Source organism: Spirochaeta isovalerica (assembly GCF_014207565.1).
In the GTDB taxonomy this organism is placed as follows: Bacteria; Spirochaetota; Spirochaetia; order DSM-2461; family DSM-2461; genus Spirochaeta_F; species Spirochaeta_F isovalerica.
The window spans coordinates 57,672-173,014 of the sequence record NZ_JACHGJ010000001.1; the positions used below are offsets into that span (position 1 = coordinate 57,672).

The window sequence follows — 115,343 nt, forward strand, 5'->3', positions numbered from 1 at the left end:
GCTGAACGATGTTGTAAAAACCATGAGGGAAATCATTGCAGATAATGACTTGTCCCGCCGTGTTCAGGTCGAGTTTAATGATGAGACCGGGGAACTGGCCCATACATTCAATATCATGTCTGAAGAGCTGGAGGGAGCCTATTCCAAGATAAAGGAATTCGCCATGGATGCTGTCATCGCCCGTAAGAAAGAGCGTAAAATCCGGAACATGTTTGAGAAATATGTTCCCCAGGATCTCATTGACAGCCTTTTCGCTAACCCCGAGTCGATGCTGGTCGGAAACAACAGATATCTTTCCATATTATTTTCCGATATCAGATCCTTTACGACTATCTCCGAAAGGCTCGCCCCCGATGATCTGGTTAATTCTCTCAACCGCTATTTCGATATTATGGTCGATATTATCATGGATAAGAACGGCATTGTCGATAAATACATCGGCGACGCCATCATGGCTTTTTTCGGAGCTCCTGTCGCCTATGAGAACGATACCGTCAATTCAGTCTATGCCGCGCTGGAAATGGTCGATGGAATAAAACGGTTTAACGATCAGCAGATCAAACTGGGTAAACCGGAATTTAAAACGGGAATAGGCGTCAATTACGGTGAAGTGACCGTGGGTAACATCGGTACGGAAAAGAAAATGGACTATACCGTTATCGGTGACGCCGTAAACCTGGCTTCCAGACTCGAAGGATTAACCAAGGAATACGGTCAGGATCTCATCATTTCGGAAGCTCTATACGGTGAGGTGGACGGGAAAATTCCCTGCCGATTTCTCGATACGGTAGCCGTAAAAGGAAAAACAAAAGGCGTTAAAATCTATTCAGCCAAAAGGGATCTTAACGATAAAGAAAAAAAAGCCTGGGACATCCACGCTACGGGTATGGATTTTTATCTCAACCGCAAATTCAAAGAAGGCATAGCCTGTTTCGATCGTGTTCAGGAAATCCTGCCGGGAGACAAAGTTTCTCTTATGATAGCTGAACGCTGTAATGAATATATCAAAACGCCGCCCCCGGAAAACTGGGACGGCGTTAAAGTGATGAAAACCAAGTGAGGTGGTATATTGTTTTCAGGAGCCAGCCTGTGAAAAGGACAGCAATTTTTCTCATTATGACTATGCTTGCCGTTTTTTCCATGCCTCTCTTCGCGGAGCAGGCCGCTTTGGTTCTCGAAAATATCAATATAAGCGATGAAGCCCTTCTTGAGAAAACCAGAGCTCAGGTTAAAGATAAGCTGACCGAAGAACTGGAACGGCAGAATCTTCTCTACTGGGATGAGTCATATGTCGCGTCGGCCATCTCTGCGGGAAACATCACTCCCGATCAGTATTCAAGTGGTGAAACAGTTTTGCAACTGGGCCAGAGAGCTGATGTACCGGTCGTTCTGATCGTTTCGATAAACGAAAAAGAATCTCTGCTTGAAATTGTTATAACAGCCTGGGATGTAGCCGGTAAAAAGACCATTGCTACAGAGAGAAGTGTCAGCAAATCGGAAGTCACCCAATACATCATGATTAACTCTTCCATCACCCGTATCGTGAGCAAATTGACCGGCGAATATGGAGTTGAGATTGTCCGGGAAGAACCGAAGGTCAGGAAGATAACCTTTCTTTCCAATCAGGAGGGTATGGAGATTTATCTGCCCGACGGCGAACTACTCGGCGAAATCGTTCACTCCGTATTAAATATTACAGATCGGGAATACGAGATCGGAACCAGGTTACTCGTAGTTAAAAAGCTAGACGGTTACAGAACGGGTGAACAGTATATATATCTGGACAAGGAGAAATCGGCGGTTCCTCTTGCCGATCTCATCAAGGCTCAGAATCTGGCGCTGGAATTCAACTGGACCTACACGCAATTGATGGGAGCCGGAACCGGGATCAGGTTTTATCCCATTCCCGACTGGATGTATGTCAGTTTTGACAGCTATTTCTATCTGCAGAAAGATTTTTCCAGCGACTCCGGACTGGAGATGACTCATAACGATATGAGGCTTCTGGCGGGAGTTTACCTGGGCTTCGGTCCCGATAGCATTTTCCGGGTCAGCGCTTCACTGGGCTTCGGTGTCATTATGTCCTATCCGCTAAACAGCAATGATTTTTATTTTGATACTTATATAAATGCGGCCAATATTGCTCTGGAATTGAATTTTGATGAATGGAGTTTTTATTTGAGGCCTGAGCTCAGGTTTTTCCTGGGAATCGGGGAGAGTTCGCTAAATGATGGCGGAATCGCTTTGTCGGAATGGAATGTTCCCCTGATAACGGTGGGGGTATTGAGAAAATGGTAAAGCGTCTGATTCTTGCGATAATTATCCCGGTCTTTTTCTCTTCCTGTGCTTTTTTCGGGTCTTCGGCATTTCCCGCGGCGACTTCGATGGATTTGGGATGGTTTAGAAGTTTTGATGATATAAACAGCTTTTATATTCTTGATAACGGAGTGGATGAACCTCTATTAGTCATTACAGGCAACAATCTTGATCCCAATGGAAACAGAAGAATCCTTATTTTCGATACGGCTTTGAATATAAGACAATATATCACTCCCTTTCAGGAAAATGATAACAACCCTATTTATCTTTCCGACGGGCTTGGATATGTCGATCATGACGGCAATTATGTCATCGGCAATATTGTACTCTCGAGTCAGGGGACTATTGATGAAACCACAACCTATAAATCCTATCCTTTCCCTTCCAGCGAAAGTTTTACCATTTTTCCCTATACGGATAGTTCTGATCAGAAGTTTTATATAAGAATTGAGTCTCTGAGCGGATTGGGATATACGGAAGTCTATGATGAAACATGGAACTGGGTCTCAACCAGTGCCAACGGCTTTGGAACAAATGAAGTCTTTGTCATTCCACAGTCAGATTTCAGCTCCGGTGATGTGAACATAGTCTTGAATTACAGTGATGTCTATTCATTTTCAATTAAGGAACTGTACGAAAACGGAATGAATAATCAGTCTCTAAATCTGACAACTCCCGTTTTTAATGCGACAAATCCCGAATACTCTCAATGGGCCACACGCTGTGACAGGGGAATTTTCCTTTCAGATACCGGATCAGGCGATATAGTTCTTCTGGACTCCTCCGGCGTGGAAATCGAAAGAAGCCATCCCAACCATAGTTACGGAAAAATTGTAACCATTGATTACGATAGCGACTATTATTACAAGATTGTCGAAGACGGCGATAGTTATATCATGAAGGAGAGAGTCCCTTTCTAGGGACTAAATGTTGTGAAGAGTTTGCTGCAGGCTGCCGAAAGCTACAGAGAAGAAAATCTGCCTTCTGTCCCCCTTAATGTTCCCATCGTTAAAGGTGACAATATAATCTCAGCGGAAGAACAGCAGGATATCATGCAGGAGATAGATCGCCTCTCCGGGCAGAGCCGTATCAATGTCACTCCGGACCTGTTCAAAATAACCGCTCTGAAAAACGGCGTTCTTTTTCCCCTTCTCGTAAATATCGTAGCAATTGCCATCCTGGGCGGCGGGATCTTCGCCACGAAGTTTTATTTCGAAAGACGGGACGAGCAGATGCTTCTGGCTACAGCGGAACAGCAATCTGCTGAAGGAAACTTAATCAAGGAAATCAAGAAAGAAACTGAACAGAGGTTAGCTGAGAAGGAAAGCGAAATTCAGAGCATTCAGGAGAATATGAAGCAGATTGAATCGGAACGCCTGACTCTCGAAGAAAATATGAACAGTAAAATCAGCGAGAGGGAAGCTCAGCTGCAGGCGGAAATGGAAGCCGTTCTGGCGGCCGAAAGGGAAAAACTCCAGTCCCAGGGCATGTCGGTCCAGCAGATAGATGAACAGATAGAACAACTTAAACTGGAACAGAACAGCATTTTCGATCAGGAACTTGCTAAATATAGAGAGGAAGCCCAGCTTGAAAAGGTCGAGCTGGAAGAGAGTCTTAATCAGCTGCAGAATGAGTATAACAGCAAACTTTCCACAATTAACGAAGAACGGGCGAGGATTGAAGCAGAAGCAAAGTCCAGGGAAGAAGAACTGACCGCCAGAATGGAAGCCAGAACAAGGCAGCTTGAAACAGAGATGACAGAAGCTCAACAGGAACTCCAGGCGCTGACAGAACAGAAAGAGCAGGAAACACTTGTCGAGAACCAGATAATCGGTTTCTACAAAAATATTGAAGATCTTATGAAGGTCGGCCAGATGGATCTGGCTTCGGTAGAACTGAAAAACCTTCAGAATTATCTATACGATGACTCTGTCATTGGACTCGACGGCATAACCAAAAGGCGGGAGATTGATATTTTTGTCATAGACTCTCTTTCCAAACTGATAGAGGCCACTAAAACCAATCCTCAGGAAGAGCTTGATACCATGTCGTTGATCGATGCGGCGGACAGGCTGAAGGAAATCAGACAGACCGTAGAAAACGCTGATCAGCAGATGGCTGTCGGGAACAGAGAAATGGCAGAGCTGATGTACCGCAATGCCCTTGAGAAGATTCCGGAAATCAATAGAAGCCATCGTTTCTTCGTTGATGCTATGGAAGCTGAACTGGAACAGGGGTACGAGCAGCTCAATGAAATCCAATCCCGCTTTGATAATCTTGTTGAAGAGAGAGATGCAAGAGAAAAAGAAGTCAATAACTTCATCGCACAAGCGGATAACAGATATAATGCGGGGAATTTCAATCAAGCCGTTCAATCGTATAAAGAAGCAATAAAAGCGACAGGTTTTAATAATATAGAAACTGCCGCGGACCGCATGATGGCATCGGGAAATAATGTGGCAACTGCCCCCTTCAAGGAAAAATTGGCCAATCTGACGTCACAGGTCGAAACTCTCAATGAGGAAAAATCCGACCTTGAAGGCAAGCTCGCGGGAAGCGATGAGAAGATCAGCCTTTTAACGTCCAGCCTGACTTCCAAAGAAGAGGAAATCACCGGTCTGAACGACCAGTTGAGTTCTGTTAAAACTGATCTCGAGTCAAGAGAGGCCCAACTATCTCAATTCAATCAACAGCTTGAGGGGCGTTCAGGAGATCTGGCCACTCTGAATGAGGAACTTGATTCTTCTATAACAGAGATATCAACATTGAATAATGAGCTTGAATCCAGTCAGTCGGAAATCACTTCGCTTAACGATAAACTTGCAGCCGAACAGAACCAGGTTGTGACACTCAAGGAAAAAATCACAACATACGAGGAGCGCATCGAAGAAATGCGACGCCAGCTTGAGGAAGAGAAATCCAGAGTAACGACCAGTCAGGAAGAGGGGAAACTCATAGATAAGGAAATGGCTGAATTGACGACGCTTAAGGCACAGCTGAACAGATTGAACAAAAGCTACACGGACTTTGAACTGATTGCCGACAATCTCCAGGACAATTTACAAGGTGATGCGGCAACAATTGAAGCGCTCTACGATTTCTTTGATGAAGATGCCGTCGAGGATGTTATGCCCGGTATCGGGGAATATTTGAGATCATTCAGTTCCGTATATATCAATGCCGGCCAGGAGATCGGGCTTTATGAAGCTGTTTCTCTGCTGTACGATCTGAATGGCATTAGCAGTACTCCCGCACGGGTCCGTTTCCTCAATGAGAAAAAGTCTGAATACAGCGGAAATGATGCCATGATAGAAATTATCACGCAGCTGCAGCAGTCTCTGGAGGGAAGCTGAGATATGAGAGAAAGCCTGAAGTCTGTACTATTATTTATCTTTTTTCTCTTTGTACTCAATTCTCTTATGGCTCAGGATGAAAATGCCCTGCCTGAGGAGGAAACCGCAGTTCCTGAAGTCGGCATTTCTATTGCCGACCCGGTAGAAGAAAAAGAATCCGGAAGCCTGTCCGTATTTCTGGATAAAAGACTGATTTTTGCTTTGTCTGCAACAGAAGGCGGATTCGGTTTCGGCGGAACCGCAAACGGCCAGTACATTTTCCCTTTTCATCTGGGAGTAGGGCTCGAAGCGGGGTATTACAGCTTCAGATCCGATATTGACCAGGATGGTGTGCGCGCTGTCGGAGGATTTTCTCTTATCCCCATTTATGCAACAGTCTCCTTCAACATTCCGATTCTGGAAAACTTTTACATAACGCCGATTTTAAAAGGCGGTGGCGCCTTTGCTCGAGCCCGGATCAATGGCTGGCTCGGCGGTAATTCATTTGCCCCCATGTTCGAAGGTGGTGTTCGGGTTAAAGCCTATATGAGAGGGGGACTTCTTATCCAGGGTGGAATCTTCTATACGGGCATGATAGAGGCATCGGGTTTATTCAGCATCCTCAGTATCGGTATGGGATTCGGTTTGTAGATGAGGTATAATATGAATATGAAGCGATTGATATATATAATTCTCCCCTTGCTTCTTGCTTCCTTAGTTTTGTCATCCTGTGAGGATATTTTTCACGATGCCAGCGATCTTCTCGCGGAAATACGCGATAATGCCAAGGGTTATCCCGAACCGAAGAGGATTTTTGTCGGAGGGGATTTCAGCATCATGTGGGATGGATATTCGAGAGATTCGTTTACAGTTTTGAACGGTCAGGGAAATCCTGACGGAGCTTTCCTTTCGGAAAATTTCGGCATCGAAATAGTCGGTTATACTGGTACCGGCAACAGCGGGGTTCAAGCTTTCTCGTTAGGTAAAGAATATGTATATGTCGCCGGTAATTATGGCGGCTATGACGAATCAAATACCGAAGTTGCCAATCCTGCGTACAAAAACCTCCATCGCTACTGGCTTGATGGTACAAAGGACGGCACAATGGATCTGTCCTATTCACCTTTCAGTGACGCTCTTTCGACATCTGAACTCTATGCCGTATCATCCTTAAGCGATAGCACTGCATTCGCGGGCGGTAACTTTGATCCTATGACGGTGCCGATGGACGGCTACTCGGAATTAATCGGAATTAACTCTTCGGGCACAGGGACCTTCACAATCCCCGCAATCCCCGATGGAAGTGTTGTTTATTCCGTCGAAACAGTTTTTGACGACACGCTGACAATTGTCTGCGGTACTTTTTCGACTTTAGGATCAGAAACCGGTTATAGCAACTTCGCGGCAATAGATAATACTACATTGACAGCTATTCCCTTCGGAGTTTTTCCTCCCAACAATCCGCCTTTGTCCTTTACACAGGCTCTTGATTCTGCCTGGTATGGCGATTCCCTTTATATCGTCGGTTATGAAACAGCTATGATGGAAGGCGGCGTGTTAAAATATAAAGCCACTGGAACCGGTTTTATAGAAGATACCAACTTTTATAGCAATTTCACCAGTAAAATTTCACCAACAATATTTGATCAGCCCTATACGATCGCAACAGACAGCAAAGGAAGAATCTATGTGGGAGGCAGTTTTTATGTCACTACAGAGAATGAACATCAGGGAATTATAAGATTGAATTCCGATGGAAATGTCGATGAATCTTTCAGAACAATGATTGCCGGGGCAGTTCGTTCTATTGAAGTTCAGAAAAATGGAAAAATCCTCATCGGCGGTTCATATACACAAATCAATGGAGAGTCAAACTATAACGGTCTGGCCAGAATCCTGGAAAATGGAAATATAGATTATGAATTCGATAATTCATTCCCCGGCGGAACAGTCTACGCCATCGCCATACAGGAAGAACCGCAAGATACCGAATAAACCGATTTCTCACTCCTTGAAAATCTTAACTTTCTCACTCCAGCTTTTCAGCTGCCGGCTGAACTCATCTTCCCGCTCAATCTGAAGATTGTGTCCGGCGCTGTTCAGAACCGAAAGTTCCGCATTGGGGTAGTCATTGAATATGGAATAAATATCCTCATATCCGACAACCGCATCCTGATGGCCGGCCAGGAATAACACAGGTCCCGGGAAATTCAGATTCAGGTTATCAACAGGCTTCTCGAAAGCATAAGCCTGGTGCTGCAGGTTTTTCATCATCCTCCGGTCCGCCAGCAGAAAGGGTTCGATAATCTCCTTTTTGAATCTTTTGTAAACTTCCTCCGTTTGAATCACACAGGATTCACAGAATACATCTCTGTCATCGAGAGATAGAGATTCAATAAAATCCATGTCTCTTTTCAGAATTCTGAAATCAGGCAGGATTCGGCTTTTTCTATCGGGAATAATCACAGGGCATAACAAAAACATTCCCCTGACCAGGTTTTTCCGTGCTTTAACTACTCCTCTCGCCAGATATCCACCGTAGGAGTAGCCTGCAATGGCGAATGGTTGACCTTCAGTCATGATATCGATAAATGCGAGCAGCAGGGAAAAGAGTTCCTCAGTAGAGTCAACAGGACTTTGCAGTTCTGTTAATCCCATTCCCGGAAGATCGGGATATATCCTTTTAAAACCCTCTATTCCGCCCATACGCTCTTCTATCGGGAAGGACAAACACTTGTGGTCGATGTGGTATCCATGAAGAAAAAGCAAAGGCATCCCTTCTCCATATGACTCATAATAAATTACGGCTCCATCAAGCTCCAGTTTCATAGTTCTGCAGGACCTCCTTCAGCCGGGACATTCCTTTATACTTATCATTATAGCTTTGTATTGCCATGAATGTGGATTTTCTGAACTTTATAGCCTCACTGCTTCCGGGATGAAGTATTCTGTGGTTGAGCCGATTGCGCAGTTTTTCCATGTCCGCAAGAAACTCCAAACAGTCCTCATCTGCAGCGGATTCGAAGAAACGGGACATTATATAATCGGTAGCAGTCTGGGAAGGATGAGTCATATCCGCTCCATACCAACGATAATCCCGCAACTGATCAAGCATGATTTCATAGGAGGGGAAGTACCAGAAGTCGAAATCCCGGCGCATTTCTTCTATAAGGCATCTTAAACGGGCTTTGCTCAAACTGTTTTCCTCAGGGCTGTCTCTTAAATGACGGACGGGACTGAGAGTCATGATAATCTTGAGATCGGGATTGGCCTTATGCAGTTGAGTTATAGCAGCAGATAAGGATTCTCTCATTTCTTCAATTGATGCACAGTCTCTGGAGAAATCACCAAATGGGAGTTGGTGGCAATTATTGACAATTTCACCGGTATCCTGCCTTCTGTAAACAAAAGCTGTGCCGAGAGTCAGATAGAGCCGGCTGGCATTACGTATAAGTTTCCTGCCATTTTCCAGAGAACGGTTTATCGCGGAGAGGTATTCATTCCGGTCGGGATGGCTCAAGGCTGTATCGAATGAAAAATGCCTCCATAATCCCCTGTTTTCAAATATCTCCTCATCTGAAATCTTTTTTTCGGAACTAAGCATCTCAAGCGAAGAGGCCAGGGATAAGGGATTATAGATATTGCCGAAAGGACTGAAGCTGCAATTGAAAAATCTCTCTTTCATATAGCTGTACAAATATTCAGAGAAACAGGAGCCCATAAAAAAATGGCGGTCTTTATATCCAATGGGATAAGGAGATTTTTCCGTTTTAACGTAGGTTACCGAGCGGGCGGTAAAGCTGTCCATGGTGTCAGCCGATGCCAAGAATCATCATGGCCACTTTAAAGTAAATGGTTAAACCGATAACATCGATCACTGTGGACATTAATGGTCCGGCGGCAACTGTGGGGTCAAAGCCCAGACGGTGGATCATCAAAGGGACCAGCGCCCCTAATACAGTCGCGAAAATGACTACGGCACTTAAGGAAATTCCCACGGTAATGGCCTGTATCAGCTCGATACCCGGAGGCAGGAACAGTCCTCTTAGAAATATGATTACGCCTGTAGATAATCCTATAATCAGTCCGACCATAATTTCCTTGCCTATAACTTTCCAGATGTCCCGGAAATGGAGTTCGTCTGTAGCCAGACCGCGGATCATAAGGGTCGATGACTGAGTCCCGCAGTTTCCCCCCGTCTGGGTAATGACGGGAATGAACAGAGTCAGAAAACTGGCGGCCAGAATAAGATCGTTGAATGACGACAGAACATTGGTCGTAATCGTCCCGGCCAGAAGGAGGATCACCAGCCAGGGGAGTCTTTTGAGAACCAGCTGAGGAACCGATGATTCGAGGTAGCTGTCGGTGTTTCCGCCCATGGCTCCCATTTTATAAATATCCTCGGTCTGTTCCTCCCGGATAACATCGATTACATCATCGAATGTAATGATACCGAGAAGACGGTTGAACTTGTCAACAACAGGCAGTGCCAGAAGGTCATGGTCTTCCAGAACTTTTGCGGTTTCCTCCTGGTCCGTATCGTCGCGGACATAGATGACATGTTCCTCCATAATGTCGTAGATCAGTGCTCTATCATCGGCCGCGAGGATTTGTTTGAGAGACACTACTCCCGTAAGCCGTTTCAGTTTATCAACAACGTATATGTAGTAAATGGTTTCAAGTTTATCCAGGGTCCTCCGGATGAATTTCAAGGCCTGGTCTACAGTTATATCGCCCTGAATCGCTGCGTAACGGGGAGTCATCAGCCCCGCGGCGTCATCTTCGTCGAAGCGGAGAAGAAACTCGGTTTCGCGACGGGACTCTTCGCTCATATTCTGCCAGAGCGACTCCCTGTTTTCAGGGCTTATCGCCTGAATCAGGTCGACGAGGTCGTCGGGTCTCATCTCTTCAAGCATGTTTTTCGTAGCCTGTTCCGAGAGCTCCACTATCAGAAATTCCTGGTCTGCAGTGGATAATTCCGTTATGAACTCACTTTTCACATCGTGGTCAAAAAGGAGAAAAAGCCTCAGCTTTTCCTTTTCATTGAGGAAATCCCACACTTCGATCAATTCGGCGACTGTCAGTTCGCTGACAGTTGTTCTCAGCTGAGTATCGTCCAGCATGTCCATATACTCTTTAATATTTTCCAGTAGGTGCTGCATGGGCTTTACCTCCAGTCCCCGACGGGAATGACTTCCGGTTCAAGATCGAATCCTGACGTTTCTTTCACTTTGACTTTAACCAGGTTGATCAGCTCCAGGATTTCCGAAGCTTTTGCCCCGCCTTCATTTATAATTATATTAGCATGAAAATCGGAAACAACGGCGGAACCGATGCGCAATCCCCTCAATCCGGCTTCGTCGATGATCTGGCCGGACGGCTTTCCGAAGGCTCTGTTATTTTTGAAAACTGAGCCGGCGCAGGGGGCTTTGAAATGGCCTTTGTCATTTCTGTCTTTATAATTTTTATCCATTTCTGAGCGGATTTCATCTCTGATTCCCCTTTTCAGTCTGAAGCAGGCCCGGAGAATGAGTAGTTTCCGGTTCTGAAAAGGAGAAATTTTATATCCCCAGTCCTCAGCGCGATACCTGATGCGCTCCAGCGTATTCTTTTCGTTCAGAACATCGGCCCATTGGAAAATATAAGAAACTTCACTACCGTAACAGCGGGCGTTCATCCATAAAGCGCCACCGGCCGTTCCGGGCATTCCATAAATGAATTCGAGGCCGGACAGATTAAAATCCAGGGCAGCTTCGGCCAGGGCATTTACCTCTATTCCCGATTCAAAAATAAGATCGGAACCATCTGCCGCCACCTTATTCAGGTCGCCTGTATACAGGGTTATGCCTCTTATCCCATAATCTGACACAAGGATATTGGCTCCTCCGCCGAGAATAAAAAGGGGAACGGCATTTTCAGCTGCGAATTGTTTTATTTTTATAACATCTTCGACACTGGACGCCCTGACGAAAACATCAGCGCGGCCTCCGGTTTTGAATGTTGTGAAATTTTTCATTTCTTCACTGAAAGTGATTGTTCCATCTATGTTGATTTTTTTAATTTTTTCACTTAACTTAATCACATGCCTATCATAAGCGATGTCTATGCAGGTAGTAAAGCAGAGCTTTTGAAACAATTCTGAAGGAGCGGATATGACTGTAAATCTGTACAATACCGACGGCCGCAAAATCGAGCCGTTCATCCCCATACGCGAAGGGAATGTCGGACTTTACTGCTGTGGTCCTACAGTCTACAATTACGCTCACATCGGCAATCTCAGAGCTTTCATGTTTGAGGACATCCTCAGACGGACCCTGGAATATGCCGGATATAAAGTAAAGCATATCATGAATATAACCGACGTCGGCCATCTTACCGATGATGGCGATGACGGCGAAGATAAAATGATTAAGGCGGCCCGGGAAAAAGGTATGTCCGTCTGGGATATCGCTGCTTTTTTCACCGATTCATTTTTCAGCGATGTGGAGAGGCTTAACATTCAAAAGCCGACACTCTACAGCAAAGCGACGGACCATATTGAAGATATGATCAATATGATCAGAACCCTTGAAGAAAAGGGTTTTACCTATCAGGCCGGAGGAAATGTTTATTTCGACTCATCCAGATTTCCCGAATATGGAAAGATGGCGCTTCTGGATAAACAGGATCTTCAGCACGGAGCCCGTGTCGTCGTGGATGAGAATAAAAGAAATCCCCAGGACTTTGTTCTGTGGTTTACCGAAAGCAAATTCGAGAAACAGGCTATGACCTGGGATTCTCCCTGGGGAGTCGGATATCCGGGCTGGCACATCGAATGTTCCGCCATGAGCTGCAAATACCTCGGAAATCATTTCGACATTCACTGCGGCGGTATTGACCACATTCCTGTACACCACACAAATGAAATTGCCCAATCTGAAGCGGCTAATGGAGAGAAATGGGTTAACTACTGGTGCCACAACGAGTTTCTACTCATGAAGTCGGGAAAGATGTCCAAAAGCAAGGGCGGATTTCTCACACTCCAGTCTCTTGTGGATAAAGGGTACGACCCCCTTGATTACCGCTATTTCCTTCTCGGCGGTCATTACAGATCCCAGCTCGTGTTTTCATGGGAATCCCTCGAAGCATCTGCCTCGGCCCGGAAAAATCTTATTCAGAAAATCGGTTCGCTCAGGAAGGATGCCGGACCGGTCAACCTGTCAGATCTGGGCGACGGGGCAAAAGAGAAGCTCAATGATTTCAGTGAGCACATAACTGCGGATCTCATGACACCCCGGTGTCTGGCAGATCTCTGGGGGCTTCTCAAAGATCCCGCCATCGCCGAGGGGGAAAAACTGGCAGCCGCCTATGAAATGGACCGTGTCCTCGGTTTGAAAATGGATACTTATGAAATAGCCGAGGAATCGGTTGAAATATCAGAAGAAGATAAAGCTCTTATCGGAGAGCGGGCTAAAGCCAAGAAAGAGAAAAACTTTTCCCGTGCCGATGAAATCCGCGATATCTTCAGTGATCGGGGGTATACTCTTGTGGATACCCCCGAAGGAACAATTCTTAAGAAAAAGTGAAAAAACTGTAACGCAGTCCGAAGGTAGTTGTTAATTATATGAGTAGCGATTTGGATACGGAGGAAGAATTCGATGATATCTATCATCAGTTCTTTCCCGTGTTGGTTAAAATAGTGTACAGAATCACCGGCAGTGTCTCCGTAAGCGAAGACCTCTGTCAGGAAGCCTTTATCCGCTATTATGAAAGACGGGACAAGCTTCCCGGAGGAGACCAGGCAAAATTCTGGCTTATCCGGGTTGTCAAAAACCTGGCATATAATCATGAGAAGCGCAAAGGGCGGGAGCGGGTAGCTTACGAGAAATTCTATCACGAACCCAAACGGGATTTAACCAATGAAGGCGAGAAAGCGGTTCTTGAAGATGAATCAAAAAAAGCTGTTCAGGAAGCGCTGATGAAGATACCATATAAATTGCGTATGGTTCTGATTCTAAAAGAGTATGGTGAAATGGACTATAAAGATATAGCGGCATCATTGAAGATTTCGGAGGGAAATGTCAAAGTGCGTGTTTTCCGAGCAAGAAAGCTCCTGAGTGAATATCTGGAAAAGGGGGATGTCTATGTGCCCTGATAAAAGTGTCTTATCTGCCTGGTTTGACGGTGAAGTCGATGGATTGTGGAACGATAAGATCACGGAACATCTGAAAGCCTGTCATAACTGCTCTTCATATATTAAGAAACTTGATGAACAGAAGGCTCTGCTGCATTCGCTGCCCGAACCGGATTTTACGGAATCTCTCGACCGGGTCAAACTGCTGATCCGCGAAAAGAAAACCGTATCGCAGACAACCCGGTTCTGGGAAAAGCGAATTCCCGTTCCCGTTGCTGCTGCTGCGGCAATCATCGCGGCAACTTTTTCACTGGGTATCAATATGCTGGCAGGAGACAGGAATGATGGTCTCAATCCCGGTTTAGCTTCTGCCGATACCAATTACTCTTCGGTAATAAATCTGCCCGGAGATAAAGTCAACGAGTTTTTCAAACTGATGGAAGCTTCCATGAGTGATGAATTTTCTTCCAACTCCATTATGGAACTGCCTTCAGATGTCAGTCTCACTTTTAATGGAGACTCACAGCTTGTCAGATCGGTCGGGTATAATGGGAGCGCTTCGCCCTGATGCGTAAAGTCATATTCATTTACTGCCTCATCCTATTGTCAGTCCCCTTTCTTTTTGCCGATGAGACAAAAGAAGAGACTTTGGCCAGAATATTAAAAGAGGCTGTATCCATTTCAGTCCATTCACAAATTGTTCTCCAGGGAAATGACAAGTACTGGGAATCTGACATAACAAAAGTAACGATTCCGGGCCGTGCTGTAACGCTCCTTTTTGAAACGGAATCAGAGAAGCTTTCCATTGAATTGACTCCCTTTAAATCGGAATCTGATGATGGCGTATCCTATACACTTACAGCTGTTAGCCAGTTCTGGCATGAAGATTCCGAAGGAGTCCAATTCAGAAGTTCCTTTAAGAGTATCAGTCTGCTCCCCGGAGAATTGATTCTCTTCTATCCTCTGGGGCTCAAAACCCAGGAAGTCCTTTCCGGAGGGAATCTGCATATGGAAATGGGAATCCGGATTGAACCTTACAGGACTGAAAAAGAAGAACAGACTGATTGATAATGAACAGAAAAGTAACACTGCTCGCAGCCGGAATACCGGCATTGATGTTTATCCTGTCGCTGATTGCTTTTGTTATTAATACAAGAATTGCCGAAGGAAAGCCACGTATAATTGAAATGACTCCTCATACTGTCTCCAGAGGCGAACAGCTGACGATCTCCGGAAGAAATTTCGGAGAGGCGAAAGATAGTTCCCGTATTTTTCTTTCCTCGCTGGATCTGCTGTCCCGGTATATCGATTCCTGGAATGACAGGGAAATCGTCATTACCATTCCCGAGAAAGCCAATTCCGGATTACTGACTATCCGGACGGACAGGGGGCTGAGTAAACCGGCTGTCATTGTCCTGGAGGAAAATATTCCCGCAATCGGCGCCGGTTCATATATTCCCGGTCACCCGTTCATTGAGTATATAGATTCCCCTTCCGGAGCTTCAGGAGATATCATATCCATAACAGGCGAACACTTCGGCGATAAGAAGAATAATAGCGAAATACTTTTTTCCTCACTTTTTTCTCATGAAGTGGATTCTCTCGATGGAGAGACGGAATACCGTGACTTCTTAAGCGTTGAAGATGTACAGATTCTCACCTGGGAAGATAAGCTTATCCGGTTTTATCTGCCGGATTTTGTTCAGACCGGCGATGTTTACGTCAGAACTGAACGGGGTTACAGTAACGCTGCCTATTTTGAGCAGAAGCTTGAGAATAGTTCTCTGATTCTCTCTGATAAAAAGACGTATATGATTCATCAGTCATTATCAATCAGCGCTGAGTTTCAGAATCGGGACAGCAAAATAAATTACTGGTTTATTTCCCCTGTAGAGACTTTGTTTCAGAGAAATGTCATTGATCTCCCTGATCGCTCTTTCAAAAGCCTTTACGAACATCCCGGACAGACGCTTTATTCGATAGAAGGCTATACCGGTCTTCATGACATCGTATTATCGCAGAATTCTATTGTAGAGGTGTATTCGAAGAACAGTGTTGTCGATCCGGCTGAAATCGGTAGAAACTACGATTCAACCTCGCCGCTGTTTTTAAAATATACCGGTTCTTCCCAATTCATTACAGCTTCTTCTCCCCGCGTCAGCACCGTAGCCAGGTCCGTTACAAGAGGAAAATCAACTGCATATGATAAATCCCGCGCAATTTACGAATATGTAATAGCCAGGCTGACTCCGGATCCCGACGCGGGAATATGGGATCCCGATACGGTGATCGATGAAATGAAGGGTGACAGCAGAGCCTATTCTCTGCTTTTTACATCGCTCTGCCGGAATTCCGGAATTCCCGCCAGGCCTGTTACGGGTCTTCTTGTTGATGATAGGGGAAATCCGATAAATCACTGGTGGGCTGAATTCTATCTCCAGGGATTCGGGTGGTTTCCTGTTGATCCGGCACTGGCGGACCGGAATTCCGAGCCGGATGAAGAAAAAATCCCGATTGAAAATTACTGGGGAAAGATCGATAATCAACATATAGTATTCAGTCGTGGTGAATTGATATTGCCCCGGTTATTTCCCGAAGGAAAAACAGGTGTCGATATCGATCATGCATTTGTATCTCACAACTATGAAGTCAGCAGCACAATTAACAATTTGCACTTGAACTGGTCTGATGTTAGAATTACGGCGATCTATTAATCTATTTATTAAAGGCAGGAGTGTTGTTTATGTCAATTTTGGAATCCAGGGATCGGGAACTCTTTGAAGCTGTTCAGAAGGAGCTCGGCCGCCAGAAAAGAAATCTTGAGTTAATCGCCTCTGAGAACATTGTGTCCCAGACTGTTCTGGAGGCTGTAGGGACTGTTCTCACCAATAAATATGCCGAAGGTTATTCCGGAAAGCGTTATTACGGTGGTTGCGAATATGTTGATATTGCTGAAGACCTGGCTATTGAGAGAGCGAAAAAACTATTCAATTGCGAGTATGCCAATGTTCAGCCTCACTCGGGCAGTCAGGCCAATATGGGTGTTTACTTTACGGTCTGTAATCCCGGCGATACGGTTCTCGGTATGAACCTGTCTCACGGCGGACACCTGACACACGGGTCTCCTGTAAACTTTTCCGGTAAATTGTATAATATCGTCAGCTACGGTGTTGATAAGGAAACGGAGCGAATCGATTACGATGAATTGATGAAGATAGCCAGGGAATGCAAACCGAAGATGATTGTCGCCGGTGCTTCCGCTTATCCCAGAATCCTCGATTTTGATAAATTCAGAGCCATTGCCGATGAGGTCGGGGCCTATCTGATGACAGATATGGCTCATATTGCCGGTCTTGTCGCTGCCGGTGTACATCCTTCTCCGCTGGAAGCCTCGGACTTTACGACTACGACAACACACAAAACTCTTCGGGGACCCAGAGGGGGAATGATCCTTATGGGTAAGGACCGCGAAAACGATATGGGAATAGTCGTTCCGAAAACGGGAAGGGTGAAAAAATTCTCCGAACTTGTCAACGGCTCAATTTTTCCCGGATCTCAGGGCGGTCCTCTCATGCATGTTATCGCCGGTAAAGCGGCAGCTTTTCTCGAAGCGCTTCAGCCGGAGTTCAAGGATTATCAGACTCAGGTTGTTAAGAACGCAGCCGTACTGGCTGAAACTCTTCATGAAGGCGGAGTTCGCATCGTCTCCGGCGGTACGGACAACCATCTGATGCTGGCGGATCTGACAGGTCTCGATGTTACAGGTAAGGATGCGGAGGCATGGCTCGATAAAGCGGGTATCACTGTGAACAAGAACGGAATCCCTTTTGATACAAAGAGCCCCTTCATTACTTCGGGAATCCGTATAGGAACTCCCGCTGTAACAACGAGAGGAATGAAGGAAGAGCAGATGAAAGAGATCGGTTCATTCCTTATCGATGTTCTCAAAAGCGGTGGTGATGAAGGAAAACTTAAAGCGATTGGTGAAAAAACATCCGCTTTATGTTCCCAATTTCCCATTTACGAGTATCTTTAATTGTAAAAAACGGGGCTGCTTTGTTTTTTTCAAAGCAGCCTCATCTTTTTTTTTGTAAAATTGACAAATTTTAATCGGGAAATCTATACTATATGTAGATGATTACTTGGGAGTGCAGATGGCTAATCCTCTTCAACTTGGACTCGTAAACTATACAAAAGGTGCCTTTATTACCGTTGAGGGTAAACCTGCCGATCGTTTTTTCATTATCCGAACCGGAAAAGTCATGCTCTCCAAAGAATTCGAAATAGAAGAAGAGGCCGGAGGTCTTACTTTAAATCCCGGTGATTTTTTCGGCGTTGTCTCTACAATGTCATCTCACAACCATATCGACAATGCCAGGGCTTTGACCGATGTAACTCTTATTTCCGTCAGGAAAGATCAATACAGTATGCTTATTGAGAGAAATACACCCGTAGCCATGAAGATTATTAATGTTTTCTCTACGAGAGTGCGGGCTCTCGATCAGGCGCTGACTCGATTGACTTTTAAAGCGGCTGCTGAAATAGAAGCTCCTCATCTTTTCAAAGTGGCTGAATATTACGCCAGGCAGAATCAGTTTAATCAGGCTTATTTCGCTTATTATAAATATGTGAAGCATTGTCCCACCGGAAAAAATGTCCCCGTCGCCACGGAACGGATGAATAAAATCAAACCCTACGCTACCGTAGCTCACCTCGATGTTGAAAATTCAACAGATTTCGTCCGGCAGTATCCCAAGGATACAATGATCTTCAGTGAAGGAGAATCGGGACCGGAGCTCTATATTATTCAGAAGGGAAGCGTAAGAATCACGAAGATAGTAGACGATGACGAAGTTATGCTCGCCATTCTAAAACCAGGAGATATATTCGGAGAAATGGCTCTGCTGGAAGATAAGCCGAGAAGCGCATCTGCCATTGCCCACGAAGATACGGTTCTGTTAGCGGTAAACCGCGGCAACTTCAAGGGAATGGTAGTCGATCAGCCCAAGATAATATCCCGCCTTACCGTTCTTCTTTCCGAACGGATCTGGTCTCTTTATAAACAGCTGGCCAATGCCATGCTGGGAGATCCTGTCGGCCGGTTATACGATGCTTTGAAAATCGAGCTTGAAAAAGAGAGAATCGATCTGAGTGAAAACATTTCCCATACATTCGATTTCGGTCCCAAGGAGCTGCTGACTATGGTCGGTTTGTCTTCCGATGATGGGAATCAGGCCATACAGGCTATTTTCTCAAATTCCAAGATAAAAATAGTAAATAACCGGATTCACGTAACGGATATCAGAGAACTGGAGAAACAGTCAGAATATTTCGTTAAGATGGCCAAATTGAAAAAATCCCGGGAAGCTGGCTCCATACGGCATCGATAGATTTTCCTACTGTAATTTGTGAATATAACTCGGACCGATGCTCTTTATGGAAAAACCATCATTATATTTTACTGCCGATACAAGAATCTGATTTCCTGTCTGCGATTCGAGCGGTGCTATGATTTTCCCATTAATTGATAGTTGATTGACAAGCGATCTTGGTATTTCATTCAAGGACCCGAATATAATAATTAAATTAAACGGGGAGTCTTCAATCCAGCCGAAGTAGCTTAGATTTTTCTTCCCCTGATAGTTAATTTCATTGGGATCCGCCGATAAGCCGGGATCGGAAACATAAAGAAAATTCGTCAATTTGGAAATGATCTCACTTATATAAGAGGTATTTCTTCCTATGAGAAAGACTCTTGTAGAGTCAGAGATTGATGCTTCTTTAAGTATCGACGCGATTAAAGACGGGGCCGGGTGAATCAGTCCCCCTCCGGCGGGGAGGGGGAGATCTCGGTAAGCCAGGTTTTTGTATGTCCCTTCGAGATAGTCAGCCCGGGGGACTGAGATGAAGGCCTTTCTCATAGCTGTCTCATTTTCATCTGATTCGGGAAATAGCTCATTCGCCAGCATATTCAGGGCCGATGTATTTGCATCATTTTGCGGATAAAGCGGGATGAGAAATATTGAGAGAAACAGAATGGATGCAAAAAACCTGTATTTCATTTTTATCTAATCTCTGGTCAGCGATCTGTATTTGATTCTGTGGGGTGTTTCCGCATCGATTCCCAGTCTCTGTTTCCGGTTTTCCTCATATTCCGAGTAGTTTCCTTCAAACCAGTAGGCCTGACTATCGCCCTCGAAAGCGAGAATGTGCGTGGCGATTCTGTCGAGAAACCATCGGTCATGGCTGATGACGACGACACAGCCGGCGAAATTGAGAATGGCATCTTCCAGCGCCCGGATCGTATTGACGTCCAGATCGTTTGTCGGCTCGTCCAGTAAGAGGACATTGGCTTCCTCTTTCAGCATCATGGCCAGGTTTATACGGTTTCTCTCTCCTCCTGATAGGACGCCTACCTTTTTCTGCTGGTCGCCGCCCTGGAAATTGAACCGGGCGCAGTAAGCCCGGGAATTGATCAGTTTTTTACCGAGCTGGATTTGCTCCTGTCCATCGGAAAGACTTTCCCAGACGCTTTTTTCCGGATCCAGTTTGTCCCGCATCTGATCGACATAGGAGAGGACGACGGTTTCACCTGTTTTAAAAGTTCCCTCATCGGGCTTGTCCTGTCCGGTAATCATTTTAAACAATGTCGTCTTTCCCGCACCGTTGGGGCCGATGATTCCTACAATTCCGCCTGGAGGCAGTTTAAAGCTGAGGTTTTCATAGAGAAGCTTATCATCAAATGCCTTTTTGATATTTTCCGCCTCCACGACAACATTTCCCAGTCTCGGTCCAGGTGGAATATAGATCTGAAGGTCATTCTGGCGTTCTTCTGAGTCCTGGCTGAGAAGAGATTCGTAGGAGTTTATACGGGCTTTTGATTTGGCATGACGCCCTTTAGGACTCATGTGAATCCATTCGAGTTCTCTTTTCAGAGTTTTCTGGCGGTCTGATTCCTGCTTTTCCTCCTGGGCCAGCCGTTTCTGCTTCTGCTCCAGCCAGGATGAGTAATTGCCTTTCCAGGGAATCCCTTCTCCCTTATCCAGCTCCAGTATCCATCCTGCCACATTGTCGAGGAAGTACCGGTCATGAGTTACGGCGATAATCGTTCCTTCATATTTCTGGAGATGGTGTTCCAGCCAGGCCACCGATTCGGCATCGAGATGGTTGGTAGGCTCATCGAGCAGGAGAATATCCGGTTTCTTCAGAAGAAGCCGGCAGAGAGCGACTCTTCTTTTTTCGCCCCCGGAGAGAACGTCGATTTTTGTATCGGCCGGGGGGCACCGAAGAGCATCCATCGCGAGGTCAAGGCGTGAATCGAGTTCCCAACCGTCGAGAGCTTCCAGACGGTCCTGTACTTTGCCCTGTTTATTCAGCAGGGCGTCCATCTCCTCATCAGTCATCTCTTCACCGAATCTGGCGTTGATTTCATCATATTCCTTAAGAAGGTCGACGACTTCCTGAGCGCCTTCCTCGACGATTTCCCGGACTGTTTTCTCCGGATCGAGTTTCGGTTCCTGTTCCAGATAGCCTATTGTATATCCATCGGAAAGCACTGTTTCCCCGATAATATCCTGATCTACCCCCGCCAAGATCTTCAGCAGGGTCGATTTTCCAGCCCCATTAAGACCGAGAACACCGATTTTCGCTCCATAGAAGTAGGATAGGTAAATATCTTTCAGAACGGTTTTCTGCCCGTGTTTTTTACTGACTCCCACCATGGAGTAGATAACTTTTTTATCATCAGCCATATTTGTTTCTGTCCTTAAAATAATTCTAATTAAAAATGACTCTGTTCGAGCCTCCGCTATGCAGTATATTATAATTCGGAAAGAATATGAACAGACAACTTGAACAAGCTATCGAAGAATGGCTCACAGAAAACATGGATCTCTCCTTTTCCCGCTCAGGCGGTCCCGGCGGACAGAATGTCAACAAAGTCAATACCAAGGTGACAGCCCGCGTCGATGTCAGGGCAATGGATTTTCTCGACGAAAGACAGGTCGTAATGATTCTCCTGAAACTGAACAACAGGATTAATGAGGAAGGAATTCTTCAAATTCAGGTTTCCGACACGAGAAGCCAGATTAAAAACCGCGAAATAGCCCTGGCCAGACTGACCGCTCTGATTGAAGGCTCTCTCCATGTGGCGAAGAAGCGGAGACAGACCCGGCCTTCCCGCGCTGCCCGTGAAAAAAGGCTCGATAACAAACGGAAAATCTCTGAAAAGAAAAGTATGCGCCGTAACGTCGATTATTAAGTCCCGGTCTTGTTGATAATCGGTCTCTTATCTGATAAAATCCACTTTCAGCAGGATCCTGTTCAGGGTATTCTCCTGCCATCAGCAGCCGCCTGAGGCTGATTGAATGTAATCGAAGGATAGATATATGAAAGCAGTTGAACTAGATAAAACCTACAATCCGAAAGATTTTGAGGACCGGTTATATAAATTCTGGGAAGATAAGGGATATTTCAAACCCGCAGGTGATAAGGACAAAGATCCTTTTACTATCGTCATTCCTCCTCCCAACGTCACCGGCGTTCTCCATATGGGACACGGATTGAACAACAGCCTTCAGGATATACTTATCCGTTACAACCGTATGCAGGGCCGTCCGACTCTGTGGGTTCCCGGTACGGATCACGCCGGTATCGCCACGCAGAATGTCGTTGAGAGAAAGCTTAAGGAAAAGGGATTGGGGCGCCACGATCTCGGACGCGATAAATTCATAGAAGAAACATGGAAGGTTAAAGATAACCATCATGCCATCATTACCGATCAGCTCAAGAAGATCGGCGCTTCCTGCGACTGGTCGCGCGAGCGTTTCACTCTCGACGATGGATTGTCTGATGCTGTAAAAAAAGTTTTCGTCGATCTTTATAAGAAAGATCTGATCTATAAGGGGGAGTACCTGGTCAACTGGTGTCCCTCCTGCGGAACCGCCCTGGCTGACGATGAGGTAGACCACGAAGAGAAGGCGGGAAAACTGTATCACTACAGATACCCTCTGTCAGACGGCAGCGGCGCCATTGAAATCGCCACGACAAGACCGGAAACTATGTTCGGAGATACAGCTGTTGCCGTGCATCCCGAAGACGATAGATATAAGCACCTGATCGGCAAAACCGTCGATCTGCCGCTGACCGGCCGTAAAATACCCATAATCGCCGACTCTTACTGTAAGATGGAATTCGGTACCGGTGCGGTAAAAATCACTCCGGCTCATGACCCCAACGACTGGGATATCGGTAACAGACACGATCTGGAGAGAATCAATATTCTCAATCCCGATGCCACGCTCAATGATAACGTCCCGGAACAGTTCCGCGGAATGGATGTCAAAACAGCCCGCAAAGCCACTATTGAAGCGTTGAAAGAAGCCGGTGTCTATAAAGATGATGAAGAGCAGCCTCACCAGGTTGGGCACTGCTACAGATGCAAAACTGTCGTCGAGCCCTATATGTCGGAGCAGTGGTTCGTCCGCATGGCTCCTCTCGCCGAAAAGGCGCTGAAAGCCTGGGAAGACGGCGAAATCAGATTCTATCCCCAGAAATGGGAGAACACATACAAGCACTGGCTGACGGGTATCCGCGACTGGTGTATTTCCAGACAGCTCTGGTGGGGTCACAGAATCCCCGTCTGGTACTGCGAAGACTGCGGTGAGATGATCGTCTCCGAAGATGATGTAACCAGCTGTACGAAATGTAAATCTGCCAATCTGAAGCAGGATAAGGATGTTCTCGATACGTGGTTCAGTTCCTGGCTCTGGCCTTTCTCCACTTTGGGATGGCCTGAAAAAACGCCTGATCTGGAGCAGTTCTATCCCACGACCTCTCTGGTTACAGCCTATGATATCATTTTCTTCTGGGTCGCCAGAATGATAATGGCCGGAATCGAGTTTACCGGACAGGTTCCCTTCCGGGATATTTACATTCATCAGCTGATCCGGGACAAGCAGGGACGGAAAATGTCAAAATCCCTGGGTAACGGCATCGACCCTCTCGATGTTGTCGATCAGTACGGATCCGATGCCATGAAATTCACACTGGCCTATCTCTCGGCTCAGGGACAGGATATCCTGATGGATATGGAGACGGTAAAAATCGGTTCCAAATTCTGCAACAAGGTCTGGAACGCTTCCCGTTATATCCTGATGAATCTCGAAGGGCGGACCATGCTCGATAAAACGGCTATCGAGAAAAAAGCCATCGATCAGTGGATTTACCATAAACTCAATGAAACGGTAAAAACCGTTGGCGCCGCCATGGAAGCTTACCGCTTCGATGATATGGGACACGCTGTGTATGAATACTTCTGGAATGATTTCTGCGACTGGTACGTTGAAGCGTCCAAGCTCTATCTCTACGACGATGATGATAGCGAAAAGGACAGAGCGGCAACCATGCTGATCGCCGTTCTCGAAGAGTCGCTCAAGCTTCTCCATCCCTTTATTCCCTTTGTGACCGAAGAGATTTATCAGAAACTCCCCGGAGCCGGAGAGGCTATCATTGTGGAGAGGTATCCCGAATACAGCGAAGAGAAAGCAAACGGTGAAGTTGAAGCGTCCTTCAGTATTCTGAAAGATATTGTTCAGGCGGTTAGAACGGTCCGTTCCGAATTCACGGTTCCTCCCGCAAAGAAAATCAGAGTCAAGGTTAAGGTCGACTCAGAGCAGAAAGCTTTTATGGAAAGCGAGAGCGATGTTATCGCCATGCTTGTCAAGTCGGATGATTTTGAAATTCTCGATAGTTCTGTTACACCCGATGGAGCTGTTGCTTCTGTTGGAAAGGGTTTTGAGGCATTTGTCTTTATCCGTGATGCAATCGATGTTGATAAGGAAATCGATAAACTGAAAAAGAATATTGAAAAAGCTGAGAAAAACAGGGCCGGTACGGAAAAGAAACTGTCTAATGAGAATTTCGTTTCCCGGGCGCCTGAGGATGTTATCGCCAAGGAAAAAGAGAAACTCGCTGAGTTTACCGATGCCATTACAAAGATGAAGAAGCATCTGGCTGATCTGGAAGGCTAAAGAAAGATAAACACTACGAACCGGCAATATTGACTGAATATTGCCGGTTTTTTTTATCTTTTATTGTGAAGCAAAATTCACCAATCAGTAAAAAAAAAGAACTGATACAGAGGATCCCTGTTCTTTATATATGATTTTTAGAAAAAGACTGTTGTTGCGGAGTCATCTTTTCATCGTTCGGTTCATTTTTACATAACAGTTTTTTTGACTATTGACAAATGGATTTCAGAGGCATATAAAAGAATATAAAGGAAAATAGGGGTTTTTAAAGTATGAAACTCAAAGACTGGATAAAAAAAGATCAGTGCATGGTACTTCAGAGCACGACCAAAACAGAAACAATTCTTGAAATGCTCGATGTTATAGCCACCACAGGTAAAATCGGGGATATGGAAAATCTGAAAAAAGAGATTTTTTACAGGGAACAGATTATGAGCACAGGAATCGGTCAGGGGCTGGCGGTTCCCCATGTTAGATTCGACGGGGCCAGGGAACCGATTGTTCTCATTGGAACGAAAGCGGAAGGGCTGTCCGATTATGAATCGCTCGATAATGCCCCTGTAAGAATTGTCGTTATGATTATCGTCGGTGCGGAACAGCATCGGGAATACTTGAGAATCCTCTCTCTCGTAGCCCATAAACTCAAAGACCATGCTTTTCAGGAAGAGCTTTTAAAAGCGGAAAACGGCGAAGATATGGCTTTGCTCATAGCCGGAGAATAAGATGGAAATAGATATACACTCAATTAATATGATACTCCTTCTCGGAGTCGTTCTTTTCGGCGGGACTTTAACCGGCAGACTTTTTCAGAAATGGAAAATTCCCCAAGTGGTCGGCTATATCGGACTGGGTCTGATTCTCGGCCAGACGGGGCTGAATATAATTAATGGCAAGATCATTACCAGCCTGCGCCCTTTCAGCACCTTCGCCCTGGGACTCATCGGTTTTATGATCGGTGGTGAATTAAAGATCCAGACCATTAAAAAATTCGGAAAACAGTTTGTCACCATACTCTTGCTGGAATCTCTCAGTGCTTTTGTCGTGGTGTTTATCTTCATCACATCCCTGTCTTTCTTCTTTTTTAAAGATATGCGCATCGCCCTATCGCTTGGATTGCTGATGGGTGCCATTTCGTCCGCCACGGCACCGGCTGCCACAACAGATGTTCTCTGGGAGAACAAGACGAGAGGCCCTCTGACCACTATTATACTGGGAATCGTGGCCATGGATGATGCTGTATCCCTTCTGCTTTTTGCAGTCGCTACCAGTGTCGCGGGTATACTGACTGGACAGGATGGCGGGAGCCTTCTCGCCAGTCTGGGAGGACTCGCCTGGGAAATCGGTATATCCGTCGCACTGGGTGCAGGGCTCGGATTTCTGCTGTATATCATTATCCGCGGATTCGTAGATGAAGATAAAATCCTGGCTTTTTCGATCGGGGCCATTCTGCTTTTGATAGGTTTGGCGCAGTCTCTTGCTGTCGATGTCATTCTCGCTACGATGGCCATGGGATTTTTCATTTCAAATTTTGCTCCCAGGAGAAGCAAGGAAACCTTTCACCTCGTTGAAAAATTCACTCCGCCTGTTTATGTTCTCTTTTTCGTAATGGTGGGCGCCACGCTCAATGTGAAAGGTTTAACTTTTGTCACGGTTTCTATGGCCCTGGTCTATCTGGTCGGGAGAATGGGAGGTAAAACAGCGGGAAGCATCATCGGCGCTCTGTTGTCGAAGGCTCCCGGTTCAGTCAGAAAATATCTGCCCTTATGTCTTTTCAGTCAGGCGGGTGTCGCAATCGGACTTTCCATTGTCGCCGGCCAGACATTTCCGGGCGTAATCGGCGATACCATTGTTCTGGTCGTTACGGCTACTACTTTCGTCGTTCAGATCATCGGTCCGGCCTCAGTAAAATACGCCGTTTCGAAAGCCGGAGAGGTGGGACTCAACATTTCCGAGCAGGATCTGATCCGGCAGAGCAGGGGGGCGGATCTGGCCGATGCGGATATACCTGTTATAGGGGAAGGCGAAAACCTCAGATCCATTCTCAATATTTTCGCTACGAGGGATAACCTTTATTACCCTGTATCGGATAAGGATAACAGGCTGATGGGAATTCTCTCAATCGAGAAACTCAAAGATACCTTTATCGCTTCTGATCTTTCCGATTATCTTCTGGCTCATGATATAATGGACAAAGTAAACTATACTGCGAGTATGGATACAGAAGCTGCGGAAATATACTCCATTTTCCAGAAAAGCCATGTGGCTTCCATCCCTGTTGTGGATAAGGATGGCAAAGTGGAGGGAATGATAGAATACAGAAGAATGCAGCAGCATCTTTCCAGGCGTCTTTCCGAATTAAAAGAAAAAGCCAGGAGGATGGAAGAGGAGTAACACTATGAAACTGGGATCATTCATCGATAAAAGAGCCATTCTGGCGGGAGATCACTTCGATCACTATTACGACGCCATAGACGCTCTGATTGATATTTTCGGCAAGCTGGATCTTCTTCCCGTCTCCACAGCCGAAGTCAAAGACAAGGTCCGGGAGCGGGAAGCCCAGGGGACAACGGTTCTTCCTACTGGCGTGGCCATTCCCCATGCGAGAATTGAAGGATTCCAGGACCTGCTGATCGGTGTCTGGATCCCGGAAGAGCCGCTTAAGACAGAACAGGGGGAAATAGGCATTCTCTTTTTCTTTCTCACTTCTCAGGTTGGTTCTCTCAATTATCTTCCCATCCTCTCTTCCATTGCCAGGAGCTGCAGCAAAGATAACTTCCCCTATAATCTCAAGGGAATGAATATACATCAGATTCAGGATTATTTTAACGGGATGGTGTTCCGCAAAGAGCTGACGGTCGAAGATATTATGACTCCGGATCCGGTAACCTGCAGCAAGGATACGACTCTCGAGGAACTGCTGGATCTTTTCTTTGAAAAAGGACTCAGTTATATTCCTGTTATCGATGAAAAAAACAGGCAGATCGGAGAAGTCACAATCAAGGATGTTCTCTCCGAAGGGGTTCCCGATTATATAAAACGGTTGGGAAATGTCCGTTTTCTCAAGACGCTGGAGCCTTTCGAGGCATTGCTGAGAAATGAGAAAACCATTCTTGTTAAAGATATCATGAGGCCATGCAACAGAGGGCTTCCCAAGGAAGCATCCATAATCGAAGCGGTTTCCAACATCAGTTCCAAAGGGTACAGGCATCTGCCTATTTTCGACGGCAAGGAGCTGATCGGGCTGGTAAGCGAAACCGACATTCTGCATAAGGTTTTAAGGGGTTAGTTTTCTATGTTTCATCTGGTCATAGGTGTCGTATTTTTTGTTCTCCTTTTTGTACTCATATCACTGGAGGTGGTAAATAAAACAATACTGGCTATACTCGGTGCAGTTTTGTTTATCGCAACGGGAATCATCAATGAACATGCCGCCTATGCTGAAATAGATTGGAATGTAATTTTCCTTCTAATCGGGATGATGGTAATCGTCGGTATTACCAAAGGATCGGGGCTTTTCCAGTACATCGCTATAAAATCTGCAAAAATCGTCAATGGCGATCCCGTTAAAATACTCATTCTGTTTTCCCTGATTACGGCGCTCTTATCCGCTTTGCTGGACAATGTCACGACAGTTCTCATATTAACTCCCGTCATTATTCTGATTTCCGTCGAGATGGGACTGAGTCCCGTTCCCTATATCATCAGTTCGACACTGGCTTCCAATATCGGCGGGATGGCAACTTTGATAGGGGATCCCCCCAATATCATGATCGGCAGCGCGGCGAGACTGGGATTTCACGACTTCCTGATCAATCTGGGGCCTCTTGTTCTTATCTTGCTTGTCGTTCACAGTCTGACCATCTACCTCCTGTTCAGTAATAAACTCAATGTCAGCATGGAAAGGCGGGCCAGAATCATGGAGTTCGATGAAAATGCATCGATCAGTGACAAAGCTCTTCTTATCAAAAGTCTGGCTGTCATGGCCCTGGTGCTCATTATGTTTCTTCTCCATGGCGTAACGGGACTCGAGCCTTCCACAATCGCCCTGGGAGGAGCGGCGCTCCTGATGCTCCTGGTCGGAGGCGAAGAGGTCGAGGAGTTTTTTCATGAGGTGGAATGGTCTACCATTTTCTTCTTTATCGGTCTCTTTATCATGGTTGGCGGCCTGGTCGAACTGGGAGTTATTAATTATCTCGCTGTGAAATACCTTCAGCTGACAAAAGGAAATGTCCTGCTGACCGCCGAATCCATTATCTGGGTCAGTGGGTTCCTCTCGGCATTTCTCGATAATATTCCCTATGTGGCAACCATGATTCCCCTGGTTGAAAACCTGGGTGAACATATCGGTCAGATCGCTGTTCAGCCTGTCTGGTGGTCACTCGCTATCGGTGCCTGTCTCGGCGGGAACGGCACGCTGATCGGAGCGTCGGCCAATGTCGTCAGCGCGGGGATTTCCAGCCGGAGCGGATACAAAATCAGCTTTATGGATTTTACCAGGTACGGAATGATTTCCATGATCAGCACGCTCCTTGTTTCATCTTTCTATGTATATTTGCGATACCTGATCTGATATTCGCACTTTGAAATAACCTTATTTCTTTATTTTCCTGTTGCTCCGCCCAGTCAGTTTCTGAATCGTCCGGTAGTGAGCGTCCTCCGATGTTCCCCAGGGTTTGTCGAAATTCTGGGAATCGAATTTCTGAGTGAACCAGAGAATCTCTTTCTCAAGCCGCAGGTTGTTTTCCTCTATGAGATTGACTACCTCTTCAGTAAATTCAGCCAGTTTACCGGGAGACAGGATTTCTTCCGCCATTTTCAGCAGATCCGGAAGGTGATGGAAGCAGAAGCCTCTTGATCTTCCAAAGACATCCCGGAATTCCTCATCAGTCTTCCACAAATGGACAATGGTAAATGTGTAGCGTTTGAGAGTGTAATCAATTCTATCGCAGATCATACAGGACTCTTCATGACCTGATAGGTGCTTTTCAAGGTCCGATATTGAGGACATAAGCTTTCTGGGTTTCAGAGGACCCAATTTCCCTGAAGCTTTAGCCGCTTCCGACTTAAGCGATTTTAAATAGGGGCGGAGAAGTTCCATTCTCTTTTCCAGATGGGTATGAGTCATCAGTCCCAGCCCATGGTTGCTTCTCTCGGCAAGGAGTCCGGTAAAATGGTCCGGACAAAAACCGGTTTTATTGACTTCGACTCTCGTTTCCGGATTCATAACCGAGCTGCCCAGGTAAAATTTGAGATATCGTTCTTCCGCCTTTTCGGCCAGATCGCAGATGGGGCATTCCGTATCTTCTTTGAAAGCATCCCAGACAGGTATTGTTTCGAGCTTGTATTTCATCAGTTCAGTATATTCTTTTTACCTGATGAAAAAAAGTGAAAAAAATTGAGATTTTTTAGCAGAATGATCATTCTTTATACTATAGTTAATGTAGTGGGAGGTGAATGTTTGATGCCAGCAACTATGGAAATACGCTCTCTCCTGATTAAAAACTTTATTTAGATAATTATTGGGTTTTATAATGAGAGAGTGTTTATATATTGGGGTTCCGTTTCTCCGCGGAACCCCTTTTTTTTGTATAAAATTTCTATGAGAACTTGTTTTCACAGGTTTTGATGAGCCTGAAAATCTCTTCAATGTTTTTTTCCACAAAAAATCTGGCTTTTTCCGGCTCCATGGCTTCATCCAGAGTAATAGGGTGATTCATTATTGAAAATAGAGCATTGATACCGTGTTCATGTACAATGCCCGCATTATCAGCTACAGCGCCCGCGATAGCAATTACGGGAATCTTCTTCTCCGCCGCCAATCGGGAAACACCAGTCGGCGTTTTCCCCATAACTGACTGAAAGTCTATTCTCCCTTCTCCGGTGATAACAAAATCAGCCCCATCCATTTTCGAGGACAGATCTGTCATTGTCAGAATGATATCGATTCCAGGCTTCAGTCTCCCTCCCAGAAATGCGGCGAAGCCGCCTCCGAGTCCTCCTGCAGCGCCGGCTCCTGAGAGCTCATTCATAGGGAAACCGTATTTTTCTTTAACGACCTCATTGAAATGAACCAGTCCTTTATCCAGTTCCAGTACCATCTGCTCATCGGCCCCTTTCTGCCTGCTGTATACATGAGCCGCTCCATTTTGTCCGAAAAGGGGATTGTCGACATCGCAGGCTATAAGAAAGTCTGCCTCTTTCAAACCGGGAATGAGACCGCTGTCATCTATGGACTCTGTGCGAATAAGGTTCTCTCCGCAACCGGACAGCTCTTTGCCCGAAGAGTCGAGAAACTTCATGCCCAGAGCTTCCATCATTCCCATGCCACAATCATTGGTCGCGCTGCCTCCGATACCTATGAGAAATTCGCGGCATCCTTTTTCCAGAGCATCCTTAATCAGTTCTCCCGTGCCGTATGTACTCGTTTTCATGGGGTTCCGCTCATCGGCGGTAAGAAGAGGAAGCCCTGATGCGGAAGCCATTTCTAAAACCGCGGTTTTTCCGTCTCCTGTTATGCCGTATAAAGCCGTAATGGTTTTTCCGAGGGGATCTCTGACATTTACTGTCCTGTACAAACCGCCGGTGCCGTCAACAAGGGCCTGTACGGTTCCTTCTCCTCCATCCGCTACGGGGACTTTAATGACTTCACTCTGCGGATAAACAGCGCGGACTCCCGTTTCAACTGCATCAGCCAGCTCCGCTGATGTAAGGCTGCCTTTAAAGGAATCTGCCGCTACTACAATTTTCATGAATGCTCCTCATCGTCTTAATTTCACAATAATCCTTGACACAACTTCTGCTGCAATTATTATACAAAACTATGAGTATGAAAAAAATAGTCCTCTTCCTGTTATTGTTTGTTTTTACCTCTTTTTTGTATACAAAATCTGTGAAAGTCGCTGCTGTGCAACTCCGGATAAGTGAAAAAACGTATGTTTCTCATGATGTCTTTATCGAAGAAATGGAAAAGAGAATTGTTCAGGCAGTCAATACCTTCCATCCTGATCTTATAGTTTTTCCCGAATATACATCTGTATTTCCGGCCGTTACACCTTATCTTTCCTATGCCGGTGGGCGAACTTCTGTTGAAGAGATTTTCACAGCAATAGGAGAAGACTATAGTGACATAGATACAATCAGGGATCTCTTTGTTCGCGAATCGCAGAGAATGGAGACCCTTATGGACCGATGGGGGACTCTGGCCGATAAGTACGATGTAACAATTGTGGGCGGAAGCTATTTTGCATATGATGGGGAAAAACTGACCAACCGGCTTGTGGTATTCGGTCCCGATGGGAACAGAATCTACAGTCAGGATAAATTTTTTCTCACAGATTTCGAAACTGATATTCTCGGACTTTCTTCCGGTTCGCCTGAAAAGCCCGAAGGATTGATATTGGAAGATAGAAAAATCGTTTTTACAATCTGTCGCGACACCTTTCTCGATCGATGGGAAACATTATACAACGGGGCGGATTTATGGATAGATATCAAGGCCAACGGAGAAACTTATGGAGAGGAACAGGTCGCGCTCTTCTCCCGGGCTCTACCGGCCAGGCTTTCGGATACAGAAGTCCCGTACGGAGCTACGGTCTGCCTGACCGGAAGCTTTCTTGAACTGTTCTGGGAAGGTGTATCATCATTTATCGGAAAAACGGAAGAAGGAGTGCATACTTTTATGACAACCGGGAGTCCGGGAGAAGAGGAAATTCTCTATTTCGTTCTCGATTAAGAAGAATTAATTGCTGTTTTCTTCTTTCTTCAGTATTTTCTAAATGTTTGATAATCGTCAAAATATGCATATACACGTAGATATAGGTTATTAATTTTAGGAGATATATATGGCAACAAAAGAAGATGTGCTGAAAGCCCTGAGTCAGATAGAAGACCCGGACCTTCATAAAGATATAGTCAGCCTCGGATTTATTAAAGAGCTCGTTATTGATGGCGGGAAGGTCAGTTTTTCCATTGAACTGACGACTCCCGGCTGCCCGCTTAAAAATATGTTCAAAACAGAAGCGGAAAGACTGGTCGGAGAACTGAATGACGTGGAAAAAGTTCATGTCGTCATGACGGCGAGACAGAACCGCAATGCCAACGACAGCGATAGTCTTAAACAGGTGAAACATGTCATCGCCGTCGCTTCAGCAAAAGGGGGAGTCGGCAAATCGACTGTAGCGGCGACTCTGGCCAGCGAGTTCGCCTCCAGGGGATTCAAAGTCGGTCTGCTGGATACTGACCTTTTCGGACCTTCTCTTCCTACGCTTTTTAACATTCACGAATCGCAGATTATGCAGAGAAACAACATGCTCATCCCTATGGATTACAAAGGCATGAAATTCATGTCCTTCGGTTTCCTGCTGGGCGACTCTCCCGCCATAATGAGAGGCCCTATGGTTTCCGGTTACATTCAGCAGCTTCTGACAACCGTCGAATGGGGAGAGCTTGACTATCTTTTCATCGATATGCCTCCGGGAACCGGTGATATCCAGCTGACAATCTCCCAGACGATCAAACTCGACGGAGCGGTTATGGTTACCACCCGTTCTTCTCTCTCTCTGGTCGATGTGGCCCGGGGTATCCTCATGTTCGAAAAGGTTCAGATACCCATACTGGGAGTCGTGGAAAACATGGCTTATTTCGTCTGTGACAACTGCGATAAAGAACATTATATATTCGGGGAGAAGAGAAGCGATCTGTCGGAACGTTTCGGTGTTGAAACCATAGCCCATATACCCATTGATTCCGGGCGGGCCAAACCTTTTGACAACTATGAAACAAACGATATCAACAAAGGTCTCGGTGATTCTCTTATCCGCCAGGTCGGAAAAATGTCATCTTCTGTAGAGAAAGCTCCGGAAGTTAAGCTCTTTCCCGACAGAGTATCAATTACCTGGGAAGGAGAAGCCCCCATTGAAATCGGCAATCACCTCTTAAGAGACAGTTGCCAGTGTGCCCTCTGCGTGGATGAATATTCCGGAGAGAAGACTCTTAAGACAGAAGATATTCCGGAGGATATTCACGCTCTCGAATCCGTTCCTCTGGGTAATTATGCCGTTTCCATTCAGTGGAGCGATGGCCATACATCCAGCATTTATCCTTATAAAGTACTGAAATCCCTTAAAAGACTGAACGCCTGACGTTTTTTTGATCGTTTCCCTCTGGTGGAAATCCCTTTGAGCGCTCCTTCGGGAGCGTTTTTTTTATATAGGTGGGAAACGAGTGCAAACAGGAAGAAATATTAAAGCTTTATGCAAAAAACATTATTACTACGATAGTCGTGAAAAAATAACACAAATCAAAAAACAGCGGTTAAAATGGAAAAAAGCAAAAAATGGAGCTGTTAAATGATTATTAAAAAACTTATTGAAGAACTGATCGAAACCCATCCCAAAGTTCAGAACAACATGTCCAGAGAGCTTCTTATTCATAACGCTGTGGAATACGGCAAAGCGCTTGTGACCAGTTGCGGTGCATTGGCCACCTGGACTCCGGCCCGTTCGACCGGGAGAAGTCCCAAAGATACGCTGATTGTAAAAAGGCCTGAAACGAGAGATTCCATTGACTGGACTTCTGATTACAATAATTCCGTTGAACCGGAAACCTTTGATATGATCATTGAAGATGCAGTTGCCATTTTAAAGGGGAAAAGATCCCTTTACATAACCGACCGGGTTATCGGAGCGGATACTTCCTACGCTCTTCCGGTGCGGACTATCACAAATAAGGCACTTACTGCCGTTTTCAGCGACAATATGTTCCGTCCCGTTCCGGAAGATATGGAAAAAAGCGTTTTCGCCGATAAGCCGTTTACTCTGATAGTCGTCCCCTACGATTTTCTCGATTCGGAAAAATATAACGGAAGACTGCGCAGACTCCCCTGCGGCAGAACATCCGATATGGTTATTGCGACAGATTTTGACCGGAGGGTGGGAGTCGTCGTTGGTTCAGCCTATATGGGCAGCGTTAAAAAGCTGATGTTTACTGCCATGAATTATTATCTTCCCCTGGAAGGAATTCTGCCGCTCCACAGTAGTGCGAATGAAGATCTCGAAGGAAGAAGCGCGCTGATTCTCGGTCTTTCCGGAACAGGAAAAACAACTCTTTCCTCCGATCCTGCCAGAGCTCTAATCGGCGATGACGAACATGGCTGGAGTGAAAAGGGAATCGCAAATTTTGAAAACGGCTGTTACGCGAAACTTAATAATCTGAAAGAGGATAAAGAACCGGAAATCTACCACGCCATTTTCCATAAAGAGGACTATATGGAGCATGGTGCTATTATCGAAAACGCCATGATGTATCCCGACGGAGTTATCGATCTGACTGATGAAAGGCTGACTCCCAATTCAAGAGCCTCCTATCCGCAGCGGTACCTGAGTAATGTGAAAATGTCCGGTCTGTCGGAGGGGCATCCCGGAACAATTCTCTTTCTTGTCGCCGATGCCAACGGCGTTATCCCGCCTGTAGCCAAATTAAATACGGAACAGGCTAAACTCTGGTTTCTAATGGGCTATACCAGTAAACTGGCCGGAACCGAAACGGGCATAGTGAAGCCTGTCACGACATTTTCCCGATTTTTCGGAGAACCCTTCATGCCGAGGATGCCAATGATGTACAGCAATCTGCTGGGTGAGAAAATCGAAAAGCATAAAACCAATGTTTTCCTGATAAACACAGGATGGAGCGGAGGCCCCTTTGGTATAGGCAGGAGAATCGGCATTGCCGTTACCCGGAGAATCGTTCATGCGGCCATCAGCGGAGAACTGGATAATGTCGATTATGAGTATGATGAACTCTTCCATGTTAATATTCCGATAGAGTGCCCCGGTGTGGATCCGGCCATCCTGAAACCCTACAATACCTGGATTGACAAGACCGAATTCAATTACAGGGCGGAAAACCTGGCAGAGGAATTTTCAGACCATTTCAACAAAGCCTATGGCCATATGAATATTGACACGAATATAAAAGCCATGTGCCCTGGAAAATATATGGATCCAGAAACGGGCACTTTCATGAACTACAGAAGGAAATAGCATTTTTCTTTGTTTCCCTCCCTTGTGACTTGAATTAGAATTAATAAGGGAGGGCGATATGTGTTTTAATGCTTCACTGGTTCAGACAGCCGAAATCATGGCTGTTGAGTTTAATGCTTATATAGACGATTCGCTTATCGAGCCTGTATATTTTGAATCGGCATTTTCTCTTCCCGAATGGCCGGTCCTCAAGGATGCATCTCCCGATCGATTTGCTCCTTTGACCTGGGGATTAATACCTTCATGGATAAAAAACTACGAAGCTGCTACGGATATCCGCTTTAAGACCCTCAATGCGCGATTGGAAACGCTTCATGAGAAATCGAGTTTCCGCCAGGCTTCGGATAACAGCCGCTGCGCTGTACCGATTGACGGATGGTTTGAATGGAAAGAAGTCCGGGGAAAGAAATATCCCTATTTCATTCACCGGGAAGATGGAAAACCTTTCCTTCTCGCCGGATTATGGTCCCGCTGGGTAAATGAAGAAAGCAATAAGTCCTTTGAGACCTTTTCGGTGGTCACAACGGCCGCTCTTGGTATCTGTGCTCAGATCCACAATACAAAGGAACGAATGCCTTTCATCCTGTCAAAGGAAGGGAAAGACCTGTGGCTTGACAGAAATCTCTCCTTCTCCGATCTTAAAGAAAATATTATACCTCAGTGGAAAGATCTCTCCGCCTATCCGGTTTCGCATAAAGTCTCTTCATCAAAAGAGAACAGAAATGTACCGGAAATCCGCGACAGAATCGATGGACCTGCTGAACAGATGGAGTTTTTTTGAAATATACAACCCTGCTTATAGACGCCGATGATACATTATTCGATTTTGACAAGGCGGAGGAAACATCACTTGACCGATTCTATAAACGTATGGATTTGAAATGTCCCTATAATGAATTCCGTGAAGTTTACAACCGTGAAAATCATCTTTTATGGAAAGCATTCGAAAGGGGGAAAGCTACAGCTGAAAAAGTCAAAGTCCAGCGCTTTGTCAATACGATGAAAGCTCTGGAATTATATGAAGACAACGGTGTTGAACTGAGTCGTATTTATATGGAAGAGTTGTCTCGATGCCGGTTTCTTCTCCCGGGAGCGGATGATTTTTGCGAAAAACTTTCTTCGCACTATAATCTTTATGTGATTACAAACGGTCTCTGGGATGTCCAGCGATCGAGGGTCGGCGATTCGGAAATATACAGAAGATTTTTTAAAGGGCTGATTGTTTCGGAAAAAGTCGGATCCGCCAAGCCCGATAAGGGTATTTTTGACGAAGCCAGAAAAACCGCCGGAAACCCTCTTCTCGAAGAAATGCTGATTATCGGCGACAGCCTGACTTCTGATATCAGGGGAGGGGATCTTTACGGAATTGACTCCTGCTGGTTCAATCCCGGTGGAAAAGAGCTCGTCGGACCGTCCACGCCCACATATGAAGTCGCCGATTATGAAAGTTTGCTGAAAATCCTCCTATAAACCTTCGAAAAATGTTCGATGAATAACCCGGACAGCCTCTTCCCGGTCGTTTCTGTCTACAACGCAGTAAGCCGCGGAATCCGATGCTCCGATTGAAACGATTTTTAAGTCGATGCCCTGCTCGGCGACGGCTCCGATCATGCGATAAGCCAGTCCCTGTGAATGTATGAGGCCGTCGCCTACCAGAGCGATTATGGAAAGATTGTCATAGGGAACCACAGCCGTAATTGTATGAACTCTATTCTCTTTCAGTAATGAGACAGCTCTGTCGAGATCCGGCGATTCCAAATAAATGTTGATAGCCGTTTGAGAGGTTACCACAGATTTGATGTTGATAAAATTTCTGTCGAACAGGGTTGTCACTCTCGCAAGAATTCCCTCTTTGATGCCGACGCCGGCACCTTCCAGTTTCAGAACGGCGAAAGCATCGCTGTAGGTAACGCTTTTTAAAGTTGAACCTATTGTCTCATCGGGACCTATGATCGAAAGCGGGTCAATGATACCTGCTCTGTTGATATTAAAAACTCTTACGGGAATACCCTGGTCCAGGAGCGGCTCCACAGTCCTCGGATGAAGAATCTTCGCTCCGAAATACGAGAGTTCCGCAGCTTCGTTGTAAGAAAGATTTTTCACACGGACCGCTCCGGGAATAAGGCCGGGGTCAGCGGACATATAGCCGTTGACATCTTTCCAGACATCGAGATATTCGGCGTCGATACAGCTGGCGATTGCTGCTGCTGAATAATCGCTCCCACCGCGGCCGAGCAGGGTGATTTTCCTATCTGGAGACACTCCGTAAAAACCCGGTACGATATAAATAGTGTCATTGTTCAAAGCCTGACTTACGCTATTTCTGGAGCGTTCGAAATCAATTGAGGCGTTTCTGAAGGCTCCGTCGGTTACAAGGCCGATTTCTTCAGGCTGGGCTTCGACAGCTTCTATTCCGTGGCTTTTGAGAATCAGAGATAATAAAAGGGAACTGAGCTTTTCGCCGTAACTGAGCACCCTGTCTTCAACAAAGTCGGGGATTTCTCCAATGTAATGAATTCCAAGGAGATATTTTTCCAGTTCTTCCAGACGTTCCTTTACCAGATTGTAGGCTTCTTCCTGGAGTCCGGGATCGGAAATATTCTCTTCCAGGGTTTCCTTCTTCAGCTTTTTGAGAAAGGTTATTATTTCTCCTACATGGCTCTCATCCCTTCGGGCTGTCTCAAGGCCTTCCGTCAGATAATTGGTAATACCGTAGAATGCCGATACGACAATGACGAGAGGCCTATTGTATCCTTCTATGGTTTTTATGATTTTAGTTATGTCTTCTTTGCTTTTGAGGTTTGAACCACCGAATTTAACTACAATTTTTTTCATTTCTCTCTCCCGAAGGCAAATGCAATATGTGAATAATACTGGCAAAATAAAACGAAAAACATAAAATAATTCACAACATTTACTTTTTCAGTTGTTTAGCTTGGTAAATATTATGAAAAAGATTACGAAAAAGCTTGCCAATCCCATAAAGTAAGTTATCATAAGTTATTAGAAATTGTAACGGTTTCAGGAGAGTTAAAAAAAGATTGAAAAAAGTGAAGGCATTCAGTGCGGGAACGATTATCCTGCTGCTGTTTATGGTCGGAACTGTGGTTCTGTACGGTAACGTTATGGGGTTGGCCAATTTCTTTTCAACAATAATGGCTACAGCCCATGATCTTTTGATCAATACGGTTCTGTTTATTCTGGCCATTACTGTCCTGGCAGGGGCTCTCGGGAGTTTTATGTCGGAATTTGGAATTCTGGCTCTGCTGAACAGAATCCTGGCTCCGGGAGTCAAGCTTTTATGGCGTCTTCCCGGTTGTTCGGCTCTTGGAGCCATAAGCACTTATGTTTCTGACAATCCGGCTATAATTGCTCTTTCGAAAGATAAGAGTTTTATTGACTATTTCGAGGATTATCAGAAACCGGCTCTGGCTAACTTCGGGACTTCCTTCGGAATGGGGTTGGTCGTAACGGCTTTTATGATGTCTCTCGGTTTTTTCAAAGAGGCTATGATAGGGAATCTTGGCGCCGTGTTCGGTTCCATTGTTTCCACAAGAATCATGCTCCGCTTCACAAGAAAGGAGTTCGGCGTAGAGAAGGGAAAAACTGCACTGGCTGAAGATCCGGAAGCCTATAGATACAGGACAATCCGTGAAGGTAATCTCTTTCAGAGAGTTCTGGACGCGCTGCTGGAAGGCGGCAAAGGTGGTCTGGAGATCGGAGCGCAAATCGTTCCGGGTGTCCTTATCATCTGTACGCTGGTTCTTATGATGACTTTCGGTGCCGGAACGGCCGGATATGACGGCAGCGCTTATCAGGGGATTCCGATTCTTCCCAAAGTCGGGGAGTTTCTATCCTGGCCTCTGAAAGTTTTATTCGGATTTTCCTCTCCCAATGCCATAGCCTTTCCCATAACGGCTCTGGGAGCTGTCGGGGCTGCGCTCGCACTGATACCGAATTTCATCAGTGAAGGACTGATAACCGGAAACGATATTGCTGTCTTTACAGCCATCGGGATGACATGGTCCGGTTATCTGTCGACTCATATAGCGATGATGGATTCTCTGGGATTCAGACATCTGACGACAAAAGCGATTCTGTCCCATACCATCGGAGGGATCGCGGCGGGCGTTTTCGCCCACTATGCATTTATGATATTTCTCGGATAGTTTCATCCGTAAAATATATTCTCTTCATTTATTACAATTTTACACTGTTGGTCACCCCTCTGACGTTGTCGAGGGGTGATTCTTTTTGCAGAATAACAGTTTTCAGTTTAAATTATAAAGATGAAGAAGATACTCAAGAGATTTGTTCTGATTTTACTCACTTTAATCAGTATCTCAGTGATTTACACCTACGGATACAGGGCTGTTTTTACCATACTCTCAAACCGGGCCGTCGCAGGGGAAAGCCAGATTGACTTTGCCGGAACTGGCCGGGGAATCTCGTGGATCAATGAATCGGCATCACAAACGCTTTTTTTTATCCCCTCTTCTCAGGAATCGGCCGTGGAGGAGCTGTACGGCTCATGGCTGCGCGAATTGCATACGGCTCAGGGAGTCAATATTATCGTTCCCCCATTTAATGGAGCTGTTAATTCTCCGTCTCTGGACAATCAGTCTGTCAATCCTCAATCCCGGAGTAATCAGATCCTCTACTCTTTTAATCTTTACAGCGGCATGGTCGGCAAAAAACACGATATAACTGTCATGTCAACTGGTGACGGTTCCCTGCAGGCGCTGGCACTGGCCGCTTCAGGCGCCGCCGTCGATAAGTATATGCTCCTATCTCCTGTACACGGCGACAGAACAAACCGCGGGACCGGCTTTTTTCAGAAGATCGCTTCTTTGCCTTTTCTTTATTATCTGCTGCCCTGGCTGCCTGACAGTTTTGGAAAAAACAGAATCGGCCCTTATGATATTCTCAATGATGAACTCAGCGAATCTTTTTCCCAACGGGAAGGGGTATTCTATCCCCGTTATATTAATAACAGGTCGCTATCTGCAATAGACCGGGCAGCAGGAAAAAGCATGGAGGATATTGATAAGATAGATCCGAATCGCTTTTTTATCATTTACGGAGACGATGACCTTTCCTATTCGCTTGAAGGGTTCGAAAGAATGGGAGATGCACTGAAATCGGGAGGAAGCGAAGTGACTATCATGCGCATATCATCCTCCGGCAGAATGCTTCTTTTCGATAATGGAAAAGGCCGGATTCTCGATCTGATTTCCATTCTTCTTCAATAGGAGACCGCTTCCACAGGTATATCTTTTATGCTAGTATGACTCCATTCATAGAACAACGATTGGAGTTAGTATGGGAAAGGAAAACATAGTAATCGCAGATGAAAACGAAAAAGGGAAAAAAGGCCCCGATTTTATCAGGCAGATCATAAACCACGATCTGGAAACCGGTAAGAACGGAACAAGTGTACATACCAGGTTTCCACCGGAACCGAACGGTTATCTTCATATCGGCCACGCCAAATCCATCTGCCTCAATTTCGGAATCGCCGAAGACTACGAAGGGGGTAAATATAATCTCCGCTTTGACGATACCAATCCTGAAAAAGAGGAAACTGAATATGTCAAATCCATAATCAGGGATATTGAATGGCTTGGTTTCGATCTTACAGACAGAATCTTTTACGCTTCCGATTACTTTGAACAATTCTATGAATACGCTCTCCAACTGGTTAAAGCCGGCAAGGCTTATGTAGACAGCCTCAGCGCTGAAGAAATCCGTGAATACAGAGGAACGCCTACAACTCCTGGAAAGAACTCTCCTTACAGAGACAGATCTGTTGAAGAGAATCTCGAAATGCTCGAGAACATGAAAAACGGAAAATACAAAGACGGCGAGCATATCCTCCGCGCTAAAATCGATATGTCTCATGTCAATATGAATATGCGCGATCCCGCTATTTACAGGATCAAGAATGCAACTCATCACAGAACCGGAGACAAATGGCATATCTATCCCATGTACGATTTCGCACACGGTTATGAGGATGCCATCGAAGGGATTACCCATTCGATCTGTACGCTCGAGTTTGAAAATCACAGACCGCTCTATGACTGGTTCCTCGATAATGTAACGGCACCCTGTCATCCTCAGCAGATAGAGTTCGCACGCTTGAACCTGACAAACACAGTAATGAGCAAACGATATCTTCTGGAATTGGTTACTTCCGGTCTTGTCGACGGTTGGGATGATCCGAGAATGCCGACGATTTCGGGATTGAGGAGAAAAGGCGTCACACCTTCCGCCTTAAAAAGATTTGCCAGAGAAATCGGTGTTTCTAAAGTTAACAGTTTAATCGATATGAACTTCTTTGATTTCATAATCCGGGAGGAATTGAATGAAACCGCTGACCGCGTCATGGCGGTCCTCGATCCTCTGAAGGTGGTCATTACCAATTACGACGAAGGAAAATCGGAGCTTGTCGATGCGGAGAACAATCCTCAGGCGGAAGATGCGGGAAACCGTCAGATTCCTTTCTCCAGGGAAATCTATATCGAACGAGATGACTTTATGGAAGAACCTCCTAAAAAATTCTTCAGACTAGCTCCGGGGAAGGAAGTCCGGCTGAAACATGCATACTTCATAACATGTAATGATGTTATCAAAGACAAAGAGGGAAATATCACAGAATTGCATTGTACTTATGACCCCGAAACCAAAGGTGGAAATGCTCCTGACGGTAGAAAGGTGAAGGGAACGCTTCACTGGGTATCGGCTGAACATGCCGTAGATGCGGAAGTGCGTCTTTACGAACCTCTTTTCACTCTGGAGGATATGTCAGATATGGAGGAAGGGAAGGTGTATAAAGATTACCTGAATCCCGCTTCTCTGGTAATTCTGGAAAACTGTAAAGTGGAACCTTCCCTTGCAGATGCTGTTCCTGGTAATCCTTATCAGTTCCTGAGAAAAGGGTATTTCAGCGCTGATTCCAGGTATCACACCAGTGAAAAACCTGTTTTCAACAGGGTCGTGGCGTTAAAGGATTCCTGGGCCAAAATTCAGAAAAAATAAAGATGCCCGGATATCAAATCTTTCGGGTGTAGACAAAATGAAGGGGTTCGAAAGAACCCCTTTTTCAGGAACAGATAAATGCTTATTTGTAGTAAGCTACTGCCGTTTTTGCTGCCAGTACCGCATTATTAAGTACTAGTTCGATATTGGATGCCAGACTGTCCCCGCCTGTCAGTTCGGAAACTCTGGCCAGTAGAAACGGGGTGGATTCCTTGCCCTTGATACCTTTCTGTGAGAGCTCCTGAAGCGCCTGCTCAATAGCCCTGCTGATGACAGCTTCATCCATAGCGAATTTATCGGGAATGGGATTGGCGATAACAGCTCCCCCTTTCAGACCCAGATCCCATTTTGATTTAAGGGCCGAAGCAATCAGGTCCGGTGTGTCCAGACGATAATCTACGGAAAATCCGCTTCCGGGAGTATAAAAAGCCGGCATTTCATCGGTTCCGTACCCGATGACGGGAACGCCGTGAGTTTCCAGATATTCCAGAGTCAGTCCTATATCGAGAATCGATTTGGCGCCGGCACAAAAAACGGCAACGTCAGTCTGCGCGAGTTCTTCCAGATCTGCTGAAATATCAAAAGTTTTTTCAGCACCTCTGTGAACGCCGCCGATGCCTCCGGTAGCAAAAAATCCTATACCGGCCATCGAAGCGACAATCATTGTCGAAGCGACTGTCGTAGCACCGTCTTTTCCTGTTGAAACTATAAATGGAATATCCCTGCGGCTGACTTTTGTCACGGCGGTACCCGCTTTGCCGAGATAATCGAGCTGATCCACTGTCAAACCGGCTTTCAACCGTCCGCCGAGAATGGCAATGGTCGCGGGAACGGCGCCTTCCTTCCTGACAGTATCTTCAACTCTTTTCGCCGTTTCCACATTCTGCGGATATGGCATGCCGTGGGATATGATAGTCGACTCCAGTGCCACCACAGGTTTTCCAGACCGAAGGGCTTCTTTCACTTCATCATTCACATCCAGATATTTATTCATTGAATCCTTCCTTAATCATCATTTCTATTTTTTCAGCTGTTATATCTTTGTTTATGGTATCCCGGCTCAGAATTGTCAGTTGTGAAGCTGCAGATGCGAAGGCCAGGGTTTTGTCGATGGAAAAATCATTTAAATAGGCATGAGCCAATGCTGCAGTGAATGCATCTCCCGCTCCGGTAGTATTAACCGGTTCGATGTACTCTCTCTTAAAAATTCTGGATGTTGCGGAATCCTTATAGAGAATGCCGTCAATTCCCAGGGAAAGATAAACTCTTTTCAGCCCGGAAAGGAGAAGCTTATCTGCTATCTCTTCAGGAGATGAGCCGGATTTCAGTGACAGAGCGCTGAGAACCTCAGCTTCCAGTATATTGGGTTTTATGGTATGGATGTATCTGAGAAGATCGGTGACCTTTCCGGCTTTGGCTGTTGAGACCGTATCGACGAAAATATCTTTGACACTTCCATAGTTTTCTGCCAGATATTTCAGAACCGGCTCGGATAGATTCGCATCCAGAATCAGGAGAGACGCCCCGTTGATGATGCTCTTTTTGCTCTCAAGATAATCTCTGTTGAGTTCATCTATAAGCTGCATATCCGATACGGCTGAAATCATATCTCCTTCGCCATCGAGGATTGAAAGATACACGGATGTACCGAAACGGGAACTCGTTTTTATATGATTCGTATCTATACCGGCATTTCTGCACGAATCAAGAAGTTTTTCTCCGTATAAATCATCTCCCAGAACAGTCAGGAGCTTAACGCGGGATCCCATCCTGGCGAGATTTTCTGCAATATTACGGCCCACACCGCCGGGGGATAGAGTTACGGTTCCGGGATTGGAATCGCGTTCGATCAGAGACGCCAGAGGCGTTCCGAGAATATCTATATTGGATCCTCCGATTACGACGGCATAAGGCTCTTCATTGAGAATATAACCTTTTCCTGCAATATATCCCTTGGAGATGAGATTCATTATATGACCGGCCGCGGCCGAACGGCTTATGCCGAGTTTTTCGGCACATTCCAGCTGACTGATCATGGGGTTGGCTCGGATCAGTTCCAGTATTTCCTTTTCCCGCTTAGTCATAAATAAAAACTCCAAACAATTGTTTGATTAACTAACATATGTTTGGAGTTTATTATCTTTCGCCTTTTACTGCAAGAAAAAAGTGATTTCTATTTTCCGGAAATGAACGAAATCATGAAGCCCTTAATGCTTTAAATGACTTTAAGCTCTTTTCCTATTTTGATAAAGGCTGCTACTGCTTTGTCCAGATCTTCTATGCTGTGAGCTGCCGAAATCTGAGTTCTGATTCGGGCTTTTCCTCTGGGCACGACTGGAAAAGCAAACCCGATAACGTAAATTCCTTCGTCCAGAAGCTTATCAGCCATTTTCAGAGCAAGAGGTTCATCATAGAGCATAACGGGAATGATCGCCGTATCCCCCGGTACTATATCAAAACCGGCGTCTATCATTTTTTGCTTGAAATAGGCTGCATTGGATCGTGTTTTTTCTGCCAATGCGTTTGATTCGCTCAGTATCTCAATAACTTTCGATGTTGCACCGACAATAGCCGGAGCGAGGGTATTGGAAAAGAGATAAGGTCTCGATTTCTGCCGGAGCATTTCAATGATCTCTTTCCGTCCGGAAGTACAACCGCCGTTTCCGCCTCCCATGGCTTTGCCGAAGGTTGTTGTGATAATATCAACACGTCCGGTTACGCCGCAGTGTTCCGCGGTTCCCCGTCCGTTTTCTCCGATATAACCAGTCGCATGGGAATCATCGACCATGACAAGAGAATCGTATTTCTCGGCTAAATCGCAAATCTCGTCCAGTTTGGCTATATCTCCATCCATGGAGAAAACGCCATCGGTAACGATAATACGGTAACGGGCGGCGGAAGCTTCCTTGAGTGCTTTTTCAAGGTCTTCCATATTGGAATGTTTATACCGGAATCGCTGTGCTTTGCAGAGCCTGACTCCATCTATTATGGAGGCATGATTGAGTTCATCGGAAATAATGGCATCTTTCTCTGTAAGCAGCGGTTCAAAGACTCCGCCGTTGGCATCAAAGGCGGCGCAATAGAGAATCGTGTCCTCTGTCCCTAGAAATTCTGAAACCTGCTTTTCCAGGTTTTTATGAATGTCCTGTGTTCCGCAGATAAAGCGTACGGAAGAGAGGCCGTATCCCCGATCGTTCATGACATCCTGCGCTGCTTTCACGACCTGTTTGTTTCCTGCGAGCCCCAGATAATTATTTGAACAGAAATTGAGTACCTTTGCACCCGAGGATACTGAAATTTCTCCTCCCTGCGCTGAGGTAAGGATTCTTTCATTTTTATAAAGACCCTGTTCCTTTAATTCTATAAATGATTTCTGAAGATCGTCTTTCATTTTTCCGAACATACTGGTTTCCTCTAATTGTATTTTTCTATATTTTATTATGTAGGTAATATTAACATGGAAAGAGGAGATCTCCAATGGAGTTTGTAAAAGAGGAGCTTGAATCCCGATATCTGGATTTGAATGAAGAAAACAGGCTCAAGCTCTGGCAGAGGTTTGCTTCTTTTTTGAATGATTATGAATTGAAGATATGCATGAATGAGGTTAAAAAAGGTAATAGAGACCTTTTCGCCATTCATTTCACCAATGGCTATATACAGAAATATCAGATTTATTTTAATCAGGTATTGGGAAGTCTCGAAGAGGAGGAAGATTATGGAAGGAACAGTTGAAGACCAGGATCCATATGAACAGATATTGGGAAAATCGTGGAAAATTCTGCTTATACGGGGAATTTTTATAAGTCTCGTAGGCACGGTTTTATTGATTAAACCCACATCGGGCCTCGCATTCACAGCTGTAATCTTTTCTCTGTTTATCGCACTGGACGGGATTACCCAGCTGGTGGTGGGATTCAGAATGAATACAGTTAATGAACTGTGGTGGGGGTCGGTTCTCAAAGGTACAATTGAAGTTATCCTGGCGGCTGTCATCATTTCACACCCGAAAGGATTCGGCGAACTGGGGGCTTCGGCTCTTCTTATTCTTCTGGGTATCGTTTTCCTTGTTTCCGGAATAATCGATTATCAATTCCGCAAAGGTAAAACCGGAACATTCAGCTCTATTATACTCTTTCTACTAGGAATCCTTTTACTGGCAGCGCCGCTTTTTGCCGCCAACATAATCCTTCGGCTCATAGGCATAGCCGCATTATCAGCGGGTACAGCCAGAATCTACCGGGCTTTCCAGTACAAACGCTTTAATTGACTTTCATAAGCAACAGAGTCTGATCATCGTGCTGATCCATCCCCTCTGTGAACACTTTCAGATTCTTTCTGATTTCCTCGGTCAGACTGACGGGATCGAGTGATGCGTTGTGTCTGATTATGGATAATAACCTGTTTGTCGTGAATTCTTCTCCGACACTGTTTCTGGCTTCATTAAGACCATCGGTGAAAAGAACGAGATAATCCCCTTCCGATACCTGAAATCTTTTGTGGCCGAAGACCGTATCGGCCTCCAGTCCGAGCGGCAGACCGTCCGTATCGAATTTGACGAATTTATCTTTTTCAGCTTTGTAGACATATAAAGGGTGGTGAGCTCCATTCGTATAGGAAACAACCTTTTTTTCCGTATCGTAAATAAACAAACCGATAGTGGCAAAATGATCAATCCCCAGCCTGGCTGTCAGCAGATTGTTAAGCATGGTTACGACTGAACGAGCATTGTGGGTCGTCGAAGTGATAAGACGGAGAATCGTTCTGATCATTGTCATTACTAGCGAGGCGGGTACGCCTTTTCCCGCAACGTCGCACACTGTAATCAACAGCTTGTTATCATTTAATTTAAATGCGTCATAGTAGTCTCCGCTGATACCCTTGGCCGCTTCGGAGTAAGCGTGAAGAGAAGCGCTTTTTACGACCGGAAGCTTATCGGGAAGCAGATTTTTCTGAATATCCGAGGCTACGTTCAATTCCTTGACCAGCTCGTGCCGGGAAAGAAGCTCCCGGTACTTGTTGAGGTTATCAAGCGCCATGGCTGAATACTCTCCATATGATCGGAGGAAGGAAAAATCCAGGTCCGAAAAATGGTCTCCTTCCTTTGTTTTGCAAACGCCGAGAATTCCCAGAAGTCTATTCCCGACGATAAGCGGGATCAGTACCATGGAACTTATATAGAGCTCGTCTTCCGGAAAGCTGTTAAAGGGAAGCCTGTCGTCTTCAAAGGAATCTTTGATAAAGACCGGAGTTCCCGATGAAGCGACTTCACCGATCAGGCCCTGTCCGACATTGAAAGTAATGGACTTGAAATAGGCTATAAGGCTGTCTTTCCGGTTACTGACCTTTCGGGAAACCTGAAAAGGGGGTGGAAAGTAGCCCGATATGTTTGATACGACGAGTTTTCTCGACTCCTCCTCGACTGTAAACATGATTCCGGCTTCAGCTTTTGAACTGTCAATCGCCAGTTCTACCATGTTGTCGATGAATCCCTGCTGATTAAGGTCTACAGAGATGGAGTTGCCGATATCCCTCATAACATCCCGAAGGGAATCCATTTTTTCCCACAGCGTATCGGTAAAAACCGTAAAATCCTGTGAGAGACTTCCGAATTCATCGCGGGATTTTATTTCAAGCCTTGCGGAGAAATCTCCTTCGGCAAGACGTGCAATATATTTCTCCATTTTTTTAATATTAAGCGTTGTCTGTCTTGAAAAGAGAGTACTGATAACAACAATCAAACCGAGAATCAAACCGAGCAATTGAATGGTTCCGACTCTGTTCTCTGCAATAAAACGATCGATCCCCGCATTGATTTCGAGCAGAACCTCATCGAAAAGCGCATTGATTTCAGTCATGGACTGATCAATCATCATCATGTTGTTTTCCAGAACACCGAATTCTTCTTTAAGTTTTTCATTATCGATGGCTCCGCTTTTCAGCATTTCAAACAAGTCGATGATACTTGTCATTTCCGTATCAATTTCTTTCAGATTACGGTCATTCATCAGAACATTCAGCTGGATATTGATCGGTTTGTAGTAATTATTAAAAATGGTATCCCAGCCCCTGGAAATCTGATCCAGAATGTACTTTATTTTTCCACCTAGCCTGTTTATGCCGGGGTTTTCCGTAAAACTCTTCAGTTCCTTGTAGAACTCGCTGTATGAGTCGAGCCAGTCTTCATAGGTATTGTCTATCAGGTTGCGGTCCGAAATAAAACGGGCGCTTTTGAGAGAAAGCTCATTCTGAAGCGTCTGTATTTTCACTCCTTCCAATTCAATCCTTTTCAGGTCCATCGCTTCCTGAAACTGAGTGTAAATCAAATATGAAGCGGCTATAAAACCGAAAATGATGAGAAAACCTATAGAAAAGAGCTTATTCCGGATAGTCATATACTATTCACCTTTATATTTCATAACTAAAAGAGATTGATCGTCATACATATAAGATCCGCGCATGAATATTTCCATTTCATTCCCGATAATCTCGGTAATTTCACCGGCATCTTTATCAGAGTATTTTTTTATTTCCCTGAGAAGCGTTTTCATGGAAAACTCATTTCCGTGGATATTTCTGGCTTCAGTCAGACCGTCGGTACAAATGGCAGCTATATCCCCGGGATTCAGTTTGATCTTCTGTTGGGGATAGACTGTTTCCTTTTCGACTCCTACCGGCAGGCCTTCAGTATTAAAACTGCTGAAACGGCCGTTTTCCTTACGGTAGATATTGAGCGGCAGGTCCGCGGCGTTTGAAAAAGTCAATTCACCGGTTTTCGTATCGATAATCATGATCCCCATTGTCGCATACTGGTCCGTACCGACCTTACCGGAAATCGTGTTGTTCAGTGTCGTCAGCATCGTGCCAGCATCTCTATCGGGATGGGCTATTACCCTGAGAATGGTCCGGATCATTACCATAACCAGCGCAGCGGGAATACCTTTACCCGCAACGTCGCAAACAACAACAGCTGTCTTGTTTTCAGATATGCGGAAGATGTCGTAATAGTCCCCACTGATACCTTTCGCCGTTTTGTGAAATGACGAAATCTCGAAATTTTTAAAGCGCGGCAACTTGTTCAGACGAAGTCCCTGCTGAATCTCTGTCGCAATCGAAAGCTCTCTTGAAAGCTCGAATTTTTCTTTGAGCTCATTATATTTGTATCTGTTGTCGATCGAGAGAGCGGTGTACTCGCCGAAGGTTTTCATATTGGTAAAACTCAAGTCTGTAAAATAGACATAAGGTTCTTTTTTCGCAAGCGCGAAAACTCCCAGTACATTGTTGGCAACGAGAAGAGGAATAGCCATGAAAGATGATATGTGGAGCGGGTCGTTTGACCACCGCTGCGGCAGCTCTCTGGTCTGGTCTCCGTTTTTAATAAAAATCGCTTCACCGGTACTGGCGACCTTCCCTATGACGTTGTCTCCGGGAGAGATATCTGTCTGTCTGAAATGTTCAAAGGCCTTCTCCGGATTCTGAGTGATGGATGCCGACAGGGGATAGGGCGGTGGAAAATCCCCTTTTACAAAAGCCGGCCTCAGGATCTGTTCTTCCTCATCATACAAAAAGATAGCCCCCGCATCGGCCTGTGAGTTCTTTACCGCCAGATTGAGGATTTCCCGTTCTACTGTTTTGATATCGTCCATATCGCCGCTGATTTCCGCCATATCCTTCATAATGGTCCGAACCGCATCGAGACGTGTCCAGAGCATGTCGGTAAAGCTGTTGAAGTTATCTGAGAGGGCTTTGAATTCATCGCTCGAACGGATATCAAGTTTCACATTGAAGTTTCCGGCGGTTACAAGACTGGCCGTATTCTGTATCTGCCTTACCTGCCTTGAAAGACCTCCCGCATAGAGAAAAGCTGTTACAAGCGCTGCTGCGATAATGAGAATCAGCAGACCGAGAATCAGATAAAGAGCAAAATCGATTCTCTTTTCAATTTCTACGGAAATACCATAGATAAGAGTTTTCATTATAGTCGTGTAGCTGATCATCTCTCTTTCAACGTCTCTCTGTTCATCAATGAAAGTCCCGAGAACTTCGATTTCCGAAGGGTTGAGCAGCTCTGCCAGATTTTCATAGTTATGGGCGTAATTGAAAGTGTAGTCGCCAACCTTCATTTTCAGATTTTTTAGCGTGACTTCCTTTACGGTTCTATTGAAATTATCAAGGGTTTCCATCTTCATGTCTTCCCATCTGGTGGTAAGATGAAGGATGTCTTCAGTCAGTTTTTTTCCAAGTAACCTCATATCCGGATTGTCGTTCAACTGTTCAAGATGCCTGGTATAGGTTGAGACGGAAGAATGCCATCGATAATCCATTTCGGAAAAATTCGAGCGGCTGTTTATCAGCATCGATGTTCTGTAGTTTATCTGATTGAGCTTGTTCAGTACTTTCTGTGTTTCGATTTCAAGATTTTTGAAATTGACAATATTCTGGAGAAGTACAAGAAACAGCGTGATGGCTATGATAAAAGCTCCAGCTGTGGAAAGTTCCATTATTAGCATTTTCTGTCGGATTCTCATCAGACTTCTCCCTTACCGAGTGTTCGTTTATGCGGTTTAAAAATCATATAGAATATAGGGATTTTATCATATTCAATGGTCTAAGGGAAATGAAAAAAAATCCATAGCTTTTCCTGCAGCAGATAATATGATAGATTTTTCCCTATGAAAGTAGAAATCCGTTTTTCTGGATTATTGTATATCCTTATATTGTTTTTTTTAGCTTCCTGCTCTCCGGAGCAGTTCTCACCGCGGTCGGATAATCGGCTTCTTCTCGGAACCGTTTGCGTCATCTCTCTGGACAAGAGCGAACCGGTTGAGCTTTTCGATCAGGCTTTCGATATTATCGCTCAAGAAGAACAGCTCATGAGTCTTCAGGTGCCTGACAGCGATCTGTCAAAGGTGAATCGTTCAGCGGGAGTTTCGGCTGTTAAAGTTTCTCCCGATACTCTCGAAGTCCTTGGAGCCGCATTAAATTACGCTTCAATGTCCGGTGGAGCCTTCGATCCGTCGATCGCGCCGCTTGTCGAACTCTGGGGTATTGTTACAGGAGACGCCGTCAGCCCTCCTGATCCCCTGGAGATTGAACCGGTCCGCAGTCTGACCGATTATACAAAGGTTCTTATTGATGACAAGTCGGAAACAGTCTTTCTTGAAAATAAAGGGATGAAAGTCGATCTCGGAGCCATTGCCAAAGGGTATGTCGGCGACAGGGTGAAGGATTTTCTCCTGTCACAGGGTGTTGAAAGGGGCATTATCAATCTGGGGGGGAATATAGTCGTAATCGGCAGCAAACCGGGAAATGAACCCTGGAAAATCGGAATCCAGAATCCTTTTGACAACAGAGGCAGGCATATCGGGCTGGTTTCTGTTTCAGACAGCACGGTCGTCACATCGGGTATATACGAAAGATTCTTTATGTACGAAGGAAAGAGATACCATCACATCCTGGATCCCTGGACAGGTTATCCAGTGGATAACGAGTTGGCATCTGTGTCTATCATAGCTGAAAAATCAATGGATGCTGATGCGCTCTCCACATCTCTATTCGTGCTGGGGATTGATAAAGGGCTTCAGCTTATTGAAAATATCAATGGAGCAGAAGCTATTTTCGTTACAAAAGAAAAGGAAATTGTTCTGTCCTCCGGTGCGGGCGACTTTTTTGAACTGAAGGACAACGGCTTTACCATTATTTCTCAGCGATAGCAATGAGGCGCTGGGCATTCTGGTCATATGGAATGCCGTCGTAATCTCCGAAAAACTCGATGGTTTTAAAACCGGCACCTGATAACAGTCCGGCCAGTTCCATGGCGGAAAAAATCCTGTGCCGGAAAGTGGCATCGGTTTCATTTCCGTCTTTGAGAAAAATCCATCTTGTTTCCAGTTCCGTCCAGTTCAGATTGATAGCGTATTCCACCATTATTTTAAAATCGTCGTATTCATACCAGAAGCAATCGCGAAAATCTTTGGCCAGGACTTCTTTACCCGTGCATTCTATAATGAATTTTCCCCCTTCCATGAGCGAATCATAGACATTTTTGAAATATATCATATCGTCGTCCGGATCTTCAAAATATCCCAGCGAATTATAGAGGTTGAAGGCTGCCCGATATGCGGATTCTCTTCTGAAATCGAGGATATCCTGATGTAGGAATTCTATGTCGAGATTCAATTGGTCGCGCTTTTCTTCCGCTGTTTTCAAGTAAGGACGTGTTATATCGACTCCCGTCACTTTCATGCCCCGGTCGGCCAGTATGCACGAATGACGGCCCTGGCCGCAGCAGCTGTCAAGCACGGCGTCTCCGGGTTTTAGATCAGCGAGCATAATCAGATTATCGATTTCGTAAGAAGCTGAACGGTTCCTTTCCCTGTCAAACATGACAGGTCCGTAGGTGATCCAGAATTCATCGTCGTAATACCACTTTTTATTCATTGAAGGTCTCCAAAAAACCGAAAATATTGGATATAACCAGTCTATACGATATACTATTTTACTGTAAGATTTATGTGAAAATCCCCAAGGAGGATTGTACAAATGAAAAGAATCGCAGCATTGGTTTGCTCTATTATATGGGTTTCCGCCCTTTTCGGGCAATCGGTTCATTCCTCAGGCGATAATGTATTTAATCTCTATTCCATACAGAATCTGGGTGGAGGAGTCCATATAGTCGATATGGATACACCCCACAATACCATGTATAACCCCGCAGCAGCCGCGGGATTTCAGAGAATCACAGCAGATATCAATTATATCAATCTGCAGGGACTGGGGACTGTCGCGGGAGCCGGTCATGCCGTAAATGCCGGCGTCTCATTTCCTACGAAATACGGAGTCCTGACAGGATCATTGCGATGGATCGGAACAAACAGAATTGTCGGTTCGACCATGGATTACGGGAATGTTTTTGCGGGGAATTTCACTTTTTCCAAAGAAATATACTCAGATTTCTACCTCGGTGCCGGAATCAATGTCTCGGCGGGCTGGGACGCAGGCGTTTCAACTTCAGCAGACTGGGGACTGGGTTTGAACCTGGGTTTCCTCCATTTGCCCGGTCAGATAGCTTTTATGAAAAACTTCCGCTGGGGAGCGAGTTTAACCAATATGGGTAAGGGATTCGGCGATGCTTCGGCAGGTTATGACAGGGCCATTCCCGGAAACTTTACACTGGGCGCCGGAGCCGGATTTGACATCTTCGATCAGGAAAACTTCAGATGGTCGGTTTCGGGAGATTTAAGAGCGCCCACATTCACAGATTTAAAACTGGATCTGGGAACAGACATCCTCATTGCCGGAATTGTGAATGTCGAAACTTCATCATCTTTCTCTTTGCGCGACGCTATCGCCGGTGAAGCTACGACACTGATACCATCGGTGGGGGTTTCAGTGAAAATACCTCTGGGAGGTAAGGAAAAAGCCGACCTTCTGGGGTCCAGCGAAATGAATATCAATGCCGCTGCGGCACCGCTCTATGACGGACTGTGGGCTTTCGGAGGCGGACTGACCATTCCTTTCGGAGTTCTTGATGACAATCCGCCGGAACTGGAAGTCGATTTCCCCAGAACAATTTATATATCACCGAACTTTGATGGAATTCAGGATGAATTGATTATTCCCATCACCGTGACCGATGAGCGACACATCAAAGGCTATTCTCTTGTTATTAAAAACGAAAGCGGCGAAATCATCAAATCCATTTACAACAAAAACGAACGGCCGGAAAATGAATCAATCAAAAACCTGTTCCATAAAATTGTTTCCGCTAAAGAAGGCACGGCCGTTCCCCAGTCATTCCGGTGGGATGGAAAAGGAGATTCGGGAGAAATGGTTCCCGATGGAACCTATAACTTCGAAATAGTATTCTGGGATGACAATCTCAATTATACAGAACCCTATCAAGGGAAATTTATAATTGACACGGTTGCTCCTTCTGTAGAAGTTTCCTCTATCGAGGGAACCGATCTGATCTTCTCTCCCGACGGAGACGGTAACAAAGATGTTATACAGTTTACGCAATCCGGTTCGGAGGAATCAGAATGGAAGGGAGTCATTACCGATGCATCGGGAAACGTCGTAAAAGAATTTGTCTGGTACGGAACTCTCGATAATGCGATCTGGGACGGAACAGATAACGACGGTAACCTTGTCCCCGATGGCGTGTATCAATATGAAGTCATTGCCATAGATGAAGCTGGCAATACGGTCAAGAAAGAAGTTGAAAATCAGACATTCTGGGATGATCTCTCCTTTGAAGAGGAACTGGCTCCAGCAGATAATTATGATTATGCGGTTATTGAAATGGAAGATTCCCTGGAAACCGTAGAGGCAAATATTATTTCCAATATCATCGTTAACACGAAGAAACCGCCTGTTCATCTCTATATTGATAAAGCCTGGTTTGCCCCGGCAAGTGAAACGGGAGAGCAGGAAATCGTCTTCACTCTCGATGTACCGGTTAAAACCGGCATAGTCGAATGGCAGCTTGATATTCTCAACACCGGTGGTTCTGTGGAAAAAACTTTCTCCAGCAAAGAAGACGGATGGGGTGTCATTCCTGAAACGATTTCCTATAACGGAAGAAACAGATTTAATTCCATCCTTTCCGAAAGCACATATAAGGGGAAACTCTCCCTCCGCTATCAGAACGGTTACAATCCGGAAGCTGAGTCTCCTGAGTTTCATGTCGATGTCACCGTACCTTCGGCCAGGCTGAGCAGTGCCTATGATATCTTTTCTCCTAACGGAGACAACAATAAGGATGAAGCCCGGTTTACTCAATCGGGATCTGCTGAGGATGAGTGGATCGGTATAATCGAAGACAACTCCGGAAAGGTTATCAAACAGTGGAGCTGGAAAAGCGGACTGGAAAGCACTTTGCTCTGGGATGGCCGCGATGATGAAGGTAAAATTGCTCCAGACGGTTTGTACAACTACTACCTGACCGCTACTGACAAAGCCGGGAATACCGGTAAGAGCCAAATCGTAGCTGTCCGGTTGGACAATAGCGAAACGGAAGCGGCTATTTCCGTAAACCTCGATGCCTTTTCTCCGAACAGGGACGGAAAGAAAGATGCCATTACTCTCCAGCCGATTAAAAAAGAAGGAAGCAGCATAGACAAATATGAAATCGCTGTAAAAGACAGCACCGGACAGGTTGTAAAAAACTGGAGCGGCAACCGTTCGCTGCTGGGTCAGTTGAACTGGGATGGTAAGAAAAACGACGGCTCTGCGGCTCCTGACGGCATATATTCGGCCTCAATTCAAATAGTCTTCAGTAACGGCGATGTCAGAAGCGCCTCTTCGGGTACATTTGTACTCGATACAGTTAGTCCCGTAATCGATATTTCGGCTTCATACACTCTTTTCTCGCCTGATGGTGACGGCCGTAAAGACTTTGTTTCCATCAAACAGACCTCCGGTCGGGAAAAAGAGTTTTACGGAGAAATGTCGGACAGCTCGGGTAAAGTCGTCCGCAGCTGGTTCTGGGGCGATTCTCTCAGTTCTTTCGACTGGGAAGGAAATGATGAATCAGGTAACTTCGCCGGAGACGGCCGATATAAATATACTGTCTGGAGCGAAGATGCGGCAGGCAACAGGACTGTCCGGGTAATTGATAATCTTGTCATTGATACTGAGGAAACACCCGTCTTCCTGACTGCCAAAAACAGTGCGTTCTCGCCATCGCTCGATGAAGGCCTCAATCATCAGGAATTCAGCATCATAGTAAGCAACCGGAGGGGAATTGATTCCTGGAAACTGGAAATGAAAACCGCAGGTCGATCCGTAAAGACTTTCGACAGCGAAGATATGTCGGAAATCCCGTCCAAACTGAACTGGGATGGGAAAAGCGAAAGCGGAACTGTTGTTGAAGGGGAGTACACCGCAGTCTTTTCGATTGAATATGCGAAAGGAAACAATCCGGTTATAGAATCCACTCCTTTCCTGGTAGACAGCAGTGCGCCGGAAGTCAGGCTTTCCATGAGCCCCAAACCTTTCTCTCCCGATGATGATAATGTGGATGATGAATTAAACATTTCCATTGCGGTTGATGATCTGAGTCCCGTGAAAGACTGGTCCATGGTCATCAATGATCCCAAAAACAGAGAATTCATATCTTTTCAGGGACGGGGAAGACCTTCCGAGAGAATCATCTGGGACGGACGGTCCATGAAAGGCGAGCTTGTCCAATCAGCCGAAGACTATCCTTACATCTTTACGATTACGGATATGTTAGGAAACAAAAGGACAGTAGAGGGAGTCATCCCCGTAGATGTTCTGGTCGTAAGGGAAGGGGATAGATTTAAAATACAGATTTCGAGCATAACATTTAAACCCGATAGCGCGGAATACAATGATGCAGGAGACCTGAAAGAGAAAAATGAAAAGATTCTAGGTCGAATTGCAGAAATCCTTAAAAAGTATTCCAGTTACCGGATCATCATTGAAGGTAATGCCGCAAGTACCAAATATTACGACAAGAAACTGGCAGAGAAAGAGGAAATAGAAGAACTTCAGCCGCTGTCTCTCCAGAGAGCTGAAACCGTGCAGGCCAGTCTGATCGATCTTGGCATTGCAAGAACCAGGATGGATGTGGAAGGCAAAGGCGGGACAAATCCCGTTGTACCTCACAGCGATCTTGAAAATGCCTGGAAGAACAGAAGAGTCGAGTTCATTCTCTTGAAGTAGAAAATTGAAGGAGGCGGAGAAATCCGCCTCCTCTATAAAAAAATACTTGTGTTTGTACGTTTTAATTGTAAAATAAATATCTATTTATTTTTTAAAAGAGGGTATTTTGATCGACAAGTACAAAATGGAATTGAAAGAGATTCTCGATGAACTGATCATTTACAATCCCTCTCTCTTCGTTCTGACCGGACCGACGGAACTTTTCAATTGGCGCTCTGTTTTTGATTTTTCTTCTGTGGCATGGGAGGAATTTCCTGAGGAGTATCGAATTACACTTCTGAAAAGCCTGGCTGAAAAAGAAATTCTCTTTATCGCTCTTATGACTTATAAAAACCTGTATATGGAGATGGGGCGACCCGATATTGCCAATGCTGCAGGTTTTTCCATGGCTAAATTCCTGGAAAGCCTCTTTGTTCCCGATTATGAAGATGTATTTAAAACTTCTTCGATTTTAATCAGCGACAGTCTATCCTGTTAGTTTCTCACTAGGTTTTTTCAAAAAATCCTATACCGTTTTTGTTTCCCTTCTTAATTCTGTACATGGCAGAATCGGCATTTATTATCAATTGTTCAGCTGTTGTGTTCTCTTCCGGATAAGTGGAGATTCCTATACTCATACCCACATGGATTTTATAGTCCTCAATATCGATATCATCAGTCATCAGCTTCAGAATTTTTTCGCTGACTTTTCGGGCTTCGCTTTTGCTTTTAACCGGATTGAGAAGAATGAGAAATTCGTCGCCGCCGATTCGGGCGACCGAATCCGTTGTTCTCACGGCGTTCTTGAGTTTCAGAGCTACTTTTTGCAGTACTTTATCCCCGATATTATGTCCATAAGTATCATTTATAGGCTTAAAATCATCGAGATCTATAAAAAGCACAGCCAGAACTTCTCCCCGTCGACGGGTCTGCTCCATTGATGCTTCAAGCAGTTCATAGAGAACTCTCCTATTAATCAAACCTGTCAGATTGTCATGGGTTGCCAGCTCCATTATTTTTTTGTTAGCAGCTTCGAGTTCGTCTTTTTCCTGTAAAATGATTCTGTTAAGCTCTTTAACTTTTTCAAAGTTACGGGAATTGTCAATGGCAATGGAAAGAAATGAAGCCAGTGACTTCAGAAAATGGATATGTTCATTCTTATAGGCATTTTTATGACGGCTCAGTATAGCAATAGCTCCGACTTCGTCATTCCTGAAGAAAATAGGTACAGTCAGGCTTGATCGGGCAAGAGGGCCTTTTCCATAAACAGCTCTTTTCTCTATGTACCGGCTGTATTCATTTTCGATGTCGCTAATCAGTAATTCCTGTCTGTTATGAATAGACCAACCGGCAAATGAGCCTCCCGGAGCATCGGTGAAGCTGAAAGGTTCAATTTCATTTCCGTTTTCAAAGGCTTTAACAATTTGCAGGGTTTTCTCTTTTTTATTGTGAAAAACAACATGAAAATGAGTCACTTCCATGAGGAGATTGATATTCTCGAAGACTTTTGTAAGGATGCTGTTCGTATCGAGTGAAGCGAAGGTCTCTTTTGTTATGTTGTTGAGAAGAGTCATCCAATTGAGTGATTCCTTCAATTCTATGTTCTGAGTCTTAAAAAACTCGGCGTTTTTCCGGTTCCTCTCAATTTCGTATTCCATTTCAAGGTTGTGAAATTTCTTCTCGGCAGCTATGCTGTTCAGTTCCTTTTCTATATTGTATCCATCATCAAGATATCTGAAAGCTTCTTTGAAATCTCCGGTTTTCTCATAATGAGAAGACAGTTTTTTACAAGCCTCCATATAGAACTGTTTGCTGTCTATCTCCTTACTCAGTTCAAGAGCTTTCTCGAATTGGGAAAGATCATGAAGCATTTCGCCACGGTAGAGGTAAATTTCGCACTCCAGCCTTTTATTATCAATTTGACGGCAAAGTTCGAGAGATTGCTCAAAGTAACTCTGAGCTTCTTTATGCAGCCCTTTTTTATCACAGAGCTTACCAAGATCGAAAAGAATCTCCGATTCATTTATTCCGCTATGAATCTCCCTCGCCAGATTACGGCTTTCCTGAAAAAATTTCTCGGCTTTATCCAAATTTCCCAATTTGAAATAACACTGTCCGGTATTGGAGAGGACAACGGAAAGAAGCTCTTTGGATTGTTCGCTGGATTTAGCCTTATCGAGAAGCTCAAGAAAGTGATTCAATGCCTTTTCATAATTTTCATTGCTGAGATAATAGCCACCCATATTATTTAGAACTGATAATTCCCGTTCGAGCAGTCCGGCTTCGCGGCTTAACTGCAGGCTTCTGGAGTAATAGAAAAAAGCATTGGAATTGTCCCCGAGATCATTATAGGCCACTCCCAGAGCATTGAGGATTTTGATGTTATCTTCACTTAACGGTTGATCTTTGAAGTTGACGGCTAAATCATTAAGGATCTCTACAGCTTCCTTCAATCTTGAAAGAAATATCAGACACCAGCTCTGATAAAAGCGGGAATCATTAATCCCCTTTTCAAAACCGGCTTCCCTGGAGAGCTGTTCCATTTTTTGGGAGTCAGTGAGAGCCGCCTGAGGATCGGCTATCATGGAATCCCAAATTCGAATCAGCTCATCTCGAATATATTCTGTTTTATCTGTTTCAGAAATCATTATGAAAGAATATCCTTAAGTAATATTATAGAATATATGTCAAAATATGATTATTGTTTTTCAACAATATCTTATGTAATATGACACAAAAAGGAGGAAATTCAGATGCTTTCTTTAAATTTATTGTATGACGGACTAATCTACTCCGGTGGGTTTGCAGCGATAATACTAGTTTCCGTTCTTATCAATCCCAGAATCTGGCTTCAGGATTTCCCGGATGAATTGAAAAAAGATATTCCGCCTAAAACGAGAAAGGAATCGAGACAGACCTTTATCACCGGTTTTGTTTTTGCCATGTTTATTATCGGGTTTCCCCTATATTCTGTTGCCGGAGCCTTTTCCTCTTCCGGAGAGCTCGTTCCTTTTCTCACTCTGTTTCTTCATTCATTTTACGTTATGATGATCTGTAATGTTCTGTACTGGCTCTTGTTCCATATTCTGATTTTCAATGTCATTATCAGTCGGATTCGAACTGTTCCCGGATTAAAACAGAGAATTCAATTTACCGGGTGGAAGAACCAGTTATTCGGTCTTTTCGTCGGTGTCCTCTCATGTCTGCTGATCTCCGGTTTTGTTGCCATGCTTGCCGGTTTCTTCCTTTAGGAAAAATACTTGTCAAATCTTCTATTATAACGGAAAATCTTTATTGCGGCCTGGAATATTCAGGCTGTAAAAAAGGAGTTAATATATAAATGAAAAGAGTGATCTTTTTTTTGACCTTTAGTGCAATCGTTTGCACAATGTCATTATCAGCTGAGACCTTTGTCGATCTTACTGCTGAATCGATGGAAGTCGAGGTGGGGAAAGTTGTTCCTTTGTCCTGCAGGGTAGATTCGGGAAAAACCGGATTTCCTCAGTTCGTCTGGAAAACAACAGGCGGGGAGATAAGAAAAAGCGCTGTTGAAGGGGAAGTGGATTTTATTGCACCCCGAAGCAGCGGAACCGTTTCCATTACTGTCGATGTTACAATCGGCGGTAACATTGAAAGCAGAATGATCGATCTTACAATACTTCCCGAAGGAGCATTGAAAAAAACAGCGGATATTCTGATTACAGTCGATACGAAGACCTTACAAAATGTCTGGGTTAATTCAACCCATAAGAGTGAAAATTTCAAAGCGCCATTATCTATAAAAGGCACATTCCGTTATGATCCGGACAGTGAGCTGGCTTTTGCCGGTGGTAGCTGGCCGACTTACCCCATGTACGATGATGGAACACACGGCGATGTTACCGCCGGAGATGGAATCTGGTCAATTTTAATGAAATTCGAGAAAACCGACAGCAAAGTCTATTTTGCCTTCGATGACGGGAACTCCTATCGCGTGGAATATGAAAGCGGACTGGCCTGGACTGTAAAAATGGCCTGGATTGAGCTTGATGAATACCCTGACGACCACAGCAATCCCGCCTTTACACCCGATAAAGACAAAACCATAAGCTGGACTGCCTCAATGGCAGAAGAGGGAGGGATTTACAGTGAGAGGTAAAATATATTCTATTACGTTTGTTTTGATTCTTTTGTTCTTTGCATCATGTACTTCCCGGGATCTGAGCAGACCGCTGGAAAGGTTTGAAGCCCGTTTTATTTATTCAGATGGAACGGAACGGTACAGATTTCCCGCACAGCCCGATCTCTTCGAGCCTGTTACAGTTCGGGTCAGAGTGAAAAGCCATTCTACGGATACAGTGAAACTGATCACGGACAGGGGCGAAACGGAAATGATTTTAAGCTCCAGCGATGGCGTTTTCGATTATTACGCCGCAGATATCAAAACTGCCGATGAACCTGTTTATTACTATTTTCTGGTAGGTCAGGAAAACAAAAAGGTGTTTTACAGCCGCAGGGGTATTGAGCTGTCTGCTCCCCGCCAATCCTACCAGTTCAAAATCTTCCCGGGCTATAAGGTTCCCGAATGGATGAAAGGCGCGGTTCTTTATCAGATCTTTGTCGATCGTTTTTACAACGGAGACCCTTCCAATGATGTTCTGACAAATGAATACATGTACGATAATTTCCCATCCGTTAAAGTCGAGGACTGGAACAAATACCCCGACGGAACGACGAAATATGCCGAAGGCAGCAACAGAACGAGAGAATTTTATGGCGGAGATATTGACGGGGTTATTCAGAAACTCGATTATCTTCAGGATCTCGGCGTTGACGGAATCTATTTCAATCCGCTGTTTGTATCGCCGTCCAATCATAAATACGATACCCAGGATTATGCCAATATCGATCCCCATGTGGGAACGATTGTCAATGACGGAGGGGCGCTCATCAACCCTGAAGATGATCCCAACTTCGGGAACCCCGATATGAGCAACGCCAGCGCTGTCAATCAGTACGCGGAACGGTATATTAAAAGAACAACGGATCCCGAAAACCTTCAGGCATCGAATGACAAACTGAAAGAACTGATTGATGAAGCAGAAAAAAGAGGCATTAAAGTCATTCTGGACGGTGTATTCAATCACAGCGGATCATTTAATAAATGGTTGGATCGCGAGCATATCTACGAAGAGGACGGCGCTTATGAGTCAGCCGATTCACCCTATGCGGACTACTATGTTTTCGAAGAGGATGACTGGCCGGATAATGAGAGTTATGAAGCCTGGTGGGGATTCAAAACCCTTCCCAAGCTTAATTTCGAAGGCGATCCCGCGTTGGAAGATGCCATAATGGACGTCATAGCCAAATGGGTTGAATTCGGAGTTGAGGGATGGAGAATCGATGTCGCGGCCGATCTGGGCCACAGCACCTCATACAATCATCAGTTCTACAGGACTATGAGGGAGCGAGTGAAAGAAGTGAACCCTGAAGCTGTTATTCTGGCTGAGGTTTACGGAGATTCATCAGCCTGGCTGAGAGGTGACGAGTGGGACACTGTTATGAATTATGACGCTTTCTTCGAACCGCTCAGCTTTTTCTTCACAGGTCTGGAAAAACATTCCTATTATTATAGGGATGAACTGAAGAACAACAGCAAAAACTTCGAGCAGGACTTGAGAGAAAAAATGGCTAAAATGCCGTGGAACTCAATGGAAATAGCTATGAACCAGCTCGATAATCACGATCATTCCAGATTTTACAGTCGTACATCCGGGTTCGTTGATGAACAGAAAAGCGCTACCGATACATCGCAGCCGGAACTGGCCGATCAGAATCTCAATAAAGGTATAATGAAAGAAGCTGCGGTCATGCAGATGACCATGCCTGGAGCTCCGACTCTCTATTATGGAAATGAAGCCGGTCTGGCCGGTTTTACCGATCCGGATAGCAGAAGGGCTTTTCCCTGGGGGAATGAGGACGAGGAATTGCTCGATTTTTACAAAGAGATTATTTCGATAAGGAAAGAGTACTCCTCATTGACAAACGGGTCTCTTCAGTCTCTCAAATTTGATCAGGATGGTGTTTTCAGTTACGGTCGATGGAATGATGAGAACAAAGTTATTGTGGCTCTGAATAATAATGAGAAAGAGCAGGTCGTTTCCATTCCTCTCTGGTCACTCAATATAAGTGAGAATGAGAAACTGAATATAATTTTCAGAAGCGATAGAGAAAATCATTATAGAATCGATGAATCCGCGGAGGTTGTAAACGGAAATCTCGTGGTAAACGTTCCGGCTTTCGGAAGTGTTATAACCGTATCAAATAAGGGAAGCGGAGTTGAATCAATCCAAAGTGATGTCGCCTCGCTCAGACCGGAGGTCGAAAAGATCATAACATCGCAAAAAGAGGGTGAGCCTCTCGTAACAGTGGAGTTTTCTGCTTCTATGTATCAGAGAGACATTGCTGACGCTTTCTCCATCAGCCCCTCAGTGAAAGGTCATTTCGCCTGGAATGGAAGCCGAGTCGGTTTTTTTGCCGATGAAGCAGTCAATCCGGGTGAATATACGGTTCGCATTAACAGGGGAATCAGAACTGTTGTAGGTGATTTCTTTCTGAAAGAGGAAGCTGAAAAAACTTTCAAGGTCCGATAAATTTTATAGAAGTTTAAGTTTTACAGGCGGTCTCTTCAGAGGCCGCTTTTTCATAATATTAACTATTGACAATAAAAAATGACTCTGATATATTCCTTTTTGCAAGGGTATTTTGCCCGTAAAAATGAAACGCGCCTGTGGTATAATGGCTATTACCTCAGCCTTCCAAGCTGATGACGTGGGTTCGATTCCCACCAGGCGCTCTAAGAAAAAGTTCGACTTCGGTCGGACTTTTTTTTTGCATCGCCGAACAGGTGGGAATCGATCGGGAATGAGCGCCGAGCAGGGGCGAGGGCAGAAGCGAATGAACGCGGCCCGGAGGGAGCCGGAACGTTTCCGGCGGAAGAGGGGATTCCCATCAGGCGCTTTTAGGGCATATCCTGTTAAATTCATATGTATTGGGTTTTATTAGGAAAATCCAAGTCGGGGCTACTGTATAAACGGCGTCTTATCTAATTGAATGTTACAGTCTCTGTTGTTAAAACAGGAGAATCAGGTATGGGTCGTTTTTCGCTTTATAACCGTAATGGCATCTATTATGCCCATTTTTTAACCCCTAAACAAAGAATATAACCTGTACAAGGTTAACAGGATAGCAGGATAAAGACGAAGCCACATATATTGCTATGGGATGGGTTAAAAACGGTATTCCCAGAAACACAAATAATACCTAGAACAGCAAGAGAATTCTTTGAAGTCATTGATTTACTGTTTAGGTTAGAATATTTGCCTTGAGGAACCGGATCTTGAGCAGGTTATCTCTATTATGAAGAAGAGATTCATCAAAGATGGCCGCATGGAAAATGAGAATATATTCCTCTCACTAACCAATAGAGCATTATACAACTTTTTATGTTAGAATCCCGGAAATATTTAATCTCTTTGTATTATTGATTTTAAATATAATTAGTTGATTATTAAAAAGTAAAAATTAAGTTGAAATCCAAGATAAACTATGCTATAAAAAATTAGTTAAATTTTAAAAAGGCTAAACATTATGAAACATCATTTGCTTGTAATATTTTGCATCTTTTCTGTTACTGCATTATTTTCACAAGAAGAAGTTCTAAAAATTAGTGATAACAAGGTTCAGATCCAGGGTGATCTTGAAGTAAACGGATGGATTGAAGATATAATGGGCTTGATAATACCTGTTGGGTCTATAATGCCTTTTGCAGGAGACTCAATTCCTGATGGATGGCTTTTATGTGATGGAGCTGCTGTATCCAGAAATGATTATCAAAGGTTATTTTCAGTAATAAATATAATGTATGGAGAAGGGGATTCTTCATTTACTTTCAATGTCCCCGATCTACGAGGTGTTTTTCTGCGTGGAGCTGGTCAGAATGGTTCTATGAAAAATGCCAATGGGATTAACTATGATGGGGGGATGACTGGCAATGAGATTGAAGATCAGATTCAAGGGCATAAACATGAAGTGACTCATGATCATGAATCAATCGATACATCTACAAACAATCTTTATTATGGAATTTCAATATCGGGAGATATTCATTTTTCAACAAGCACATTGCCAATGCTTGGTTCGCCAAATGAACCATATCCTCCTATGACGGATTTTGAAAGACATATACATACATTAGATCTCCCTCCAATAACAGTAGATTCGGAAGTACCAAAAGACGACAAAGCAAACGGTGAGCCAAGAACTGGAGATGAAACAGCTCCTGCCAGTGTCTCAGTAAACTACATTATCAAATACTGAACCAGATGATTCAGTATGTAAAACAAGAACTCACATTTAAATTACTCAAATTAAGCGATGGGCTCTTAAGCCTATCGCTATACCCATTTTTCATCAAAGGTGGTTACATCGATGTATAAATACAACTTATTTTTACTAATCAATCTCTCTGCGGTTTTAATATTAGTCGGCTGTTCTAATCTGACCAGTCCGGAAACTCCAGAAGGAGCTGTAGATCTGATGTGTCCAGATGCAGTTTCAGCTGCTTTTGGAAACGGTGGGATTGAAATCACCTGGGTCACCGTAGCTGATGCAACTGCTTATGAAGTTTACAGAAAAGATGGCTATGAGGAATACCAACTAATCTCAACTGCTACGTCACCTTCTTTTTCAGATACGTCATATCCAAAAAATCTTACTGTACAATATGCTGTAAAGAGTCTCTCTGGAACCTTTCCTTCGCCTATGTCCGATCCTTCTGAAAGTCTAACCGAATGGATTAGAAATATTAAAGTCAGCAAGCTTCAATACACAGATAGAGTTTCACTATCCTGGGAAAAACAGGTCGAGGCTGACGAGTACGTTGTCTACCGCGGAGCTTATATCAATGATTCGCCAATTGAAATAGCCCGATTCTCAAGTTCGGATTCTATTGTTGAATATTCCGATGTTTATGTCGGTTCTGGTGTTCCCGAAGTTAATGTGCCTTATTACTACCAGATTCGATGGGTAAAAACTGGTATAGAATACGGCTCTTCCAGTCCCGTACATCTTGGTGTTTATTCAACATCTGTAGATACGGGTGAGCCTGGTGATGATGATATTCAAACTGTTTCTGGCGGAACTTATGTACAGGATCCATCCTATCCTCCAATTGTTTATTCCTTCGGAGACGGAGACGGAGGAGTGGAAGCCGATGTTGACTGGTATATTTACGAGGGCAATAAGGGAGATGCCGTATCTGTAGAGATTCAGAAACCGGCATCCTTTGAAGACAATGAGTTATATATTCAGTTCAGTTATAACGATGTTTTATCATCTCCCATCCCTATATCGGGGTTATCGCATCAGGAGATTTACGATATACCCGATCCTTTGTTTTCAGGAGAAAGCACTTCTCTGTTTTTTAAAATCTATCCGGTAACCGGTTCGTCGGAAAATAAAATCGGTTCCTATACCGTTTCCATCAGCAACAGTCTGTAATACACCATGAGGAATCTTTTATGAATATGAAAAAAGTCATTTTACTCCCACTCTTACTGATCACCTGTTTCTCTTTTCTCAACGCTTCACCTACTATTGAAGCGCGAATTGACGATGTCTCTTATGATATAGGTGATATCGTAACCGTAAGAATAAAAATAGACGACAATCCGGGCATTAAAGGATTGTTTTTCGATCTTTCATACGATAGTCAGAAAATGACATTCCTGGACTTCTCTGAAAGCCTTCTTCTTCAGAGGATTTATGAAGAGAACAAGCTCTTGTATGCTCATACGAATAACCAGGCTTCTCTGGAGCTCGGCGGGCATGTAATAGTCTCATGGTTCATAACAGAAAAAGGTAAAACTTCGCTTGAAGAAGGAACGTTTGCGGAAATACGCTTCAGAGTCAAAGAACGGGGGCTTTCGGAGGAATCGTTTCAATTCAGTTTCTCGAACAACAAAGCAGTTGATATCGATTCTGCTGAGATTTCACAGGCTGTCTGGCAGGATTCTGCAGCGTTTATCTTATATAATTCAGGTCTATCCAGTTTTGTGGACATAGTCTCCCCAAGAAATAATGAAGTCGTTTATAGTGATTCAATAATTCTTGATGCTTTATTTACAGACGGTACAGGATACAAACTTATAGCGGCAAATGATGCCAATAATTACATTTCAAGTCAGATAGATGGAACATCAGGCTCAGTGGTAGATTTACCCATACCTGTCATTGATGGAACAAACCAGATCGAATTGTCTCTGTTTGATCAGTCAGGAGAAAGAATAGCCCGGGACCAGATCAATGTAATCAAATCTTCGGACAGCAAATTTGTTAAAATAGTTAGCCCGGCCAATCACTCTCTTGTTAATACCAATATGGTTAAAGTCATTGTCTCTTCTGCTTTTGAAAATCCGAAAGTCAATGGTCTATCCATGGAAGCCCTTGGCGAATTTGATCAGCAGAACAGAGGCAACACTCTGTTTTTCAAAAACTTCTACTTAAAAGAAGGTTTTAATACTCTTACAGTAGAAGTCCAAAACGAGGGAGCCATTTATACCGATGAGATTGATATTTATTACCATAAAGATGATTCGGTTTTCCGCTTTGTATCGCCCGGAGCAGAGTCGGTTATAAAAATCACCGATGATTTAACTGTTCCTGTAAAAGGGGAGATAAGCTCAAGAATTGATGATACCTATCTGGAAAATACTGTACACATCCAGGCCGTATATCACCCACGAAATACTTCCAGGAAAAGCATTGTCCTTGTTAATATGGAACAAGCTTTAATTAAGGAAACCGATCTGCCTTCCGGTGATTCGACTTCCGCCTATATTTTCGAACTGGATAATCCGATTCAGCTTTCTAATCTTGATTCCGGAAGCATAGAATTGATCGCATATAAAAATAAAAGAGGGGGAACTGTTGATGATGAAATCCATCGTTCCTTCTACATCGACAGCGAAAGACTCTATATCGACCTGGTCCAACCGAATATACATACTGAAGATATTCTTGATACGGAAGATAAAGTCAAATATTTCAATAATGGCACGGATCCGACGGGTACGGGTATCGTTCTTAACGAGAATGGATCCTTTGTTCTCAATGCACAGGATAGAATTGTTGAATCGATAGAAACATTCAATACGGAAGGTATATCTGATATTCTTCGTTTGAGTAATGGCGATGTTTTCGCATTGGTTAATGACTCCGGGAAACTGAAGATTTATAAAAACGCATTTGGCGGAGATGTCTGGTCTTTAATTCTGGAAAAATCTAATCTACACGGATATGATCTCTGCGAAACTGATCTGGGTTTATTGGTCGGCGTTTCAAATCTTTACAATAACGAGAATTCCGGTCTTTACATCCTTCGCGGGAATGACCTTGTAAATATTTCCATTGGCGAACCTATACCTCATGTTCAGTTTATCAATGAAGAAGACGGACTTATCAGCTTGTATGGAAATGATTATTCCTATCTATACACCTTTAATATCTTTTCTCTGGAAGAAAATGGTTCATATCTTAAAGCCGGCATTACAGACAAGTATGAATTCGACAATAATTACTTTATTCAGGATTTTCATCTTACTTCCGGCGGCAATACAGCTGTTATCCATACTTTGGACAATGAAGTCCACTTCTATACCAAATCAGCCGGAGACGTTTACAAACCTGTTATCTTTCAGGGCGGACAGCTTTCCGAAGATAGAATTGCTAAAGTCGTAAAGGGCGAATATGTCGATGGCGATTATAATGCATTCCTGCTTATTGAAGAGGATAATAAATCACCAGTTGTTGTAATGGAACACAAAAGCAATAAGCGTTTCATCATAAACAGAGACAACAATCTTCACATACCAGAAAATCAAACACTCATAGGTGTCGACTTCTTCAATAATCTCTTTTCATTTGTTACTTATGATTCAACAAATAATCAATACAACATAAAAAGAGGTCAGATCCTTTTTGATTCTTTCTTTACCGAACCGCAGGAATACTCCTATTTGCCTGTCCAGCCGTATCTAGTTGTCAACGAATCAAATCTTGCACTGAAACAGATTGATGATTCTCTTATCTATCTCGGATATTCAGGAACTTCTGACGGTCTCTATTGCATGAGAACTGAATATCCTGCTGCAGGTAATATGGATTTCCTTTACAGTAACAGCGATATTGAAGGTTTGATCTCATTCAGTATTGAAGCGGACAGCTCGTGGGTAGATAATGACGCTTTAAAAATCGGGTTCTCAGTCGAGGAATACAATAATCCCAAATTCGGCTCAGAGGGAGCCCGAACGATCAAAGAGCTCCTTGAAATTAAAAGTGAATATTTCTCAGTTTACAGTGAAACTGCAAAATCCAGTTCTAGAAGCGAACTCATTACAGTCGTGTTCGCTGATATGCAACCGGCGAGCTCTAATCTGTTTTTTAATCTGGCTCTTGAAACGGCTGGCGGTCTTTCTCCTGAAATCCGCAAGTTGTCAATAACAAAGAAAGTGCCGGTTAAATTGCCGAGAACCGGCGAAACTGAGTTGCTTTTGCCTATAAAAGGCTACATTTATGATCCTACTGTCAGGGAGATTTCGATTGGAACAAATGGAAAGGTCCAGGTCGAAAACGGACAATTCTCTCATCTCTTTCCAATAGACTCTGTTGAAGATGAAATTGATATTAGGTTGTACTGTGAAAATATCGCATATGAAAGTGCCGAAGAGAATTTTACTGTCCAATTATTCGATTCGGTCAACACTATCGACAATATCGTTATATGCGATAATAACAATACTCCTTTAATAGCAGAGGATGAGTATAAGTATACGACTGAAGATTCGACTGTAAAAGTGAGCGGTTCTTTTACAGGTCTCATAGGTTTGGTTGTCGGTTTCGAAGTTCGCGATGCCGAGACTGATGCCCTTTTGAAATCCGGAATTTTCGAGAAGTCTTCTGTTCTTGAAGACGGTATGGAAAGCGGCACATTTTCAGATCAGATTATCGAATTGTTCCCGGACGAACAGACTCTGAATATCTATGTGGAAAATCCGGGCGGTCTCCGAACTGTATATACGGCGCCTGTATCCGGCAAGCGCCCGGAAATCTATTACAATCTGCCACTTTCAAGCCAGGAAATAAAACTGACGAATTTTGAAATCGATGATATTCCTCCAGGTAGTGAGACTATCAATGACAGCATTGTTTTTGACAGAAAACTTAATCTGACAGTTAATGAAAATCCATTTACCAATGTTTTTGAGAAAGAAATCTCCATTAGAGGGCAGATTTTCAGCAATTACGATTTTCAGGATCTGAAAGTTAAAAGTTACAATTCTGAAATCCTCTTCGAAGATGGCTCCGATGAGATTCTTATCAATGTCGATGCGCAGGGGCGGTTTGAAGTCTCAGTGATGGTTACTTTACCGGAAGAGATGAAAAACGATACCTATTCCATGGCTTTCATTCCAACGGCCCCATTTCTCCATGAATTAAGTCGGGGGCTTATTATAAACGCGGAGAAATCTCTTGTTTCTACGAACGTCATTCCTCAATTCGATGGTTATATGGATGGAAATAGCTGGGAGACTAGCGAGATTCAGGAACTGAAGAAGCCTGTGCGAGTTCGGATAGATCGATTTATTCCTGATGGTACAAAAATGACAATGATTGTCAATTATGAAGAAGAGATATCCGGGGTGTTGAAAGAGGTTAATCCCGACTCTAATGTATATAAACTAATGGATGGTTATGATGAAGTCAGTCTGAAGGGTGCGAAACTGGGGAACAACAGAATCCAGTGGTGGATCTCTTATGATAACCAAACCATTTCCACTTCTGCTTCATCGAAAACGGGAATGGTAGATTTTCTCTTCAACCTTACCGGAGATGTCTCCTATGTGGATACATCAGTGACTTTTGATGTCATTATGCAGGAGTATTACGATCAGAATACCTTGCCTCAGTTGATAGTTTCCAAAGATATAAATACATCGCTGGAGATTTTGTTCAATGAAAAAACCATACTCAAAGATAGCCGGAACGGAGAGGTCGGGCCTTTAGATTTGACCAGTCAAAATGTACGAGAAGGCAAAAACTCCCTGAAAATAAACTCTTTTCAATTGGACGGAACCGAAAAAACTTTTGTATATGAGTTTATGTTCGATTCAAAACCACCTCATGTAGAAATCAGTGGTTATACATATTCTGAGAACAATGATCATTTACTCTCTCTTAGTGCTGTTGTCGAAGACTACAATCTGAGGGACGCTGTCATTCTCTATACAATTGGAGGATCGGAAAGCGAGTATAATACTGATCCGCTTTACACATATATTGGCGATGGCCGTTTTGAAGTTTTCTGGGACTTAAGCAGCGAATCCTTTAATCCATCAGTAACCGAACCTATTAAAGTTAAGGTGACGGATCATGCCGGACATACACAAGAATCTGACGAATTTCATGGAATTGCCGATGGTTTGGCTAATCCGAATGAAGTTGTGGCCTATCCCATAATTATTGAAGAATCGAAAAAATACCATGAAGTTCCATATTTTGAAGGAGAAGCCGGAAATTCTCTCTTCGAAGATTCAGGAAGAGCGAAGTTTTTCTCATCCTCTGTTGGGATCGAAGGTCTGGAAATTGATGATACATATAAAATCGTGAGACCCGACTCAGTGCATTTAAGCAGTACTGACGGTACAAGAGATCTTTTAGTTGGCGGAACTCAAAACGGAAGCCTTATTGTTGAAGCAGGCCAAAGCGTTGTCTTCCACCCAGGCTTTTCAGTTAAGTCCGGCAGTTCTCTTTCCATAAGCACAGGAATGGATGAAGCTGCAAATCGCGAAGCGCCTGTTGTTGATTTTACTCATGATGAGAATTACGACTCAATGAGCTTTGCCTTTTACTATCGTTACGAGCAGGAAGACGAATACAGTAAAGATGATAAATACAAGCGCATTCTGACTCTGTTCGATTATGAGGATATTGATGCTGAAAATTGTGAGAGTATCTATCTCGCATCAAAAAATACAATTCCTGGAGATACCAGCCGTGTTTCTCTATATCTCGTTAGAGAAACAGGTACGAAAAATAATGAAATCTACAATTTTAATACTGAGACCATAATAGATGGCAGCACTTTAACTATCGATAAAACGGGATTCAAATCCGGGTGGAATTTAATCCTTTTATCATTGGATAGAACGACTAACTCCTTCTCTTTAGCAATAAACAACAAGGCTCCTTTGACTGAAAAATATTTATTCGGCAATGAGGAAGTTGATGATATCGATATATTCTCTTCTATACTCAATGCAAATAATATAAACCCCGATCTATCTCATTATTTCGGTAGTAAAATTGGAAATGAGAATGGCCATTTCTCCATTGCCCAGCCTTTCTATGTAAACCGTACTATCACGATCGATGAAGTCCCTGAACTCGAAAGCACACTACCAGCTGATTTTGTTGAACTGGACATACAAAACAGAAGAGAGTACAACTTCGATTCTGTTCAGGATGATATCGGAACGGAGTTCTATAATCTCAGATCGATTTCGCCGACCTTTTACTCTTCCTTGGAAAATTCTGATTACAACGATCCGGGGAAAGGTTCTCTGTTTGCCAGATCGGAACATAAGAATTATCTCAAATTTAGTACAGCCGGAAAATTATTGATTTTTGCTGATTCAGTCGAGCCGGCAATGTACGATGTAACCGCTTCGGGTAGCGGTGATACATTCACTATTTCGCCAACGAATGGTTCTGTTAAAACGGGAAGATATTTTCTGAGCAAGAAACAGGGAAATCACGGTCTTACAAACAACAAATTCTATTCAGTATACGGAACAGTCAAAATTGACGGTACTGCTGATGAAAACGATCCCGCAGCGGCATGGCTCGTTCTGCTGATTGACGGGAAAGAGACACGAATTCCCCTAAGGACCGGGCAGTTTCATCTCGTATACGATAATCAATCCGGTTCGACACCGAGCTCTGTCAAGCTCTACATAGAGACTACGGAGACAATCACATTTGAAAAAGATATTGTCTTCACGGAAGGCGATTACATTCTTCCGGAAGAAGCTCACAACGGTCTTGAACCAGCCAGAGTAGAAACTCTTTATCCATTCAGTACGGCAGGAACAGTCGACCTCTGGTATAAACCGATAAACATCAACAACAGCGGATTTTCAAGTTATCCCGTAACCATATTTGATAGCGAATATTTAACGCTCTTTACCAGACTGGAAGGCGATGATGAGACTACAAAGTTTAGCGCCAGATTAAAAGGGGATAGTTCTGCGGACCTGTTACTCGAAAGTGATTATCCGGTAACGAGCGGGTGGCATAACCTGCAGCTCAGTTATAGCGTCCCTGATAATATTGTTTATTTCTATGTTGACGGAAAGATCGCTGCAATGAGTTCAGGTTCTCTACCTGTCTCAGCTTCTATGAAGACATATGTACCCAATGGTGATAATATGGCGATCGGTGGTGCTCTTGCTGGTTCGGGAGCCAATGCGGATGGTTTTATAGACTCAGTCTACCTAAGCAGAATATTTCAGGATCTCAGATATGAAGATAATCGACCTGTTGTTTATACTTATAAGCAGAACAACGATGACTTCAATCAAACGGCATCGACTCTTAATGCCACTCTGGATATTGAAAAAAAATATTCAGGTACGGTTGACTCGGTTGTTTACACACTTGAATCAAGAGATGGATCTTATAGGAAATTCAATGAAGACGGTTCTGTAGCCGGTCACGGCTTCGATATCAATGCCATTCCGTCCGGGGCCTATAATTTCCGGGCATCCATGATAATAAATGGCTACAGATTCGACCATAGATCAGCCTTTATTAAGAATAACAGGCCAAATTTTTCTGTACAGAAAGCCACACCCCTAATTGTTAACGGTATCGCTGGCGATATAGGTTTCGGAATTCGCTTTGATGACTCCTATCTGTTACAGAGTAACGAGGGATTATATCCCGGTTTTGCCCTTCAGATCAGGGGTAGTCGTGAATCACAATTCGATAGAACTCTTTATGTATTCCAGGATCCCCAAGAGCCTGTATTAACCTGGAAATACGAATGGGGAGAGAGCGCCGATGATCCTTTGCCTGTAACGGTAGTTAACAATGAACTTCAATTGGTATTTGATCAGGTTATCTCTGTGGAAAATATCGAATGGGAGCTTCGTTCTTTCTATTTTGAAAACTCTTTTGTCAAATCCGTATATCAATTCGACAGGATTTCAGCAGATCGTGAGGGAACTATACCTATTGCGACTCTTTCTGTTGACAAACCCGTAAGACATATCGGTGTCGATAATGAAGAAATAGAGTACAAGCTACTTGTGAAAGTGGGTAATAAAAACGGTACCATTGACCGGAATCTGATGGAAAAACTCTCTATCGTTACCCGATCCGTTTCAACCGATCCGGAGTTCCCATCGGTCACGGAAGCCGAATTTAAAGTCAACGGAACTTCATTTGAGATTTATTACGATGATCTTCTCCCGGATTTCGGTTTATATAACTGTACTGTTTCTCTGCGTTATGAAAACGAAAGCGTCAGCTCCATCGTATTGCCTATCATATGGAAAAGCACTGAAGATACTCATGATGATATCGAAACGACAGTGAAGCAGCTCTCTATAACGGATTTCGCCCTGTTGTACCTTGACAGGGATGAAGTGAACGGAAAAATCGACAGCAAAGCAAAGCTGTATTTAGAGTTTAAGCAGAGCGGCATAGAAAGCGGACTCTATTACGATCTGGATGTTTATTCAACGGTAAACGGAGATGATTATTCTCTCTTCCACACACTGGACAGGATTCAAGTTGATGGTAATGGTTTCGTTATTATCAACGATATTCCTGTGCCGGAGAATAGCTCAAAGATAATTCTAGAGCTATATGAGCTGGAAGGAGAAACCCAAAACCTCTTGAGAGATAGAGAGCTTTTGATCCGGAATGAATCAGACGCCCCGGAAGTGGTCATTACCAATACGGTACCCAACAGGATTTCCTATAACAATGTTCTGTTTACCTGGAAAGGATTCTTGAATGGCTCTTATAATTCTGCTGTTCAATTCTCCTACAATTTCGACAGGCAGGGGTGGACAACATATAAAAGCGACTGGACATCGCTGGAGCTTTACGATCTTGAAGAAGGTTACCATCTCTTCGAAGTCAAAGCCTCTTACAACAGTGTCGAATCGGTCGTTCGGTCCGTGCCATTTTTTGTGGATATTCAGAAGCCTCAATTTGATTTAGATAAAATTGTCGTAGTACCAAATTATGAAGTTGACGGCATAATCAAATCTGCCAGAATTCATGGAAATGCCGGTTCGGTTACCGATTCGTCTCTTTCCGATTTATTTATCGGCGGAAAGCGAATCAGCTTTGCGGATGACGGAAGTTTCCCCTCTACTACGATAGATATTAGAAAAGATGGCTTGAATGAAATCATCTGTGCAGCTTTTGACGAAGTCGGCAATAAAACCGAACAGATTATCAAAGTCGATAATAGCATAACAGATATTCTCTTTCCCTCCTTCTCTAAAAACGTGTATTTCGCGCCTGCCACTTTGGTCGGCTCCCTCAATCCGGCCATTGTTACGGATGTGGAGATTTACTTATCCGATCCCGAGACAGTCGAATATGTTCCGGGAGACTTTTCCGGATGGAAAAAAGCGAAGATTAACAGCGACAGAACGTTCTTTGTGGAAGATGTTTACATAAATCCCGGTTCGATAGTCCGAACAAGCGATACGTCAATGACTCTTGCAGTAAAAACCAAAAGCGGACTGGTTTTCACCAGAGATATGACTTTCACAGCCAACCAGCTGATCCTTCCCATCGAAATGACTTTCAGTTCCCATGCCGTGGAAGGTGAGAATGCTCCGACATTGGTTCAGATTGATTGTAAGGCCCATGTGGATAACATTTCTTCCTGGAGCATCGATTATACGGGAGACGGAATCTACGACGATATCGTCACAGTGGACAATCCGCTTCTATCAAAAGAGAAAAGCTGGTCTCATACCTACTCAAGCCTGGGACTGGTATCTCCCAGGGTAAGAGTTATTACCACAGACGGAAACTACTTCTCCGTTTCAGACCAGATTATTATCCATGAACAGATAATGGAATCGAGCAACCTTCTGGTCAATAATCCCGAAAGCCTCTCGTCTATTCGTCTGGAAGACGGAACAGACAGAGTTTTTGTTCTGGCCGGTTCGGGAAGCAGCTACAGAATCGAAACCTATGAGATCGGAAGAAACGACAACTACATCTCCGACAAGCTGTTCACCATCTCCCTCGAGGGATTGGGGATCGATAATCCGGTGGACATTCATGCCATTGGAAAGGAAACTCTGCTAATCGCCTCAAATAGAGCGGGCAGCGGATATGTTTATACGCTAGAAGCCAATGAGTTCGGTAACTACGTAATCAATTCGGATTTGTCATTCTCCCTCAACAATCCGGTCAGGGAATTGGAAAAAGTGGGGAACTCGCTCTTCATCTCAGTAACAGACGCAAATTATATAGCCGAACTGGCTTTTGACGACGGAATGCTTCAAAAAGAATCACTTGAGATACGCTATATCGACAATCCATACTTGAGAGAAGTAGGCGCCAACCTGACAATCGCCGGTGAGAATGACGGTCTTATCGTCGCTGATTACAGCGCCAACAGAATATTAAGCCTGGATCCCGATTTCCGCATAGCCGATTATTATGACGATTTTGGCGTCGGCGAGCGGGAGTTCCAGAGACCATCTCTTGTTGAGACTGCGGAAAACAGAGTCTTCATATTCGATGAAGTCCGAAAGGACATTCAAATCTTCGACAGCATGTTCAATTCCGTGGCGACGCTTCGTTACACTGCAGAAAGCACTAATAATTATATGGAAGAAACCGCTATGGACGATCTGAAAGATATGACTATAGTGATTAGAAACGAAGGCAACAGGCTCTATTATTACGCCCTTATGATCAGCGGCAGCACAGGAAAGCTTTCCATGATAAGACTGCCCCAGTGGGAAGAGCTTCGGGCAAGTGTTCGAAATAATAAAATCGTCTTCCTTAAAGACAGAGAGATCTTTACGGCCAAACCGGACGGAAGCGATTTGAGAAGAGTTCTTTCAAGCGACAGCATTCCCCGAATCGAAGGCGTTCTCGATTATCCGGCAATATCGCCTGATGGCAGGAAAATTGTCTTCACTTCCCGTGTCGAGCTTTACGACGGTAACGGCGATCCTTCTGCAGGCGGAAACCAGCATGCCTATGACAATCTCTATATGGTTGATATTACAGGTGAGAACCTGACAAGAATCCCTCTGGGAATTATTAACAACTTCGAGATAGAAAGACCGGTTTTCAGCACTAATGGCGACAGGATAATCTGTTCCGCTAAAGAGCCGGGAGGCAATTGGCAGATCTATACTTACAATTTGGAAACAGGGGGTATCAGCAAACTGTTCAGTTCCGATGAGAACGTTCGCTTCCCCTATTATTCGCCTGATGACCGGTTTGTTGTTTTTACAACCGATTACGACGGAGACGAAGAAGTCGTAATAGCCGATGTAGAAAACGTGAATATGAGGGTTGCCGTAACCTCAAACAACACACGGGATTCCTATCCTGTCTGGAGCGGGCTCTATCCCTATGAAATATCCAATACCGATCTTGATATCGACTCGAAAATCGCTTTTGTTAGCGAGAGGGACTTCAAGAAAACCGCATACTTCACTTATATCTCCAGGCCGTCGGAATCGGATATCAGGATTGTGAAGAAGACAGGCGAGGAGATCGGTAGCGATCCCGACAGCGCGGCAATGGAAATCACTTCCGCTGCCGATGAAGCCGATTACCCCAGCTTTACGGGAGACGGGCAGTCCGTTGTTTTCGAGTACCAGAAAGACTGGACGACCGGTCTTATGAGATACGATTTCAAAGATGTATCGACCGGGATAATGAATCTTCCCGAAGATGCGTCCAAGCCGGCCGGTATGAAGAACATGATTGTCGATTTTGATATTGAGCTGTTGGATGGGGACGATCTTTACCTCAGCTGGGATCCCTATACTGATAAGAAAACTTTTTATACGGTTCAGTTCAGACTGAATAATGAATCGGCTGGATACACCGAGAAGAAGTTTTTTACCGACGGCCATGCAGTTCTCAACGATATGGAAATGGGATCGGAATATCTGATTCGCGTATGCATAGTCGAAAACGGCGAAGAAGCGGCAACTACGCTCTGGAAGAAAATGACCATGCCTGTTGTTGCGGCGAGAGCGGAAATTACAGTTGATGAAGTAAATCCCTACCTCGTACACCTTAAAGCCTGGAAACCGACCGAGGAAACACAGTGGCAGTACAGCTGGATTATCGACAATCAGGAAATTCCCGTACAGTCGACTGAGGAATATCTCTACGAGTTCTCCACAAGCGGCACTAAAACCATAATGCTGAAGACATCCGATTCGGCTAAAACTTACTCCGATGTTTCCGATCCGGAAACGGTGAGAATCATCAGCGATATCGTACCTTCCATTGAGTATGTTCTGCCTGATGATTCCTCTTATGTGGAATTAAGCGCAGAGAACTCTCTTGGTGAGAGAATAGACTGGGCTTCGGCCAAATGGACCATTTCCGGTCCGGGCCAGAGTCCTTTGGCTCCGGTTTACGGATCGAAAACCATTATTCCGCTCGATATTTTCAAGCACAAGGTCAATGTGAACCTGGCTCTGACCAGAATCCCTGTTAACGGACAGGTGGCGACCGATACGATAGAGAAAAACATTACCATTGACCTGGATTTTAAAGATGTGAAACCCGTCATTACCTATGATGTGAATGAAAGCGATCCGAGACTGTTTACATTCTCCGGTTCAAGCTCCATAGGCAATATCGACTGGTACAACGCTTTGTGGACGGTATACGGTGACGGTATCGTTCTTCATCAGCAAAACGGAAAGAGTTCCATCTCCTATCGTTTTCCGGAGAGCGGAAGTGAGATCACATACACTGTTTCTCTGACCGTACCGCGAATCAGCGACGGCCAGTCCGAGACGGCTACACAGCTCGTATCTGTAGAACCCGCGCCTCTGGAACCGGTTATTGACTATGAGATTATTACTCTCGAGGAATCGGGGAACACTGTGGGCGCGAAAGTTCTTTTCTCCTGCTCCAATTCCAAAGGAAGCAGTATTGACTTCAGCAGCGCACGCTGGTCAGTACCTGTCGCGGGAGCTTATGGCGAACAGCCCACGCAGATCGGACCTACGGCCATTTACAACCTTTTTAATGCCGACGGCGCTTCGCAGGTCGAAGTTTCCCTGACTCTTATGAGAAAAGGCGGCAGCGATGCCATTACCGTTTCTGAAAAAATCAATCTTGTTCCCGGCGATGTAACCAAGCCTGAGATTGTCGTAAAGAAAAATACAGAAAAGACCAGCAGCGGACATGCTGTAATTCTCGATGCCCTATCTTCAACCGGTCCCAATATCGACTGGGAGAGAACACAGTGGCTCGTCGATGGCCAGTATGCAAAAACCGGTCCGGTAGTCCGTTACGATTTACCCAACTCCGGAGAAGAGCAGGTTATTCGCTATGTCTGTACACTATTTAGACATGGAGACGAGCCGATCACCGATCAGGGAGAAGTCATAGTCGGCGGAGATACTATAAAACCGCTGATCAATCTGACGGAAAACCTCGGCAACAATGTGTTCCGACTCTCCGTCGAGAAAACTGAAGCCACCAATGTCGATTGGACCAGGACGACCTGGTATATCTTCGACGGAAATGAAAACGTAGTAAAAAAACAGGGGTCCAATATCCTGCATACCTTTGTTCCCAAGAGCGAAGCCATGGGTTATCCCGTTATGGTGGAGATGTTCTTTCAGAACGATGACAGACCTTTTGTGGGATACAAGACAATTGATATCGAAGGCGACGAGCTTGTCCCTGTCATTACCTGGGATCTGGGTTCGGGAGGAGGAGATGCCAATGTCATCAACTTCTCGGCCCAAGCTTCTTCGGGAAGCGGAATTGACTGGTCCCAGACCAAGTGGACTTTTGGCGATTCTTCAGAATCTCAATACGGGGCTTCCGTATCCCATGAATATACAATCGATGGGGTATCGAGGGAATATAAAGTGTCTTTGACGCTGCTAAGAAGAAGCACAAATGGCGTTCAGGAAACGGCGACGGTTTACAAAACCATTAATATTGCCAGCAATGAGATCAAGCCCGTACTGAAAGCCCAGCTTCATGGAGACGGATATCTTGTTCTCACTTCCGAAGCTTCGGAAGGTCGAGGGCTTATGCTGGATAGGACTTCCTGGTTGTTTGAAGGGGAAGGTGATAGTCAGAGTCTTTCTCTAAATACAAAAGAAGGAACTATGAGTTCAACTACAGTAATTGATGATAACTCAGTTAAGTTTAGTGCTAGTGTTGGATTTGGTCCTGTTTCTGCCTCAAGTTCATTTGTCCTAGGCGATGTAACTAACACAACGACTAATGATTATTCAGATTTTATAGATAAAAACGAATCCTTCTCCACCTCCAACAGCCATACCGGAGCAACATGCCGACGGTATGTCGGAGATCAGAAACGCATAGTCGTAACCATGTTCGTCTATCGAATGTCACCGGACGGCGGTATGACGGGAGAATCCATAACGGTCAATGTGGACTGTGATGAAGCAAGATCCGGAGTTTCATATGAATAGGAATAGAATGATGAACAGAAAAATTATTTTTACAGCCTTATTCCTCATGGCGGGATCATTGATTTTTGCCCAGCAGGATAGCCGGTACGATGCGGGAAAAAACCTCCCATTTAATCAGAAAGCCGGGAATGTCGATCCCCAGACCGGTAATGTGACAGTACAAGTCACTGACCTCTCTTTGCCCGGAAGGGCGGGGATGGATTTCTCTTTTGGAAGGATCTGGAAAACAAACCAGTCCAATATCTTCTCCATGTCGCGCAATCCAGTGGACGGCAGTAACAGGCTCACCTCCCACACTATCGAAGAAGTCAACAATATGGGTGCGGGCTGGGCGACCAGTCTTCCCTATATCCTCTCGGACGATAGTTCCGGCGATAGAATTATCAGTCTGTTTTTCGGAGGTGGAGCGTACGAAATCGATCAGACCGGCGTAAAGGTTCGCAACTTAAACAAATCGAACATTCTGTGGTACGATCTTCTGGACAAAAGAATTTATGAAGATTCTTCAAAAGCCTATACAGACGGACCAGTTGCTGTTTCTTCGCTGTCATCTTTTGGAGTGGCCGATAACGATTCCGAGAGGAACAAATACGAACTTATTTTAAAAGACAACAGCCGTTATCTCTTCCGACCCGACGGAAAGCTAATGACGCACATCGATAAAAGCGGACTGAATGAGATTTGGTATTACTACGATTCCGCGGACAGACTCAGCGTTGTTGTGGATACAATTGGCCGCATCATCCGGTTTTCCTACGATGGTGATTCAAACCTGGAAAAAATAGAGTGGGATGTCATTTCACATGAAATCGGCGAAGACGGTTCCAGAAAAACTGAAACTGAAACCAGATCAATAACTTACAGTTACCAACCGGCATCCAATTACTCCAATGTCTCCTCATTGGTCGGGCTGGTAAGTGATTATAATCCTTCTTATGCACTCACATCGGTAAAGGATGCCATGGGGCATGAGACCAGGTATGAATACACAGATGTCAAAGCCTCATTCAGCTATGAAAGTCACCTCTCTCATTGGCAGAATGCTTCTCTGCTTCTAACGGGTATCAGAAATTTTGTCGATGGAGCCGATCTGGCCCTTAGTGAAAAACGCTATGAATACGCCGTTCCCGCAAAAGGAATGTACACAAAATACTTCTGGGGCGGATACATGGAGTATTACAAGGTCAGCCGTCAGTGGAATATCGACCGCGAGGGAAGAGAGGTCGGAAACACTACGTACATCTACCACGACAACAATGAGGCGGGTAACTTCAACTGTTACACTACACTTGTCGAAACAGGCGGCGTTCGGCAGACCTATCTCTACACAATCAGTTCCGATCCCTCTCAGAATGATGTTCTTGATACTCTGACAACGGAAACAGGCGACGGTTATGTGGAGCAGACAGATTATGTCTACAACTCGGACAGAGTTAAAACACTTGAAGAAACATACCGCATGGGCCAGTTTGCCTTTAGTCAGAAATATCTCTATGACCTTAAAGGAAACCTTAAGGAGCATACCGATAAAATGGGTCTGGTTACTGTTAAGCAATACGATGATAAGTACAGCATCCCCGTTCGAGAAACACGGCTGTTCCAGTCGGCCGGAGAAGACAAAGAATATGATCTGGAAAGAGTTCTCACTCCTTTGGGGCAAGTAGAAAAGGAAATCCTCTATATCGACGATGAAGGCATAACCCGAGGATTAGTTACTTCTTATGATTACGATTCATTTGGCAATGTCATCAGCGTTACCGATCCGGGGGGCATTGTTTCTCATACTGTCTATGATAGCGCCGTAAATGCCTGGCCAGTCAGATCCTGGCAGATCGTGAGCGAAGAAAACTATCTCACACGGGCCGATGCCGACTTCTGGTTCAATCTTCCCGACACGACGAACCAAATCAAACTTAGCAGCTGGCGGGTCTTCAACTCCGATGGTTCCCCATGGCTTGAAGTCGATGCCGAAGGTTTTGCGGTGGAGCATTATTACGATGACCTGGGTTCTGAAATCACCACTATTTATCCCGATGAGAATGATGTTTTACTCGCAGGAAGTGACTTTGATGATATATCCACCCATGTTTCGTGGTCAGCCTTCCTGACAAGCCGGGAAAATAATCCCGGAGTGAGGCAGCAGATCAATTATGAAAATGCCTACGTTAAAACACTAACTGATTTTGAATACGATGATGCCGGTCATAGCTGGAGCACGCTTTCTACGGCCGTTCAGCAGGACGGCCTGGGCAATGTGGTAAAAGAGATCACCTACGGAGCCGGAGGTTTTGTACATGCTGTTAAAACCATGACATACGACCTCTACGGGCGAATGGTGGCTCTGACGGATCCCGATGCGGGAACTACTTCCAGTTCCATCTGGGTCAATGATGTAAAGGTTAACAGGTTCGATAAAACCTGGCTGGTAAAATACGACGATCTGGGACGAACAATAAAGGTTCTCTATCCCGATACGGGAAGCGGAAGCAAGATTAAATTGATCCGATACAATGACAGGGAAAACTCCATAATGACCACCGATCCTGAAGGTTCCGATGTTTATGAGCGAATGGATTGGAATGGCAATGTGGTTGAACGCATCGCGTATGGAAACTCATCAACCGTTTCTACAGAGAGACAGACTTACACCTTCGAGTATGACCAGCTGAACCGGATGACAAAATCAACCGATCCCGAAGGGCAGGAAACCGGATATCGCTTTGATGAGAGAAACCTGCTGATTCGTCAGATTTACGGAAACGGCAGTGATTACATGATCTATAACGACAGAGGACTTTTAATATCCAAAACAGATAGAAAAGGTCAGATAATTGCGTTCTCTTATGATGAAGCGGGAAGAAATACCCGAACCGAATACTACAAATCTGGAGCTGTAACTCCAGATGATACGGAATATCGCCTCTATGATAAACGTGGCAATGTTATCCGCGTAGAGAACAAGACTTTGATTGAACAATGTGAGTTTGACGGAGCAGGCCGACTAGCCTCCCTTAACCGCAGATTGAAAGACATTCTCCATAGAAACTCAATAGCAACGGTTTACGGCGGATCAGTCGCAGACCAGGTTTTCTCCTTCGATTACGGTTATACGGCTAGCGGACTGCTGCGACAGATGACGTATCCCGACGGATCGGTACACGACTTCTCCTATGATCAATACCTTGGGTATCTATCATCGATTGGTGAGGGTAGCGATGAAGCTGCCATAGCTCCTTTTGTCACCGATCTTAAATACAACAAAAGCGGTGTTGTTACGGAAATGGCTTATTCAAACGGCACAACTCAGCTCTGGGACTTTGACAACCGGAAACGGATAGAGCGGATACGGATAGGTATGACAGATACTCCCGGGAGATATATAGAAGATTTGAACTATCAGATTGACGGCTCGGGAAATATAAAGGCTATTAATGATAATAAGTACGGATACGATGGATTTCATAGAATTGCAACGGCTGATACCAAATTGCCGGAGATTCCCGATGCCCGGGCCATTGTAGAAGAGCATTTTGGCACCTACAACGGGGGAGATCCTGTCGAGGGGAGAGTCTACGATGCCGCGGCGGATCTGTATCCCAATGGAACGGCTGACGGAAGGGTAAACGGAGAGGATTACCTTCAGGCTCTTATCGATCTGGAAGGGGCGACCGCTGAAGGAGATCTGCCATTTGACAGGGAAAGTTTTGCCTATGACCGCAATGGGAACAGGACTAAGATTGTACAGAATGGAGATGAGTATTTCTATTCCTATGGTGAGAGAAATCGACTCGAGAAGATTGACGTGAAAAGAGAAGGGGAACTTTCCCGGACACTTTATGCCCAATATGCCTATGACGAGAACGGTAATACAACTTCACGAACCATCTATGGACAGGATGGAATTGAGACAGTAGTATTTGAATACGATGTACTCAATCGCCTGATAAAGACTACCAGAGGTTCTGAGTATACTGAGTATACTTATGATAATGCGGGGAATCGCGTCGTTAAGGTTTCTTCCGACGGTTCTTTAACCCTGTATTTAAGACATGGTACAATTGCAGTGGCGATGGATATGGAAGTTAATGGAGACCAGACCGATGAAAAAGGCAGCATTAATCGCTATGTACTTTCCGGGGATTTAGTCGCCGGTCGAGTCACGACTACAGTAAATGCAGATAATTCTACAGATACTGAGAAGAACTTTTACCATCTTGATCATTTGAATTCGACCAAGGTTGTGACTGATGAATCCGGTGAAGTTGTGGTGAACTATACATACCGGGCTTTTGGGGAGCAGCTGAAGAGATTGGATTCGGCAAATAATCCGACGGAAGATTTGGGTAAATATTCATATGGTGGTAAAGAGCTGGATGAGGATATAAACCTATATTACTTCAATGCAAGGTTTTATGATGCGACGACCGGACGGTTTATCAATGTGGATCCGGTGCAGGACGGCACAAACTGGTATGCATATGTAAACAATGATCCTTTAAACCGTATCGATCCGACTGGTTTAGAGAGTGCTGATGCCGCTTATAGTTGGGTTAAAAGCTTCGAAGATGCACCAGATTTTAAAGAACCTGTTGATGCTCCAGTTACTTCAAAAGCTGGACCTAGAGAACCTCTTAATACATCACAAGGTGAGTCCTCTCCTATCCATAAAGGCTGGGATTATGCCCCAACGAATGGAGAAACTCAAACATACGGAGCTTCTGCAGATGGAAAAATCCTTGTAACCGATTCGAGGAAAGATATCGGGAGTTATACAGTTCTTGATCATGGGAATGGATGGCAGTCACACTATTATCATGATGATGTACCTTCTCTGTATCGGGATAATGAACCAATCGAGTCTGGACAAATGATTGGAGGTATGGGCCAATCAGGAAAAGCCACAGGTCCTCATCTCCATTTTGAAATCAGAAAAGACGGTGAGAGTATTGATCCCGCAGTATTTTTTAACAGAAAGGAGGTTATGACAGGATGCCAAGATTAAATAAAAAGCATGTGATTCTTTTAATCTTAGTTTTAAACTCGATAGTTTTGTACGCTGGAGATCCGGGCTACATGCCTCTGGCAAAAGAAGATTTTGCATTTAAGAAATCTGGATCTAGTCTCTTTCTAAACCAGAATATTGAAGAAGTTATTGGATTTTTAGGCGATGGTTACAGCGAAGAAATAATAAAGAGCAAATCCAATGAAAAATGGGACTTCATTATTTTAAACTATGAGAATATCCAAGTTTCATATACACGCGGATGGAAGAGTGTTGATCGAATAATCATTAGCGATGATAGTTCTTTCGAAACAGCAAGAGGGATAAAAATAGGGTCGACCATTGAGGATGTCCGAAAACTATACAAAGATATTTTGTTTAGTAACTATGACAATAAACTCATTGTGTTCTATGAATGGTTTGATGATATGGGGATTATTTCAACGAATTATTACATTTCATTCACCTATTCAGACGACTCTGTTGTTGAGCGCATTGAAATAGGAACAGCAGTAGACTAATCACTCTTAAAAACAGACAAATGGAAAAAATTCTCATCCCAATTAGGGATGGGGATTTTTTTTGTCTGCTCTGGTGAGTTTTCCGGGATTCTGTCGACGTGACCGGATTGGGAAAGCCCCACTCTGAGCCCCGAAGTGAACAGAAGAAATTCTGATTACCCAAAGGTTGAACTGACAGTCAAGCGACGGCTTTGGCGGTTTCAAGAACCTGAATGTACAACCGGCGAACCGCAGGGCTGTGGGAGGCTGAATTTCAGGGCAGCTTTCGATAAGACAGTCTTATCGGACGCTGGCCGGTCCGGCGGTTCCGTATGATGTGATCTGTTTAACAAAATCAATTTACTGAGTTTTCGACCAGATCCGGAGGAATTCAGCCGGAACAGCTTCGGGGCGGTGGCTGCGATGATCGTGGCCGAACCCCGATTATGATTTTGTCATAACAAAGACGCTGAACCAGACACCGGAATCGTCGCTTTGGCTCCTCATCCGGTGCAGGTTAGCTCCCGGTTATGATTTTTATCTATGATGTCCCGGAAAATCTCAATAAATCCCGTATTACAACCATAAATTCTGATGTTCGATGTTAAATCAATCTTCGTTTCTTATATTTTATTCGTTGTTTTCGTTGGCGTTTATTGAAAATGAACAGATCGCGGAAAAAAACATGTAGTTTCATTACAAAAAACACGACCCAAAGCATTCCTGCAAAAACTCCGATCAGTGCGGCAGAGTAGCCCAGAATGCCCTTTATCAGAAATTTCCCTATCACAATAGCTATGGCTACTATCGCGTATCCTATCGATGACAGGGCCAATCTTGCTTGTATTTTATTCCACAAATGGACGTTTTTCTCATTGCATGACAGCTTCCACATTTCAGAGAGAAGATGATATGAGACACCGCCCCCGAATGTCAGAATTGAGAAGAACAGGTAATTGTAGAAGAGACTTTTTTCTTTGGCCAACGCAAGAGAAAAGTACCAGAGAAAAAGGCTTGAGACCAGAAAGAACAGAGACATGACCATTCTCTTTCTGAGTTGAAACGATGACGTTTTGGATTTCACTTTACTTCTTCTGGCAATCATGAGGTTATTCCCCGGAAGAATTTGAAGAATCCATTCCGGCACCCTTCAAAGCGTTATCAATAGTCTTTAGAAGCGCTTTCTGATCGAAAGGGGGCAATGATTCAATTTTCCTCATTCTCTGGCTTATTTTCAGGCTTACCGGTGAGGCATCTTCTACCGGGGAAATTCCGAGGATTGTATCTGATGACACTTCAAGAGCTTGGGAAAGCCTGATAATCATCTCGGCATTGAGACGGACACGGCCTGTTTCGTAATCAGATATTAACTTCTGTGTAATTCCGATCTGAGCGGCTAATTGAACCTGTGTCAGGCCTTTTTGTTTTCGATACCGGGTAATATTCTCTCCGATGTCGATGTCTTCCTGTGAAAGTGGCGGTAGTTTGTTTTTCAATGGTCGAGGCATGGTTCTATTCTACACCCAAAAGCTAAAACTGTTCTTGACAATACGTTTTGAAAGTATATAATTGTGTTATGTTGGGACTCAAAATTCGTCCTTGACACGTTTTGAAAAAGTACCTGATTACAGGCAAAAACCCCTGAGTTGAAGGGGATAAAAAAAGTCCTGCTTCCCAACGTCGCCAAACGGTTGAAACAGGACTCATAAAGATCATGAGGTGAACCTCGATGACAAAAACATTCTACACAATTTTCCATTCCCCGTCAAAGAAGTCTCACCTCTGCACAAGGAGCTTTCCATTATGCAGGAAATCCAGACCTCTGACCTGTACGAAGCCTCGTACTACCTAAGCCGAAACTGTCAGATCGACACAATCGAATCGGGCCTTGTAGACGGCAAGATCAATTGCCGCCTGACCATCTCCGGCGTAGCCATCCACACCCTGCAGGCCGCCTATTTCTCCGGCGAAGCGCAGATCAATCTCTTTGATTTTCGCCGGACCTATGGCCAGCTTCACAAGATCGTGAACGATGCGAAGAGAAAATTCAAACAGCAACAGAGACACCAACAGGTAGCGGGAGGTCAGTTATGAGCAAAGACGCATTCCCGGTCAACAAACTCAGCACCTCGAACTTAAGCGAAGTGGGCTACCTGATGGAAAGAAACCACAGGATTGTCGGCGTAAAGCTGGACAAGGGAGCCTACGGCATTCAGGAGCTCTTTGTCTCCATGGAAGGTGAAAACATCGAGCTGGATCACAAAATCTTCCTTGGCAACGGTTCTGTCGTACTCGGGAAAGTCCCGGAAATTCTGGAAGCCATTCAAAACCAGATCTGGAAGGATCAGGTGAGAGGCGAGACTCGCAGCCTCGAAAATTCTCCCAGAATGGGAGGTTCCTTATCATGAAAAAGGTCATCTTTACCAACCAGAAAGGCGGAGTCGGCAAAAGCACTACTTGCCGGGAATGCGGTTTCTATCTGGCCTCCCAGGAATTCGATGTCCTTCTGATCGACTGCGACCCTCAGGGCAACCTGTCCAAGGGTGTAAACAGGGAGAATATTCCCGGCCTCTTTGACGCTCTTGAATCGGATGAAATCAACATCGATGAAGTGGATGGAAGGCTCTCTATTCTTGCCGGAGACTTCCGCCTTTCCCTTCTGGAAAAACGGTACCTCGGAGAGCTGGACGCCTATTCAAAGCTGAAAGACCTTTTGGGCCGGGAAGAGTTTGCCCATTTCGATTTTATCCTCTTCGACACTCCGCCGTCCCTGGGGATTCTGACTCTCAATGCTCTTGTCGCCGCTGACTCGATGATCATTCCCATGAAACCTTCCCTCTACTCCATGCAGGGAACCAACGACCTTATGAACGCTGTAAGCAAGGTCAAAAAGACTCTGAATCCCTCTCTTTCCATTCTGGGAGTAATCATTAACGAGTTTAACCCCATTCCTGTTATTACAAGACAAATCCGGGAAGAGATAGAGAGCGCTTTCGGATCTTCCGTCTTTGAAACGGTTGTCTCGAAGAGCATCAAGATTGAAGAGGCTATTGCCAGCCGGGACAGCGTTCTGAAACTAGAAGGATCTGGAGTTGAGAAGATCAAGGGTGAAATCTCTGCATTGGGAAATGAGATTCTCTCCCGTCTCGGCGTGGAGTCCTATGTCTTATGAGCGCCGACCGATTAGGAGGGGTGAAAACCCTGAAAGTCTCGGGCTTTCTCGACGAGTTTGAGAAGGATGAAATCAAGAAAAGGGTCGATATTCTCTCTCTTTTCTCATCCTTCGGCGTGAGCTATGAAAAGAAAGGCCGTTCTCATATGGCAAAATGTCCCTGGCACGATGACGACACGCCGAGCCTGTCCATTGATCAGGGGAAAGGATTGTACAACTGTTTCGGCTGCGGAGAATCCGGTGATATCTTCGATCTGGTCCAGAAGATGGAAGGAATTGATTTCAAGGACTCCTTGAAGTACCTGAAAGAGTTCGACGGTTCTATTGTTCCCTTTTCTAAGACTTTGGAGGTTCCGGCGGAGCCGGTACCTTCAGAGTCTCACCAACCGGAGGGCGGTAGCTTTGAAGGCGTCGATCTGGAAAGGGTTATGGAGTTCTACCGGAAGTCTCTTTCCACCTCGGAAGAGGCCGTCTCCTATTTCGATCAACGAGGGATAGACCGCAAGGTTCTTTCCCGGTTCGGATGCGGTTACGCTTCGGGAAAATTGCGGTCGATGGTAAGCGATGAGCAGTTTAAAGAGCTGAAACAGGCCGGAGTGTTCAACGAGAAAGGCTATGAGTCTTTCAAGGATTGCGTCGTCATTCCTCTCCTCGATTCCGCCGGGAAGGCAGTCGGTCTCTATGGCCGGAAAATCTCCCCTACAGCCAAGGTCAAACACCTGTATCTCAAAGGGCCGCACCGCGGTCTTTTGAACCGGAAAGCGGCGGCGGTTTACCGTGAAGAGGTAATCCTCACCGAATCGGTCATCGATGCTCTTTCCCTGATCCAGATGGGGATCGAGAACGTCATCCCCTGTTACGGAGCCAACGGATTTACGGAAGAACATCTGTCGTTGCTTCATTCTGAAAGAGTGAAGCTTGTGACCATCGCCTTCGACAATGACGATTCCGGCAGAGCGGCTGCTGAGAAGCTCATCGAGTCTCTCCTTGCAGAAGGATTCCCCGTGAAAGTGATAGCGCCTCCCGAGGTGAAAGACTGGAATGAGCTTCTCACCTTAGGTTCTTCTGTAGATGAGATCAAAAGACTCCTTGAAACCGCCGATGTTATCTATCCGCCGGGAAAGAGCCCTGACTTCTACGTTACCAGAGAAAACGGCAAGTACACCTTTGAAATCGACCAGATTATCTACAGGGTGCTTGGAGTCAAAGAGGTTTTCATCTCCAATCTCCGGGTCAACATCCGTTCCCAGTTTGGAGAAGATGTCTTTCTGGACAACGTCGATCTCTATTCCTCCCGGTCAAGAACATCCTACGCCGTCAGTCTGGCCAGCCGGTTCTCTCTGGAAGTGAAGAAGATCGAAAAGTCCCTGATGAGGATTGTCGAGTATCTGGAAGAGATGCGGGATGAGGCTTTGAATCAGGCCGAAAAGGAAACTTCTGTTCCATCTCTGACCGAAGAGGAGAAGAGAATCGGTCTGGAGTTCCTCCGGTCGGAAGACCTTTTCGATCAGATTGTTTCGGACCTTGAGACCATCGGCTATGTGGGGGAAGACCTGAACAAGCTTCTTATGTATCTGGCGGCAACTTCCCGTAAACTCGATGATCCCATCTCCATTCTGGTGCTCTCTCAATCGGCTTCGGGAAAGAGCATGCTTGTCGACGCTGTGAGCCGTCTTATTCCTCCCGAGGACCTTCTGCAGGTCAGTTCCTTGAGCGACCAGGCTCTGAACTACGTGGAAGAGGGAGGACTGGTTCACAAGTTCCTGGTTATGGGAGAGGCCGTTCACTCGGATGTCGTTGAGTATCAGATCCGGGAAATGCTCTCGGCCAGACAGCTTTCGAGGCTGATCACCACCAAAGACGAGAAGACCGGGCAGATGGTTTCGAAGAAAGTGGAGCGGGAGGTCATTGTCGCCTCGGTGATGAGTTCGACCAACACGGAAGTGAACCCGGAAAACGCTTCCCGCTGTTTCCTTCTGAACGCCGACGAAACGGACGAACAGACAGTGAGGATTCACGAGAGGCAGAGACAGAAGTACAGTCTTCACAGAACGTCGGAGAAGAGAAAGACAGTCCCCGAGATTGTGAAGAAACATATTTCGGCCCAGAGGCTTCTGGAGAAGAAGATGATCGTCAATCCCTACGGCGAACACCTGGACTTTCCCTCCCGTCTGATGAGATCCCGGCGGGACAACGACCGCTTTATCGATCTGATCGCCACGGTCTGTTTTCTCCGGCAGTATCAGAAAGAAGTGAAGATCCATGAAGAGGGAAACGAGAGGATTGAGTACATCGAGTGCGACCTGAAAGACTACGGGATCGCCTACCGGATCATGACCGAGAACCTCCTCAAATCCATGCTCCTTGAGATTACACCTTCCGACGAGAAACTCTATGAGGCAATCAGGGAGATGGCGAAGGACGAGGCGAAGAGTCAGAACCTGAAAGTCAGTGAAGTGGGCTTTACACAGAGGCAGATCAGAGAGTTCACAGGCCTCGGCCAAAGCTGGGTGAAACAGCATTTGAGGACGCTTGTCGAACTTGAATATTTGATGATTTCCGGCGGCGGCCGGTCCGGTTCGAGGAACACCTACAGGCTCCGGTCTGATGAGAAAATCGGTGTCGTCGATGTCTCGGTGATTCCTACGCCGGATGCTATCGAGAAAATTTTAAAAAAGCGGGTTTAGCGGGCACGACCGGGCAAAAGCGGGCATTGCCCGCTTTTTGCATCTTAATTCCTTATTTTGCCGTGATTTAACCAAAGCGGGCACGGATTTCGGGAGGGAAAGTGGAAAAAAGAACCAAAAACACCATATTAAACGACTACAGACGGTATCTGACTCTGAAAGGAGTTAGAACCGTAAAGGATTACATTGCCGGAGTGAATGAGTTTATCGACTACCTGGGCGACGGCGGAGAGGGATTCCTGTTCATCACCGAAAAGGATGCCGATGATTACCGACACCACCTGATCACATCGGACAGACATCTGGCTCACAGCACAATCAACGGGAAATTGAATCATCTCCGTAGTTTTTACCGGTTTCTGGAAAAGAAAGGGATGATCTATCAAAGCCCTCTCTACTATGTGAAGGGGGTGAAAACCGGCAAGGGGCTGCCCAAGAATGTTCTTTCCATCGAGGAGATGGGAAAGCTTTTGGACAATTTTTCACTCATCAGAAAGACCGACATCATGACCTATTCGCTGGCGGAACTGCTTTACGGTTCAGCCATGAGAGTCAACGAAGCGGCGGCCTTGAAGGAATCGGATGTGGACTTTGATTCTGCCGTTATCACGATCACCGACTTCAAAAACGGTGGATTGAGGTGGAAGTCTCCTACCTCGGAGGCGAGCATCCGGGCATTGAGAAGGTATGTAAAGACCGTCCGGAGTGAACTGACTACCGAAAAGGATAGGGCCGAGGGATTTCTCTATCCCCAACAGGGAAAGACGGCAATCCGATGCATCCTCAACGCCAAACTCAAGAGAGAGTGCGAGAGACTGGGATTGAAGACAATCACGTCCCATTCCTTCCGGGCCAGCGCTGCCACCCATCTGCTCCGATCGGGCGCGGGGATTCGCGAGATTCAGGCCTTTCTCGGACACCAGAAGATCGGGACGACGGAAGTCTACACCCGTGTTGTGAAAGAGGATTTGAAGGCGGTGATTGAAACCTGTCACCCCCGGGAAAGGAGGTCGTAAAGAATGAAAATAAGTCAGAAAGAACAGATTGAAATGCTGTTTGAAGACCATCTTGAAGGACGGGGACTGAAACCGGAAACCATCAAAAGGAAGAGTATCGAGTTGAACAGGTTTCTTTCCTATCTGGAATCCATCGGCAGAAGGGACTTGAGGGAGGTCTCCTCCAAGGAGATCGAGGAGTACTTTCTGTTCATGCAGGAAAAGGGATACTCAAGTTCAACGATCATCACCTCTCATGCCATGACTGCCGATCTGTTCAGGGCCTTGCACAAGAACGACATGATCCTGACAAACCCTATGGCGAGAACCGAGATGTACATCAAGGAGAAATCGGGAGTCAAAGTGATCCTGACGGAAGAGGAGATGGACGCCTTTCTCTGTTCCATCGAGACCGCGACGGGTTACGGGAAACGGGACCGGGCTTTGTTCGAGTTAATGTATGTGACGGGAATGAGAGTCGGCGAGGTCGTGAAACTGACCGTTGAAGATGTGGATCTGTCCCACAGCGAGGTTTTGATCAGGAAAGGAAAAGGAGACAAGGACAGGATTGTTCCCGTCGGCCAGGTGGCTGGCCGGTTCCTGCAGGACTGGATTTCCCATGCGAGAAACTGGTTTAACACGGGAGAAAGCGATTCTCTTTTCTTAAACAGCAAGGGGCGGACACTGGCCGCTACCGCCGTCCGGCACCGTTTGAAGTATTACCTGAAACAGGCCGGTATTGAGAAGGAAGGAGTCTCTCCCCATTCCCTCCGGCACAGCTGCGCCACTCATCTGTTAGCCGGCGGGGCTGACATCCGTTTTGTCCAGGAACTTCTGGGCCATGAGTCACTTGAAACGACGGTGACCTACACCAGAGAAGTCGTGACGGGATTGAAGAGAATGCACAGGATGTACCATCCGAGGGAGAATGAGATTTATCCGCAGGGTGAGACATTGTAGTATCATGTAGTACGGTGCAAGTACTTGTGTTACAATGTGCAAGTAGTAAAAAGTCTTTTTACTTTTTATTTTACTATTCATAAAGCAATTAACCAGGAAATGTGATAAGTAATGTAGCTACGTCGTGCAAGTAGTAAAGGTAAGTAAATGAAAGAAAAGGAAAATGAACTAAGAATTGTCGACCCTTCCTTTGGTTCGAGGGTTTTGGATCTGATCATGGACATTAACTATCTTCGGAGAAGGCAGCTCGGCGGTTCAACACACCCGGAAATCTTCTTTCAGATCAAACATATTTTCCATATTCTCGAGAGTATCGGATCGGCCAGGATCGAGGGAAACCACACGACCATTGCCGAGTATGTGGAGCGGGAAATCGAAGATTCTGAAAATGAAGACGAGGCCATTACCGAGATCAAGAACAATGAAGCCGCGCTTTCCTTCATTGAAGAGGTCATCGAAACGACGCCGATCAACAGGGCATTTGTCTGTGAACTTCACAAACTGGTGGTAAAGGATCTTCACCGGGAAGGAAGCCAGACGCCGGGACAGTACCGGAACACCAACATCGTGATCAATCATTCAAAGCACACTCCGCCGGACTTCCTCCGGGTCAATGAATTGATGGATGAACTTATCGCTTTCATCAACAAACCGGACCCGGAGAAGTATGACCTGATTAAAGTCGCCATCGCTCACCACCGTTTCACCTGGATTCACCCTTTCGACAACGGGAACGGACGGACAGTCCGGCTTCTGACCTATGCCATGATGATTAAAATGGGATTCAAGGTTGATAACGGGAGAATCCTCAATCCCACCGCTGTTTTCTGTAGTGACCGTGACGCCTACTATGATGCCCTGCAGAGAGCCGATGAAGGAACGGATGAGGGAATTCTCGCATGGGTTGAGTATGTCTTGAGCGGTTTGAATGATGAGATTTCCAAGATCGATAATCTTCTGGAGTTTGATTTCGTCAAATCGAAGATTCTTCTTCCAGCGCTCAAGGGGCTTAAAGAAAGGAAAATCATTACCACCGAAGAATTGAAGATCCTGAACAAGGCGGCAGAGAAACAGGAGTTCAAGACTTCCGATCTCAATGAGATATTTCCCGATCAGAATTCCGTTTACTTATCGAGAGCCGTGAAGAGACTCCGGGATTTGAAGTTTTTGAAACCCATTGAAGAGAATTCCCGGACCTATGTTCTTTCATTCCTAAAGAATTATCTGATGCGGGAAATCATGATCTGCCTGGATCGGGAGGGATTCCTCCCCATGAAGAACGAAGTTTAATTGATTGCTATCCCCGGTGCTTCCGGGGTACAATCTGACCCGAAGGAGTCCCTGCCGGATGGTTTCTGTTGCTAAAAATCGACCTCTAAGTGCTGTAGAACCGCGTTTTGGGGCCTGCGGCGTGGATGGGACGAATTGGTATGTATATTGTAACAATAATCCGCTGAGTATGGTCGATCCGACGGGTTTAGAAGCTAGTGGAGTTGTAAGTGACTTTATAGTCGGGATTTTTAAAAAATCATCTGATGTAATTCTTAAGTATAGAGACAATATCAATAACAAAATTGATCAGTTTCAAAACAATCTGATCAATAAAGATGATTGGAAAAATACAAATAGTGTTGGTGATGTAGCTAAGAATTTAGCGAAAGGATATGGTCGTTATCTGACTGAAGTTGCGCAAGGAGTCGGCAACCTTGCAGCATCAGGATACACTGAAGGATCTGTCTTTGCTCGACGAATATTAGAGGGCGATAAAGCTCCAATAAACAGTACAGTAATGGACAAGGTTCCTGCATTAGAAGGTGCAATCGAATCAAATCCAGTTACAAGTAGGGCTAATCAAGTAGAACGTGCCTACGAGGGAAAAGTTATGGGTGTAGTGACAGGTGTAGTCGATTTAGTCGGTCAAACTATAGATGCCGTTATAGATGGAGAAAAAGATACGAGTCAAACATCTTATGATAGTGGTTCAAATACGGTTGAAAAAAAAGAGGGATAAAATAATATGTCAAATTCTATAAAGCAAAAAAAACCTACTGCATTAACTGTAACAATTATTGTAACTGGTCTGATGACTATTTTTTTCTTAATTATTTCTGTAGGTGGTTTTTTTAATTGGATAAAAACCGATGAACATAGTCTGACCTGGATTAGGGATATTTTATTAACTTTTACTGGTGGGATTCTCGGAGTGGTTTGTTTCGTCTCTCATTTTAAAAAGAAACCTTGGGGCCGTTTCTTAAATATAATCTTTTTCTCTATTCTTTTCCTTTTTAGAGTCTTTGATGTAGTAAAAACATTTTTATTGAATCCTAAAATTGATACGTTAACTAAAAGTATCAATTTGAACTTACTTTTTTTAGTATTCTCCTTGATTCTTATTCTTAATTTACTTCTTAACAAAAAAATAATAGCATATTATGGTTCTTTGAAAACCCAAGTAAATAATGATGAGATTTAATTTTAGCATAAGACCATGGATAACCTGCAGAGCAATTCCCCGGTTTAACTTTCCGGCGAGTATCACTGTCAGGTTCATCTGTCATCTTATGATCCGTTATAGAAAATCCGGCAGGTCGTCCTGCGGACTAAACAGAATATTCAGGAAGTTATCGTCAGCCGGCAAGCCGGCGGTCCGCTCGCAGTAGCTCGCCCGATAACAAATATTGCTGTTCCCCTGCAGGGTATTATAATTCGGCGGCGTGATTGGTCGTGAGAGAGAAATCCCAGAACCTGATGGTACTGGGATTTTTTTCGGTGTATCAATTTCATTGCATTTTTATGATTGACCGGCGCGGGATGTGAAATCTCATTTCATTTTCCGAGCGGTGGCCAGCTTATATTCGCAGTTCCTGCGACAATAATCTGGCGGGGAAAATGGTAACAGTTCATTTTTATGAGACTCCGTTCCGGTGTGTTTTCCAATCTTCTGTCTACGTGACCGGCTTGGTAAAACGACTCACTCTGAGCCCCGAAGTAGACAGAGAATCCTTTTCTGTCTACCCAAGGTTGAGCTGACAGCCAGGTGACGGCTTTGGCGGTTTAAAGAACCTGAATGTATAACCCGCGAGCCGCAGTGGCTCGAGTAGGCTGAATTCCAGGTCCACTTATCTATAAGGCCGGTTTATCGGAAGTGGACCGGTCCGGCGGAATTGTTGATGTGATCTGTTTTGCAGGGTCAGTTTAATGAGTTATTACCAGTTCCGGAGGAATTCAGCCGGAACAGCTTCGGGGCGGTGGCTGCGATGAGCGAGGCTGAGTTCCGATTATGAATTTCAAAAAAATATAGCGTTAGAGCAAAACCGATTTTGCCGGGCTGGTCGGAACTTCGTTCCTGCTCGCCCCTGAAACCTCGGGCAGCTCAACTAGGAATAATTAGCATCTACAACAAATAAATCGTGAAGGAAAGTTTTTTTAATATACATCTTCTAAAGTCTATGGTAAATATAAAAAGGAAGAATAAAAGTATTATATATAATCGTTTAAATATTTAATATATTGCTTAAATTTCCGAAAATTAATTATCTGTATACACAATCTATGAACAAAAAAAGGATTTAATATGAAAAAATTAATATCTCTCTTCTTCTTACTGTTTTTTTTGACATACCTTTATTCTCAATCAGAAGCAATGACTATATCTCCAACTGGAAATGTCGGTATCAACGTTAATGATCCATCAGAGAAACTTGATGTTGATGGGAATGTGAAAATCTCTGGTACTCTAGAAACTGTTAGAATTATTAATCAACCCAAAATCTTTCAGCATATAATAAATACTACAATGGGAGATGTAGATGTTACTTCCTATATTCCAACTGATTGTATAGCTGGTGATCATTTAGAATTTGCTAATATTGGGACAGAGTCCAATAAGCTAATAAATGTTCCTGTCGTAGGAGAAGTATATATAGGTGAATGTGTTGAACTACTCTGGGATGATTTAAGCAATAAATGGTTATTGATAAGTTCAATTCCTTCATATTCTTGGCCAATAGGGAGTACATACATACAGTTCCCTTTTAAAAAATCACCGATGGATTTAGGTTTTCCTGGAGTATGGGAAGATATTTCTATTGATTATAATGGCGCTTTCTTCCGTGCAAATGGTGGTAAATCTGAACAATTTGAGGTATTTCAAGAAGATGGGATTTTAAATCATAAACATAGCACATATATTGGACCTCATTCCCATAGTATTATTGATGATTATGGTACGGGTGGTGACAAAATTGCAGTTAATGGAGGGGATTCATCCTCTAGGTCAGGACTCATTTCTTCATATGACTATGGAACAAAAACTTCAGGTAACCCAACCCAAAATGGTACTGATGAAAATCGTCCAGAGAACTATTCAATTATTATTTGGGAAAGAATTGAATAAAGAATATTAGAAATAGACAATCCGAAATTAATAGATAATTGTAAAGCCAGCGTCTGGCATCGGATCATATGCAGTTTTACTCTTGCACAGTCAAGAGGGTTCAATTACCTACTCCTCAAATCGGTGAGGGGTAGCATTATCGGTAATGCGCGGGCTCAGGATAGCTTCGGGCTTCAGGGGTCTCATGTTCCAGTCATTCGATGCTGGAACATTTATTTTGAATGTTGAATATTATCATATGCTTCCCAATTTAAAAGTCAAACCGGTGGGAAAATGGCTTTTCGATACAGCTTCCAAACTGGGGTTGTATTTTTTACTGCTAATTTAAAAACAGAACTTGGCTACAGAGCAATTTTTAACTTATGAATGTTTTCTAAAAGATAATATTAAACTCATTCATGTAATTATTATTGAATCAAAAAAAAATGCATTTTCGAAATCCAATGCAAAACTGGTTTCTCAAACGCATAAAATAAATTGTATAATATTAAATTGTTTCTCTCTAACTGTCAGTGAGAGAAAACATATTTATTTAGAAATAGTATTATTGGAGAATCTATGAAAAAAACAATCAACCTTTTAATCGTTCTATTTATCGGTTCATTTATAATGGTTTCATGCAGCAACCCCACAGTTAACACACCAGAGCTCCCCATAGTTCCTCAGTTCGGTTTTACCGAAGGAACTGCAAGAGTTCTAAATAGTAGTGATGTCTCGATGGGCGAACAGTTTATTACAATGTTTACGCCACTTCTTTTAGGTTTTACTGACAATGAATTAGGGATAACATCCGATTCAGTTCTGGATTATACAATTATGGGAAGCAAACTGACTGTTTCTACAATTTATGACACCCAGTCTAATCTCATTACAATGAAGGGAACATTTGAAGACAAGTCTGGCTTTGTTAAACTAGTAATGGATTTGGATAACGGTTTATACAATTATGAACAATTGATGGTTCTAAAGGATACTGATGATCCCTATAAAGCACCAGATTATCCTATAACTAATGGTCAAGTTGCTATTTATTTTAAATTTACTGATGTTCCAATAAGTGAATCCGGAGATTATCACAAATACATTGAGGGATATTACTTCCTGGATGGAGATATGGCATTAATGGAACTCGATTATTTTTGTGGCACCGATGACAATGGAGATGAAGTCGGCGGCGTATTTATTCATCAATTCATCAGTCCCGATCCTCAACCGGATTTAAGTGGATATACAGATTTTTATGATTTAACTGTTTCAGATATTACTCAGCATTTTTCTGATACGTCTTCATGGCAATACAATGCTTTTCAGGATTGGTTTTTTTATTACAACTATTCCGATTCAAAGATTTATGCATTTGATCAGATTGCTGGAGACATTAGCGGGACTACCGGTGTCGCAGAATTACCCTGGACAGTTTTACCAAAACCATAATTACTTTACTAGTAAATGAATTATGAGATCATTAATCTGCTGTTAACTTTAGCAGTGATTATTCCAGTTACAATTATAGATATTAAAGTCCAGAGAATCCCGCGGGGTATTATTTTCCCCGCGGTGATTCTACTTTATTTTGTGAAAGTTTTTTACTTTCATATTCCGGCAATAACTCTATTGGCAACGCTGGCGACCGGATTCCTTCTCTTTTTTGGAATATGGTATTTTACTAGGGGAAAACTCGGTCTGGGCGATGCTTACCTTTCTGGGTTTCTTGCCATATCCCTGGGATTGGAACAATGGCTGATCATGTTATTTATTTCTTCAATGACGGCTCTTGTTTTTGCTGTTATCATGCTTAAGTCAGGTAAATTGAGAAGAGAATCAAGAATTCCATATGCCCCTTTTTTAAGCTTTGGAGCTTTGCTTTCCTTACTTATACCTATATAATAGGAACATCGGATGAATGTAATGCATAATAAAAAATCTACCTTACTTCTGCTACTTCTTTTCTTTGCCGGTTTTGCTTTATTTGCCCAGCATATAGATTCTATCGAGTTCAGGAATCAGGAAATAACAGACATTCTCATGGTTCTCGCTCAAAGTACGGGTCATTCCATTATTCCCGATGAAACCGTTACCGGCCAGGCTTCCTATTACTTTGATAACATCGAATTTGAAACGGCCTTATCGCTGTTCCTTTCGACATATAACTATTATTACTATGAAAATAAGGGCATCTATTACGTGTCCCGTATAAAACTGGATTCGGGTACCGAGGAAGGGACAATTTCCATTCATGCTGAAGACACAGATATTCAATTGATCATACGCTCTCTATCCAGGCAGATCGGGCAGACCATTCTCTTTGATGCTCTGCCTCGAGAAAACATCTCTATTCATGGTGATAATCTCAGCCCTGAAGAAATACTCAATATCGTAATCAGAAAATACTCCGATTATCATTTGGAAAAGGACAACGGTTTCTTTTATGTCCGCCGGGAATCACCCCAGAGCAATGGTTCACGAGGAGGAAGAAGAACCGATCTTTTTTCCAGAGAAGGTGAGTTCTTCAGTTCTTCCTTCGAGCAGATCAGGTTTCGAGAAGCTTTGACTTCGCTATTCAATCTGGCCGGATTCGAGTATTCCTTTCTGGGAAGAAACGATTCTATTATCGAGAGCTTCGATTTTACCGGTAAAAGCTTCGATCAAATGCTTCGCCTGCTGCTGCAGCAGGGGAATGGAGATTACAAGGTAATCGATGGAATCTATTATATTATCGATATTGAAAGAAAAGATGTGCTGAAGAAGTTTTATACGACTATATATCTGCCTCTGGCTCAAACTGCCGTTTCAGAAATCATCTCTCTTATTCCTACGTCTATCGGTTCATCGCAGAATATAAAAACCGATAAGAACAACAATGCGCTCATATTGAGCGGGACTCTTGAGGAAGTCGCTCCTATCGAGGAATTCGTCAGCATGATCGATTCGAGAGACAGGGATATGGTCTATCACAGGTTCCAGTTGAATCATATCGAGCCGGCTTCAATAAGCAGCTTGATTCCCAAGGAAATGTTATTCAGCCAGCCTCAAATTCTTGAGGACAGTAATTCGTTCATAATGCAGCTTCCTCCTGCGAAAATCGTCGCAATGGAAACATTTCTCGAACTTATTGATGTTAACAGCCCCGGCTTTCCCATTGAACTAAAGTATATCAAAGGTGAGGATCTTCTGGAAAATCCGCCGCCTTCCGTTCGGAAGGAAGAGCTTATCGCGACCAATAATCCTAACATTCTCTTTTATAAAGGAAGCGAAACCCGTTATCACGCATTAATGCGCGATCTCGAACTTCTCGATCGTCCGACTCCGCAGATTCGCTATGAAGTTCTGGTTATGCAGATCCAGGAAGCCGACAAGGAGAACTGGGATATAAACTTTGGCAATTCCGTCACAGCGGATGACTCATCTACTTCTCTTCTGGGATCATTGGGCAATGTTTTAAATCTCAATTTCGATATCGTAAGCCAGTTCGGATATCAGTTCGCATTGGATCTTAACTGGAGTATGGAAAATTCCGAATCGAAAGTCATGGCCGATACGACATTGAACGCTCTTTCCGGCGAGTCTACAAATTTCCAGAATACCGAGACATATCGATATCAGGAACTTGAAGTCGATGCTGATACGGGAGAGACCTCAAAAACCGGAGTGACAAGAGAGATCACATCAGGGTTGATGGTTGAAATCGAGGGATGGGCATCGGGCGACGGAATGATAACTATGGACGTGCAGACGACCATCTCCAAGCGCGACGATACGTCTTCATCCAGTTCATCATCCATTCCGACTACAACTGAGCGGAGCGTTAACACCCATATCAGAACCCAATCAGGCAAACCTGTCATCATAGGCGGACTGATGCAGAAGGACCGGGTAATCGGAAAACAGAAAACTCCCTTTTTCGGAGACATACCTTTGCTCGGCAAACTGTTTCGTTCCGATGTGGAATCCTGGCAGGATACAGAAATGGTCGTGACGATCGTGCCCTATCTGGAATATCCCGAATACTCCTCCGATCAGGTCGGACGGGAAATCGAATCCCTTTATGACAGATTCATAAGGCGTTAGTTATGTCCCGATTGGTTGATTTCCTCCCGCTTCCCACTGGGGAACAACAGTATCCTCTGGAATATATTGAGACGAATTCTGTTATTAAACTCTCTGAAAACGATAATCAGGTCATTATTGGAATGACCGGGAAGAATGATCGTCTGGAAGAGGATCTGCGGAATTTTCATGACAAGCCAGTCATCTTTCAGAATCTCGAAAAGGGAGAGATCAGCTCTTATCTGGCGAGACATAATTCAGGCAACAACGGTTTGTCAGGCTCTGGTAATCCGGATGGCGACCATGCTCATAGTCTGGACAGGCTGGCTAATGACGCGCCGGTTATCAATCTGGTCAATTCAATTATAATGGACGCCATCGGCAAGGGCGCTTCGGATATTCATATCGAATCTTTTCCCGAAAGAGCTTCAGTTCGATTCAGAGTCGACGGTCTGCTCTTGAAGGACCGGGAAGTAGAAAAGAATATATTCCCCGCTCTTTCTTCAAGAATAAAGATCATGGCGAACATGAACATAATGGAGAGACGATTGCCGCAGGATGGCAGGATCACGGTGAAAATGGATAGTCAGGATGTCGATCTTCGCGTATCAGTCGTGCCGATTACCGGCGGCGAATCCATTGTCCTCAGACTGCTTAACAAACGAAGCCGTTTACTCTCTTTGAGCGAACTGGGGTTCAGCCGGGAATCCATCGAGCTGATCGGCACCCTTTATCGGAGGCCCCATGGTCTTATTCTCATGACCGGCCCGACCGGTTCAGGGAAAACGACCACTCTGAACTCCATATTACGGGAAATAAATGATCCCGCGATTAAGATCATTACGATCGAAGACCCCGTAGAATATGAGATAGACGGAGTCGATCAGATTCAGACCAATGAAAAAATCGGTCTGACCTTTGAATCGATTCTTCGACGTGTGTTGCGACAGGATCCCGATGTCATCATGATCGGAGAAATCCGGGACCGGGCGACTGCCGAGCTGGCTGTCAGAGCTTCCATGACCGGGCATCTCGTTTTCAGCACCGTTCATACGAACGATTCCGTTTCCGTTCTTCACAGACTGATAAATATGGGAGTCGAACCCTACCTTCTGTCCGGTGTTTTGCGCGGAGCCATAGCCCAGAGGCTTGTCCGGAAGCTATGCGTTCATTGCCGGGAGGAAAGTTCTGCTGATCACCTGGAACAGCAGCTTCTGAAGCGAATGGATATCGAGGCGGAAACGCTGTACCGTCCTGTCGGTTGCGAGAAATGCTCAAACAGCGGCTTTTCCGGAAGATTGGTTATCTCCGAGACATTTCTCTCCGACGAGAAGCTGGAGGATATGATTACCGCATCTGTTCCTACGGGGGACATCCGGGATTATCTCAACCGGAAGGGTATGACGGCTCTCTATAAAGATGGATTGATTAAAGCGTCGGAAGGTTTTACTACGATTAAAGAAGTCGAAAAGGCGGTATTGCTGTGACATTATACCGCTGCAGGGTTTCCGATGAAAAAGGAAATATAAGAGAAATCCTTAAAGAAGCTGCCGATGAGAAGTCCTTATCCCGCATTCTGTCGGGCGATAACTTATATCTCATATCTTTCAAAGAGGAAAAAAGCTCTTCCAGGCGGATATTCTCGACCAGAATCATTCTGGATTTTACTGACACTCTGGCTCTAATGCTCAAATCGGGGTTAACGGTTCGCGATGCTTTGAAAGTTTCAGCATCGGCTTTTCGAGATAAAAAGACCGGCCGGTTGATATCAACCCTCTCAGATGCCCTGAACAAGGGGATATCCCTTCCTGATGCGCTGGACAGCCTCGGCTCTGATTTTTCTCCTCTTTACAGGGGGATGGTGAGGATCGGGGATCAGACCGGCTCGATGGACAGTATCTTTGTAAAGCTTTCGGGATATTTAAATGATGAAAAAGCTATGAAGGAAAAAATCAGAGGCGCTTTGATTTACCCGCTCATGGTTATTATTGTCCTGCTTCTATTCATGATCGTCATTTTCTTTTTTATTTTTCCCCGTTTGAAAAACAGTTTCTCCGGACAGTCTCTGGATCTGGTATTCACCCGGTTTCAGCTGATGATGTTGGCGTTTCTTATTCCGATGACCATTTTTATGATCCTTGTAATCTCTTTGATTGCGGCATCAAAGACTTCGGGACCTGCGCGTTTTATGGCTGATAAAATCTTTCTCAGGATTCCGATTGCCGGAAACATTTCGCTTCTCAGATCCTGCCTTAATCTTACATTTTCCCTGGAAGTGCTGACTTCAAGCGGTTTTCCTATAGAGTCTGCTATAAGGGAATGTCGAGCCGTTATAGCCAATTCCGTGCTCAATGAAGCCTTGAACAGAATAGGTAACAATATTGTCAAAGGCATGAAGCTCTCCGATGCTTTTTCCCGTGAAAAGGTATGGCCTGAACGCATTGCTCTGTGGGTAGGAGTGGGCGAAGCTTCGGGAGATGTGGGAGCAGTCTTCTCGCAGTTGAAGACCTATTTTCAAGGCGAGCTGGACAAAAGAACATCGCGCATTATGGTTTTGATTGAACCGGCTCTCATACTTCTCATGGGCGGATTCATGATTCTTTTCGTGATTCTCTTTGTCGTTCCGCTGTTCGGAATATTCGGAGCGGGCATATGAAAAGGAAAATCCGGATTCTCAGTTCAAATATCTGTTCCGTCAGAATTATGGATATTCCTCCGCTTGGAGCAGAGGAGACGGGCCAGGTCATCAGGCATAAGCTGGCCGCTTTCTATCCCGGATCCGCAGATGATCTTTATATCGATTATGTGAGAGAAAATGATAAAGCCGTCGTTTTTTTCGCATCAAAACAAAAAATTGATTCTTTGTCAGATCCGGAAGGGAATGAGTTTCTTTTTTATTCTCCCTGGCATTTCTTTGCATCCATCTCAGAAAAGGATGGGTACTATGGTATCATCCTGGATGGGCGAATTGAATTGTTCTGCTATGAGAATGATCATTTTGTAGAGTCTCGTTCTCTTGATTATTCATCGGAAAGGGAAGCCTCATTAAAAGAAGAAGGTATCGCCTTTGTTGAGCCTTCCTTATCAACTTTAAACAAAATAGAGCCGCTCTTCCGTAAAAAAAAGAAAAAGAAATACTTTCTTTCGAATCTCCTGATTTTAGGTCTGCTACTGATAATACCGCAGTTCCTTTTTTACAGACAGGTGAAATCGGATGAAGAATATAATCGGACATTAAAGAAAGAGATACAGAGTCTTATCCTTGATAATGCCAGGTATTCCGGTTCCGAAGAAGAATACGGAAAATTAATGAACGAATATCAGGAACTGAAGGATTCCCGGCCTCTTAATATTAACCGGTTTTTAAGCGAGCTATCATCATCGCTGGGGCGGGATGTCGTCATAGAGAGCCTTGTACTGAAAGGAAACAGTTTTCAATTGAATGGCGTGGGTCTTAACCCTTTGGGGAAAATGGAAAAATTTCAGAACAACGGTCACTTTTCCCACGTCGTTCCTTACCAGGTTAAAGCTTTGGAGAATTCCAGTCGTGAAACATTCTCTTTGACGGGAGTCTATCATGATGAATAAAGAGAGAAAGGTTCTGCTTGTCATTCTTTATTTCGCTTTGATATTATCACTTTCTGTTGTGAATCTGGTTGTTCTTAAAGACAGGAGGGATCGAAGCCTGTCTGAATCATCTCTTCTTGAACAACAGCTCAGTAAAGTCCGTAAGAAACGTTTGATCATACCGGACGGGACGCTTCTTTCATTGAGAGAGCTTGTCGACGGGGAGAGGGGAATGTTCTTTTCTGTCGAGGAAGAAGATCCCTATACGCTGGGACTGGAAATAATTGCCATGCTCGAATACAGAGGAGTTGAAATCGTTCAATACAAGACTCTTGAAATGAAAGATGAGGTTCTGCTGGAGTTTACCGTCGAATCCGGTCCTTACTCTTTCTTTTCGTTTCTCAAAGATCTGGGGAGCAAGAGCCGTTATTATAAGGTACCCTATTTGGCTGTAACGAACAGAAACGAAGGAATCAGCTCTACCTTCCGTATAGGACAGGCGGTGTATGAGTAGAATCTTCAATAGAATACTAATAGCGCTTCTGGCTGCAGCTGTGACCTCAGTTTTTTTATTGCCCGAATCCTATGAACTTCCGGCAAATGATTCAGAAGAAGAGAAACAGCTTGAGAATTTCCTCCCGGAAATCAATGAGATTCCCGGAACCCTTTCTCCCGGGGCGCTCTCGATACATTTTCCCGATGAGAGACCGGCCGAAACGACTGCAAAACCGGAAATCCTGCAACCTGAACCGGTTCCGGAAGGCCCGCAATTTATAAACTCCATGCTGTTTGTTTCATCAGTCGTCAGGAATGGAGAGAGATCCTGGTTCTTCAAGGATAAATCCACCGGGAGAATGTATGATTTATCGCCTGGAGCTGAAAATGGACTGTGGGAATTCCTTTCTGACGAAGGTGATTATTTTCTTTTGAAATACAATGAAACTATATATAAGGTAAGGAAATAATGAGCAGAAAAACGCTTTTCATCGTATCGGCAGTACTTATCCTTCTGGCTTGCAAGTCAAATGAAGATCAGTATCTATTCGAATCCTCCAACTTGCCCGGTATGATATATGACAGCGACAACAGGCCATGCGAGCGGGTTCTGATTAATGCTTATCGCATTGGTGAAAGCGGTGAAGAATTCCTGTTTTCCGTGGAAACGGATATTAACGGGCGTTTTACGCTTCCCGGACTGGACCGGGGGGCATATAAAATCGAAGCCGTGAAAAGAGGATACGAGAGGCTTTCAACTCAAATCGAATACACGTCCCGTACTGAAGTGCTCTATCTTAAAATGTTTTCCCAGGAGCAGATTCTGGGACTGGCCGCTGAATATCTTGAGATGGGGCAAAAGGGGAAGTGCCGGGAAGCGCTGGATCGCTCTTCGCTGATTAATGACCGGAATCCTCATCATCTGTATACCGAAGCAATTTTCCAATACAGATCGGGGGATTATGAAAAGGCTCTGACCTTTCTGGAAATGATTGAGGAGCAGGGGTTCCGGTTTCCAGCGGTTTTCCTTTTTAAAGGCGATATTTATCAATACCAATATCTTGATTTTAATAAGGCGAAGGAAGCTTTGCAGGAGTATTTGCTGCTGATAGATGATGGTGATGTAAAAATGAGAATAGAGGAGTTGGAGCAGGAATGAAGTTTTTTGATTTATTGTTCAGTAGAATTGATGAAGACAAAAGAGATCCCGAAGGGGGATGGACATTTATCGAAACTATTATTGTTATCGGTATTGTGCTTATCCTCACATCTTCCGTGGGATTCGTCGCTTTCAGGTATCTTGACAGGGCTAAAGTCGTTACGGCTAAAAGCGATATAGAAAACTATGCTCTTGCCTTGAGTACATATTATCTCGATTGCCGGACTTTCCCCTCAGAGGATCAGGGGTTGAATGCCCTATGGGAAAAGCCCTCATCGGACTCTGAAGGATGGGATGGACCTTATCTGATGAAAAAGCCCGGACAGGATCCCTGGGGCAATGATTACGATTATACGGTTCCGGGACCTAATGGTCTTCCTTTCGGTCTTCGGTCATTCGGTTCCGACGGTCTTGAAGGTGGTGAAGGTAATGCGAAAGACCTCAGCTCCTGGGAAGATTGAGAGCGGATATATATTAATTGATGTACTCCTTGCTTTGATCATAATCTCCATAGGCTTTACCGCTGTTTTCGGAGCTATGAGAACAGCAGCAGACTTCTCAGTCAGATCTGAAGAGAAAATATTGAACGGGATTAAGGATAGAAATGAACTTATTCAAAGCACTATCTAATGATGATGGATATACTTTTGTAGAAGTTCTGGTCGCAATCGCCATTATTTCACTATCGGGGTTTGTTCTCTGGGCCGGAATCAGCCGCGGAATGTCATTCGCTGAAAAAATACGCATCAGAAATAGAGAGAATTCCGAAATAGCTTTTTTTGAATACCTTTTCCGCGAAGAAATCGGCAAAATCGGTCTACCTTATTATGAATCGGGATTTGAAGAATATGATGGCGTTTTTCAGGAGGAAAATCTGCTGATCATTGAAAGGGGCGCGGAGAAGATTTCCTTTCTTAATTTAAGCTTTGCCGATCTGAAACAGACGGAGTCCTATGCCGAGATTCATCTTCATACCGTAAGCGGAAAAGACATTATGATAAAAGCGCCATACGGAAAGTACCCCTTATCCGGAATCACCGCCGATGAATAAGTCCGATGGAGGGTATACTTCAGTCAGCGTATTGATTCTGATATTGTTCCTTTCAGCATTGGCGCTGGGGTTGATGGTATACTCGCGAATGTTGAGTTCCGGTTTGGAAAAATACGATAGAAGATATGCCACAAAGAGAATTCTGGAAGAGTCTGTTGTTGAAGTTATCTCTCACTTGAAAACTGATCCCACACCGGATGCCGATTCACCGAATGATCCTGTCTGGTCCTGGATAGAAAATCGAGACAGCACTGAACCCGAAATTGTTCTTGAAGATGTATCAAGCCGGTTCAATCTGAATTTTGTCCGCACGAAAATGCTGGAAAAAAGTGACTTCGCTTCGATGATGATTAATGGAATGAGTCCTGAAGATCTCAAGCAATATCGCGGTGAAGAGGGGTTTTCAGAAGATCTTATGTCAGGTTATGGTGAGTTCTTCAGCGAAGAGGATCTGGATAAGTATTTCACTGTTTATTCCTATGCAAATCTCAATGTGACTTACGAGGATTCTCTGAAAAAGATTTTTGAAATCAGGGTCGATGAAGGAGGATCCCATATCTTTCTATCGGAAATACAAACCTTGATTGCATCGCAGGAAATGGCAGATCAAGCGGAAATGAATCGAATTCTCGGGCAGAGCAGGAAAGATCTTTACCCTCTGATCAATATAGAACCATTGATAAATGTAAACTTTGCCGATGAAGATATTCTGAAAGCTGTTCTCTATTATCCCTATGGAGAAGAGAGGCATGAGAGGGCATCTGATTATCTTGACATACTGAAAGCGGAAAGATCAGCTATGGAAATAGAATCAGCGCGACTCGATGAGATTCTCAACGTCGATGGAAACTATTTGCGGATTAAGCAATACCTGGGAACGACAACATGGTTCTGGAAAATCCGTGCTGAATATGAAGATGAAATTCTGAATGTGATTCTGGCTCGCATGCCGGGGAATAAAGAAGGAGAGGAAGAGTCGGCTTTCCGAATAATCCTGTGGCAATTTAACAGTTGAAAAATCATCCCTTTCTGTCATAATTAAATACAGAGGGTTATAATGACAAGAATACTGATTATTGATGATGATCCCACCATACGATTCAGCCTCTCCAGTCACTTTTCCGATTACGACTACGAAGTCTATGAAGCGGATGATGCTTCTGAGGGCCTGGAAATAATGGAAAAGGAAAAAGTTGACGCTGTAATTGTCGACCTCCGGATGCCGGGTATTTCCGGCGATCAGTTCATTCGGAATATTTATGAAACATATGAAGGTACGGTCTTTCTGATTCATACGGGATCGACCGAATTCACACTGCCCGATGAGTTAGCTGAATATGACAGAGTTTCCAATAGAGTTTTTCTTAAACCGGTTTTTGACCTTGAGGAAATGAACCGGGAGATCGAGACTCTGCTCAAAAAAGGTTAGCCGAACCAGAATCGGTCTTTTCTTCTTCTGTACAAAGTCTCCTGTTTCCCCTTATCAATTTTAAGTCTTAAATCTATCAGATCTTCTGCTTCCGATATCTCTTTCTTGATCGTTTTCCGTCCAGACAGAAGCCGTATGACGATATTGGCCAGGAAAAGGATCAAAGCTGCCATAACAAGCGGTTCTTTCATATCTTTTGTTCCGCTTTTGTCTTCCGAATCTATAATGGAAAAATCGGGATTTCCGGTGTTGATAAGTGTTCCGCCGGTAAATTCAGCCAGTTCGACCAGAAGAGAAAAGTCTTCGTTCATTGGCCTGAATTCAGAAGAGTAGGGGATGCTTATTCCTGTCACTTCCGGTTCAATCCTGTTTTCTTTGTCATAAACAGTAATGAGACTCGTTCCTTCTGCAGGTAAATCAAAAGAGGCTCTGTAAAGTCCCGGTCCTCTCTGAAAAACGTCGAGAATTTGTTCCGATCCGTCGGGAGAGGTTATAATGGCCTGCAAATTCAGCTTATTTATGTAGTTTGATTCTTTGTCTTCAGCATTGATGACCAGAATGCGATGATTGCCCGTTCCGGAAAAAGAGAAGGTGAGATTCTGCTCCGTTACCGGCCGTTCCACCCATCGGATCAATTGGGCTGCGAACCGGGGGAATTTATCCCAGGACACCAGTCGGCTCCCCCATCTTCCTGAAAAATCGGAACTCCATGAAGCTGTCTTGCCCAATCCGTAATTCCAGGCAGATAAGAGCGGATGGTTTTCATTGGACGTGAGGATATGCATGGCTCCGGATTTGGGATAGGTTAGAACAAAACCGTCAAGAGCCGGGAAGGGTTCGTCCATTCCTTCTATGATTTCGTGCCGGATGCTTTCTCCGGGAAGGAATGTCTCTTCGACTATGTGCGCCCTTGAAACGATAAACGACTCAGATGCGAATATGCGCGGAACATCCCGAATATCTGAAGAATAATAGCTCCTTCCTCCTCCCCATAGGGCAATGTTTTCCATAAGATCTCTGTCAGAATCCATACCTACTGAAACAGTGGATACGGTAATGCCTTGGTCTCCGATCTCTTTAGTCAAGCTTTCAAACTCGCCGTCTTCGGAAAGTCCGTCAGAGAGGATTATCATATGGCGAACCGCCGAGTCTGATGAAAGAAGTTCCTTGTATGCCGCTTCCATGGCGGGGTAGAGCGAAGTTCCGCCTTTGGGTTCGACGAGCATCAGCTGGTTTCGGATGGCATCGACTTCTTTTGCCTCGATCATGGGAACGGCAAAGTAGAAATCTGTATCGAAAGCAATTATCCCGACCCTGTAGAAAGGATTGAGTATCTCTACAGCTTCCATAACGGCTTCTTTCGCCACATCCAGTTTGATCACACCTCTTTCGACAGCGCTTTTCATACTGCCGGAGCGGTCGATAACCATAATCATTGTCAAGCTTGGAATTTGAAGCGACGAGGTCACATCCATATCGACGGGGAGAATTTCTTCCAGCGGAGTATCGTAGTAGCCTCCGGCTCCGAAGCTTTTATTGCCTCCGACCATGATGAAACCGCCGCCTTTGTTCTTAACATAATCCTTGATCAATTCCATTGTGGAAATCGATACGGAGCCTGAGGGTATGTTGTCAAATATGATGCTCTCATATTCCAGCAGTCTCCCTGCCGTTCCCGGAATCATGCGCGGTTTCACTATGTCGGAGTCTATATTCTGAACAGCCAGTGCCTCAGCCAGGTACGGGCTGTCCGATTCGCTGACGATCATGATTTTAGGTTCTCCCGAAACGGTTACGGGAACCGTCATGGAATTATTTTCCATATAGGTATCGGTGTCCGGCTCTATCAGGGCTCTGTACTCATGAATCCCCGCTTCCTCAAGTCTCGACGAGTAGGTGAATGTGTTCAAACCGTTATAGATTTGTATCCGCTCTTCACCCATATAGGTTCCGTCGCGGAAAAATGTCACTCTTGCCGCGGTCCGGACGGTGCTTCCGACTATGAGGGTGTAATCGTGGATCTGATTTACTGAGATCTTACCCGGTACAATGAAATCCTGGATATACACTTCCGACTCAGGTTTTTCAGAGTAGAGGGGAACCGTATAAATTCTGATTCCCGCTGAAGCCGCTCTGACAGCGGCGTTCCTGCCGTTCCCCAGATTTTCCAGTCCGTCGGAAAATAATAAAATGGATCTTTTCCCTTCTTCCGGAAACATCCCGATGGCTTTGTATATTGCTTCTTCAATATTGGTGGCTCTTCCCGAAACTCTTGACTCCCATGTCACATGCCGCAGATTGTTCTGGAGATTCCGTTCAATCATTCCCTCATTTCCGAAAAGGACTATTCCGGCAAAATCTTCAGGTTCCAGCTCGCTTAATCTGCTGTTGATGATTTCGGCTGCTTCCTCTCTCGCTTTCGCCGAAACGCTGTCCGATACATCAATTACAAAAATCGTGTAGTCTCTGCTCTTTTCTCTGATGATTCCGAATCCTGCCAAAGCCAGAACCAGGAATGTGAAGCTGAGAAAATAGAGAATGATCGAGGCTCTGGCGCTTTTATCACGACGTTTTTTACGGAATTTTATGAGGAAGTAAACAGGGATTAGCATGAGAAGCAGATAGAGGGGAGCTGTTACCATTTTGCCTCCTGGAACATCCATTCCGTGGAAAGTGCAGCGAGAGCCAGTATAAGGAGAAGTGACATAAGGGGGAATTTGTATTCTCCTGTCTTTTCCTCCCGGTCCTCTTCGGTAACCTCAGGAAAGCGGGAAGAGATATCTGATTCGTCACTGTTGTTAAGGTTTACCGAGAAAAACTGAAAGTCGTCTCCATACTCGACTTTATAAAGCCCCGTATGTACCGTTTCTATAAACCGGTTTCCTTCATTTGTCAGTTTTTGTCCAGTTGGAAGGGTCACGTTAGCTGTTCTGTATAATGGATCGGGAATTCCGACGCTTAAAGGTTCACCGGTACCGGACTGATTTATCTCTTTTCTTGCATAACCTTCGGTAAGCCAATTTACGGCATTGCTTATAAGTACGGGAAATGAGGAGTTCAAGGGGAGATCGCTGTCCGTAAGATCAAATGGTATATAGACAAATTTCAGAAAACGGCTTTCGAGGGCATATAAAAGCCCGGTGTTGCCTCCGGAAACGAGCTCTCTGATGTTCGGTCCGGCCAGAGGAGCCCGGGCCTGCAAAATCGAAATACCCGAAAGATCCAGAGAGTCAGTGACAGGGTGTCGTTCTGAGATCGCGACAGCCTGGGGTCTGACTTTGTCCCTCTCGTCTCTAATGCCCGACGGAAGAATATCTATATACATAAAGCGGCCGTTTGGATTATTTTTCCGGGGAGGGATTCTGTCATATATTACAAGATCAAAATTATCAGGGATATCCTGCATGGGTATTCCCGCTGAATTATAGAGCATCGGAACCGTATTTGCCGCAATTGATTCATCGTTTCCCTGCATTCCGGAAAATCTCTCCAGGTATATTTCAGGTATGGATTCCAGGGCTTTTTCCAGAAAGAAATTCCCCGGGGTGACGAGAAGAATCCTTTTTCGGCTGTTGGAGCTTATATAAGCCGACGCTCTGTTATCGCTATCGAGTAAATCTTTCCCTTTCAGCACCGCACTGATTTCCGATTCCGGTTCAGCTTCTAGTTCTATAATCTCCCTTGTATCTGACCAGGGGTCCAGATTCCCGCTCAAAATCTCAATGATTTCATTTCCGGTCATGATTTCAGCCTCGAACTCAACTGACTCATCTGAAAAATTACTGATCTGGAGATAGAGTTCATAGCTTTTGCTGTTGGCTTTCTCTCTCAAGTAGAAATCGGTCAGGGCTGTATTGCCAGTGTATTCTTTTCCGGCGCGGATAAATTTAAAATTATCCGTTTCTGAAGGCAGATAATCGAATGCTCCATCGCTGATCATTATGATCGAACCTTCCGGCGTTACCGAGGCGCTGGCTATTTTCATGGCTTCTTCAATCCCGTTGACAAGATCTGTCGCCTCGATCGAATTGATAGCGTCAATCAATTCATCATGGTTCTGACTGTAGGAACTGACTATCTTCGGCGGAAAGGATGAGGTTACGATCATAGCCTCGCCCAGAGAACCCCTGATGACATTGATAGCCTTTTCCTTTGCATCTTCGAGGCGGCTTTTTCCATCCTCCACTACATTCATACTGGCCGAATTGTCTATGAGAAGAACAGAATTCTCTCGGCGCAGAGGAATAGTGAAAGGAACTTTTATATCTGCCAGGGACAGCGAAAGAATTGTCACTGTCAATATTTGAAGGAGGAGAATGAGGAAAGAGGGAATCCTGTATTTTCTTTTCTTTCGCACTTTTTCCCAGATTAGCAAAGAAGAAACTTTTGTCGATTCCATTCTTCGAAAAAGAATGTGGAGCAATATTATCAATGGTATGAGCAGCAGAAGAAACAATGCGCCGCTGTTTCCGATGGTCACCCTATCATTCCTCCTTCTCTCAAATATCTCAACAGGAAATCCTCAATGGGAACCAGGTTGC

84 protein-coding genes and 1 tRNA gene (2 of these 85 cut by a window edge) are annotated in these 115,343 nt (G+C 44.5%); 63 read left to right on the forward strand and 22 right to left on the reverse strand.

All coding sequences use genetic code 11. The features are described from left to right. The 6 genes in view from HNR50_RS00250 to HNR50_RS00275 are tightly spaced (at most 29 nt apart) and all read left to right on the forward strand, a layout consistent with a single transcriptional unit that may run on beyond the window. Window positions 1–1,060 carry the 3' portion of an adenylate/guanylate cyclase domain-containing protein gene (locus HNR50_RS00250; protein WP_184742232.1) on the forward strand. Its footprint begins 599 nt before the window's first position, so only the last 1,060 of its 1,659 coding nucleotides appear in the window; the start codon falls outside the window, past its left edge; the stop codon is at window positions 1,058–1,060. Window positions 1,061–1,089: 29 nt separating this feature from the next. Then, window positions 1,090–2,298, forward strand: a complete 1,209-nt coding sequence (locus HNR50_RS00255) for a hypothetical protein (RefSeq protein ID WP_184742234.1) — start codon at window positions 1,090–1,092, stop codon at window positions 2,296–2,298. Continuing rightward, window positions 2,292–3,239, forward strand: coding sequence for a hypothetical protein (locus tag HNR50_RS00260; RefSeq protein ID WP_184742236.1), 948 nt, complete (start codon window positions 2,292–2,294; stop codon window positions 3,237–3,239). Before HNR50_RS00255 ends, HNR50_RS00260 begins: the two co-directional genes overlap by 7 nt. Before the next feature lie 12 nt (window positions 3,240–3,251). Continuing rightward, window positions 3,252–5,672 carry a coiled-coil domain-containing protein gene (locus tag HNR50_RS00265; RefSeq protein ID WP_184742238.1) on the forward strand — a complete coding sequence of 807 codons (2,421 nt, stop codon included), beginning with the start codon at window positions 3,252–3,254 and terminating at the stop codon, window positions 5,670–5,672. Window positions 5,673–5,675: 3 nt separating this feature from the next. After that, window positions 5,676–6,302: a hypothetical protein gene (locus tag HNR50_RS00270; RefSeq protein WP_184742240.1), complete on the forward strand. Its 627-nt coding sequence runs from the start codon at window positions 5,676–5,678 to the stop codon at window positions 6,300–6,302. Window positions 6,303–6,320: 18 nt separating this feature from the next. Continuing rightward, window positions 6,321–7,646: a delta-60 repeat domain-containing protein gene (locus tag HNR50_RS00275; RefSeq protein ID WP_184742242.1), complete on the forward strand. Its 1,326-nt coding sequence runs from the start codon at window positions 6,321–6,323 to the stop codon at window positions 7,644–7,646. A gap of 9 nt (window positions 7,647–7,655) precedes the next feature. Here HNR50_RS00275 and HNR50_RS00280 read toward each other — a convergent pair whose 3' ends face one another. Genes HNR50_RS00280 through murB form a run of 4 tightly spaced genes read right to left on the reverse strand, consistent with a single transcriptional unit; the run spans window position 7,656 to window position 11,733 of the window. After that, window positions 7,656–8,480 carry an alpha/beta fold hydrolase gene (locus HNR50_RS00280; protein WP_184742244.1) on the reverse strand — a complete coding sequence of 275 codons (825 nt, stop codon included), beginning with the start codon at window positions 8,478–8,480 and terminating at the stop codon, window positions 7,656–7,658. Then, window positions 8,464–9,477, reverse strand: a complete 1,014-nt coding sequence (locus HNR50_RS00285) for a GSCFA domain-containing protein (RefSeq protein WP_184742246.1) — start codon at window positions 9,475–9,477, stop codon at window positions 8,464–8,466. Before HNR50_RS00285 ends, HNR50_RS00280 begins: the two co-directional genes overlap by 17 nt. Next, window positions 9,464–10,813, reverse strand: a complete 1,350-nt coding sequence (gene mgtE, locus HNR50_RS00290) for a magnesium transporter (RefSeq protein WP_184742248.1) — start codon at window positions 10,811–10,813, stop codon at window positions 9,464–9,466. Before mgtE ends, HNR50_RS00285 begins: the two co-directional genes overlap by 14 nt. 5 nt (window positions 10,814–10,818) lie before the next feature. Beyond that, on the reverse strand, window positions 10,819–11,733 hold the full coding sequence (gene murB, locus HNR50_RS00295) for a UDP-N-acetylmuramate dehydrogenase (RefSeq protein WP_343060061.1): 915 nt from the start codon (window positions 11,731–11,733) through the stop codon (window positions 10,819–10,821). A gap of 70 nt (window positions 11,734–11,803) precedes the next feature. Here murB and cysS point away from each other — a divergent pair, with 70 nt between their 5' ends. The 7 genes from cysS (at window position 11,804) to HNR50_RS00330 (ending at window position 19,154) form a co-directional block, all read left to right on the forward strand. Further along, the gene (cysS, locus tag HNR50_RS00300) at window positions 11,804–13,216 is read left to right on the forward strand and encodes a cysteine--tRNA ligase (protein WP_184742252.1); all 1,413 of its coding nucleotides are present in this window, start codon (window positions 11,804–11,806) and stop codon (window positions 13,214–13,216) included. Window positions 13,217–13,254: 38 nt separating this feature from the next. After that, window positions 13,255–13,785 carry an RNA polymerase sigma factor gene (locus tag HNR50_RS00305; protein WP_184742254.1) on the forward strand — a complete coding sequence of 177 codons (531 nt, stop codon included), beginning with the start codon at window positions 13,255–13,257 and terminating at the stop codon, window positions 13,783–13,785. Continuing rightward, window positions 13,775–14,332, forward strand: coding sequence for an anti-sigma factor family protein (locus tag HNR50_RS00310; RefSeq protein ID WP_184742256.1), 558 nt, complete (start codon window positions 13,775–13,777; stop codon window positions 14,330–14,332). The genes HNR50_RS00305 and HNR50_RS00310 overlap by 11 nt, the downstream gene beginning before the upstream one ends. Next, window positions 14,332–14,832, forward strand: coding sequence for a hypothetical protein (locus tag HNR50_RS00315; protein ID WP_184742257.1), 501 nt, complete (start codon window positions 14,332–14,334; stop codon window positions 14,830–14,832). The genes HNR50_RS00310 and HNR50_RS00315 overlap by 1 nt, the downstream gene beginning before the upstream one ends. A gap of 2 nt (window positions 14,833–14,834) precedes the next feature. Then, window positions 14,835–16,478: a transglutaminase domain-containing protein gene (locus HNR50_RS00320; protein ID WP_184742259.1), complete on the forward strand. Its 1,644-nt coding sequence runs from the start codon at window positions 14,835–14,837 to the stop codon at window positions 16,476–16,478. Between the two features lie 29 nt (window positions 16,479–16,507). Further along, window positions 16,508–17,800, forward strand: a complete 1,293-nt coding sequence (gene glyA / locus HNR50_RS00325; RefSeq protein ID WP_184742261.1) for a serine hydroxymethyltransferase — start codon at window positions 16,508–16,510, stop codon at window positions 17,798–17,800. A 118-nt stretch (window positions 17,801–17,918) separates the two neighbouring features. Beyond that, complete coding sequence (locus HNR50_RS00330) at window positions 17,919–19,154, forward strand: Crp/Fnr family transcriptional regulator (RefSeq protein ID WP_184742263.1); 1,236 nt, start codon at window positions 17,919–17,921, stop codon at window positions 19,152–19,154. Between the two features lie 6 nt (window positions 19,155–19,160). Here the strand turns inward: HNR50_RS00330 and HNR50_RS00335 are convergent, their stop codons facing one another. Both HNR50_RS00335 and ettA read right to left on the reverse strand, forming a co-directional pair. Continuing rightward, a complete protein-coding gene (locus HNR50_RS00335; RefSeq protein WP_184742265.1) occupies window positions 19,161–19,826 on the reverse strand; it encodes a protein-L-isoaspartate O-methyltransferase family protein in 666 nt (221 codons plus the stop codon). A gap of 6 nt (window positions 19,827–19,832) precedes the next feature. Further along, on the reverse strand, window positions 19,833–21,515 hold the full coding sequence (gene ettA, locus HNR50_RS00340; RefSeq protein WP_184742267.1) for an energy-dependent translational throttle protein EttA: 1,683 nt from the start codon (window positions 21,513–21,515) through the stop codon (window positions 19,833–19,835). Between the two features lie 86 nt (window positions 21,516–21,601). Between ettA and arfB the strand changes: the two genes are divergently transcribed. The 6 genes from arfB (at window position 21,602) to HNR50_RS00370 (ending at window position 29,364) form a co-directional block, all read left to right on the forward strand. Continuing rightward, complete coding sequence (arfB, locus tag HNR50_RS00345; RefSeq protein ID WP_184742269.1) at window positions 21,602–22,024, forward strand: alternative ribosome rescue aminoacyl-tRNA hydrolase ArfB; 423 nt, start codon at window positions 21,602–21,604, stop codon at window positions 22,022–22,024. 127 nt (window positions 22,025–22,151) lie between these two features. Next, window positions 22,152–24,794: a valine--tRNA ligase gene (locus HNR50_RS00350; RefSeq protein ID WP_184742271.1), complete on the forward strand. Its 2,643-nt coding sequence runs from the start codon at window positions 22,152–22,154 to the stop codon at window positions 24,792–24,794. A gap of 272 nt (window positions 24,795–25,066) precedes the next feature. After that, window positions 25,067–25,516: a PTS sugar transporter subunit IIA gene (locus tag HNR50_RS00355; protein WP_184742273.1), complete on the forward strand. Its 450-nt coding sequence runs from the start codon at window positions 25,067–25,069 to the stop codon at window positions 25,514–25,516. A gap of 1 nt (window position 25,517) precedes the next feature. After that, window positions 25,518–27,185 carry a cation:proton antiporter domain-containing protein gene (locus HNR50_RS00360; RefSeq protein ID WP_184742275.1) on the forward strand — a complete coding sequence of 556 codons (1,668 nt, stop codon included), beginning with the start codon at window positions 25,518–25,520 and terminating at the stop codon, window positions 27,183–27,185. A gap of 4 nt (window positions 27,186–27,189) precedes the next feature. After that, window positions 27,190–28,080, forward strand: coding sequence for a CBS domain-containing protein (locus HNR50_RS00365; protein ID WP_184742276.1), 891 nt, complete (start codon window positions 27,190–27,192; stop codon window positions 28,078–28,080). A gap of 6 nt (window positions 28,081–28,086) precedes the next feature. Beyond that, window positions 28,087–29,364 (forward strand): ArsB/NhaD family transporter, encoded by a 1,278-nt coding sequence (locus tag HNR50_RS00370; RefSeq protein WP_184742278.1) that lies wholly within the window; start codon window positions 28,087–28,089, stop codon window positions 29,362–29,364. Window positions 29,365–29,385: 21 nt separating this feature from the next. Here HNR50_RS00370 and HNR50_RS00375 read toward each other — a convergent pair whose 3' ends face one another. Both HNR50_RS00375 and HNR50_RS00380 read right to left on the reverse strand, forming a co-directional pair. After that, complete coding sequence (locus tag HNR50_RS00375; RefSeq protein ID WP_184742280.1) at window positions 29,386–30,144, reverse strand: DUF6062 family protein; 759 nt, start codon at window positions 30,142–30,144, stop codon at window positions 29,386–29,388. 247 nt (window positions 30,145–30,391) lie between these two features. Further along, window positions 30,392–31,543 (reverse strand): glycerate kinase, encoded by a 1,152-nt coding sequence (locus HNR50_RS00380; RefSeq protein WP_184742282.1) that lies wholly within the window; start codon window positions 31,541–31,543, stop codon window positions 30,392–30,394. Between the two features lie 140 nt (window positions 31,544–31,683). On the opposite strand from HNR50_RS00380, the gene HNR50_RS00385 reads away from it, so the two are divergent. The 5 genes from HNR50_RS00385 (at window position 31,684) to HNR50_RS00405 (ending at window position 37,303) form a co-directional block, all read left to right on the forward strand. Then, complete coding sequence (locus tag HNR50_RS00385) at window positions 31,684–32,526, forward strand: nitrilase-related carbon-nitrogen hydrolase (RefSeq protein ID WP_221439765.1); 843 nt, start codon at window positions 31,684–31,686, stop codon at window positions 32,524–32,526. Window positions 32,527–32,635: 109 nt separating this feature from the next. Continuing rightward, window positions 32,636–33,934 carry a P-loop NTPase gene (locus tag HNR50_RS00390; protein ID WP_184742286.1) on the forward strand — a complete coding sequence of 433 codons (1,299 nt, stop codon included), beginning with the start codon at window positions 32,636–32,638 and terminating at the stop codon, window positions 33,932–33,934. A 207-nt stretch (window positions 33,935–34,141) separates the two neighbouring features. Continuing rightward, window positions 34,142–35,833 (forward strand): phosphoenolpyruvate carboxykinase (ATP), encoded by a 1,692-nt coding sequence (locus HNR50_RS00395; protein WP_184742288.1) that lies wholly within the window; start codon window positions 34,142–34,144, stop codon window positions 35,831–35,833. Window positions 35,834–35,891: 58 nt separating this feature from the next. Beyond that, window positions 35,892–36,614 carry an SOS response-associated peptidase gene (locus tag HNR50_RS00400; RefSeq protein WP_184742290.1) on the forward strand — a complete coding sequence of 241 codons (723 nt, stop codon included), beginning with the start codon at window positions 35,892–35,894 and terminating at the stop codon, window positions 36,612–36,614. After that, a complete protein-coding gene (locus HNR50_RS00405) occupies window positions 36,611–37,303 on the forward strand; it encodes a YjjG family noncanonical pyrimidine nucleotidase (RefSeq protein ID WP_184742292.1) in 693 nt (230 codons plus the stop codon). The genes HNR50_RS00400 and HNR50_RS00405 overlap by 4 nt, the downstream gene beginning before the upstream one ends. Here the strand turns inward: HNR50_RS00405 and HNR50_RS00410 are convergent. Further along, a complete protein-coding gene (locus tag HNR50_RS00410) occupies window positions 37,298–38,668 on the reverse strand; it encodes an aspartate kinase (protein WP_184742294.1) in 1,371 nt (456 codons plus the stop codon). The genes HNR50_RS00405 and HNR50_RS00410 overlap by 6 nt on opposite strands. 215 nt (window positions 38,669–38,883) lie before the next feature. Between HNR50_RS00410 and HNR50_RS00415 the strand changes: the two genes are divergently transcribed. From HNR50_RS00415 to HNR50_RS00425, 3 genes are all read left to right on the forward strand, one after another. Then, window positions 38,884–40,002, forward strand: a complete 1,119-nt coding sequence (locus tag HNR50_RS00415; RefSeq protein ID WP_425506736.1) for a CD0519/CD1768 family membrane protein — start codon at window positions 38,884–38,886, stop codon at window positions 40,000–40,002. 120 nt (window positions 40,003–40,122) lie between these two features. Continuing rightward, window positions 40,123–41,085, forward strand: coding sequence for a hypothetical protein (locus HNR50_RS00420; protein WP_184742298.1), 963 nt, complete (start codon window positions 40,123–40,125; stop codon window positions 41,083–41,085). A gap of 70 nt (window positions 41,086–41,155) precedes the next feature. Continuing rightward, window positions 41,156–42,874, forward strand: coding sequence for a glutamine--tRNA ligase/YqeY domain fusion protein (locus HNR50_RS00425; RefSeq protein WP_184742300.1), 1,719 nt, complete (start codon window positions 41,156–41,158; stop codon window positions 42,872–42,874). Between the two features lie 82 nt (window positions 42,875–42,956). Here HNR50_RS00425 and HNR50_RS00430 read toward each other — a convergent pair whose 3' ends face one another. The 3 genes from HNR50_RS00430 to HNR50_RS00440 form a co-directional block, all read right to left on the reverse strand. Continuing rightward, a complete protein-coding gene (locus tag HNR50_RS00430) occupies window positions 42,957–43,868 on the reverse strand; it encodes a pseudouridine-5'-phosphate glycosidase (RefSeq protein WP_184742302.1) in 912 nt (303 codons plus the stop codon). Continuing rightward, window positions 43,861–44,958, reverse strand: a complete 1,098-nt coding sequence (locus HNR50_RS00435; protein WP_184742304.1) for a carbohydrate kinase — start codon at window positions 44,956–44,958, stop codon at window positions 43,861–43,863. Before HNR50_RS00435 ends, HNR50_RS00430 begins: the two co-directional genes overlap by 8 nt. Before the next feature lie 131 nt (window positions 44,959–45,089). Further along, window positions 45,090–46,277, reverse strand: coding sequence for a glycine C-acetyltransferase (locus HNR50_RS00440; protein ID WP_184742307.1), 1,188 nt, complete (start codon window positions 46,275–46,277; stop codon window positions 45,090–45,092). Window positions 46,278–46,351: 74 nt separating this feature from the next. On the opposite strand from HNR50_RS00440, the gene HNR50_RS00445 reads away from it, so the two are divergent. Then, entirely contained in the window at window positions 46,352–46,606 is a 255-nt protein-coding gene (locus HNR50_RS00445; RefSeq protein WP_184742309.1) for a hypothetical protein, read from the forward strand. Beyond that, window positions 46,590–47,141 carry an HdeD family acid-resistance protein gene (locus tag HNR50_RS00450; RefSeq protein ID WP_184742311.1) on the forward strand — a complete coding sequence of 184 codons (552 nt, stop codon included), beginning with the start codon at window positions 46,590–46,592 and terminating at the stop codon, window positions 47,139–47,141. Before HNR50_RS00445 ends, HNR50_RS00450 begins: the two co-directional genes overlap by 17 nt. Here HNR50_RS00450 and HNR50_RS00455 read toward each other — a convergent pair. After that, entirely contained in the window at window positions 47,134–49,266 is a 2,133-nt protein-coding gene (locus HNR50_RS00455) for a SpoIIE family protein phosphatase (protein ID WP_184742313.1), read from the reverse strand. The genes HNR50_RS00450 and HNR50_RS00455 overlap by 8 nt on opposite strands. Window positions 49,267–49,269: 3 nt before the next feature. Continuing rightward, the gene (locus HNR50_RS00460) at window positions 49,270–51,399 is read right to left on the reverse strand and encodes a SpoIIE family protein phosphatase (RefSeq protein WP_184742315.1); all 2,130 of its coding nucleotides are present in this window, start codon (window positions 51,397–51,399) and stop codon (window positions 49,270–49,272) included. A 144-nt stretch (window positions 51,400–51,543) separates the two neighbouring features. On the opposite strand from HNR50_RS00460, the gene HNR50_RS00465 reads away from it, so the two are divergent. Continuing rightward, window positions 51,544–52,584 (forward strand): FAD:protein FMN transferase, encoded by a 1,041-nt coding sequence (locus HNR50_RS00465; protein ID WP_184742317.1) that lies wholly within the window; start codon window positions 51,544–51,546, stop codon window positions 52,582–52,584. On the opposite strand, the gene HNR50_RS00470 is transcribed toward HNR50_RS00465, so the two are convergent. Further along, window positions 52,568–53,311 carry a class I SAM-dependent methyltransferase gene (locus HNR50_RS00470; RefSeq protein ID WP_184742319.1) on the reverse strand — a complete coding sequence of 248 codons (744 nt, stop codon included), beginning with the start codon at window positions 53,309–53,311 and terminating at the stop codon, window positions 52,568–52,570. The genes HNR50_RS00465 and HNR50_RS00470 overlap by 17 nt on opposite strands. A 102-nt stretch (window positions 53,312–53,413) precedes the next feature. Between HNR50_RS00470 and HNR50_RS00475 the strand changes: the two genes are divergently transcribed. Together HNR50_RS00475 and HNR50_RS00480 are read left to right on the forward strand one after the other, a co-directional pair. Continuing rightward, complete coding sequence (locus HNR50_RS00475; RefSeq protein ID WP_184742321.1) at window positions 53,414–57,562, forward strand: FlgD immunoglobulin-like domain containing protein; 4,149 nt, start codon at window positions 53,414–53,416, stop codon at window positions 57,560–57,562. 106 nt (window positions 57,563–57,668) lie between these two features. Next, complete coding sequence (locus tag HNR50_RS00480) at window positions 57,669–58,040, forward strand: hypothetical protein (protein ID WP_184742323.1); 372 nt, start codon at window positions 57,669–57,671, stop codon at window positions 58,038–58,040. A 7-nt stretch (window positions 58,041–58,047) separates the two neighbouring features. Here the strand turns inward: HNR50_RS00480 and HNR50_RS00485 are convergent, their stop codons facing one another. Further along, complete coding sequence (locus tag HNR50_RS00485; protein ID WP_184742325.1) at window positions 58,048–60,189, reverse strand: diguanylate cyclase domain-containing protein; 2,142 nt, start codon at window positions 60,187–60,189, stop codon at window positions 58,048–58,050. A gap of 105 nt (window positions 60,190–60,294) precedes the next feature. On the opposite strand from HNR50_RS00485, the gene HNR50_RS00490 reads away from it, so the two are divergent. The 9 genes from HNR50_RS00490 to HNR50_RS00530 all read left to right on the forward strand — a co-directional run bounded on the left by HNR50_RS00490 (window position 60,295) and on the right by HNR50_RS00530 (window position 86,865). Continuing rightward, on the forward strand, window positions 60,295–60,792 hold the full coding sequence (locus HNR50_RS00490) for a hypothetical protein (protein WP_184742327.1): 498 nt from the start codon (window positions 60,295–60,297) through the stop codon (window positions 60,790–60,792). A gap of 137 nt (window positions 60,793–60,929) precedes the next feature. Further along, entirely contained in the window at window positions 60,930–61,679 is a 750-nt protein-coding gene (locus HNR50_RS00495; RefSeq protein WP_184742329.1) for a choice-of-anchor X domain-containing protein, read from the forward strand. Next, complete coding sequence (locus HNR50_RS00500; RefSeq protein WP_221439766.1) at window positions 61,669–64,173, forward strand: alpha amylase N-terminal ig-like domain-containing protein; 2,505 nt, start codon at window positions 61,669–61,671, stop codon at window positions 64,171–64,173. Before HNR50_RS00495 ends, HNR50_RS00500 begins: the two co-directional genes overlap by 11 nt. Before the next feature lie 131 nt (window positions 64,174–64,304). Then, window positions 64,305–64,376, forward strand: a tRNA-Gly gene (locus HNR50_RS00505). Window positions 64,377–65,170: 794 nt separating this feature from the next. Further along, on the forward strand, window positions 65,171–65,899 hold the full coding sequence (locus HNR50_RS00510; protein ID WP_184742331.1) for a phage tail protein: 729 nt from the start codon (window positions 65,171–65,173) through the stop codon (window positions 65,897–65,899). Between the two features lie 219 nt (window positions 65,900–66,118). Further along, complete coding sequence (locus tag HNR50_RS00515; protein WP_184742333.1) at window positions 66,119–67,081, forward strand: fibronectin type III domain-containing protein; 963 nt, start codon at window positions 66,119–66,121, stop codon at window positions 67,079–67,081. Between the two features lie 20 nt (window positions 67,082–67,101). Then, window positions 67,102–81,342: a cohesin domain-containing protein gene (locus tag HNR50_RS00520; RefSeq protein ID WP_184742335.1), complete on the forward strand. Its 14,241-nt coding sequence runs from the start codon at window positions 67,102–67,104 to the stop codon at window positions 81,340–81,342. Next, the gene (locus tag HNR50_RS00525) at window positions 81,335–86,344 is read left to right on the forward strand and encodes a peptidoglycan DD-metalloendopeptidase family protein (RefSeq protein WP_184742337.1); all 5,010 of its coding nucleotides are present in this window, start codon (window positions 81,335–81,337) and stop codon (window positions 86,342–86,344) included. The genes HNR50_RS00520 and HNR50_RS00525 overlap by 8 nt, the downstream gene beginning before the upstream one ends. Further along, window positions 86,332–86,865: a hypothetical protein gene (locus HNR50_RS00530; RefSeq protein ID WP_184742339.1), complete on the forward strand. Its 534-nt coding sequence runs from the start codon at window positions 86,332–86,334 to the stop codon at window positions 86,863–86,865. Before HNR50_RS00525 ends, HNR50_RS00530 begins: the two co-directional genes overlap by 13 nt. Window positions 86,866–87,448: 583 nt before the next feature. Here HNR50_RS00530 and HNR50_RS00535 read toward each other — a convergent pair. From HNR50_RS00535 to HNR50_RS00545, 3 genes are all read right to left on the reverse strand, one after another. Beyond that, window positions 87,449–87,949 carry a hypothetical protein gene (locus tag HNR50_RS00535; protein WP_184742341.1) on the reverse strand — a complete coding sequence of 167 codons (501 nt, stop codon included), beginning with the start codon at window positions 87,947–87,949 and terminating at the stop codon, window positions 87,449–87,451. Window positions 87,950–87,953: 4 nt separating this feature from the next. After that, entirely contained in the window at window positions 87,954–88,352 is a 399-nt protein-coding gene (locus HNR50_RS00540) for a helix-turn-helix domain-containing protein (protein ID WP_184742343.1), read from the reverse strand. Between the two features lie 340 nt (window positions 88,353–88,692). Further along, window positions 88,693–88,902, reverse strand: coding sequence for a hypothetical protein (locus HNR50_RS00545; protein WP_184742345.1), 210 nt, complete (start codon window positions 88,900–88,902; stop codon window positions 88,693–88,695). Between the two features lie 32 nt (window positions 88,903–88,934). Here HNR50_RS00545 and HNR50_RS00550 point away from each other — a divergent pair, with 32 nt between their 5' ends. The 22 genes from HNR50_RS00550 to HNR50_RS00655 all read left to right on the forward strand — a co-directional run bounded on the left by HNR50_RS00550 (window position 88,935) and on the right by HNR50_RS00655 (window position 110,802). Beyond that, a complete protein-coding gene (locus HNR50_RS00550) occupies window positions 88,935–89,252 on the forward strand; it encodes a hypothetical protein (RefSeq protein ID WP_184742347.1) in 318 nt (105 codons plus the stop codon). Further along, entirely contained in the window at window positions 89,249–90,016 is a 768-nt protein-coding gene (locus tag HNR50_RS00555) for a ParA family protein (protein ID WP_184742349.1), read from the forward strand. Before HNR50_RS00550 ends, HNR50_RS00555 begins: the two co-directional genes overlap by 4 nt. A 20-nt stretch (window positions 90,017–90,036) precedes the next feature. Then, window positions 90,037–92,703 carry a CHC2 zinc finger domain-containing protein gene (locus tag HNR50_RS00560; protein WP_184742352.1) on the forward strand — a complete coding sequence of 889 codons (2,667 nt, stop codon included), beginning with the start codon at window positions 90,037–90,039 and terminating at the stop codon, window positions 92,701–92,703. Between the two features lie 101 nt (window positions 92,704–92,804). Beyond that, complete coding sequence (locus HNR50_RS00565) at window positions 92,805–93,719, forward strand: tyrosine-type recombinase/integrase (protein ID WP_184742354.1); 915 nt, start codon at window positions 92,805–92,807, stop codon at window positions 93,717–93,719. Between the two features lie 3 nt (window positions 93,720–93,722). Further along, a complete protein-coding gene (locus tag HNR50_RS00570) occupies window positions 93,723–94,658 on the forward strand; it encodes a tyrosine-type recombinase/integrase (protein WP_184742356.1) in 936 nt (311 codons plus the stop codon). A gap of 147 nt (window positions 94,659–94,805) precedes the next feature. After that, entirely contained in the window at window positions 94,806–95,948 is a 1,143-nt protein-coding gene (locus tag HNR50_RS00575; protein WP_184742358.1) for a Fic family protein, read from the forward strand. 58 nt (window positions 95,949–96,006) lie between these two features. Then, window positions 96,007–96,669 carry an RHS repeat-associated core domain-containing protein gene (locus HNR50_RS00580; protein ID WP_184742360.1) on the forward strand — a complete coding sequence of 221 codons (663 nt, stop codon included), beginning with the start codon at window positions 96,007–96,009 and terminating at the stop codon, window positions 96,667–96,669. Between the two features lie 6 nt (window positions 96,670–96,675). Continuing rightward, window positions 96,676–97,131, forward strand: coding sequence for a hypothetical protein (locus HNR50_RS00585; protein ID WP_184742362.1), 456 nt, complete (start codon window positions 96,676–96,678; stop codon window positions 97,129–97,131). A 1,101-nt stretch (window positions 97,132–98,232) separates the two neighbouring features. Then, the gene (locus HNR50_RS00590) at window positions 98,233–99,054 is read left to right on the forward strand and encodes a hypothetical protein (protein ID WP_184742364.1); all 822 of its coding nucleotides are present in this window, start codon (window positions 98,233–98,235) and stop codon (window positions 99,052–99,054) included. 558 nt (window positions 99,055–99,612) lie between these two features. Then, a complete protein-coding gene (locus HNR50_RS00595; protein WP_184742366.1) occupies window positions 99,613–100,488 on the forward strand; it encodes a hypothetical protein in 876 nt (291 codons plus the stop codon). 15 nt (window positions 100,489–100,503) lie between these two features. Then, a complete protein-coding gene (locus HNR50_RS00600) occupies window positions 100,504–100,941 on the forward strand; it encodes a prepilin peptidase (protein ID WP_184742368.1) in 438 nt (145 codons plus the stop codon). A 21-nt stretch (window positions 100,942–100,962) separates the two neighbouring features. After that, on the forward strand, window positions 100,963–103,122 hold the full coding sequence (locus tag HNR50_RS00605) for a hypothetical protein (RefSeq protein WP_184742370.1): 2,160 nt from the start codon (window positions 100,963–100,965) through the stop codon (window positions 103,120–103,122). A gap of 2 nt (window positions 103,123–103,124) precedes the next feature. After that, entirely contained in the window at window positions 103,125–104,588 is a 1,464-nt protein-coding gene (locus HNR50_RS00610; protein ID WP_184742372.1) for a GspE/PulE family protein, read from the forward strand. Then, complete coding sequence (locus HNR50_RS00615) at window positions 104,585–105,757, forward strand: type II secretion system F family protein (protein WP_184742374.1); 1,173 nt, start codon at window positions 104,585–104,587, stop codon at window positions 105,755–105,757. Before HNR50_RS00610 ends, HNR50_RS00615 begins: the two co-directional genes overlap by 4 nt. Then, entirely contained in the window at window positions 105,754–106,689 is a 936-nt protein-coding gene (locus tag HNR50_RS00620) for a hypothetical protein (protein ID WP_184742376.1), read from the forward strand. Before HNR50_RS00615 ends, HNR50_RS00620 begins: the two co-directional genes overlap by 4 nt. Beyond that, window positions 106,679–107,182 carry a hypothetical protein gene (locus HNR50_RS00625; protein WP_184742378.1) on the forward strand — a complete coding sequence of 168 codons (504 nt, stop codon included), beginning with the start codon at window positions 106,679–106,681 and terminating at the stop codon, window positions 107,180–107,182. The genes HNR50_RS00620 and HNR50_RS00625 overlap by 11 nt, the downstream gene beginning before the upstream one ends. Beyond that, window positions 107,175–107,633 (forward strand): hypothetical protein, encoded by a 459-nt coding sequence (locus tag HNR50_RS00630; protein WP_184742380.1) that lies wholly within the window; start codon window positions 107,175–107,177, stop codon window positions 107,631–107,633. The genes HNR50_RS00625 and HNR50_RS00630 overlap by 8 nt, the downstream gene beginning before the upstream one ends. Next, the gene (locus HNR50_RS00635) at window positions 107,633–108,322 is read left to right on the forward strand and encodes a carboxypeptidase-like regulatory domain-containing protein (protein ID WP_184742382.1); all 690 of its coding nucleotides are present in this window, start codon (window positions 107,633–107,635) and stop codon (window positions 108,320–108,322) included. Before HNR50_RS00630 ends, HNR50_RS00635 begins: the two co-directional genes overlap by 1 nt. Continuing rightward, a complete protein-coding gene (gene gspG, locus HNR50_RS00640; protein ID WP_184742384.1) occupies window positions 108,319–108,783 on the forward strand; it encodes a type II secretion system major pseudopilin GspG in 465 nt (154 codons plus the stop codon). The genes HNR50_RS00635 and gspG overlap by 4 nt, the downstream gene beginning before the upstream one ends. A 143-nt stretch (window positions 108,784–108,926) precedes the next feature. Continuing rightward, on the forward strand, window positions 108,927–109,373 hold the full coding sequence (locus tag HNR50_RS00645; RefSeq protein ID WP_184742386.1) for a prepilin-type N-terminal cleavage/methylation domain-containing protein: 447 nt from the start codon (window positions 108,927–108,929) through the stop codon (window positions 109,371–109,373). After that, entirely contained in the window at window positions 109,366–110,388 is a 1,023-nt protein-coding gene (locus HNR50_RS00650; protein ID WP_184742388.1) for a hypothetical protein, read from the forward strand. Before HNR50_RS00645 ends, HNR50_RS00650 begins: the two co-directional genes overlap by 8 nt. Window positions 110,389–110,430: 42 nt before the next feature. Next, complete coding sequence (locus tag HNR50_RS00655; protein ID WP_184742390.1) at window positions 110,431–110,802, forward strand: response regulator; 372 nt, start codon at window positions 110,431–110,433, stop codon at window positions 110,800–110,802. On the opposite strand, the gene HNR50_RS00660 is transcribed toward HNR50_RS00655, so the two are convergent. The 3 genes in view from HNR50_RS00660 to HNR50_RS00670 are tightly spaced (each overlapping or abutting the next) and all read right to left on the reverse strand, a layout consistent with a single transcriptional unit that may run on beyond the window. After that, on the reverse strand, window positions 110,799–113,444 hold the full coding sequence (locus tag HNR50_RS00660) for a VWA domain-containing protein (RefSeq protein ID WP_184742391.1): 2,646 nt from the start codon (window positions 113,442–113,444) through the stop codon (window positions 110,799–110,801). The genes HNR50_RS00655 and HNR50_RS00660 overlap by 4 nt on opposite strands. Continuing rightward, window positions 113,438–115,282: a VWA domain-containing protein gene (locus HNR50_RS00665; protein WP_184742393.1), complete on the reverse strand. Its 1,845-nt coding sequence runs from the start codon at window positions 115,280–115,282 to the stop codon at window positions 113,438–113,440. The genes HNR50_RS00660 and HNR50_RS00665 overlap by 7 nt, the downstream gene beginning before the upstream one ends. Next, a protein-coding gene (locus HNR50_RS00670) for a DUF58 domain-containing protein (RefSeq protein ID WP_184742395.1) crosses the window boundary here: on the reverse strand, window positions 115,279–115,343 show its 3' end. It continues 820 nt past the right edge of the window; 65 of the gene's 885 nt are visible here — the last part of the coding sequence; its start codon lies off the right edge, out of view; the stop codon is at window positions 115,279–115,281. Before HNR50_RS00670 ends, HNR50_RS00665 begins: the two co-directional genes overlap by 4 nt.

Bases quoted from the DNA above. Each gene is read 5' to 3' on its own strand.
- HNR50_RS00470 (WP_184742319.1), bottom strand. From the start codon at position 53,311: ATGAATAAAAAGTGGTATTACGACGATGAATTCTGGATCACCTACGGA.
- HNR50_RS00555 (WP_184742349.1), top strand. From the start codon at position 89,249: ATGAAAAAGGTCATCTTTACCAACCAGAAAGGCGGAGTCGGCAAAAGC.
- HNR50_RS00305 (WP_184742254.1), top strand. From the start codon at position 13,255: ATGAGTAGCGATTTGGATACGGAGGAAGAATTCGATGATATCTATCAT.
- HNR50_RS00535 (WP_184742341.1), bottom strand. From the start codon at position 87,949: ATGATTGCCAGAAGAAGTAAAGTGAAATCCAAAACGTCATCGTTTCAA.
- HNR50_RS00310 (WP_184742256.1), top strand. From the start codon at position 13,775: ATGTGCCCTGATAAAAGTGTCTTATCTGCCTGGTTTGACGGTGAAGTC.
- arfB (WP_184742269.1), top strand. From the start codon at position 21,602: ATGAACAGACAACTTGAACAAGCTATCGAAGAATGGCTCACAGAAAAC.
- HNR50_RS00575 (WP_184742358.1), top strand. From the start codon at position 94,806: ATGAAAGAAAAGGAAAATGAACTAAGAATTGTCGACCCTTCCTTTGGT.
- HNR50_RS00475 (WP_184742321.1), top strand. From the start codon at position 53,414: ATGAAAAGAATCGCAGCATTGGTTTGCTCTATTATATGGGTTTCCGCC.
- HNR50_RS00595 (WP_184742366.1), top strand. From the start codon at position 99,613: ATGAAAAAAACAATCAACCTTTTAATCGTTCTATTTATCGGTTCATTT.
- cysS (WP_184742252.1), top strand. From the start codon at position 11,804: ATGACTGTAAATCTGTACAATACCGACGGCCGCAAAATCGAGCCGTTC.
- HNR50_RS00410 (WP_184742294.1), bottom strand. From the start codon at position 38,668: ATGAAAAAAATTGTAGTTAAATTCGGTGGTTCAAACCTCAAAAGCAAA.
- HNR50_RS00390 (WP_184742286.1), top strand. From the start codon at position 32,636: ATGGCAACAAAAGAAGATGTGCTGAAAGCCCTGAGTCAGATAGAAGAC.
- HNR50_RS00330 (WP_184742263.1), top strand. From the start codon at position 17,919: ATGGCTAATCCTCTTCAACTTGGACTCGTAAACTATACAAAAGGTGCC.
- HNR50_RS00520 (WP_184742335.1), top strand. From the start codon at position 67,102: ATGAATATGAAAAAAGTCATTTTACTCCCACTCTTACTGATCACCTGT.
- HNR50_RS00510 (WP_184742331.1), top strand. From the start codon at position 65,171: ATGAAACATCATTTGCTTGTAATATTTTGCATCTTTTCTGTTACTGCA.
- HNR50_RS00430 (WP_184742302.1), bottom strand. From the start codon at position 43,868: ATGAATAAATATCTGGATGTGAATGATGAAGTGAAAGAAGCCCTTCGG.
- HNR50_RS00590 (WP_184742364.1), top strand. From the start codon at position 98,233: ATGAAAAAATTAATATCTCTCTTCTTCTTACTGTTTTTTTTGACATAC.
- HNR50_RS00440 (WP_184742307.1), bottom strand. From the start codon at position 46,277: ATGTTCGGAAAAATGAAAGACGATCTTCAGAAATCATTTATAGAATTA.
- HNR50_RS00490 (WP_184742327.1), top strand. From the start codon at position 60,295: ATGCTTTCTTTAAATTTATTGTATGACGGACTAATCTACTCCGGTGGG.
- HNR50_RS00360 (WP_184742275.1), top strand. From the start codon at position 25,518: ATGGAAATAGATATACACTCAATTAATATGATACTCCTTCTCGGAGTC.
- HNR50_RS00540 (WP_184742343.1), bottom strand. From the start codon at position 88,352: ATGCCTCGACCATTGAAAAACAAACTACCGCCACTTTCACAGGAAGAC.
- HNR50_RS00365 (WP_184742276.1), top strand. From the start codon at position 27,190: ATGAAACTGGGATCATTCATCGATAAAAGAGCCATTCTGGCGGGAGAT.
- HNR50_RS00550 (WP_184742347.1), top strand. From the start codon at position 88,935: ATGAGCAAAGACGCATTCCCGGTCAACAAACTCAGCACCTCGAACTTA.
- HNR50_RS00600 (WP_184742368.1), top strand. From the start codon at position 100,504: ATGAATTATGAGATCATTAATCTGCTGTTAACTTTAGCAGTGATTATT.
- HNR50_RS00375 (WP_184742280.1), bottom strand. From the start codon at position 30,144: ATGAAATACAAGCTCGAAACAATACCTGTCTGGGATGCTTTCAAAGAA.
- HNR50_RS00355 (WP_184742273.1), top strand. From the start codon at position 25,067: ATGAAACTCAAAGACTGGATAAAAAAAGATCAGTGCATGGTACTTCAG.
- HNR50_RS00660 (WP_184742391.1), bottom strand. From the start codon at position 113,444: ATGGTAACAGCTCCCCTCTATCTGCTTCTCATGCTAATCCCTGTTTAC.
- HNR50_RS00370 (WP_184742278.1), top strand. From the start codon at position 28,087: ATGTTTCATCTGGTCATAGGTGTCGTATTTTTTGTTCTCCTTTTTGTA.
- HNR50_RS00630 (WP_184742380.1), top strand. From the start codon at position 107,175: ATGAGTAGAATCTTCAATAGAATACTAATAGCGCTTCTGGCTGCAGCT.
- HNR50_RS00585 (WP_184742362.1), top strand. From the start codon at position 96,676: ATGTCAAATTCTATAAAGCAAAAAAAACCTACTGCATTAACTGTAACA.
- HNR50_RS00645 (WP_184742386.1), top strand. From the start codon at position 108,927: ATGAACTTATTCAAAGCACTATCTAATGATGATGGATATACTTTTGTA.
- ettA (WP_184742267.1), bottom strand. From the start codon at position 21,515: ATGGCTGATGATAAAAAAGTTATCTACTCCATGGTGGGAGTCAGTAAA.
- HNR50_RS00350 (WP_184742271.1), top strand. From the start codon at position 22,152: ATGAAAGCAGTTGAACTAGATAAAACCTACAATCCGAAAGATTTTGAG.
- HNR50_RS00655 (WP_184742390.1), top strand. From the start codon at position 110,431: ATGACAAGAATACTGATTATTGATGATGATCCCACCATACGATTCAGC.
- HNR50_RS00420 (WP_184742298.1), top strand. From the start codon at position 40,123: ATGAAGAAGATACTCAAGAGATTTGTTCTGATTTTACTCACTTTAATC.
- HNR50_RS00380 (WP_184742282.1), bottom strand. From the start codon at position 31,543: ATGAAAATTGTAGTAGCGGCAGATTCCTTTAAAGGCAGCCTTACATCA.
- HNR50_RS00460 (WP_184742315.1), bottom strand. From the start codon at position 51,399: ATGAGAATCCGACAGAAAATGCTAATAATGGAACTTTCCACAGCTGGA.
- HNR50_RS00320 (WP_184742259.1), top strand. From the start codon at position 14,835: ATGAACAGAAAAGTAACACTGCTCGCAGCCGGAATACCGGCATTGATG.
- HNR50_RS00580 (WP_184742360.1), top strand. From the start codon at position 96,007: ATGGTTTCTGTTGCTAAAAATCGACCTCTAAGTGCTGTAGAACCGCGT.
- HNR50_RS00450 (WP_184742311.1), top strand. From the start codon at position 46,590: ATGGAAGGAACAGTTGAAGACCAGGATCCATATGAACAGATATTGGGA.
- HNR50_RS00260 (WP_184742236.1), top strand. From the start codon at position 2,292: ATGGTAAAGCGTCTGATTCTTGCGATAATTATCCCGGTCTTTTTCTCT.
- mgtE (WP_184742248.1), bottom strand. From the start codon at position 10,813: ATGCAGCACCTACTGGAAAATATTAAAGAGTATATGGACATGCTGGAC.
- HNR50_RS00400 (WP_184742290.1), top strand. From the start codon at position 35,892: ATGTGTTTTAATGCTTCACTGGTTCAGACAGCCGAAATCATGGCTGTT.
- HNR50_RS00280 (WP_184742244.1), bottom strand. From the start codon at position 8,480: ATGAAACTGGAGCTTGATGGAGCCGTAATTTATTATGAGTCATATGGA.
- HNR50_RS00275 (WP_184742242.1), top strand. From the start codon at position 6,321: ATGAAGCGATTGATATATATAATTCTCCCCTTGCTTCTTGCTTCCTTA.
- HNR50_RS00485 (WP_184742325.1), bottom strand. From the start codon at position 60,189: ATGATTTCTGAAACAGATAAAACAGAATATATTCGAGATGAGCTGATT.
- HNR50_RS00610 (WP_184742372.1), top strand. From the start codon at position 103,125: ATGTCCCGATTGGTTGATTTCCTCCCGCTTCCCACTGGGGAACAACAG.
- HNR50_RS00605 (WP_184742370.1), top strand. From the start codon at position 100,963: ATGCATAATAAAAAATCTACCTTACTTCTGCTACTTCTTTTCTTTGCC.
- HNR50_RS00495 (WP_184742329.1), top strand. From the start codon at position 60,930: ATGTCATTATCAGCTGAGACCTTTGTCGATCTTACTGCTGAATCGATG.
- HNR50_RS00625 (WP_184742378.1), top strand. From the start codon at position 106,679: ATGATGAATAAAGAGAGAAAGGTTCTGCTTGTCATTCTTTATTTCGCT.
- HNR50_RS00530 (WP_184742339.1), top strand. From the start codon at position 86,332: ATGCCAAGATTAAATAAAAAGCATGTGATTCTTTTAATCTTAGTTTTA.
- HNR50_RS00315 (WP_184742257.1), top strand. From the start codon at position 14,332: ATGCGTAAAGTCATATTCATTTACTGCCTCATCCTATTGTCAGTCCCC.
- glyA (WP_184742261.1), top strand. From the start codon at position 16,508: ATGTCAATTTTGGAATCCAGGGATCGGGAACTCTTTGAAGCTGTTCAG.
- HNR50_RS00635 (WP_184742382.1), top strand. From the start codon at position 107,633: ATGAGCAGAAAAACGCTTTTCATCGTATCGGCAGTACTTATCCTTCTG.
- HNR50_RS00395 (WP_184742288.1), top strand. From the start codon at position 34,142: ATGATTATTAAAAAACTTATTGAAGAACTGATCGAAACCCATCCCAAA.
- HNR50_RS00650 (WP_184742388.1), top strand. From the start codon at position 109,366: ATGAATAAGTCCGATGGAGGGTATACTTCAGTCAGCGTATTGATTCTG.
- HNR50_RS00270 (WP_184742240.1), top strand. From the start codon at position 5,676: ATGAGAGAAAGCCTGAAGTCTGTACTATTATTTATCTTTTTTCTCTTT.
- HNR50_RS00445 (WP_184742309.1), top strand. From the start codon at position 46,352: ATGGAGTTTGTAAAAGAGGAGCTTGAATCCCGATATCTGGATTTGAAT.
- HNR50_RS00525 (WP_184742337.1), top strand. From the start codon at position 81,335: ATGAATAGGAATAGAATGATGAACAGAAAAATTATTTTTACAGCCTTA.
- HNR50_RS00620 (WP_184742376.1), top strand. From the start codon at position 105,754: ATGAAAAGGAAAATCCGGATTCTCAGTTCAAATATCTGTTCCGTCAGA.
- HNR50_RS00570 (WP_184742356.1), top strand. From the start codon at position 93,723: ATGAAAATAAGTCAGAAAGAACAGATTGAAATGCTGTTTGAAGACCAT.
- gspG (WP_184742384.1), top strand. From the start codon at position 108,319: ATGAAGTTTTTTGATTTATTGTTCAGTAGAATTGATGAAGACAAAAGA.
- HNR50_RS00335 (WP_184742265.1), bottom strand. From the start codon at position 19,826: ATGAAATACAGGTTTTTTGCATCCATTCTGTTTCTCTCAATATTTCTC.
- HNR50_RS00455 (WP_184742313.1), bottom strand. From the start codon at position 49,266: ATGACTATCCGGAATAAGCTCTTTTCTATAGGTTTTCTCATCATTTTC.
- HNR50_RS00425 (WP_184742300.1), top strand. From the start codon at position 41,156: ATGGGAAAGGAAAACATAGTAATCGCAGATGAAAACGAAAAAGGGAAA.
- HNR50_RS00465 (WP_184742317.1), top strand. From the start codon at position 51,544: ATGAAAGTAGAAATCCGTTTTTCTGGATTATTGTATATCCTTATATTG.
- HNR50_RS00515 (WP_184742333.1), top strand. From the start codon at position 66,119: ATGTGTCCAGATGCAGTTTCAGCTGCTTTTGGAAACGGTGGGATTGAA.
- HNR50_RS00435 (WP_184742304.1), bottom strand. From the start codon at position 44,958: ATGACTAAGCGGGAAAAGGAAATACTGGAACTGATCCGAGCCAACCCC.